Genomic DNA, 107,757 nt, shown 5'->3' with positions numbered 1-107,757 from the left:
TGGATGACGCCGGCCGCCTGCGGAGCCTTGTCGCCCTTGTGGATGGTCCAGGCGCGCGTCTCCTTCGGCCCGGCGGTGAAGTAGGTGATGAGATGCAACAGGTCGTAGCCGGCGCGGATGACCTTGTTCAGGCCAGGTTCGTCGAGGCCGAGCGAGGACAGGAACTCCATCTCTTCCTCGTCCGAGAGCTGTGCGACTTCGGCCTCGATCGCGGCCGAGATCACCACGGTGCCGGCGCCCTGCGCGGTGGCCATCTTTTCCACGGCCCTGGTGTGCTCGTTGCCGGTGGCGGCGTCGGCCTCGGCGACATTGCAGACATAGAGCACGGGATGCGAGGTCAGAAGGTTCAGCCCCTGCAGGATGCGCAGATCTTCCGCCGAGATGCCCTTGAGCAGGATGCGGGTCGGCTTGCCGGCCTGCAGCAGCTCGAGCGCTGCCTCCATCATCGGCAAAACGGTGGTGGCTTCCTTGTCCTTGCTGCCGGCGCGCTTGCGGATCTGCACGATGCGGCGCTCGAGGCTGTCGAGATCGGCGAGCATCAGCTCGGTTTCGACGGTCTCGGCGTCGGCGACGGGGTCGATGCGGCCCTCGACATGGGTGATGTCGTCATCCTCGAAGCAGCGCAGCACATGGACGATGGCGTCGACCTCGCGGATGTTGGCGAGGAACTGGTTGCCCAGGCCTTCGCCCTTGGAGGCGCCGCGCACCAGCCCGGCAATGTCGACGAAGGAGATGCGGGTCGGAATGATCTCCTTCGACTTGGCGACCGAAGCGATCTTCTGCAGGCGCGGGTCGGGCACCGCCACCTCGCCGGTGTTCGGTTCGATGGTGCAGAACGGATAGTTGGCGGCCTGCGCCGCCGCCGTCCTGGTCAGCGCGTTGAAAAGCGTCGACTTGCCGACGTTGGGCAAGCCAACGATGCCGCATTTGAAACCCATTTTGTCCGGTCCTATCGGGAAATCTAATTTTGATCAGGGCTATGGGCGATAGGGGTGATCAACGTCAAGCCCTTGAGCCGTGATCCGTGCCACACTCAGTCCTTGCCACCGAACAGCTTCTTCAGCATGGCGGCCATCGGGCCGGTCTCGGGCAGCTTGACGGCCGGCTGCTGCGGCCGCGCCTGGCGGACATGGCTTTGCGCTTTTGGGCCCTGGGCCTTTGGCGCCTTGGGTGGTGGGCGGTCGTCGTCGCCGGTCGGCGTCAGCCTGTCGCGCAAGGCCAGCGTCACCCGGTTCATGAAGGAATTGTCGTCGCCCTTGGCCAGCAGTCCGGCATCGTCGGCGATAGCGTCGAGCAGCACGTCCAACCATTCGCGATCGGCCTTGGCGAAGTCGCCAAGCACATGGCCGTGCACCATTTCCTTGACGCCGGGATGGCCGACGCCGATGCGCACACGGCGATAATCCTTGCCGACATGCTGGTCGAGCGAGCGGATGCCGTTGTGGCCGCCGGAACCGCCGCCGATCTTGACCCGCAATTTGCCGGCGGCAAGGTCGATCTCGTCATAGAAGACAGTGAGCGCCGAAGGGCCGAGCTTGTAGAAGCGCAGCGCTTCGCCGACCGCCTGTCCCGACAGGTTCATGAAGGTCTGCGGCTTGATCAGGATGATTTTTTCGCCGGCAAGCGTGCCCTCGGCGATCAGGCCCTGGAATTTCTTCGACCAGGGCGAAAAGGAATGGCGGCGGGCAATTGCGTCCGCCGCCATGAAGCCGACATTGTGCCGGTTATCAGCGTATTTCGCGCCCGGATTGCCGAGGCCTGCAAATACAAGCATCGTCAGCTCCGGGCCGGAATAATTACTTCTCTTCGGCGGCGGGGGTCGCCGCTTCAGGTGCTGCCGCTTCAGCCGTCTCTTCGACCTCCGGCTTCATCGCCGACGAGCCGGCAATGGTCGCGATGGTGAAGTCGCGGTCGGAGATGACCGGCTTGACGCCGGCCGGCAGGGTGACTGCCGAGATGTGGATCGAATCGCCGATGTCGGCGCCGGTGAGATCGACGGTGATGAATTCCGGGATCGCATTGGCCGGGCAGTGGAACTCGACTTCGTGACGCACGATGTTGAGCACGCCGCCGCGCTTGATACCGGGCGACTTGTCTTCATTGATGAAGTGGACCGGCACGTCGACATTGACTTCGGTGTCCTTGCCGATGCGCAGGAAGTCGACATGGACAGGGAAATCCTTGACCGGGTCGAGCTGGAAGTCCTTCGGCAGGACCTGGATCTTCTTGCCGTCGACATCGATCGTGGCGATCGTGGTCAGAAACCCGCCGCCATGGATCTTGTAGTAGATGTCCTTGTAGGTGAGCGCGATAGCCAGGGGAGGCTGCTTGTCACCGTAGATTACTGCAGGCACTTTACCGTTGCGGCGAACTGCACGGGCGGACCCCTTACCGACCTGTTCGCGTGCTTCGGCCTTGAGCTCGTAAGTGTCGTGGCTCATGGCATTTCCTTTCGGTTTGTTCTGGAGCGTTCGCGGCGGGCAATGCGCCTGGACCGTAAACGTCGAAAGCCGACATACCCATGCATGATCTGGTCCGAAAACCGGAATCCACTTTTCGGGATCATGCGGGAAGGCGGCCTTCCGCCGCGTTGCCTCCAAGGGTGTCTACGCGGGTGGCGGCTCTATAGCGGAAGGCGGCCGGAGGTGCAAGCCAAAGGCGTCGCAGCCGCCGCTCAGGTCGGCAGCGGCTTGCCGGCCTGTTCGGCTACCATATATTCGGCGTACCAGTCGGGCCAGTTCTCATCGCGTTGTCCGCCGGTGCGCTTCTCGTGCTCGCCATGCGCGGCCGCCGCACGCCGGAGCGCGGCTGCAAGCTCGGTCGACGAGGTGAATGTTGTGTCGCCTGCGTCCACCCGTCCGGGCAATCGTGCCGTGATTTCTTGCAACAGCCAGCCATTGCCGTCCGGATCCTTGAACGAGGTGAACGAGGAGTAGCTGCGTCCCTCGGGATCCCTGCCGCCGAGCGGCGGCTGTCCGGGGCCCGCCCGGTGGAAGACTTCGCCGGGATTGGCGCCGCGCGCCACCAGCTCGGCGCGCGCGGCTTCGATATCGGACACAATGAGATAAAGTCCCTGCGCCGAACCAGGCGCGGCTGGCGTCAGGCCGGTGCCGAAATGGATCGAAGCCGGTGAGCCCGGAGGCGTGAACTGCACCACCCGAAACGTGTCGCCGACGGGGAAGTCGGCGTCCAGCCGCCAACCCAGGCCGCCGTAGAAACGCTTGGCCCGATCGACGTCCGAAACAGGGATGACGGCGGCCTCGAACTTCATGGCGACGCCTGTCTGAGTACTGCTCATGATCAACCTCCTTGGTTTTCCGCCCGGAGCGTTGATACCGCGTTCAGGAGCGGGCGGTAAACCGCCCGCTCAGGCTTTCACGCAGCGCCGGCTTCCACCTTTCGAGCTTGCTTCATGTTCGGCAAGAACGCCGTCAGCAGGCCGAGCGGAAGGCGGACGTGCAAGCCATGGCCGGCAAGGGCGGGGCTATTCCTGATTGCCGCTCAGCGCGTCGCGCAGCGTCTGGATCTGCCGGTTCAGCGCATCGAGCTGAGGCAGCGTCATGCCCGAGCGCTCGATCAGGGTTTCGTTGAGGCAGTTGCACTGGACGAGCAGGGCGCGGCCGGCAGGGGTCAGGTCGACCTGCACCTGGCGCTCATCGGTCTGGCTGCGCTGACGGGTGACGAGCCCTGCCTGTTCCATGCGCTTGACCAGCGGCGTGATCGTGCTCGATTCCAAAGCGAGCCTGTGCGCGATGCTGCCGACCGACATGCCGTCGGCCTCGGCGAGCGCGTTCAGCACGAGATATTGCGGGTAGGTGATCCCCATTTCGTCCAGCATCGGCTTGTAGGTGCGGTTGATCGCCATGCTGGTGGCATAGAGCGTGAAACAGAGCTGATTGTCCAACGGGAGAGGCACGGCGCATTCCTTTTGCCGACTGAGCATTTCAGATATGTACCACGAAAAATGATATCGCGATATATATTTTCTGTAGACAAGGGTTTCGATCTGCGCTAGACATATTGTTATCGCAGCATTTATTATCGCGAAAACAATAAATGGAGATTGAGATGACCAAGCCCGGCAGCAGCACGATCACCACCAAGGACGGCACCGAGATTTTCTACAAGGATTGGGGAACCGGTCAGCCCATCGTCTTCCATCATGGCTGGCCGCTAAGCAGCGACGACTGGGACGCCCAGATGCTGTTCTTCCTGTCGAAGGGCTACCGCGTCATCGCCCATGACCGGCGCGGCCATGGCCGCTCGACCCAGACCGATACCGGCAACGAGATGGACACTTACGCCGCCGATGTCGCGGAACTGGTGGCGCATCTCGACCTCAAGGGCGCCATCCATGTCGGCCATTCGACGGGCGGCGGTGAAGTAGCCCGCTATGTCGCGAAGTATGGCTCGGGTGGCCGTGTCGCCAAGGCGGCGTTGCTCGGTGCGGTGCCGCCGATCATGCTGAAGACGGCGGCCAATCCCGGCGGCCTGCCGATCGAGGTCTTCGACGGTTTCCGCGCCGCCCAGGCCGCCAACCGCGCCCAGTTCTTCCACGATGTTGCCGCCGGTCCGTTCTACGGCTTCAACCGTCCCGGCGCCAACGTCTCGCAGGCGGTCGTCGAGAATTGGTGGCGCCAGGGCATGATGGGTGGCACCAAGGCGCATTATGATTGCATCAAGGCGTTCTCGGAAACCGACTTCACCGAAGACCTGAAGGCGATCGACGTGCCGGTGCTGGTCATGCATGGCGACGACGACCAGATCGTCCCGATCGCCGACTCAGCGCTGCTGGCGGTCAAGCTGCTCAAGAAGGGCGAGCTCAAGGTCTACAAGGGCTTCCCGCATGGCATGGCCACGACCCATGCCGACGTCATCAACGCCGACCTTTTGGCTTTCATCAAGGCCTGATACCGTCCACCTGGAACAGGCAAGGCACCCGCCGTCAGGCGGGTGCCTTGTGCTTTCATCGAAATGTCCGCGGGACCTATTTGCCGAGAAAGCCCGTGATCAGCTTGACGGTGGCGTCGGGATTTTCCTCCATGATCCAGTGACCGGAGGCGGGCACGATACCGCCCGTGACATCGGTCGCGACAAGCCGCAAGGTATCGGCCTGCGTGGTGCCGGCGGATTTTTCGCCGCTAACAGCCAACACCGGCATGGTCAGTTTGCCGCCGGCGGCGAGCATCGCCTGGTTGTCGATCGCGTCCTGGTCAAAGGCCTTGAACTGCTCGAAAGCGTCATGCATCGCATGCGGGCGGGCGTAGAGTTTGGCGTAGTGCTTGCGCGTTGCCTCATCGATCTTCTTGGGGTCGGCCGACAGCTCGTTGTAGAAGCGGTCGAGATAGATGCGCTCACGCCCTGCGACCAGCCGCTCCATATCCGGGCCGCGGAAGTTGAAGTGCCAAAGCAGCGGGCTTTGCTTGATCTTTTCCCAGTCGCCGATGCCGGGCAGCGGCGCATCGATGATGACCCATTTGGTGATGCGTTTGGGATATTGCGCGGCAAGCGCATAGCCGACCATGTTGCCGATATCGTGGGTGACCAGGTCGGCCTTGTCGATCTTCAGGGCATCCAACACGCCGGCGATGTCGACGGCCTGGTTCTTCTTGGTGTAGCCCGCTTCCGGGTGGGCAGAGAGCCCCATGCCGCGCAGGTCCGGCACGATGACGGTGTGGTCCTTCGCAAGCGCCACCGCCGCCGCGCCCCACATGTCTCCGGTATCGGCAAAGCCGTGCAACAGCACGACCGCGGGACCCTTTCCGCCGACGCGCACATAGAGTTTGGTGCCGTTGGTTTCGACGGACTGCGTCTTGAAACCCGGGGGAAAGGGAACGATGCGTGCCATGGCCGGCACGGTAACGAGAAGCACACCCAACACGGCCAACACGATCTTGCGCATATCATTCTCCAGAGACGTCGGAGGCCCCAAGCCTTCAGCGATAACTATCTCGTAGCAGGCTTTTCACCCGGCGTATGGTGAAAGAAAAAAAGGGCGCAGCAAATGCCGCGCCCTCGTGTCAAACCTAGAAGATGATCTGATTTCTAGCCGGCGGCGACCTGCGCTTTCCTGGCTTCCTTCATGTTGGGCAGGAAGACCGTCAGCAGGCCAAGCAGCGGCAGATACGAGCAGATCTGGAAGACGAAATCGATGCCCTTCATGTCGGCGACGACGCCGAGCACGGCAGCTGCAATGCCGCCCATGCCGAAGGCAAAGCCGAAGAAGATGCCGGCGATGGTGCCGACACGCCCCGGTACCAGCTCCTGCGCGAAGACCACGATGTTGGAGAAGGCCGACGACAGGATCAAGCCGATCAGCACCGTCAGCACCATCGTCCATTCGAAGTTGGCGTAGGGCAGGGCGAGTGTGAACGGCAGCACGCCGACGATCGAGAACCAGATCATCGCCTTCTGGCCGTAACGGTCGCCGAACGGGCCGCCGAGCAGGATGCCGAGCGCCGAGGCGCCGAGGAACAGGAACAGCATGACCTGGCTCATCTGCACCGAAACGCCGAACTTATGGATGGAATAGAAGGTGTAGTAGCTGGAGAGCGAGGCGATGTAGGCGTTCTTGGTCAGCACCAGCAAGGTCAGCACCGCCAGCGCTCCCATCACCTTGCGGCGCGGGAAGGGCGAGACGAAGCTTGCCGCCTTGCGGTTGCCCTGCGCGGCGCGCATCCGGCTGTACCAGCCGCCGACCCGCGACAGAACGATGATGCCGATCAGCGAGCCGACGGCGAACCAGGAAATGCTCGTCTGCCCGAAGGGCACGACGATGAAGGCGGCGAGCAGCGGTCCCATGGACTGGCCGAAATTGCCACCGACCTGGAACAGCGATTGCGCCAGGCCAAAGCGACCGCCGGAGGCGAAACGGGCAATGCGCGAGGATTCCGGATGGAAGATCGCCGAGCCGATGCCGATCAGCGAGGCGCCGACCAGAAGCAGGGCATAGTGGCCGGCGTAAGCGAGCACGACCAGGCCGATCAGCGAGGACGCCATGCCGTAGGGCAGGGAATAGGGCATTGGCCGCTTGTCGGTGATCATGCCGATGATCGGCTGCAGCAGCGACGCCGTTACCTGGAAGGTGAAGGTCAAAAGACCGATCTGCCAGAAATCCAGTCCGTAATTCTCTTTCAGCAGCGGATAGATCGCCGGCAGCAGCGACTGCATGATGTCGTTGATGCCATGGCAAAAGCTCACCGCAAGAATGACGGTGAAGGCGGTCGCCTGGGCTGAAGGGAGGCTGGCGCGGGCTGGCGGCGCAATGCTGGTGGCTGTCGTATCGGTCAAGGCAGGCTCCGAGGTCTTTTTGGCGGGTGCTTTACCCGCAGGCAGGCTTGGCGGCCGCTCCTGCGGACCGCCTTAAGGACGCTCGTCTGAAGCGCCTTGGGGGATGGTTGCCTTATAAGCCGCTTGCGAGGCGACTTCTTTCGTGGTTTGGTCCAATAGTTTCGCAAGTGGGCCATAGCCGATGCCGCATGGCAGGGAAATCTTCAGAGGCGACGCCGCCGAGCTTAGCCGACTGCATCAGAGTCGCTGGCAGTGGCTGGAGCAGGCTGTCGGGCCGGCGGTGGCGTTGCCGACCGAATATCCGGACGGTTACCATGTGCCGCAACACCATCACAGCCGCAGCCAGCTGCTGCATGCGCTGGTCGGCGTCGTGCTGGTGACGACGCGGCATGGACGCTGGATGGTGCCCCCCGATCACGCCATGTGGATCCCGGCCGGCATCGAGCATTCCGTCGAGATGCTGGGCGATGTCTCGATGCGCTCGGTCTACGTGATGCCGGAAGCGATTGCCGGGCTGCCGGATAGTTTGCGTGTCGTCGGCATCACCGATTTGATGCACAGCCTGATCGTGGAATCGGAAAAGCTGCCGCAAGGCGCCGAGCTGGAGGGCCGCGGCGGGCTGATCATGAACCTTCTGCTGCATGAGATCCCGAACCTGCCGGAACGGCCGCTCGGTCTGCCATTTCCGTCCGATCCAAAGCTGGCCGCACTGTGCCGGCGCTTCGTCGCGGCACCTTCGCCGCATGCGACGATCGACGAGTGGGCCGACATCGTCGGCATGAGCCGCCGCTCCTTCACCCGCGCCTTCCATCGTCAGACCGGATTGTCGCTGTCGACATGGCGCCAGCAGGCCTGTCTGTTCGCGGCCCTGCCGCGGCTGGCCGACGGCGAGCCGATCACCAGGGTGGCGCTCGATCTCGGCTATGACAGCGTGCCGGCCTTCATCACCATGTTCAAGCGCATGCTGGGCGCGTCACCGCGCGGCTATATGCGCGGCGCCCGCGATAGCGGGGAGGGGACGCGGCGGATAGCCGGCCCAGTTCGACCGGAGAGTGCCGCGCCTTAATCGAACAGGCTGGAGACGGATTCTTCGGTCGCGGTGCGCGAGATCGCTTCGCCCATCAGGTCGGCGATGGAGATGACGCGGATGTTGTGGGCGTCGAGCACGGCTTGCGTCGGCTGGATGGAATCGGTGATCACCAGTTCCTGCAGCTTCGAGCCGGCGATACGGGCGCAGGCGCCGCCGGACAGCACGCCGTGGGTGATGTAGGCGGTGACGCTGGTGGCGCCATTGGCGAGCAGCGCGTCGGCGGCGTTGCACAGCGTGCCGCCCGAATCGACGATATCGTCGATCAGCAGGCAATCCTTGCCGGCGACGGCGCCGATGATGTTCATGACTTCCGACTCGCCCGGGCGCTCGCGGCGCTTGTCGACGATGGCGAGTTGCGCATCGAAGCGCTTGGCCAGCGCGCGGGCGCGCACCACGCCGCCAATATCGGGCGAGACGACGACGACATTGGCAAGCTGCTTGTATTTGGCCTTCACGTCGCGGGCCATGACCGGCACGGAGAACAGATTGTCGGTCGGGATGTCGAAAAAGCCCTGGATCTGGCCGGCATGGAGATCGAGCGTCAGCACGCGGTCGACGCCGGCTCGCGTGATCATGTTGGCGACCAGCTTGGCCGAGATCGGCGTGCGGCCGGAGGCACGGCGATCCTGCCTGGCATAGCCGAAATAGGGGATCACTGCGGTGATGCGCTTGGCCGACGAGCGCATGAAGGCATCGATCATGATGAGCAGTTCCATCAGGTGATCGTTGGTCGGGAATGAGGTGGACTGCAGGATGAAGACATCCTCGCCGCGCACGTTTTCCTGGATTTCGACGAAGATTTCCTGATCGGCGAAGCGCCTGACGCTGGCTTTGCCCAGCGGTACATTGAGGTAGCGGGCGACCGCTTCGGCCAGCACCCTGTTGGAATTGCCCGCGAAGAGCTTCATGCACCGTTCCTGGTGAAGGATGGAGAGGCCCTAACTGACTCTCATGAGCCTCTTAACCGGGCTTTTAGCGGGCCGCGCCGGTATTGCAAGCCTCGTGATCGGGAATCCGCCGGCTAATCTCAAAAACGTCAACACTGACGAAAGCGGGCAACACGCCGATCAGCCGGCGGCGCCACCAAGCCATGCGGCGAACTGGTCGATCGTCTGGTCGGCGATCGCCTGCATGGTTGCCGGCGCGACCGCCGCCCAGCCTTCGCCGCCATTGACCGAGGGTGCTTTCTGCTGGCCGTTGATGCGGTGCAGCCGGTTGCCTGCGGGGTCGTAGACGTCCCAGACGTAGATGACGGTGGTGTCCGTGCCTTCCGTCATCGTCGAGAAATAGCCCTTCAGCACATGCGTGGCGGTCTGATCGGCGCTGCCGGCAAGGGTGATGCCGCGTTGCTTGGCGCGCGTCTGAAGCTCCGCCGTCAATGGCGTTGCGGCTTCGACCGAGGCGCCGACAATCGGCGCCACCTGCAGCCGCGTCTTCGACAGAATGGCCGCACTCTGGGTCGGTGTGGTTGGGCTAGGAGCAGCAGTGGCGGGCGACGAAGGCGCCGGAGTGGCGGCTGCAGCACTGCCCGGTGCCGCCGGCACAGTCTGTGTCAAGGTCGTTGGCGGAGCGATGGCTGAAGGCTCGAGGACGTCCTTGGCATTGGTGCAAGCAGCCAGCGCCAGTGCGGCGAGCAATGACACGGTCGTCACATGCGATCGTCTCATTTGCCTGAAAACTCCTTGGCGCTGAACCTGATGAACGCCCTCCGCATTCCTGCCATTATGGATTCACTGTACGATCAAGTCGAGATCATGGCGCGAAAGCGGCTTCGGCTGCGATTCGGTGGTCAGATAGGTGCGGCCAAGGGTCATCGCCGTCTCCGTTTCGGAGTCCATGATGATCATGTGGGCAAACAGCGTCATGTTGGGAGCGATCGGCTCGGGATTGCCCTGATAGAACATCGGCATGTCCATCCAGGACGGCGTGAAGCGGGCGCCGACCGAATAGCCGCAAGCGTTCAGCCGGTGCTTGGTCAGGTTGTGGGCTTCGAGCGTGCGGGCATGGGCATCGAAGACGTCGCCAAAGGTGTTGCCCGGCGTCATCGCCTTTTCGACGGCAAGAATTGCAGCGCGGGCGGCATCGAAAAGCTCCTGGTGACGCTTCGACACCTTGCCGGTCAGCACGGTGCGCATCATCGGCGCGTGATAGTGATGGAAGACGCCGGCCCATTCGAGCGTCAGCTGGTCGTTCTTGGTGAGTTTGCGGCGGCCGGCCTTGTAGCGGCACAAAAGCGCGTCGATGCCGGAGCCGATGATGAATTCGTTGGCCGGATAGTCGCCGCCGCCGGCAAAGATCGCGCCCTGCATGGCGGCGAGGATCAAGGCTTCGTCGCCGCCCTGCTTGATCAGCGGCAGGGCCGCATCCAGCGCGTCGTCGGAAAGGTTTGCAGCCTTCTCCGCCTTGGCGATTTCGGCCGGGCTCTTGAACAGCCGCAGCCGGCCGACAATGCCGGAAGCGTCGGCGATCTGGCCGAAGGTCTGCAACTGTTCATCGAGGCGCCGGCCATTAAAGGCAGTCAGGCCGTGCGTGTCGTATTCGACGCCGATGCGGGCGCCGAGCAGGCCGAGTTCATTGAGCAAATTGCGCAGGTCGACCGCTGGATTGGCACCGTCGCGGTCGGTCCACAGCACGATGTTGTCGATGATCGAGGTGTGGCGCGCCTGGCGCAGATCGGCCGAGCGGGTGAGCAGCACCATCGACCCGTCGGCCTTCACCACCAGACACTGGAAGAAGCAGAAACCGAACGTGTCGTAGCCGGTCAGCCAGTACATGCTTTCCTGCGCAAACAGCAGCACGGCATCGAGCTTCTTCTCGGCGAGTTCGATCATCAGCCGATCGCGCCGCGCGTCAAATTCCGGCCGTTCGAAATGCAGCGCCATCACTCTTTCTCCAAAACGATTGCCGAAACCTGTCGCCCATAGTCCGCTTCCTTCCGGTGCGTGGTGCGCCGGTAGGAGTAAAAAAGGTCTTCCTCGGCATAAGTACAGCGGCCGAGGCCCTCTGCGGTTACGCCGGCCCTGTTGAGCCGGTCGACCGTGTAGAGGTTGAGGTCGAACATCGCATGGCCGGGAGTTGCCGAGGGTGTGAAATAGTTGATGTTGCCGGCATCGGCCTCGACAAAGCGAGCGACGAATTCCGGCCCCACTTCATAGTTCTCAGGACCGATGGAGGGGCCGAGCACGGCGACAATGCGCTCGCGGCGGGCGCCGAGGCCTTCCATCGCGGCAATGGTGTTTTCAAGCACACCTGACAAAGCACCCTTCCAGCCGGCATGCGCCGCGCCGATGATGCGCGCTTCGGCATCCGCAAACAGGATTGGTCCGCAATCGGCTGTCGAGGCGCCGACGGCGATACCAGGCCGGTCGGTGACGACGGCGTCGGCCTTGGGCCGCTCGCCGGCAAAGGGCTCGCGGGCGATGATGACATCCGGTGAATGGATCTGGTGAGCGGTCAGCAAATGGTTTGCCGGAACGCCCATCCAGTCGGCGACACGGCGGCGGTTCTCGGCGACCAGCGTCTGGTCGTCATTCGAGCCGGTGCCGATGTTAAGACCCTGATAGATGCCGCTGGAGACGCCGCCAACACGGGTGAAATAGCCGTGACGGATGCCTTGCGCGCGCGCATTCTCCAGCAAGGGCGACCGAACGGGATCCGGCTTGGTCTGATTCAGCATGGACGGGTTGTTGTCCGCGGCGGCGATTTCGTCAAGGCGAAGTTCAAGGCGAGTGCCGGACAGGAGCCTGGACAAAGGCAGCCAGACGCCATGTTCGGCGGCCTCGCCGGCTTGGCGAAAAGCCGGCCTTCGACTATAGGCAGTGATCGACGGACCAGACGGTTTGGGTTCCGGCGAAAGTGTCAATGGCCTGGAAACCACTCAAGAGCCTGATCCGCCGGATTCATCAGAACCGTCACGTGCGCAAAGCCAAGAATTTCCGCAATGCGCTGGTGGAAGGCTATTTTCGTTCGCGAGATGTGGCAGCGGGGATCAAATTCGCTGAAACACTGCGGCAGACCGGCTCACGGCACTATTGCTTTGCCATTGCCTTCAACACGCCCTGGGCCATCGATGCGCTTGCCAAGGCCTGGCTGACCTATTCCACAGGAATGACGCTTGTCGTTGTCGACAATTCGTCAAATCGCGCGGCACGACAGGCGATCGAGAGTGTCTGCCGGGCGCGAAGCATTGCCTATTTCGGCTTGCCGCGAAACCCGGAATGGAACCCCAACCGATCGCACGGCACCTCGATGAACTGGATATTCCACAACATCGTGCGTCACCTGCGGCCAGAGCTGTTTGGCTATCTGGATCATGATTGCCTGCCGATCGCTCCGATCGACATACCCAGGCGAATGCAGGGCAAGGCGGCCTTTGGCGCCAAATATCCGGCCAAGAGGGGCCATGAAGGGTGGTATTTCTGGGCAGGACTTTGCTTCTTTCGCCATGCGGTGGTGGAAGATCTCGATCTCGATTTCACGCCTCGCTTCGAGACGGGGCTGGACACTGGCGGCGGCAATTGGCCAATGCTTCGTGGCAGGCTGGATGACAGCAATATCGCCGATGTTGGCAGGACAACGGTCGGCCTGAGGCTCGGTGGCGTGGACGTCGACCATCGCATGTTCGCCGACAGCTTCTTCCATATTGGCGGCGCCTCATACGGCGACCTGATCAGCACGCAGCGCCACCGCCGGCTGATGTCGGACTATCTCTGGGACACCTATCTCGGCGGCGTGGTGGGACGGCTTGTCAACGACCTCTGAGGCTGGATGGTCAGCTGATTGATGGGAGGCCTAGAGCCTGTTCCATCCCGGATGGGGCCGGGATGGGGCTCTATTCCTTTGTTTGAGCATGATCTTTTCCGAAAACCGGATTCCACTTTTCGGGATCATGCTCTAGCCGGCTGCCTTCGGCTGGATTTTCAGCACCTTGAAAAGCTCACCCATGGCATCGGGGCCGGCCAGGCGCTCGACGGCGTCGGCAATGGCCTGTCGCGACTGGTCATTCGCCTGCGCGCCGAGCAGCCCGGCTCGTTCGAGCAGGCCCATGCCAATGAGGAATTCGCCCTGTGTGGTGAGTTGTGCCTCGAGGCCGTGCGCCCGGACAATCGCGGCCAGTGCGGCGAAATCGACATGGGCGGTGAGGTCAGCCTCGCCCGGATTGGCCAGAACGTCTTCGTGATCGTGCTTGCGCAAGGCCTGCAATGTGTCGCCGACGCCAGGTTTGAGGTGGCCATAATCGATGAACAGGCCAGCCCCGCCATGCTTGGCCAATCGTTCGGCGATGGCTGCCATCAAGGCAGTGCGGGCGGGCGCGATCTCGGCAATCGCGCCTTGAGGTGCATTCCCGGCGTCGTCGGGCAACAATGTTGGGTCGATTGAACCGACGCCGGCGAAGAAACGCAATTCGTCGGCGTCGTCGAGGCCGATCATCCGTTCGCGCCAGTTGGCGCCGGCACGGATGAACTGGCGGATGGGGACCGCGTCGAACAATTCATTGCCGACGATGAGCAGCGGCGCCTGCGGCAGCGTGTCGATGGCTTCGTGCCAGCCGATGCTGGCCACTGTCCCGGCAAGCGTCTGCTTCTGGATTTCGGACAATCTCGGGCTGGTCTCGATCATGGCGAAGGATGCACCAGCGGTGAGCGCCGGATCGAGCCGCGAGAGTGCGCGCAGCATGTCATTCATCAGCGTGCCGCGACCGGGGCCGATCTCGGCGATGGTGACCGGCGCCGGCCGGCCGATCGCCTGCCAGGCCTGATAGAGCCAAATGGCAATCAGTTCGCCAAACATCTGGCTGATCTCGGGTGCGGTGACAAAATCGCCGGCGGTGCCGAAAGGCTCGCGCGTCGTATAGTAGCCGTCCTCAGGATCGAACAGACAGAGCGCCATGTACTCGTTGACGGGGATAGGCCCCACCGCGCCGATCAGGTCGACGATGCGGGCTTTCAGCCGCGTCATGCCGGTTGCGGCTGTGGCACCTGCCTGGCCGTCGCCATCGCCCAGATGCCGACAAGCACCATCGGCAGCGAGAGGATCATGCCCATGGTCAGCCAGTTGGTGCCGAGGAGATAGCCGAGCTGCTGGTCGGGCTGGCGGAAGAATTCGACGATGATGCGTGACAGGCCATAGCCGCAGATGAAGGCGCCGCCGACGAAGCGCGGCGTCTTCAGCTTGAGCCTGGAATGGGTGAGGATGCGCAAGACGAGAAACAGCACCAGCCCTTCGAGCAGCGCTTCGTAGATCTGGCTCGGATGGCGCGGGAACGGTCCGCCATTGGGGAATTCGACGGCCCATGGCACGTCGGTCACCCGGCCCCAGAGTTCGGAGTTGATGAAATTGGCAACGCGGACAAGGCCCAGCCCAACCGGCACGCCGGCAGCCACGACATCGAACAGCGTCCATGTGCGGATGCCGCGTTTGATCGAAAACAGCGTCATGGCGATGATGACGCCGAGAAGGCCGCCGTGGAACGACATGCCACCCTGCCAGACGGCAACGATGTCGAGCGGGTGGGCGATGTAGCGCGGCAGGTCGTAAAACAGCACGTAGCCGACGCGGCCGCCAAGCACCACGCCAATGGCGGCCCAAACGATGAAGTCGTCGAGGTCCACCGGCTTCATCGGCAGGACGCCATCGGGCCACAGCTTTGAGTTGGTGACGAGCCGCTTGGCATACCACCAGGCAAACAGAATGCCGACGATGTAGCCGACGCCATACCAGTGCACGGCCAGCGGCCCGATCTGGATGAGGATCGGGTTGATGTTGGGAAAGGGCAGGGAGGCCAGCGGCAGCATAAAATATTCGTTCAACGGGGAACTCTCGATTGCGATCGCGTTTGGGCGCGGACCATGCGGCAGGGTTTTGGCAGGGTCAAGGCAAGCCTATGCTTGCATTCCGCGCCGCGCGCCACTACGTCAATTCGAGCAAGCGAGGATTTGCCATGTCGACCGGACCGAACCGCATTCTCGATGAATTCGCCAAGCTGATGACCGACGCCGCCGGTGCCGCGCAAGGGGTGCGGCGCGAGGTGGAGACCGCCTTCAAGGGGCAGGCCGAGCGCATTCTCAACACCATGGACGTGGTGCAGCGCGAGGAGTTCGAGGCCGCCCGCGACATGGCTGCCAAGGCGCGCGAGGAAAACACCCGCCTGGCTGCCCGCATCGAAGCGCTTGAGGCGAAGCTTGCCGAATTGACCGGGCAGGCCGCACCGACGGCGGCGGCCAAGCCGAAACCAAAAAAATAATCGTTAAACTTTTCCACAAAGCACAATCCGAAAAAGCGCTTTGCCGTGAATCGCTTACCGGCATTGCATGAATCTTTGTGACAGCGCCTTTCCACATGCGAATGACGCAGTGCGAAAAATTGGGCTGTTCAGGCGACTCCTGATCAATAGACTGAATTTGTTGCATGATTCGGAGCAGGGTCATGCGCCGGGCGGTGGGGTCCGGTCTGGGGTCCTTGCGTTGATGAGGTTCCGGCCGTCCGAGTTCTAGACACGATTGTTCGTTGTGTGTGCCTCTCCCGCGGAGCGTGTGGTGGCGCTCCCAGAACGACAGGAAGCATTCCATGGAACTTCTCGAACTCGAATTCTCCCGCGAAATCCATCCGGTGGATGTAATCGAGCAGGTGGCGCACAACAACGACTGGTCCTTCGAGCGGGCCGGCGATGACGAGATTTCGATTTCGGTTGCCGGAAGCTGGACCGACTACCATGTCTCATTCTCCTGGATGGAGGATTTCGAAGCGCTGCATCTGGCCTGCGCTTTTGACATCAAGGTGCCGGAAACACGCGCTCTCGAGGTGATGCGGCTGTTGTCGCTGATCAACGAGCAGATGTTGTTCGGCCATTTCGACCTCTGGGAGCAGGAAGGCGCGATCATGTTCCGCCAGTCGCTGCTGCTGGCCGGCGGAGTCGAGCCGTCGAGCCAGCAGGTCGAAGTGCTTTTGTCGTCGGCGCTGGAAGCCTGCGAATGCTACTTCCAGGCGTTCCAGTTCGTCGTCTGGTCGGGAACCTCGGCCAAGGACGCGCTCGCCGGCGTGCTGTTCGAGACCTACGGGAACGCCTGAGCCAGAATCGGCGATGAGTTCGAGCAGCGCGCGCAAGCCCGAGATCAGCTTTGCCGATTTCGACCGTGTCGACATTCGCGCCGGCACGATCGTCGAGGCCGAGCCGTTCCCCGAGGCGCGCAAGCCGGCATTCAAGCTGAAGATCGATTTCGGTCCGGACATCGGGGTGAAGAAATCCTCGGCGCAGATCACCAAATACTATGCGCCGGAAACGCTGATCGGCCGGCAGGTATTCGCAGTGGTCAATTTCCCGCCGCGCCAGATTGGACCGTTCATGTCGGAAGTGCTGACGCTCGGCTTTCCCGACGAGGAGGGCGCTGTCGTGCTTGGCGCAATCGAGCGCAAGGTGCCGGATGGCGGGCGACTGTTCTAAAATTAGTGAGCGAGCTGCCGCACGGAAGCCGCATCAGGCGCCATCACGCCGCAGCCGACCGGATAGAAGCGATAGCTGGGGGCCGAAACGCGCCGAGAATGGTTCCGACCGTGGCGGCTGAGAGCACGAGATGCAGGACGTCGAACGGCCAGGCTAGACCGAAATGCATCAGCATAAGGTTCAAGGGCGACGCGCCATCCCCGGGAATTAGGATCAAGGCTGCGGCCAGGAGCAGCCCGTATTTGAGTATGGCGACTATTGCGAGAACGATGAACATTATGGCGACGAAGCGCAGACGATTGCCGTCGAGCGCACGCCAGCACCCGCTTGGATCAAACGATCCGGTCCAGACAAAATCGCCGACAAAGAGATATGTCCAGACAAGTACGAAACCACCCACCAACACGTTGAAGACTCCCATCGCCGACGCCCAAGGCGCGACGTCCTCGGGGTTGAGCGGTAGGCCACGTGTGGCCAGCAGGCCGGCAACGAGCAGTCTGTGCTCGCCGTCGACCGCAAAGCCGCAAAGAAGCTGGATGGCCGCAAGAAGCAACGCAGCCAGGAGGATCCGCCGGCTGAGCTCGAAGCGCAGGCCCGGGATGGCGAAGCGTTTGACGCTTTCAATGCCGCGCCGAACAACGACACGGCCGGGCTCGGGCGCGTTTGCCATGCGGTCCAGAACGAACGCAAAGACCATCGCCGAGAACGGCGCGGCAACGATCGCGGAAAGCCAAGTCCTGGGGTCAAAGCCTCGCGACAGAAGCCAGGTGGGCGCCTGCTCCGGATCGGCAAAAAGAACGAGAGCAAGCACCGTCAGACAGAGCGTCGTCAGAACGCAGGGAAACCAAGCAGCCACGAAGAGTGGCCAGGCATTCGCACGGCAATAGTCGAACACCCTCGCAACGGTCTTGCTGATGCGCAAGACGCGACGCTTCCGCGATACGGCAGGCAATTCGTCCAGCGTTGAAATCGGCGTCAATCCCGAAGGGAACTACAGATGCGGAATAATGCACTGCAAAACACCGTCGCACAAGCTCTCGCAAGGATCTGTGCTTCCGCGCTTACATACCCAAAAGTATGCTCCGCTCCGGTTATTGGGGCCACCATTCGAGGCTCGGCTGAGCTGAATTTCAATACATCCTAGCCGCGAAATTTATCAGGCTGCAAGCTTCCGCGGCGTCCCCAGTGCTTCCTCGACCGTGTCGAGAAACATCTCCGCGCAAGCTTTCCAGCTGTAGCGCAACGCGCGCTGGCGCGCCTGGGCGCGGTCGACATTGAGCGCGGTAAGGGCAGCCTCGCGCAGATCATTGGCCACCGCGCCGCCAATGCCGTCGCCGACGATGTCGATCGGCCCGGTCACCGGATAGGCGGCGACCGGCGTGCCGCTGGCCAGCGCCTCGATGATGACATTGCCGAACGTGTCGGTGCGGCTGGGAAAGACGAAGACATCGGCCGAGGCGTAGATTTCCGCCAGTTCGTCATTGGGACGGTGGCCGAGGAAATGCGCTTGCGGATATCTGGCCTTGAGTTTTGCCAGTTCTGGGCCTTCGCCTACGATCACCTTGCTGCCCGGCAGGTCGAGGTCGAGGAAGGCGGTCAGGTTCTTCTCGATGGCGACGCGGCCGACGCAGAGGAAGATCGGGCCGGGAAATCCAAGGTCTTTCCGCTTCTCCGGCCGAAAATGATCAGTGTCGACGCCGCGCGTCCATGGCCTGAGTTTGGTGAAACCGCGCGCCGCAAGATCGTCGGCCAGCGACTGGGTGGCGACCAGCGTGCCCTGTCCGGAATTGTGGAAGTCGCGTAGCCAGCGATAGGCCCAGCTTTCGGGGACCGGCAGGCGCGCGCTGAGATATTCTGGAAAGCGCGTGTGGTAGCTGGTCGTGAACGGCCGGCCGGCGTGGCGGCAGTAGCGCCGCGCCATGATGCCGAGTGGTCCCTCCGTGACGATGTGGATATGGTCAGCCTTGCGCGCCTCGATCAGGCGCGAAACATTGCCAGGCGTCGTCAGCGCTAGCCGGATATCCGGATATGTCGGCAAAGGCAGCGTGCGAAAGATGTTCGGTGTCAGGAAATCCACCGAGACGTCGAAGGATTTCAGCGTTTCGGTGAGCCGTTCCAGCGTGTGGACCACGCCGTTGACTTGCGGGCGCCAAGCGTCGGTGACCATCAGTATGCGCATGGTTTGCTCGAAAGGTCGACGGTTGCCTTGAAACGATGCCGGAACGGCGACCAGCCGGCTGCCCTCGCTTCGCTCCAGCGCACCCGGGCGGGCATGGAGTCAAAGTGAGGCGGCAAGGCCGAATCAAGAGTGGTCGCGCGCTTCATGCGCGCTCTTGACCATGGTTTCATGACGGGCGGATGAAGCCTCGTTCCAGGCGCAGCTAGGCCGGGACCTTGATCACCGCCCGCAAACCGCCGAGCGGGCTGTCGTCCAGCGTGATGTCGCCGCCATGGCTGCGAGCAATGTCGCGGGCGATGGACAGGCCAAGCCCGGTGCCGCTGGCGTCGAGGTTGCGGGCTTCGTCAAGCCGCACGAAAGGCTTGAACACGTGTTCGCGTTTGTCGGCTGGAATGCCCGGACCGTCGTCATCGATTGTGACGAGAAGTGAGCCGCGGCCGTGGTTGGCGGTGATCTCGACGGTCTTGGCATAGCGGAAGGCATTGCCGACGACGTTGGACAGCAGCCGGGCGAAAGCGTGGGGCCGCACATGTACATCCGGGTCGCCGGCAAGCACGGTCGACAGCTTGCGCTTGTGCAGCGTCGCCTCCTCGCCGAGCTTCTGGAAATAGGCCTCGAGATCGAAATGGCCGGCGTCTTCCGATGCCTCGCCGCGCGCAAAGGCGAGGTAGCCCTCCAGCATCGACTGCATGTCGTCGATGTCCTGATCGAGCGCCGCCTTGGTCTCGGCCTTGCCGCCGGTCAGCGCCAGCTGCAACTTGAAACGGGTCAGGATGGTTCTCAGATCATGGCTGACGCCGGTCAGCATGGCGGTGCGCTGCTCGAGCTGGCGTTCGATGCGCTCGCGCATCTGGATGAAGGCAAAGCCGGCGCGGCGAACCTCCTCGGCTCCGCGCGGGCGGAAATCGCGCGGCATTGGCCGGCCCTTGCCAAAACTCTCGGCGGCCTCGGCCAGCGTCAGGATCGGCCGGATCTGGTTGCGCAGGAAGGGGATGGCGATCATCAGCAGCACCAGCGAGGTGCCGACCATCCAGATCAGGAAGATATGGGTGTTCGAGGCATAGGCCTGGCTGCGGCGCACGAAGACGCGCAGCACCTTGCCTTCGAGCTGGACGCGAACCTCGACGATGTTGGAATTGCCGACCGTGTCGATCCAGAACGGGCGGTTGATCTGGCGCGTGATCTCGGTTGAGAGAACATCGTCCAGAATCGAGAAAAACGGCTTTGGACCGGGCGCCGGCAGCGGATCGGGCGGCAGCAGGTCGACCTTCAGCTGCATGCGATCCTGGGCAATGCGGATGACATTGGCGTAGTCGGCATCGTGCGGATAGGTCTCGATGAGGTCGATGATCGCGGCGATGTCGCGCACGGTGGCCTGCGACAGGCGCTGCGTCACGGTCTGCCAGTGGCGTTCCATGAAGACGAAGGCGACGACCGATTGCAGCAGGATCATCGGCGCGATGACGATGATCAGGGAGCGGGCATAGAGCCGCTTGGGCATATAGAGCGCGACCAGGCGCCAGAAGCGGTTCCAGGCACGCGGCATTGCCTTCAGCGTGCGCATCAAGCGATCGCTCAAGCCGCCATTTCCCGGCCGTTGCAGTTCCGTGGTCGCCATTCGCCCTTTTCGCTCGTCTGCGGCCTTTCAGCAAAGGGCCGGTGTCGGCATTCTATTCCACGCTGAGCCGTTCTGGAACAGCCGTGGCCGTTCCGGTGCTTAGGCTGTCAAACGCTCGATTGCCGATCGTTGACAACAAAGGCTTTATTCCCAAATTGTCAAACCAGCTTTCGCACCGCAGCCGATCAGGGTATTAACGCGTATATAAGTCTTTTCCGACAACAGGGCGGAATTTAGCTGTTCCGATATGCCCGTTGTCGGGCGCTGGAGGATTGACGAAGGTCTGCCCTTTCGGGGCGGCCGATGACCAGCAGGACACGGAAGTGCAAGAATCGTGGTCGCGGTTACGCCCGCGTGTCGCGACGTTGGAACAAGTTCGCGGATTGAGCGTTGCGAGCGGATGATCAGACGATTTGCTTTCGCCCTTATTCTCGTCCAGGTGTCCATGGCGGCAGCGCTGGCAACACAGGTATTCCTGTCGACCGCCGACGAAGCCCGCACCGCGGAACTCTCGCTTGCGCCGGCGCCAAAAGAAAGCGACGGATGCGCCAAGGCGACGTGGCCCAACATTCCGGAACGATGTCTGCAGCGAGCCGAGCCGAAGGTGGTGACGCTCGTGCTCAGTCAAAATAATTAATGGCTGCACTGTCCACGACTGGCCCTTGCTGATTTGCAGGCTGCCGTGCGCAGTTGGCTGCACTGCCGCAGGAACCACCAACGTTCCGTTAATCCTCGCGCAACCTCTGCAATCTATCTTGAATGCCAGATTGCCGAGGATGACATGAAGCGCAAGTCGATATTGCTCTTTGCCTTCCCAGCTCTGATCCTGCTGATTCTGGCAGGGGAGCGTGTGGCGGCTTTCTTGCTGGGATCCTATCCGGCCAGTCCCACAATGTGGCGGATTTGGCTTGAACTAAGGCCCCTGTCGACGATGTTCTGGCAACAGATCGATCTCTATCTGGGGGCGTCGATGGTCGTTGATGCCTCCATCCTGACTGCCGCGTCGATCGTTTGCTGGATGGCGTGCCGCACAACAAGGTCGGCTGCCTTCTTCTTCCTTGCAAATCACGTCGCCCTGCTTTTCGCCGGGGTGATGATCGCCGTCACCAGCCATTCCGAAACGGCGAGCACGATCGCCTCATTCACGGCACCCGGCGGTTTTCCATTCTCACTCGCGGTCGATTTCACCTTGAAGAACAGCCTTGTGCTGTTTCTGGGTGTGACAGCATGCGCCTACTGCCATGTCGCCTTCCTCGGCGAAGCCCGACAGCGGTCCGAAGCGCTGGCCGCGAGGCTTGTTGCTCTGCAGCGAGATCTCTAGGGCAGCCCCACGGGTTCCAGCGCTAGTTGATCTTTCGGTAGTAAACCTTGCCGTCGGCCTGCTCTATGCGCTGGTAGTCGGGGCTTGGGGCAGGCGCTGCAGCTGCGATCCTCCTTTTGGGTGGACGCGGCGCATCGACAACGCTGGGGTCGGTCGCGTCTTCACCATCGAGAACGGCAGGCGCCTCCGCCATGCTGCTGGTCGCGACCATCGAAGGTTCCGCTGCGCTCGACATGATTTCGTCACGGGCAAGAGGCTGGTTCTGTTCCAGTCGGGCTATGCTCCGGTTGATTTCACCAAAGCTGCTCTGCAGTTGACTGTCCAGTTTTTCAAATCGGCTCTGAAAACCGTTGTTGACCGTATCCAGCCGGCTCCCGATTCGTTGTTCAAACGTGCCTAGTTGTTCCAGGCGCCCTTCCAAAAAGCGCATATCGCTGATGCCGCGGTAGAGATAAACCGCAGCTATTATGTTCACCAAGGTGAGTAGGGACGTGCCGATGACGACAGCGCCGATCAGGCTTTTGTCGCTCGGTTTCCCGACGGCAGCCTGCTCTTCAATATGGGTTGCCGTCCCAATCTCGATTGCCGGCATGTCCGGCTCGCTGATCATGGTCATTGAACCACCACCTTTGCGCCGACCGCGACGCGCTTGAAGAGATCGATCACATCGGTGTTGGTAAGGCGAAAACACCCCGATGTTCCGTCGAAGCCGACCCCTTTGGGATCGTTGGTACCGTGTATGCGATAGAGTGTGTCACGCCCGTCCCGAAGCAGATAGAGCGCTCTAGCGCCGAGGGGATTGTAGGGACCTGCAGGCACCATTTCCGGCAGCTCCGGCTGGCGGGCGCGCATTTCCCTGGGCGGGCGCCATTCCGGCCATTCGGTTTTCGCCCCTACCTTGACGATCCCGGTCCAGCCAAATCCGTCTCGACCGACGCTGATCTGATAGCGAAGCGCCTGGCCCTGTCGGGTCACCAGATAAAGCGCTTTCTCGCCCTTGCGGATAACGATCGTTCCGGGTTGTTCCGTGGTTTCGAAGGCGACAGTTTTGCGCAGGCTGGGGCCCATCGCCGGCAACGGCGGCCGATCCGAAAGTGCCGATCGCGCGTAGGCGAGGTCCTGGACGGACATCACCAGCGCCGCGCCCATGACGCAGGCACCGGCTAACCCTTGGACGATCCGATACCTACTTGGCAGCGTCATCGAGCCGCTCTTTGAACATCCGCTTCAGGTCCTTGTTGAAGCGCGCACGCCCATCCACCTCGGCAGGCAGGATAGCACGGTTCAAGGCATCGGTAAGAAGCGCATTGTCCAGCGCGACCGACTTGATGTGCGGCGCCTTGAAGATCTTTTCGAGCTCGCTGTGCGAAAAGTGGTTCCCGAACCATTTGCGCTTGTGCTTGTTGGCGACCAGGGTGATGTTCACTTTATTGCCGCGCAATTCCCTGATCTTTTTGTAGAGCCGCTTGCCCTGGCGCAGCGAGGCGACATTGAGCTCGAAGACGATGAAGATCTCATCGCTCGTCGACAGCACGGAATTGTGCCAGGGCGTCTCGATGTTCGGCAGATCGATGACGATGTCGTCGAACCGGTAGGCGACTAGGTCCAGCAGCCGAAACACGAAATCGGCGCCCTGCGGCTCGAAGGGCAGTTGCGGCCTTTCGAAGGAATAGAGGGTGAGCCCGGACGGGCGCGAAAGCTTGATGACATCCATCAACTCGACGTCGAGCCTCTCCGGCATGCCGATGATGCCGCCAAGGTCGAACTGGTTGAACTGGTTGAGATAAGCGCCGCAATTGGCGCTCTGGAAATCGAGATCGACCAGACAGGTGGAAGCCGCCCGCTCTGTCGATTTCGATGCCAGGTGTTCGGCGGCCGACAGGGCCAGCGTCGTCGCACCGGCGCCGCCGCTGGCGCCGATGAAGGTGATGATCCGGCTTTTGGTTCCCTGGTTGCCGGTGTCGTGGAAGGTGACGGCGTTGAGCAGTTCCTTGGCGTCGAGTGGCTTGTGCAGCCAGTCCGAAGCGTTCATGCGCACCAGCGCCCGCGTCTGCTCCGACGTCAGTTCGTCGGAGACCGCGATCAGCGGCACCGTTGCCCATTTGGCGCGTGCCTCGACGATGCCCGGCTGGCCGAGCAACTCGCCATGGCCAAAGTCGAGAATGACGATTCCGGGGCGCGTGTCGGCAGGCGGGCCCTTGAGGAAGTCGCCTGTCTCGGAAATCCTGACATCGTATATCGCCAGCGCTTCAAGCCGCGTCGCGACATCGCGCTTGAAATTCGGATCGGACGAGAACAGGGCGACCTGCTTGCGTTTCGTCGGCAGGACCTTGGTGTTGATGGCATTCATGGCGCGGTACTCTTCAAATCTTCGCCCGTTACCGTGCTTAGCATGGAGGGCATGGTCATATTGCTGAGCCCAGGCACCAGTCCGCCCAGGAAGAAGAACTGGAATGTCATGTTCCGAAGATTGACAGTGATGGTCGGCACCGGGCCGCCCAGCCGGGTCTGATAGCCGAGGCCGGTAGCAGAATAGGTCACGACGACGTTGCTGCGCAGCAAGCCAGGGAAAAAGTGGCACATGCCGGGTCGCTGGTTTGCTGTCGGCATGGGGCAGGCATCGTCGTTGGTGACGGGTGTGTCCCCGCGAAAGATGCGGCTGAAATTAGTGGCGTCGAATGCGCCGCTGTTGGTGCAGGAGCCAGTGGAACCAGCATAGCCGCAGGCGAACGGCCCATAGGCGCCTGCTACCACCGGAGCGCCCGGGGTCGTGGTCGGTGCGGCTGTCGCAAGCGCGGTTGCAACCGGATTGGAAATGGATGCAAGCCGAGCGCCGATCTGCACGGCCTTCGTCGCGGCATTCCATTGATAAAGGGCATAGCCGAAATCGACAAAGCCGAGGGTCAAGGTGAGCAGCAACGTCATCGCGATGGCCATTTCGACCATCGTCGCTCCGTCTTCCGATGTCACGAACCGCTTCATCATCATCAAAATCGGATGAACCGCTCCTGATGGCTGGCGTTGAGCGTGATCGGGCCGATGTTGAGCAGCGACAGCATGCCGACGCCGCTGTAGAGAAGGGTGCCGGATGCCGTCACAACGCAGACTTGGGATGTCGTCGAGAGGTAGAGAACGACGCCGTTGACGTCGACCGTGTTGTGGCAAGTAGAGGTGTTGATGGTCACGTTGAAACCAGGGACGCGCTCAGTGCCCGTGCTAGAAATACTGCCGCGCTCGGCAATATTTTCTGCAACGGTGGCACAGTTAATTGTCAGATTGGCTTGAGTGTAGATTTGGCTGTTGCAACGCGCGGCGAAACGCGCTGCATCATCAAGGCCGGCTTCCATCAACAGCTTGTCATGGATCAGATTGCCGAACTCGAACACGCCAGCCGACAAGAGCAGCATCAGCGGCGCCACTATCGCCATTTCAATAAGGACCGTGCCGCGCTGGTCGCGCCTAAATCTCCGGAGATGGCGAGCTATCAGCCGAACCATTGTCGTCATCACCGGTAAAGCTGCGCTTCGTCGCGCAGGAAGTTGTCGAGCGTCCCTTGTCCGCCGCGGCCAGTAATGTCGACGAGCTCGACAAAGACCGACCCTCCCTGCGACGCACCCGGAACGGGTTCCGTCATGAAGAAACTGGCGAAGGCTTCAACGGGAAGGTTGGTGCTGTTGCCGTTCAGATTGTTTCCGGCGGCCTGAAGCGCGTTGCAGTTCAGGATCGCGCCGTAAAGCAGTCTTCGGTCAACGGAGGTGACCGGCGGCTGGCACGAACTCGGCGGCGTTCCAACCTCGCCCCCTGCCGAGGCTGTTCCGACCAAGCTATTCGCAAGCTCGTATTTGTAGACCTGGTACCGGGTCGGCTTGGTCGTATTCCACGAAGAGGGGTAGCTGGCGGAGCTGAAATTGGTGCTCCAGTAGCCGGAGAGGTTCCAATTTCCGTCGCCCATTCGCCCCCCCATATAGGGCGTGGTGGCATCCCGGGGCAGGCCCATGTTGCCGGTCCCGTTGAACGTCAACTGATTGTAGGAAGGGCATTGGTTCCCGTTGCCATTTCCGTTTCCATTGCCGTTTCCATTGCCGCCCGTTGATGCGCCCTTGCGGACATTCGCAGCCGGGCCATATTGCGGGCTGTTGAAAGCATTGCCGCTGGCATTGATGCCGAAGCGGACATTGAACGCGTCCTGGACAGGGCCATTGTTCTGGCCGGTCTTGGTGCTTACGCCCTGCGCCGAATAGCAGCCAAGGGGTGTCGAGGTGGCGATTGTCTGGGCCAGTGCCTGCGCACCGTTACCGACACCGTCCGGCGGAGCCAGGAAGCCGAAATTGCCCGGCCCATAGGCCGCGTTGTTCCCCACCATTCGCAGTTCGATCTCCCGGCGATGAACTGCCGGATCCGTCACAGCCTGCTCGAGCGTCGCGCCGCCCGCCGAATTGGTGCCATTCACCATCTCATAGGGGTTGCACATGAAGACGGGCGTGTAGTTGCAGACACCGGAGGTGAACCCGGCCACCGAGGCGGTGCCGAGATTGTAGCTGCTGTTGGCTGTACCTCCCGAGGACACAATGGAAACGGGGAAAAACGACGTGAAGCTCTCCGGATGTGCTTCCACCTGAATGAACCGGGTCACGATTGCCGATGCGGCATAGTTGGCCGACGTAATCGGGTCGGAGTCGTTTGTTGGAATGGAAGCGAGGAAACACCATGAAATCTGCCCTTTCGACCGGCACGCCGAATAGGTCGAGTCCACAGTGGTGGTTCCGGTGCCAGTGGTCAGCGGTACGGTGCCTCCATCCGAGAACCTGGTGTTGTTGGAGACGAGATTGGTCAGAGCGTTCTCGGCGCGTGTCCAGGCGTCGGACCGGCCGTTCAGTTCGGCCGCGGCGGCAAGCGCCAGTGCGTCGGTGCCCTTCTGCAAGTCGTTGTGCAGATTGTTCATCCGGCTCGCGTCGATCGCCAACAGCGAGAAGCCGATGATCGCCGGCAGCATGACGCTGATGAGGATCAGCGCTATTCCCCTCTGATCGTGCCAGAACGCGCGAATGGTTCGCAACATGGCGTTACTCTTTACCCCCTTGGCGCCAGAACCCCTCGTTCGCCTGGCGCGTATGAAACCGCATCCTTCTGTTCAGTTCGCGGTCGGCGTGCCGACATTAACCGTGATCGCCGGCGGCGGCGGTGGCGGCGGCGGAAATTTGTAGTTGTGGGCAACAAGCGCGGCTCGCGTGCCGTCGCCTTCGATATGTGTGTTCTTCGAGTTCGGATTGAATGGATCGACCGTCTGCAGCAGCGAATTGTATTTCTGCGTGTCGCCGGCGGCGAGCGTCACCGTGTCGTAGTTGTTCAGATAGTCGGCGGCGCAGCCTGTCAGCGCGCCGGCGCACAGAATGAGGATCAGGACACTATTTCTTGACATAGAGCATCTTGTCCTTCGATTTGAAGTCCAGCATGTGGCCATAGGGGCCGGTGACGCCGTCGCCTTGTTCATATTTGCGGATCATGTCCTTGTTCACTTCAAGCTGACCGAGGATGAAGAACTCCGGGTCGTTGGCCGGCCGCGTCTTGTCGAACGGCGTCGCCAGTTGTTCGCCGGGCTTGACCGGCCGCACGACGTGCGGCGTGACGATGACGACCAGTTCGGTTTCTTCCTTCTGGTTGCTCGAATTGCGGAACAGCGAGCCGATGACCGGGACCTGGCCGAGCCATGGCACCTGGTTCTGCAGCTTGGTGGTCTTGCTGGACAGCAGCCCTCCGACAGCGAAGCTCTGGCCGTCGCGCAGTTCGACGACGGTATCAAGCTTGCGGTTGGTGAAGATCGGGTCGCCGGCGGTCGTGAAACCAGTGAGGTCGCTCACTTCCGGCGCCAGCTTCATGTGGATCTTGCCGTCGTCGAGTACGACCGGCGTGAACAGCAGATTGACGCCGAATTGCTTGTACGTGATCGTTATCTGGCCGTCAGTGCCGATGACACGGATTGGCACTTCGCCGCCGGCGTTGAAGCTGGCCGGCTCGCCCGAAAGCGTCGTCAGGTTGGGCTCAGCCAGCGTTCGCACCACACCCTTGGCCTCGAGTGCTTCGATAATCAGATCGACCTTGATGTTGCTGTCGATAACCCGGGTGATCAAAGCCGAAAATGGATTGCTGCCCGACAAGAGGCCGCTGAGCAGATCGCCCGGGCCAAGCACTACGCCATCTTTGTCAGCGGCTGCAATGCCTGTCCCTGTGCGGGTTGTGCCGCTGCCATTCGTGCTCCTTATTGAAACACCGAGATCGCGGCCGGTGTTCCGCTTGGCCTCCAGCACGCGAACCTCGAGATTGACCTGCTGGCTGTCGTCGACGATGACGGAATTGATGATCGCGTCAGGGCCATATTGTTGCGCTACCTCAAGGATCGACGCCAGCGTCGCGCCGTCCTTGACGTGACCGCCAAGCCTGACCTTGCCATTGATCGAGCCTATCTCGATGCGCGCCCGGGGCGCCACCTGTCGGATCGCCTGCGCCATGTCGCTGACGTCGACGCCGACTTCGATCTGGATGACGCCGAGCGAGCGCTTTTCCGGGGAGAAGAGATTGACCGTGGTGGTGCCGGCGCTCTTGCCGATGACATAAAGCGTGCGGTCGGTCATCGGCTGGGCGTCGGCGATCTTCTCGTCGCCGACAACGATGTCGCCGAGATTGGCGCTCACCTGGAGGGTGACCGACTGTGACATTGGCAGGAAAATCCGATGGACGCTTGGGTTCGACACATCGATGAAACGGTCGGCCGCGTGGGCTGTAGAGCCAAACGGCAATAGCCCTGCGAAACAAACCAGTGCGGCTGCCGCCAGTTGTCCCCAGAACAGTCGCATCTACGCTACCCCCTTGCCGGCTGAATCGGACGCCTCATCCTAAATGCCGGTGTTATCTTTGTATATGCCGGTGTTATTTTTGTCGTGGCACATCATATGTTTCGAGCTTCACACCCCGAAATACGCCGACCGTTGCCCGCGCCGGCGGCTCGGGGGTCACATACTTGACCACTTCCTTGACGACTTCCTGAACTTCGGGTGCTGAGGCCACAGCCGGGGCCGGCTTGATCTTGCTCAGATCGTCGAGCTTGCTTCCTACCCGGTCGACTGCCTGGGTCAGACCGGCCAGTTTGTCGTCGGCGCGCTTGCGCTCGGCTGCCGCCTCGGCTTCGGCTGCTGCCTGCTTGCTGAGTTCAGCCTGTCTGGCGGCGACATCCTCAGGCGTATCGCCGGTAAGATCGGAAAGTGTGACGCGCTCGGTGGTCTCACCCTGGTTGGCCGCGGCCTGGCGAAGCGCCAGCGACAACTGGCCGGCGCCGGCTGCCAATGTCAGCTTCTGCGCATCCTTGGTGTTGACTTCGACCGTCACGGCCTTGACCACAGTCGGGCTGTCCTTGCTCTCGTCGGCCACCTGGTCGACGGCAAGCACCTTGACGCTCTGCAGCAGCACGTCGACGAAACTCTTGTCCGCCCCTCCGTCGCTGCGCATGGTACGTGTCAACAGCACATCGACACGATCACCAGGGAAGACGAAGCCGGCAACGCCAAGCACGTCGTTGACCCTGATCGAAACGGCTTTCATGCCCTCGCCGAGCACTGCCGATAGCGTGGCGCGCTGGCCGGGACCGGTGATCTTTGTTGCAAGGATAGGCTCGTTGACGCCGATCGCCTGAAGGGCCTGTTTGCTGCCTTCGCCTTTCAGCAACTCCGTGGTCGTCTTGAAGGCACCGGCCGGAACCGCGCCTGCCGGCCACGCGATCTCCCGCAGCTTGTCCGCGGTCAGTGTGTCGCCGAATTTCAGCGCCACGGCCGCTACTACTACGGAGTCGCGTTGAACGTCGTCCGACTTCGCCAGCGCACTGCGCTGATTTGCTAACCAGATATTGGCAAGTACCACCGCCAGGACGCCGAACACGCCGGCGAGGATGATCATGATGATTGTGTTAGCGCGCATGGACCCCAAGCCCCAATTCCAGTGAATCGCCCGCCCTGGGCGAAATAAGGCCCGGGCATTGCTGCCCGGACCCTGGATATTTCTGTGGTCAGCTGCCGGCACCGCTTGAGCAAGAGCCTTGGGCAGAATTGAGCGCCGTGCAAAGCTGTGTGAAACGACCCGTCACCCACAGCCCGATGCCGATGATGATCAGAATCGACGCTGCGGCGATGATGCCGATCAGGATGGAATATTCGACCATAGCAGCGCCGTTTTCGTCGTCGCGGAACTGCCGGGCCACCGTCATGAGCTTCTTCATGTCAATGTCTCCCCTTGGAGGTTTGAACCCGACGAGACAGAGCCAAGGATGTACCCCATACCCAGCATCCCCCGTCGACTTGATCTAAGTCCCGACAAAAAGCGAAGTCAAACAGGATTAACAGTTCCTTAACCTTCGAATACCTGATGGGAAGCAAGTTCAATTTTGACAAGGGCTTGATTCGCTTCATTTTTCAAGTGTTCTTAACCATTCGTTCACAATTGCGTCTCACCCAAGGCGGAAGGCTCATCATATTAGGGTATGTGCATAGTCCTTTATATGTAAGGGCTTGCCAGAGCTCCGCAGGGGCACATTCCCACGTTGCAGGGCGAAACGTTTCGTGAGGTCGGAGTTGAGGTGTGCCCCTGGATACACAGTCTCAAAATAAAACGATTTTTCTGGGGTCTCGTCTTAACTATGTTGTAAGTATTAGGTCTTCGCCGCCGCGCTCGGCGCTTGTGCCCTGCGTGGTTAACGCTTAGTTTCCAACCTTGGGGAATCTCGGGGGCTCGAACGACATGTTAGGCCGCTTCATAAAGGGACCGAATGAGCCGCGGGCGGTGCAGCCGACAGCCGTCGTGCCGGCGTCGAATGGAGCGGTAGTCGTTCCGGTGGCAGAGGCTGAACCGTATGGCGATGATTTTCTGACGCTGAAGGTCGAGCTTCACCGCCATCTCATCGACCGGTTCAATCTGACCGCCCTTGAAAGCGCCTCCAAGGACGAAATTCTGAACGAGATCAGGCCAATTGTGCGCGAGTTCGTTCGCCAGCGAAACGTGCCGCTGAACGCCCGTGAACTCGATCAATTGACCAGCGATACCGCGGACGAGATGCTGGGGCTCGGACCGATTGAGCCGCTGCTCAAGGACGATTCGATCGCAGACATTCTGATCAACACCCATAACCGGGTGTTCATCGAGCGCCGTGGCGTGATCGAGGAAACCTCGATCCGTTTTCGCGACGAGGCGCACCTGCTGCGTATCATCAACAAGATCGTCTCGGCGATCGGCCGCCGCGTCGATGAATCCGCGCCGATGGTCGATGCGCGCCTCGCGGACGGATCACGCGTCAATATCGCGGTGCGGCCGATCTCGGTGGATGGCCCGCTGGTGTCGATCCGCAAATTCTCCAAGAATCCCTATTCGCTCGAGCGCCTGATGGCGTTCAATTCGATCCGCCCGCCGATGGTCGATCTGCTGCGGATCGCCGTGCAGGCGCGGAAGTCGATCCTGGTTTCGGGCGGCACCGGCAGCGGCAAGACGACTTTGCTCAACGCGCTGTCGAGCTACATCCCAGCCAAGGAGCGCCTGATCACCATCGAGGATGCGGCGGAGCTGCAATTGCAGCAGCCGCATGTCGGCCGGCTGGAGACGCGCCCGCCCAACATCGAAGGCAAGGGCGAGGTTCGCCAGCGCGAATTGCTGAAGAATGCGCTGCGCATGCGGCCGGACCGCATCATCGTCGGCGAGGTTCGCGGCGAGGAAGCCTTCGACATGCTGCAGGCCATGAACACCGGCCATGAAGGCTCGATGACCACCATCCATGCCAACACGCCGCGTGACGCCATATCTCGGCTCGAGCAGATGGTCGGTATGGCCGGCATGCCGATGACCCATGAGTCCATCCGGGCGCAGATCGCCTCGGCCATCGACATCATCGTGCAGACGCAGCGCCTTTCCGATGGCGGCAGGCGGGTCATCTCCATATCGGAACTGACCGGCATGGAAGGCAATGTCGTTCAGCTCCAGGAAATCTACCATTTTGTTCGGCGCGATGTCGGCGCTGACGGTACAATCATCGGCGATTTCCGGGCAACCGGTGTTCGTCCGCGCTTTGCCCAGGAGGCGGCGACGCTGGGGCATCATTTTGCGAAGGATGCCTTCAATCCGCAGGTTGCGCTGTAATGCTGACCGGTCAGACCTTGCTTTATTTCATCTACGTGCTGGCGGCCGCCTCGGTGATCCTTGCGGTAGAGTCTCTCTACGTGTCGTACTCGGCGCGGCGTGTAAGGCTCGGTGTTATCAATCGCCGGCTCAAACGGCTCGGAGAGGAGGCGCCGGCGGAACAGACCCTGCAAGGTCTTCTGCGCGAGCGAGGCCTGACCTCCACCGGCGACTACCTTTTTGGAGCAATAGGTCTAAACAGGCTTTATACGCAGTCAGGCACCACTGGGAATCCAATCCTCTTTGCAGTGATCTTCCTGCTTGCGGGACTGGTTGTGGGGCTTGTCGCTACACTGGTCTTCAACCTGCAGATGGTTATCGGGTTCATCGCCTTTCTCGTCATCGGCTTCGCGCTACCGTTGCTGGTTCTGCGGCGAGCGCGCAACAAAAGAATCCTCAAATTCGCCCGGCAACTTCCCGACGCTCTCGACATGATCGTGCGGTCGCTCAGGGCCGGCCACCCGGCATCGGTGGCAATCAGCTTGGTATCGCGTGAGATGCCTGACCCGATAGGAACCGAATTCGGCATCGTGTCCGACGAGATCACTTTCGGTCTCAGCCTGGAACAGGCGGTGCGAAAGCTGTCGGAGCGGGTCGGCTTCGAGGGGTTGCATTTGCTGTCGGTGTCACTCTCGATCCAATCCAAAACCGGTGGCAACCTCACGGAAATCCTGGCCAATCTTTCGGGGGTCCTGCGTGAACGGCAAAAGCTTCGCATGAAGATCAAAGCGCTTACGGCTGAAGGCCGAATGTCGGCCTGGATCATATCCTTGTTTCCTGTGGTGATGTTCCTGATCCTTCTGGTCACGGCGCCCTCCTACTATGGAACAGTCTGGAACAATCCGCTGATATTGCCTGCGTTCACGATTTTTGGAGTTTGGGCGCTGTTGGGCGACTTCATCATGTATCGTATGGTCAACTTTGATATCTAACGGGGCGAAGCACGGATTTGTTCGCGAACTTGCAGGACCTGAGTCTACTCATCTCCATTGCGGTCTTTCTGACCGCGGTAGCGCTTTTCCTTTTCGGAGCGCTCATCATGCTGCCGGCGCTGCAGACGCGAAAACTGGTGACGCAGAGCCTGATTGCCGAAGGGATTCCCAATCGCCGGTCTCTGCTGGGACAGGAGCAGCTTGCGAAGATCGCTGCCCAACGTCCGATCCAAGCTTATTTCCGAACTGTCGAGAAGGAGCGCGGGGAACCAAATGCGCTGGAGGCCAAGCTTTTCCGCGCCGGCTTCTATCAAGCCGGCGCGCCGGTGATCTACACCTTGTCGCGGCTCAGTGCGGTGTGCCTGGGCTTCCTGGGTTGCTATGCGATTCTGTCGCGGGTACTGCCGCCATATTTGCCGGGTTTCATACCTTACGTCGGCTCCGCTCTGTTCGGCCTCGCCTGCCTGGTGATTCCAAGCATCATGCTCGACCGCTTTGAAAATGGACAAAAGCAGCTTTACCGACGCGGCTTTCCTGACTTCATGGATATGATGATCACCTGCGCCGATGCCGGCATGAGCCTGGAGGCGGCTGTCGAGCGTGTCAGCCAGGAACTGGCGGGCACCCACAAATGGCTGGGCATTCAACTTGCGATCATGAATCTGCAAATGCGCGCCGGCAAGCCGTTGCGGGAGGCGTTGCGGGAACTCGCCGACCGCTTGGGACTTGAAGAGGCACGGGCTTTGGCGGTGCTTTTCAGGCAGTCGGAAGAACTTGGCACCAGCCTGACCGACGCTTTGCGGGTTTACAGCGACGAGATGCGCAGCCAGCGAATCCTGCTCGCCGAGGAGCGCGCCAATTCCCTGCCGGTCAAAATGATGGTCCCTTTGGGACTTTGCGTTTTTCCAGTTGTGATTATGGTGATTCTGCTGCCTGTAATCATCCGGATGAGGGGCATTTTCTTCTAGTTATGCATACGCTTTGATTCTAATGTGATGTCGGGGAACCCCTAGGGGAAGCTATATGAGATGGCAAAATGCGGCCGCAGCCGGCCTGTTGATCATGGCGATTGCCGGCTGTCAGACGGACGCCACCGACGGTGTCGTTCGCACCAATGAGCCTTCCAAGGGCGACGTGACGTCTTTTGGCGATGCGTTCGATGGGCTGAAGACGGTCAGCGATGTCGAATACTACGCCTCGGACCAGGCCGTTGCCGAAGCCAAGAATCAGTTCCGCGCGGAAAATTACGGCAACGCTGGCGCACTGTTCTTCAAGGCGACGCAACTTGCCCCTAATGATGGCAATGCCTGGATGGGACTAGCCGCCTCCTGCGACCGAATCCATCGCTTCGACCTTGCTGACCGGGCCTATGGCCGTGCCTTCAAGCTGGTTGGCGCGACGCCTGAATATTACAACAATGTCGGCTATTCCTATCTGCTGCGCGGTAAGCTGCAGGACGCGCGCAGCAATTTCCTCAAGGCCTACGAGCTGGCGCCCAATGATCCGACCGTGGCCAACAATTTGAAGCTGCTGTCGTCCAGCGTGCAGAACGTCGAGCGGTAGAGCGCCTCTATGTTGTTTGCTGCTTCGCTGCTGCTGAAGGCGTTGGCGATCCCTCTGCTTGCGAAGATCGCGTGGCTCGACTTCACCACCCAGAAGATATCCAACAGCAACGTGCTGTTGTTGCTTTGCCTAGCCGTGGGCTCACTGCTGTTGTTTGCCTTTCAGTCCGGATCGTGGTGGGACATGGAACTGAGCGCGCTTGCCGGCCTGCTGCTGTTTGTCGTACTCTTTCCGTTCTGGATCTTGCGCAAGGTCGGCGCTGGCGACGTCAAGCTGATGGCCGTCATCCCGTTCCTGACCGGCGGAACCGGTCTCGTCGTGTTTTCTCTGCTGCTGATGGTGTTCGCCGTGGCCATGGCTGTGGTGGTTAAAAACCCGTTTCTGCTGCCAGCAGGCGCGTTTCGCGTCTATGTCCAGCACATGGACCGCAAGGGCGTCGTGCCTTTCGGCGTGCCGATTTCGGCAGCCGCCATTGGCGCTATTGCCTTCCAAATATACGGGAGTTGGGTGATGGCCAGCAGTTCTGGAGTTCTGCAGCAGCTTAACTAACTCTTGGCATGGCCATACGCGGTTCGGTCTTCGACGGCCAATTACCGTACCCATCGCCCGCAGTATCGCCAGATCATCACAGTTGCGACGATCGCCAGATAGCCGTCGGTGGCGTAGTGCCATCCGAAGTAGATCGAGCCGAACATGATAAGGCCTGCGTAGATCCAGGCGATCAAGCCGGCCCATCGGTTGAGGTTCCAGAGGAAAAGGGCGTTCAGGACAGCGATGGCAACATGGAAACTCGGCATTGCCGAAATTCCAGTGCCGATCGACGCCTTATGGGTCGTGTAGGACGAATAAAGATAGTCGGCGATCAGGAGGATGTCGGGGCCGGCATTGCTCGCCCTTAGCGACGCCATGAGGTCTCCGAACCTGTCAGACGCAAACATCCAGTCGTAGAAGATCGGCCCGGCCGAGGACGCGGCCAACCGCACGATCACGCCCAGAACAATCACCACGACGGTGAGCGACAGGAAGTAGCGCTGACGCTTCAAAGCATCGTCAAGCCAAGCTGCTACGACGACGGTGCCGGCAAGCAGAACAAACCACAGATGGGAATATAGAATATAAAGCGCCCGATCGGCAAAGGCCGGAATTGGCAGAGCACGCACCCATTGCCAAGGGTCGCCGAAATGTAGGGCGGTGTCGATCCTCGCCAGGATTTCATCGGCGAAGAACGGCACCATCTGCGAGAATTCGTGCTTGAAGGTTGTGAATGCAGCCAGACAAAGAATGAAGATTCCAAGCGTGCACGTCGCTCCGATGCCTCGTGACTTCAGCCTGTCCCGCAACCAGCTGAGTGGGGAGTGCGGCCGGTTGATGATGGCTGCAAAGGCGAGCCCGAGCAGTATCAGGAAGGGCAGCATGAGGTAGAGAAGCCTCAGCCTGTAGGTACCCAGCGCCGCAAAATAGGTGTCCGGATAAAGGTAGGCCGCGAGCCCGGCATAGCAGAGGCAGAACACTGCGAGCTTTGCGGAGGCAGAGAAGCGCGGTCGCTCCAGGGCTAGGTCAGGCGCCATTTCCATTGCCGCACCGGCTTCTTCTTGACGATGGGGAGAGGTGGTGGTTCGCCGGAGACTGTCGGCCTTGGGGGCTCAAGCACCAGGCGTTCGATGAGCGCAACAGCACCTGCGCTGATCGCGCCAGCAAGTGCTACAATGAAAAGACCCTTGAGAAAGCCCAAATCAGACCCCGCTCCCGCCCGCAGAATGCGACTGGCTGCACCAAAACGCAACCAACTTCCTTCATCAGGTCCGCCCCCCCCCGCGAAACCCTGACGTCGAGTCCTCGACCTGCGCGCTTCAGCGCGTCCTTTTCGGCCCTGTAGAACGGCATCAAGCGCTGGCTGGATCCGTCTGCCTGGAGCCGGAACAGGTCCCGTCGATCCGCGGGACCGGCTCGGGTTTATCGAGGCGCGGCTACTGCACGAGTGCCAAGTCGATTTCGAGCCAATATAGAATTGGTATCAAATTTCAGGCTAGTAAACTTTGCTAGCGGTGGTAATTTTTAACACTCAGTTGAAACCAATTTTAAAAGGTATCAGATGAGGCGTCGAGAGCGCGCCATCGCAAAACTACTCGAACTGATCGACGGCGCTGCTTTTCCCGAAGCCAGCAGGCTTCCGGCCGAGCGCGATCTTTGCCAGCAGCTCGATCTCAGTCGCAGCGCGTTGCGCGAAGGCCTCGATGTGCTCGAGGCTGAAGGCAGGATCTGGCGCCATGTCGGGCAAGGTACTTTCGTTGGAGCGCGCCCGCACCGCCCTGCGGGGCCGGCGCCATTGGTCGCGCCCCACACCAGTCCGAACGAACTGATGGAAGCGCGAATATTGGTCGAGCCATCGCTGGCCCGGCTCGCCGCGACGCGGGCAACGGCAGCCGAGATTGCCGAACTGCATCATCTCCTCGCCAAGAGCCAGGTGGCAAAGGATGTCGAGACCTGGGAGCTGTGGGATGCGCGACTGCACAGGGCGGTCGCGGAAGCCGCCCACAATGTGCTTCTGCTGTCGATCTACGAGGCCTTCAACGCCATTCGTGCCCAGCCGCAATGGTCGCGGCTGCGGCACGAAACGCTGACGCAGGAGCGCCTCGCTGTCTATCGCGGCGAACACCGCGCTTATGTCGACGCCATTGCGGCGCGTAACCCTGAAGCCGCCGCACAGGCGATGCGGCGCCATCTGGAATCCGTGCGCAGTGGCCTTTTTGGCAGCGCCAGCTGAACCCATCACGACAAGCGAGGACCATTCATGACATCCGCGACCTCTACAATTCCGGTGCTTGTCGCCGCGCACGATCCCGCGTCTCTTGCGATCCTCGCTCCCGGACGCGCCCCGCTGACTTATGGCGGGCTTACTGACCGGATCGCGTCGGCTGCGGCCGTGTTTCGAAAGGCGGGCATTGTTCCTGGCGATCGCGTGGCGATCGTCATGCCGGACAGTGCCGAGCTGGCGAGCGCCTTTCTGGCGATTGCGTCGGCGGCTACGGCCGCGCCGCTCAATCCAAGCTATCGTATGGAGGAGTTCGACTATTACCTGAACGACCTCGGCGCCAAGGCTTTGGTGGTGCTTGAAGGTTCCGAGACGCCGGCGCGTGCGGCAGCGCTCGCGAGCGGCGTGGCGATTGTCGAACTACGGCCTCTGAATGACGAGCCGGCCGGTTCGTTCGATCTGATGGTTGAACAGACGACCGGCGCGCCGGCAGCAGATGCCGACGCGGCGCCTTCGGATATCGCATTGGTGCTGCACACCTCCGGAACGACGTCAAAACCCAAGATCGTGCCGCTCAGCCATCTCAACCTGACGACCTCGGCGCGCAACATCGCCCGCACATTGTCGTTGACCCAGGCTGATCGCGGGCTGGTAATCATGCCTCTGTTCCACATTCATGGCCTGGTCGGGGCGTTGCTGTCGTCGATCGCTGCCGGCGCCAGCGTCTATTGTGGCGGCGGCTTCAATGCGCTGCGCTTCTTCGGTTGGCTGGATGAGTCGACCGCCACCTGGTACAGCGCCGTCCCCTCCATGCATCAGGCGATACTGGGCCGGGCCGAGCGCAACCGTGAGGTGATGGAGCGGCACAGGCTGCGGCTCATCCGCTCTTCGTCCGCGCCGATGTCACCCGTTCTGATCGGCGAGCTTGAGCAGACCTTTGCCTGTCCGGTCATCGAATCCTACGGCATGACGGAAGCGGCGCACCAGATGACCAGCAACCCATTGCCGCCGTCGGCGCGCAAACCGGGTTCTGTCGGTATCGCCGCCGGCCCCGAGGTGGCAATCCTCGACGCTTCTGGAGATCTAGCGGCACCGGGTCAGCCCGGCGAGATCGTCATTCGCGGGCCGAATGTGACGGGGGGATACGAGAATCGGCCGGAAGCCAATGCCGAGGCCTTTCGCGGCGGCTGGTTTCGCACCGGCGACCTCGGCCACCTCGACGAGCAGGGCTATCTCACCATCAGCGGCCGTCTCAAGGAGATCATCAATCGCGGCGGCGAAAAGATCTCGCCGCGCGAGGTGGACGACGTCATTGCCGAACACCCGGCCGTGCTTCAGGCGCTGACCTTTGGCATGCCGAGCGAAAAGCTTGGCGAGGAGGTTGCCGCCGCCGTGGTGCTGCGCGAAGGCGCGTCCGCATCCGAGAGCGAGTTGCGCGAATTCGTCGCCGCCAGGCTGGCGCCGTTCAAGGTTCCGCGCCGCGTCGTTTTCCTGGAAGAGATACCGAAAGGGCCGACGGGCAAACTGCAGCGGATCGGGCTTGCGGAACGGCTGGGGATAGCGCGATGAGAATCTGCATCTATGGCGCCGGTGCCATCGGTGGCTTGATGGGCGCCCGACTGGCGAAGGCTGGCCATGAGGTGACGTTGATCGCGCGCGGGCCGCATTTGCAGGCAATGCAGACCAATGGTCTGCGCCTTGTCGAAGGGGACACGTCCTCGACCGTGCACGTTGCGGCGTATGAAAATCCCGTCGAGGCTGGCGAACAGGACGTTGTCGTCGTTGCGCTGAAAGCGCCGGCCGTTGCCGCCGTCGTCGAGCGCATGCAGCCATTGCTCGGGCCGGCGACCAGCGTGGTGATGGCGGTCAATGGCGTGCCGTGGTGGTATTTTCACGGTCTCGATGGTCCGTGGCATGGTCATGTCCTGCAATCCGTCGATCCGGGCAGGGTTCAGGAGCGCGGCATTGGCGCCGACCGGGTCATAGGCTGCGTCGTCTATCCGGCGGCCGAAGTGGTCGAGCCCGGCGTCGTCCAGCATGTTTCTGGCGACCGGTTCAGCCTTGGCGAGCCTTCGGGCGTCGCGACAGAACGCGTGAAAGCGTTCAGCAAGGCGTTGATCGGGTCTGGTCTGAAGGCTCCCGTCAAGGCCGATATCCGCACCGAGATCTGGGTAAAGCTGTGGGGCAATGTCGCTTTCAATCCGATCAGCGCGCTGACGGGAGCCACGCTGGCGCGCATCTGCGGTGATGCCGATACGCGTCGCCTGGCGCTCTCGATCATGACAGAAGCGGAGAAGGTTGCTAACGCGCTCGGCGTGACGATGCCGATATCAGTTGAGCGGCGCATCGATGGCGCAGCCGCCATCGGCGAGCACAAGACATCGATGCTCCAGGATCTCGAACGCGGCAGGCAGATGGAGATCGACGCCGTGGTCGCAGCGGTTGCGGAACTGGGCCGCATTGTCGGCGTCGCAACACCCACGATAGACACCGTGCTGGCTCTGGTGCGCCAGCGCGCCAACATTGCCGGCGCCTACCCGTAGAACGGGCGACCGCCGCCGAATGCGGCTGGTTGAATGACTGTGGGATCAGAGGTCGCCATAAGCTATCGCGAACCAGCCGATGGCATCGCTGCCAGCATCTGCAGCATGTGATGACGGAAGTGGGCGAAGCCGCTTCCGCTTTGCTTCCTATTTCTTGGGCGCAATGTCAGCGCCGAACCACTTGGTCGACAATTTTGCCAATGTCCCGTCGGCGCTCGCACTCTGAAGGGCGGCGTTGAATTTGGCGTCTGGCGCATGAGGCGATAAATGCCATCGCTGAACACGGAGCAGGAACAAAAACTGTCAAACCAAGCGGCATGGTTTGACAATTTTTCCCGTAAGCCGTTGAGAACGCATAGATGGGAAGCGGCTATTCCACACTGAGCCGATAGCCAATACCGCGCACGGTCTGCAGCCAGACCGGATTGGACGGATCGCGCTCGATCTTGCGGCGTAGCCGGTTGATCTGGACATCGATGGTGCGCTCGCCGACTTCCGAATCGTCGCCGACCAATTCATGGCGCGGGATGGTTTCGCCGGCGCGTGCGGCGAAAATCGCCAGGATCTCCTGCTCGCGGTCGGTCAGCTTCAGCGCCTCGCCGCCGCGCTTCAGCTCGCGCCGGGCGATCTGGAACGTGTAGGGACCGAAGACCAGTTGCTCGACCTTGGGCGTCGTCGCCGGGCCGCCACGGCGCAGGATGTTGTTGATGCGCAGGATCAGTTCGCGCGGGTCGAAAGGCTTCGGCAGATAATCGTCGGCGCCGGCCTCGAGCCCGGTGATGCGGCTGTCGGTTTCGGACAGCGCGGTGAGCATCAGGATCGGCACGTTCTTCTCGGCCCGCAGCGCCTTGGTGAGATCAACGCCGCTTTCGCCTGGCATCATGACGTCGAGCACGATCAGATCGAAATCGAGACCGACAAGCTTCCGCCTGGCTTCGCCGGAATTGCCGGCGACGGTGACGCGAAAGCCGTTCTCGGTCAGATACTGCTTGAGCAGGTTGCGGATGCGGGTGTCGTCATCGACCACAAGCAGATGCGGTGCGTCATCGTCCGGTGCTGCCGGTTGATCAACCCTCTCAATGGTCTCCATGGCTTTTCCCCGATGCGTTCGCAGGCACAATGTCGATCTGCGCTCTTAGTTCCGGATTGACCATCGCTTCCAGGAAACGTTCGATCAAGTTGCGTTCGGTGGTTCCGGAATCCTCCAATGCCGCACGGATGCGGCGCGACTGTGGCCGTGCCAGCGCCAGCGCCAGCGCACGGCCCTTGGCCGTCGGGTAGAGTTCGCGCTGGCGGCGGTCGCGAGGGCCTTGCAACTGGACGATATGATCGGTGTCGATCAGCTGCTTGAGCACGCGCGCCAGGCTCTGCTTGGTGATCTTGAGCACGTCCAGCAGCTCGGCCACCGTCAGGCCCGGCCGGCGATTGACGAAATGCAGGACGCGGTGGTGGGCGCGGCCGAAACCATAGTTGGCCAGGATCTGATCCGGATCGGAGGTAAAGTCGCGATAGGCGAAGAAGAACAATTCGATGATGGCGAAGTCGATGCCGTCCTCGTCGGTGATCGCCGTCCTGATCGGTTTTCCGGCAGCTGGGCTTCGATCCGTCATCTTTTCTCCATGCGAAGCAGGAAATTATGTCAGTACTATTGACGTAATTTCCCGGCAATGGTAATTTTTGACAAGCTTTTCGGTGGATTGCGAACGAAAAGGCAAGGGGAAGCCGTTTTTCCGGAACTTCCTGAGTTTGCCAACCCTCAAATATCCGCCTACGCTTTGAGACAGCGGCTGCCCGGCGCGGCTGAGACGAAACACGCAACGAAAAAATGATGTGCGGGCGGCCGCTCGCGGGAGGTTTCCATGGCATCCGTTCCCTTCGACCAGCTGGACGGCTTTATCTGGATGAACGGCGAGTTCGTCAAATGGGGCGACGCCAAGATCCACGTGCTGACTCACGGCCTGCACTATGCCGGCGCCGTCTTCGAGGGCGAGCGCGCCTATGGCGGCGAGATTTTCAAGCTCAACGAGCATACCGAGCGCCTGCATGAATCGGCACACCTGCTCGGCTACAAGATTCCCTACTCGGTGGCCGAGCTCAACGAAGCCTCCACCACGCTTTTGAAGAAGCAGGGGTTCCAGGACGCCTATGTCAGGCCGATCGCCTGGCGCGGCAGCGAGCAGATGGGCGTTGCGGCGCAGAACAATCGGATCAACTGCGCCATCGCCATATGGCAGTGGCCGAGCTACTTCGATCCGGCGCAGAAGCTCAAAGGCATCCGTCTCGATCTGGCGGAATGGCGCCGGCCCGATCCGCGCACCGCGCCGTCCAAGTCGAAGGCCTCGGGCCTCTACATGATCTGCACCATGTCCAAGCATGCCGCCGAAGCCAAGGGCTATGCCGACGCCATGATGCTCGACTGGCGCGGCCTGGTCGCGGAAGCGACGGGCGCCAACATCTTCTTCGTCAAGGACGGCAAGATCCATACGCCCACGCCCGATTGCTTCCTCGACGGCATCACCCGCCGCACGGTCATCGGCCTTGCCAAGGACCGCGGCATCGAGGTGATAGAGCGTGCCATCATGCCGGACGAGCTCGAAGGCTTCCAGCAGTGCTTCCTGACCGGAACGGCGGCTGAAGTGACGCCGGTTTCGGAGGTCGGGCCCTACCGATTCGAGGTCGGCGAAATCGCCAAAACACTGATGAACGACTACTCGGCCGCAGTGCAACCCAAGCATGCGATCGCCGCAGAATAGCGTAAGTCACAGCTTTTTAGTCAAGCAGGGGCGGTTTTGAGGCCGCCCCTTTTATTTCAGCATCTGTGCATTTGACTTTCGTCTAATTCGGCGTCTCATGATGGTGTCGGCCCGGGAGGCTGGCAGTTATGGAGGGACTGGTAATATGGACATGAACACGCTTCTTCCGATCATTATTCAGGTGATTACGGGTGTCATCGGTGGTCAGGCGATCGGTGTTGCGCTCAAGAACGCGGCTCTGGGACAGCTGCCCAAAATCCTCGGCGGTGCCATTGGCGGCGTCGGCGGCGCGGCTATCCTCGGCAGCTTGCTCGGCGGTGGTGCGGTCGATCCGGCAGCGGCCGCGGCGGCAACCGGCGGGTTGGGCAGCGCGTTGAACCTCAACAACATCGTTGGCGGTGCCGGCGGCGGCGCTATCCTGACCGGCATCATCGGTGCGGTCATGGGTGCGATGAAGAAATAAGCCTAAACGTTTCAGGCTTCTCGCATGGGCGGCTCCGGCCGCCCATTTATATTTTTGGGCCACTTGCCGGCCGCCTTTTGGCGGTGGACGGCTTTCGCCTCTGTCTCTACATCGGAGATGACACAGACCGGTTCATCGTTTCACGGAAACGCCGAACCGCTCTATCTCTTTGTTTTGACGCAATTCCGGACGGAAAACCGTTTCACACTTTTCCTGGAATTGCTCTAGCGAAAGGACCACCATGGGGCAGCTCAATGCCGGCATCGTGCCGGTCACACCCTTCCAGCAGAATTGCACCATCCTGTTCGACATGGACGACAAGCGTGGCGTCGTCGTCGATCCGGGCGGCGATATCGACAAGGTGCTGTCGGTGCTGAAGGACAATGCGATCACCGCGGGCGCGATCTGGATCACGCATGGCCATATTGATCATGCCGGCGGTGCGATGGATCTGAAGGAGGCGCTCGGCGTCGAGATCATCGGTCCGCACGAAGCAGACAAGCCGCTGCTGGCCAATCTCGAGAACCAGGCCAAGCGCTTCGGCATCACCGATCCGGTGCGCAACTGCGTGCCCGACCGGTTTCTCACCGAAGGCGAAACTGTGTCGTTCGGTCAGCATGTGTTCGAGGTGCTTCATTGTCCAGGCCACGCGCCCGGCCATGTCGTCTACTACAACCGCGCGGCGAAGTTCGCCCATGTCGGCGACGTGCTGTTTCGCGGCTCGGTCGGCCGCACGGATCTGCCGGGTGGCGACCATGCCGCACTGATCGCCTCGATCAAGGAGAAGCTTTTGCCGCTCGGCGACGACATCGGCTTCATCTGTGGCCATGGGCCCGGTGGCCGTTTTGGCGAGGAGCGGCGGACCAATCCGTTCCTGACCTGACGCTTTGGCTTCGACGGCAAAATCAACCGCGGGCATGAAAAAAGCGCTGGCCTTGCGGACAGCGCTTTTTGCTTTGGGGCAGGGATGTCCTAAAGCGCTTCGCGCTTTATGGCTCTGCCTTGTGCAAGTCGTTATCCCAAAACCGCTGCGCACTTTTGGGCGACATGCACCTCAGTTGGCGGTGCAGAAATGCTGCTCGCCGTCATTGCCGGTGAAGGTTCCCGAGCGGGAGTTGAAGGTCCGGTAACGATCCGAGCAGTATTCGTACCAGTCGCGGGTCCAAGGCTCGGCGTAGCGATCGGCATACACGACACGCGGCTGCGAATAGATGACCCGCGGCTGTGCGTAGTAGCGGCGTACCGGTGCCGGCCGCGCATAACCATCGTAGTCGTCGTAGCCGGGATCGTAGTAGCGCGGCTGCGGGTTGTTGAGCGCGCCAACGATCAGCGCGCCGGCCGCCAGGCCAAGGACGCCGGCGGCGAGGGCGTCGCCATTGTGGTGATGCCGGTGATGGCGCCACTCATCGGCATTGGCAGCAGGCAAGGTAGCGAACGTGGTCGCGGCGATGGCTGCCGACAGGATGGTGGTCTTGAAAATGCGATTCATCTTGGTCTCCTTCGCGCCGGCCCGTGCAGTTTTCGGGGGATGCGGTCCGGCTTTACCAAAGATTAATAGGCGACCGTGGCTGAACGGGGGCTGAACGAAATTTTCAGGGTTCTATGCGTGCGACAAAAACCGCACGCTCGCAGAGAGCGGACCTCACCCCGTTCGGTCCTGTCTTTCAGGCCGGCTCAGCCGACCGAAAGGTTGACGGCCTTCGGCCCCTTGCCACGCTTGTCCGGCTCGGTGTCGAAGGACACTTTCTGCCCATCCTCAAGACCGGGAAGACCCGACGCCTGCACGGCGGAAATATGGACGAAGACATCCTTCGCGCCATCGTCCGGCGTGATGAAGCCGAAGCCTTTGGCATGATTGAAGAATTTGACGGTGCCGGTCTGCGGCATGGGAAGCTCCCTTTGATCCCATAAAGTCCAGTCTCGGGCCGGCAAATGCCCGAAGGGAAATTTGTCCTTTATTTTAGCGCTATCGGCAAGAGAAAGTTTTGCGGCGGCGGCTAAAGCGCGTCGCGTTGAAGCGGATTCAGGCAACGCGCTTTAAGTCTTTGTTTTGATGCATCTCGTTGTCCCAAAACCGCTGCGCACTTTTGGGCGACATGCATTAGGCACGCCGGACACGAAAAAGGCGCGACAAAAACCGTCGCGCCTTCGAAAAAATTCAAGTCCGGCTCCGGAAGCCGGCTCAAGGTCTTGCAGCGCCCTTTCGCACGTCCGAACGGACGCGCAATGGTTCAAGCTGCGCGCAGATTGACCGCCTTCGGACCCTTGCCCATGCGGTCGGGCTCGACGTCGAAGGTGACCTTCTGGCCATCGACGAGAGTGCGCAGGCCCGAAGCCTCGATCGCGGAAATGTGGACGAACACATCCTTGGCGCCGCCGTCCGGCGTGATGAAGCCGAAGCCTTTGGTCGCGTTGAAGAATTTAACGGTGCCGGTCTGGGCCATTGGGGAAACTCCTTCACCCGTGTCAGTCTTGTGGTTTGCCCGCCGCCTGGCGCCGTGGGCAAGTCCCGGTGGTTGCTTCGGCAGTCATGCATTTGCGCATGGTCAAACCCCCCGCCGAAAACGGGGCCGTCAGAGATTCACAGTATCGGGGAAAGGTCGTCCAAAACGTTCCGCTCTCCGGGTCGCAAATGCCCGAACACAAAATTTATCGCACGGAAACGTGATGGTTGCAAGATAGGCCCGCGGGGCACCCCGATGGGCGCATCCCGACGCAGCGCATCGATAGACCCGGCTCTCTCCCCGGTCATCGGCCAGAGCCCGGCCACGCATGGTCCAGCGGCGGAAAGCGGCTACTTCAGAGGTGGCGCCAGCACGCACACCGCGTCGTTTGCCTGTGCAGGCGGTCCGCAAACGGGGGTTGCATTCGCGACCGGAATGACGAGGATTGGCTGGCGCGTTTAGCGCCGGGACGGGGGGTCTCGAGGGAGACATATTCATGAGATTTCTTGCGGCTATCTTCTCGCGACAGGGCTTTGCCATCTTGTTCCTGTCGGCAATTCTTGGCGCCTGCACGGTGGTGGTCGACGAGGGGCCAGGACCGCGCCCGCCGAGGCCGGAGCCGCAATTCTGCCCCAAGCACTATGAGCCGGTCTGCGCCCGGCGCGGTGGCGATCGCCAGACCTTCGCCAATGCCTGCCTTGCCGAGCGGGCCGGATATCGCATTCTGCGCGATGGCGAGTGCCGCGACGGTGGTGGCGGTGGCGGCGGCGGCGAGGAGCAGACATTCTGCACCCGTGAATACGCGCCCGTCTGTGCTCGCCGCCATGGCGAACTGCGCACCTTCCCGAACGAATGCGAGGCTCGTGCCGCCGACTACAACGTCGTCGATGATGGTCCCTGCTGAGGCGTGAGCGGGGCACGCCTCACACCTCTACGGGATACGCCCCATCGGCCGGACCGGCGTAAAGCTCGCTGCCATCCTCGTCGGAGATGCGCAGGCGGTCGGGGATCTGCGGCATGGCCAAAGTGTGGAAGAGCGCGGTTGCGCCTTGCAAGGCGGCGCGCAAATTCGGCGCCTCCAGCGACACCTTGTCGAGCATCGCCTCGTCGGCATCACGCGACCGATAGAACTCGATGACGAAGTTCAAGCGCGCCTCCGTGTTGGACAGGCGTTTAGCTGTCCTGCATCGCGGCAGCCATGCCGCAATGCCTCTCGCCTTCGAGGAACGAGCCGCCCGTTGGCTTCAGTCCGAAATGCTACTTGGACTTCGGCTTCAGTCCGGTTTCTGCCTGCTTGACCGCCGAGCCGAAGGGCGAAGCCGGTTTTGCCGCTACCTTGTCCTTCTTGGGCTTGCGTGTCTCGCGGTTGCTGCGCTGTTGACCCTTGGCCATTCTCTGATCCCTCGTTGCGTGTCTGTTGAGGTGCGGACGAGAGCCTGACCCACCCCCGTTGGATCGGGATGGGGCTCTGTCTTGTTGTTGAGCCGCTATGGTCCAAAGCGCGTCGCTCGACGCGCTTTAGATCTTTGTTTTATGCATGTCGTTGTCCCAAAACCGCTGCGCACTTTTGGGCGACATGCATTAGACGGCCGGATTGTCGGCCGCTTCGAGATTGTCTTCGGTGGTAACCCGCTCGTGGGTCTCCTGGTCGCTGCGGATGCGGTATTGCGGCGAGCCGTCCTTGACCGGCATCATGCTCTTGATCTGGAACAATTCCGCGGTCTTCTGCACCAGGCCGGTGCGGCTCTTCATGCGGACTGTCTGGCCGATTGCGAAGAGATGCGCGGGCGTGTCGGTGCGTGGGCGTGCATTCTGCTGGAAACGGATCATGCGGCGTTCTCCCGGTCTTGCCGAAGCGCTGTTTCGAGTTCGGCGTGGTCGATGGCGATGAGCTGGCTGGTCGGGCTTTTCACCGTCCTTGCCGGCAGATGGATGAAGGTGGCGACACGGCGCCAGGCAAGCCACGACATGCCGTCGATCAGCTCTTCGTCGTGGTCGATGTCGTAGTCGCCGGCCGGCAATTTTCCCTCCAGCCCGCCGAGCACGAAAGGTGCCGTGAAGTGGGCGATGGAATGGGTGGTGCGGCCGGACATTCTAGTGCCTCGATGTTCTATCAATCCGCGCAAGCGGTTTCTTCAAAGAAAGAAATGGTCGCGAGGCGTGGCGCGCCCCTGTATCGGCAATCTGGGTGTCGGCGATCTGGAATGAGATTGACGGGTCGAGAACTCTGACGCCGCGAGATGCCAAGCCTGACCCAAAAATGACCTCAAATCTTTATTCCGAAATCCGGGACAAATCAAGAAGATTTCCGTAAATCCCTGATCTTGTCGCAAAAATCGCCCGCTATATCTATCTGTAGAATGCTGATAGGATGCGGACGCATTCTCAAAAATTGTTTGATATTTCGCCGGAACATTTGTCCTGGCATTTGCGTTTTATTTAGGAATAGGAAGAGAAAACATGATTTCTGTAAAAACCCCGGACGGCTCCACAGTGACAATCAAACCGATCGTCAAGCCGATCAAAGTCATCTCGGCGCGGCTGACGATCAGAAGCGACGAGGCCGCAAGGCGGACGATCGCCGACACCGACGGAACGCTGCGGCGCGCGCGCCAGCTTGCCGAAAGCAACCGCCTGATTTGACAGGAGCCGGATCCCTGTCCTGGTCCGCTCTTGAATCTGCGTCTGTCATGGCTTAGGTCCGGCAAGCGGACAAACACGGCAGGTTTCCCATCACCAGAGATCCAAGAAGCCCGGCAGGCGCGGGCGCCACTTCCGGCTCAGGCGGACCGCCGCCGTTAGGGCTTGACCAGCGCGTGCAGCAGGCGTTGCAGCTGCATCAGGCCGGCCGCCGGCAAGAGGCCGAGATGCTGTACCGGCAAGTGCTGGCGCAAAAAGCCAATCACCCTGCTGCGGCGCATTTCCTCGGGCTGCTGCTGCACCAGATCGGGCGCAGCGCCGAAGGGCTGGAACTGATCGAGCAGTCGGGGCGTTTGCAGCCGAAGAATCCCGATTTCCTCAACAATCTCGGCACGGTGATGCGCGATCTCGGTCGCGTTGCAGCGGCCGTGGATCTTTTCCGCGGTGCGGTCAATCTCAAGCCCGACCAGCTCGCGGCACGCGATAATCTGGGTTCCGCGTTGAAACAGCTCGGCCAGTTCGAAGAGGCCGAAACGATCTATCGCGGCACAGTCGGGCGCAATCCCTTCCATGTCCGTGCGCGCATCGGGCTTGCCGAAACGCTGCAGGAAGCCGGGCGTCTGGATGAGGCACTGGCGACCTTCCGCGAGGCGCTGACGATCCGGCCGAAGGATGCCGAGCTCCTCTACGGGCTGGGCGTCGCCATGATGGAGAAGGGCAAGCTTGCCGAGGCGACCGAACTCGTGCGCCAGGCGCTGGCGATCGCTCCAGGCATGGCGAAGGGCTGGTTGCTGCTGACGCAGGTCAAGCGCCAGAAGGAGCGCGACGCGGAACTGACCGGCATGGAGGCACAGCATGCCAAGGCGCCCGCCGACAGCCTGGCGCGCATGCAGCTGTCCTTCGGTCTCGGCAAGGCCAATGACGATCTGAAGGACTACAACAGAGCCTTCGACTATTTCGCCGAGGGCAATGCGATCCGCCGCAAGGGCATCGACTATGATCCGGTCAGGACGCGCGCCGAATTCGAGGCGATGAAGACGGTGTTCGACGCCGGCTTTTTTGAAAAGCACAAGCCGAGCCCGATTGTCGACGACACGCCGATCTTCGTCGTCGGCATGCCGCGTTCGGGCACCACGCTGGTCGAACAGATCATCGCCAGCCATCCGCAGGTCTATGGCGCAGGCGAGCTCAGCATCCTGAAGACCGCGGTTGGCAAGCAGTTCCCGACGACCATGCCCGGCGGCTTCCCTTGGGGACTGGTTGATGTACCCGACGCGGATTTTGCCGAGGCCGGCCGAGCCTATCTCGACATGCTGCACGCCCGCTATCCCGACTTCAGGCATGTCACCGACAAGATGCCCGGCAACTTCCTGCTCATCGGCTTCATCCACATGACGCTGCCGAATGCCAAGATCATCCATTGCGCGCGCGATGCGGCGGCGACATGCCTTTCGATCTACAAGGTGCATTTCCGCGGCGACAGCCACCGCTATGGCTACGATCTCGGCGAGCTTGCCGACTTCCACAATCTCTACACCGACATCATGGCGCATTGGCGCACTGTCCTGCCCGGCGTCGTGCACGATGTGCGCTACGAGGATTTCGTCGCCGACCAGGAAGGGCAGACGCGGGCGCTGATGGCCCATCTCGGCCTGCCATGGGACGATGCCGTGCTGTCGTTCCACGAGACCGACCGTCCCGTGCGCACGGCCTCGGCCGCGCAAGTGCGCCAGCCGATGTATCAAGGCTCGGTCGATCTGTGGAAGCGCTATGGAGACCGGCTGAAGCCGCTGCTGGACAAGCTAGACCGATATTGAGGTGAGGCCGGCCTGCGAACGGCCGATACCTGCGCTTCCGGTGCTCACGTACTTCAAGTACGCTCCGCTCCGGTTCTCGGGTATCAACCGTTCTCGGCTCGGCCTGACCTCAATCTCGACCTAGCTTGGCGTCAGAGCTCCACGAACGGCTGGAAGCCGCCGAAGATCATGCGCTTCATATCGAAGGGCATGGGCCCCCAATCGGGTGTCAAACGCGGGTCGGCCATCACCTTGGGCATCACCGCGTCGCGGCTCTGCCTGGATTCATAGACCACCCAGGCGAAGACGACGATCTCGTCGTCCTTGGCCTGAACGGCACGCGGGAACGAGGTCAGCTCGCCATAGGGAACGTCGTCGCCGATACATTCGACATAGGCGAGCGCGCCGTGTTCCATCCATATGGGGCCTGCGAGGTTGGCCAGCCTCTTGTAGTCATCGAGCTTTGCTTTGGGCACGGCGAGTACGAAACCATCGACATAGGACATGGTGTCTCTCCTATGCCTGCTTCGCCGGCGCGTTCATTGCCCATTCGACGCCGAAGGGGTCGCGCATATTGCCCCACTGGTCGCCCCAGAACATGACCTGGAGCGGCACGGCGACTTCGCAGCCGGCATCGACGGCGCGCTTCCACCAGTCTTCGATGTCGTCGCTGCCGAGATGGAGCTGCATGGTGTAGCCTTGCGGCTTGACGGCGGGCATGCCGTTTTCGGGATAGAAATCCGAAATCATCAAGGTCGAGCCGTTGATGTGGAGGTGGATGTGCATGGTGCGGCCCTGCTCATCGGGCGGATAGAAGAACACCTGCTCGGCGCCAAACGCCTTCTTGTAGAATTCGGCAGCCTTGAAGGCGCCGTCCAGTTGCAGATAGGGGGTCAATCCACCGAGAACTTTCGCGGCCGGCTGAACGGGGGTCTGGTCGGTCATGTCTTGCTCCTCTTTGCGTTGGTCTGGGCGTTTGGTCTGGCCTTGCGAACCCTAGGACGAACGGGGCGGTAGCAATCCTACATGGCCGCTGCGATTTTTTGGCGTGAAATGAACTTGCATCGGGAGCGCCCAATCAGAGCGCAATCCTCGCGACCCGCAGGCTAGAAAAGGGGACTGCTCCCATCCCTGAGGCGACAATGATCCTCTACTACCAGACCCATTCGCCCTTCGCTCGCAAGGCGCTCGTCTTCGCCCATGAGGTTGGCATTGCCGATCGGCTCGAGGTCATCCATCACGAGACCAGTCCGACCTTGCGCAATGCGCGCGTCTATGACGAGAACCCGCTCGGCAAGGTGCCGGTGCTATTGCGGCCCGATGCGTCGCCGCTCTTCGATTCCGATGTCATTTGCGCCTATTTCGACACGCTGCATGACGGCCGCAAGCTGCTGCCACAAGACGGCGAGGCGCGCTGGCAGGCGTTGCGGCTGCAAGCGGTCGCCCAGGGCCTGGCGCAGACGGGCATAGGTTTGCGCTGGGAGACCGAAAGGCGGCCCGAACAGCTGCGCTATGCCACTCTTGAGGAGGGATACCGGGAAAAGATCGAGGCGAGCTACGACTGGCTCGAAAGCGCGCTGGACGACGAGGCGCCGCTCCATGTCGGCCATATTGCGCTCGCCACCACGCTGTCCTGGATGGCGTTTCGCCAGCTTCCGTCGTTTCGCGCGCGGGCACGGCTGACCCGCTGGTTCGAGGTTTTTGAAAAGCGCGCATCGATGCAGGCGACGCCGCTGTCGGGCGACACGCATGATTGAGCAACGGTCGCCCCATGGCGGCCGGCATCGATGCTTCTCCCGGGCATGGTCAGGGAGCCCTGCGGATCCGCGGACCGTTTTGCGCGTCGATGACGATTTCCGGCCAGCCGATGTCCTTGCGCAATTCGATCGGCAGGGACAACAGCGCCTGCTCGCTGCGATGGCGGGCGCGGTTCTGTGCGTAGCGCGTGGCGACGCGGCCTATGGATGACAGAATGGACATGATGCTTCTCCTCTTGAAGCCGGCATCATCGTGTCGGCATCCCAAGGACGGGGCGGGTTCAAGCGATCCGACAGAGCGCCGAAAATATTTGCGAGACATGCGAAAACATGGGCCGCAACACCAGGCGGTCCATGCATTCCGGCAGTTCTTCAACCTGTCGCTTCGGCCACCGAGCGGAAGAAATCTTCGGGGGCCTCGACTTCGGTCAGCTTCCGCTTGTCAATCAGCCAGAAGCGGTTGCCGATGGCGCGGATGAAGGAGCGGTCGTGCGAGGCGAGCAGGCAGCTTGCCTGATGCGCCAGCAGTTCCCCCTCCAGCGCTTCCTGGCCGTCAATGTCGAGATGGTTGGTCGGCTCGTCGAGCAAATAGAAGTTGGGATTGGCGAGCCGGAGCGCCAGCATCATCAGCCGCGCCTTCTGGCCGCCCGACAGCACACCGATCTTTTTCTCCTGCATCTCGATGACCACGCCGGCACCGGCAAGCAGCGAGCGGGCGCGCTGCTCGCCGACATCGTAGCGGCGTGAAACCATCGCCAGCGGCGTGTCGTCACCGCTGATACCGGCCAGTGCCTGGTCGCTGTAGCCGAGCACCGTCGACGGCGTCACCTTCACGTTCGGCACCGTTTCCGGCTCAGTGATGGCGTTGCGGATCAAGGTGACGAAGCGCGACTTGCCGACACCATTGCGGCCGAGCAGGACGATACGGTCGCCCTGGCAAATATGACGCTTGCCGGTCCGAAACAGCAGGGTTCCGTCGGGCGTTTCGACCGCCGCGTCATCGAGCGTGATCAGCACCTTGGCGTGGGTGCCGCGATTGGCCAGCCTGATCGCGCCCGCCGATTTCTCGCGGTGTGCCGGTGCCGCGGAGTCTTCGAGGCGCTCTGCGCGCTGGTTGAGCTGCTTGGTCTTGACCACCAAAAGATCGCTGCCCGAATTGATGCCGATGTTGTTGAGCTTGGCGGCCTGCCGTCGCAATTGCTGCGCCACCTTCATGTCGCGCTGGAATTTGCGTTCAGTCGAGGCATCGACCTCGTCCAGCGCCTGCCTTGCCCTGGAGTAGGGCAGGGCAAACACCGGCGACTGTTCCGGGCGCAGGAACAGCGTCCGGTTGGTGGTGGCGTCGAGGAAGGCGCGGTCGTGGCTGGCGATCACCACCGGCACTTCGCGCGGCAGCGCGTTCAGCCAGCTTTCCAGCTGGCTGATCCTGGCGAGATCGAGGTGGTTGGTCGGCTCGTCGAGCAGCAGCACATCCGGATCGGTGACCCAGGCGCGCGCGATCAGCGCCAGCCTTTGCCAGCCGCCGCTCAAGGCCCGCATCGGCCGTTCGCGCATCGGCTCCGGCACATCGAGCGAATCCAGCACCACGTCGACGCGCCACAGCTCGCTTTCGGCCTGCTCGGCCGGCAAGACATCGGCGACAACTTGGTGAAAGCTATGGTCGAGGAGAGCAGGGCAAACGGACTGCTCGGCATGGCCAACACGCAGGCCGCGGGTGCGGGTGATGTCGCCGGAGGTCGGCTCCATCTCGCCGGTCAGGCATTTCAGCAAAGTGGACTTGCCACGACCGTTGGCGGCAACGATGCCGAGCCGGTCGCCAGTGCCGATGGTGAGGTCGAGATTGGAAAACAGCGGCGCACTCATGGTGACGCCGAGGGATTTGAGGCTGATCAGGGCCATGGTGATTTCTCTGGTCTGTCCGGAGACAAACTCCGGTTCGATGCACTTTGACGGTGCGCGTGCTGGCCATCAGGCTCGGCGTTGCGGCACCACGAAGGGCAGACCAAAAAATCGAAGCGGGAAAAACCCGTGATGTCCCTGGTCAGCCCTGCAAGCAAGCTCGCAGGGCAGAAATCGGGCCACGCTGACGATGGTGACGAGAAAAATCAAACACGTGAGCCCTCCTTTCAAGACGTTCGAGTGTGCGAACTGGCTACACCAGAGGTAGGGTAGATGGCAAGGGGCGGTCGGCCGGAGCGGCGAAGCTGCCAATCTCCCCCCTTTGTGGGGGAGATGTCCGGTAGGACAGAGGGGGGCGCGAAGGATCGCTACCGTCCCGGTCTTCCGGTCTTGCCCGGTCGGCGCTTCTCGCGGCGGGCGTCGCCTGGGTCTTCGTAGGAGCCGATGCCGGCGCGCTGGCGAATGATTGGTTTGGCGGAATCGTCCCGATCCTTCGCGCCCCCCTCTGCCCTGCCGGGCATCTCCCCCACTTGGGGGGAGATCGGCTGTGGCTTCACCGGCACTTTTCCTTCTACCGGCTTTTCGGTCCGGCGCACGGTCATCTCGTCGAGCGAATTCTTCTTGAACAGCGGCTTGGTGGCGTCACCCGGAATGCCGAAATCGGAGCCATGCGCTTCTTCAGCCGACTGCTTCTTGAACAGCGAGCGCGATACCGCACCGGCCGGTGTCGGCATGTCGGTGCCTGGCCCCATGGCGTCGAGATCAGGTTTGCGGAAGAGGTTGGGCCGAGCCGCCTTGGCCGCCTCTTCTGCAGCCTGTGCCGCGTCGAGCTTGCGGAAACGCTCCTGTTCCTCTGAAGTACGATGTTTGGCCACGCCCTTGTTGTGCTTGCCCTTCTCGCGGCCCGAGACAGGGCTTTCCATGTCGGCGTATTTGGCCAGCGGATCTTCGGAGATGGAGAGTTCCATCTCGCGCAGCCGCTTGATCTCGTCGCGGATGCGCGCCGCCTTCTCGAAATCGAGATTGGTGGCGGCCTCGCGCATCTGCTTGTCCATGGCGTCGAGATGGGCCTTCAGATTGTTGCCCATCATGGCGCCGGCGCTGTCGGTGAACTGCGAGATATCGGCGCGGACGTGGTCCTTCTCATAGACCGAATCCAGAATGTCGGAGATGCGCGACTTGACCGATTCCGGGGTGATGCCGTTGGCCTCGTTCCACTCCATCTGTTTCTCACGGCGGCGGCTGGTCTCGGCCATCGCCCGCTCCATCGAACCGGTGATCTGGTCGGCATAGAGGATGACCTTGCCGTCGACGTTTCGGGCGGCGCGGCCGATGGTCTGGATCAGCGAAGTCTCCGAGCGCAAAAAGCCTTCCTTGTCGGCATCGAGAATGGCGACGAAGCCGCATTCGGGAATGTCGAGACCCTCGCGCAGCAGGTTGATGCCGACCAGCACGTCGAAGGCGCCGAGGCGCAAATCCCTAAGGATCTCGATGCGCTCAAGCGTGTCGATGTCGGAGTGCATGTAGCGGACGCGGACGCCTTGCTCGTGCAGATATTCGGTCAGGTCTTCGGCCATGCGCTTGGTCAGCACGGTGACCAGCGTACGGTAACCGGCCTTGGTGGTGTCACGGATTTCGCCGACGACATCGTCGACCTGGGACTTGGCCGGTCGCACCTCGACCGGCGGATCGATCAGCCCGGTCGGGCGGATGACCTGCTCGGCGAAGACGCCACCGGACTGTTCCATCTCCCAGCCGCCGGGCGTCGCCGAAACCGCGACCGAGAGCGGGCGCATCGCGTCCCATTCCTCGAAGCGCAGCGGCCGGTTGTCCATGCAGGACGGCAGACGGAAGCCATACTCGGCCAGCGTCGCCTTGCGGCGAAAGTCGCCCCGATACATACCGCCGATCTGCGGCACGGTGACGTGGCTCTCGTCGATGAAGACCAGCGCATTGTCAGGGATGTATTCGAACAAGGTCGGGGGCGGATCACCTGGCTGGCGGCCTGTGAGATAGCGCGAATAGTTCTCGATGCCGGCGCAGGAACCGGTGGCTTCCAGCATCTCAAGATCGAAGCGGCAGCGCTGTTCCAGCCGCTGCGCCTCGAGCAGGCGACCGGCGCGTTCCAGTTCCACAAGCCGGTGCTTGAGTTCTTCCTTGATCGACTTGATCGCCTGGTTCAGGGTCGGGCGCGGCGTCACATAGTGCGAGTTGGCGTAGATCTTGACGCTTTTCAACTCACCGGTCTTCTGGCCGGTCAGCGGGTCGAATTCGGTGATCTGCTCGATCTCGTCGCCGAACATCGAAATGCGCCAGGCGCGGTCTTCCAGGTGGGCCGGAAAGATCTCGATCGTATCGCCACGCACGCGGAACGAGCCGCGCACGAAATTGATGTCCTGGCGCTTGTATTGCTGGGCGACGAGGTCGGCGAGCAGCGCGCGCTGGTCCAGCCGGTCGCCGATCTGCATCTGGAAGGTCATCGCCGTATAGGTCTCGACCGAGCCGATACCGTAAATGCAGGACACCGATGCGACGATGATGACGTCGTCGCGCTCGAGCAGCGAGCGCGTCGCCGAATGGCGCATGCGGTCGATCTGCTCGTTGATCGAGGATTCCTTCTCGATGAAGGTGTCGGTGCGCGGGACGTAGGCTTCCGGCTGGTAATAATCGTAGTAGGAGACGAAATACTCGACGGCGTTTTCCGGGAAGAATTTCTTGAACTCGGAATAGAGCTGCGCCGCCAGCGTCTTGTTGGGCGCCAGGATCAGGGCAGGGCGCTGCGTCTCCTCGATCACCTTGGCCATGGTGAAGGTTTTGCCGGAGCCGGTGACGCCGAGCAGCACCTGGGTGCGGTCATTGTCGTTGACGCCCTCGACAAGGTCCTTGATCGCTGTCGGCTGGTCGCCGGCCGGCTCGAAATCCGACACCATCTTGATCGCGATGCCGCCTTCGGATTTTTCCGGACGGGCAGGGCGGTGCGGCGTCCACAGCACGCCGTCCTTGTGCAAGGGATTGCCGGATTCGATCAGCGCCGACAAAGCGGCGACCGTGGCGGTCACACCGCCGGAGGCCATGGTCTCGGCATCTTCCAGCGAAATGTCGAGGCCGGCGACCGGGTTGAGGCCGGCCGCGGTTCGCTCCCGGGCCGAAGCCGCGCCGCCCATCGAGGTACCGCGCGACGAGCGGCCCGGGGCGGCGGAGCGTTCGGGGATCTTTTTCGCCGTCTTCGCCGATCTGCCGCTATCCTTGCCGGAAAGGCGTCCTTCCTTCTCGGCTTCCTGCTCGATCTGCTCGGCCCAGTCGGCGATCGAGCCGGTCAGCGGCGCGCCGGTGAATTCGGCCTGCGGCGCCTCGGCAAAGCCGCCCTTGTGAAGGGGCTCCGATGCATCGAGGAAATCGGTCAGCGGGCTGCGCCGCTTGGGCGGCGAAGCGCTGTTGTCGCCCGCCGGCGGCGGCGTCTTTTTGTCGGAAAGTTTGGCCATGCCGCGAATATGGGCAGAGTCAGCCAAAATGGAAAGAGCCGAGTAGCGGAGGGCCCGGGGCGAAACCATGCTGCTGACACAAGGGTGTCAGCAGCATGTGTCGCCTGAACCGCGTTCTTCCCTCAGTTGAACCACAACGCAAACGTCAGAAACCCGCCGCCGCCGAACTGGCGCTGGATCTGGTTGAATTCCTCGCTGGTGAGGATCTTTCCGCTTTCGAGATAGGGCGCGATTGCTGGGCCGGTGATCGACAGCACGAGGTCGAAGTTTTTCGGTTCGTCGAAGAAGCGCTTCATGTTGATGCCTTTGCCGGTGATGCGGAAATGCGGCAGCAAGGTGCGGCCTTCGAGCAGATCCTCGGCCATGGTCAAGGTGGCGAGCCAGGCCTGGACCTGCTCCTCGCCGACTTCGAGGCCGGTGAGCCGGTTGGTGCCTTTCTGCTGCGGGCCGGGCAGCCATTCGCGATCATTGTCGGTCTCGGCGCGGATCGCTTTCCAGTCTTCGCGCGACAGCCGGATCATTTCCAGCAGATGGCGGCTAGCCGCTTGTCGGCGCTCGGGCTCGACCACCGGCCAGTTGATGAGATGCACCAGCGAGATGAAATCGGCCAGGCGCCATTCCGAGGTGAGGATGCCGCCGCCCATGCCGCCGTCCGGCGGCACGAGAATATCCTGCAGCGGCAGCCTGGCGCGCGGGAACAGCATGTGGAACGAACCGTCGAAAGTGTTTTTGAAATCATGCGCCAGCCAGAAATCCGCCTGCGCCATCAGAAACTCGGCATAGCCTTGCAGCCAGAAACCGTCGGCGCGGTCGAAGCGGAAAATGAGCGGGGTGGCATCCGGCGCATCGCCGCTGTTGTTCGAAAGCGCAGCCATGATTGCCGCGAGACTTTCCTGCGGCGTGATGTTGCCATCCTCGTCCAGGTCGACGCCGACATGGGTGAGGTCGATGACCATGCCAATATCGACATCGGCCGGCACAGAGCCCAGCGTCGCTGCGGATTTCTCCAGCCGGTCGCGGAAGGCGACCAGGATAGCGCGAAACTGCTCGTAGGTCAGCGGTTCGGGATTGGGATTGTCCGGCACGGGCAGCCGCATCAGCGGCAGCATGAAGGATTGCGGGCTGTCGAAACCGTGGCGGTGCAGGCCACCGGCGAGGATCTCCAGCGCGGTGAAGAATTCGCCGGCGCCGGCGGCATAGGCTGAGGCCGGATCGGCCGATGCCGCGGCTTCGAGCGTGGCGAGCGCGGTGTTGCGCTCTGCCACGGTTTTCGCCTCGAACAGCGCGCTTGCTGCTTCGGGCGCCGCGGCGTTGGCTGAAGACAGCGGCAGCAGCAGAACAAGCGCGGATGCCAGCAGGGTTGCGAGTCGTGTCATCTTGGTCCTCCGATGGCTGTTCCGCAGCAACCATACACGCATCTGCTGCGCCGCGCCTGTCGGTCCTGATACGATGCGGGCCTGTATTTCAATTGGCCAAGAGTCGACGCTTCAACCATCCCAGCAGACAGTCTACACAAGGCAAACGATTGGGCATTGCGTGTCGAACTATCCGCTCTCCTATAAACTGTCGTGGCTGCCGCGCTTCCTGAAGCCGTCGCTCGGCGGCGCTATCGATGGCTTTGCGCCGACGGCCGCAACCATGATCGAACCGCCGCCGGCGCGGACGGTGCGGCTGGCCTTCGTCGGCGATATCTCGGCGGTTGCCAATCGTGCCGCGCCCGAATGCGACCCGGCCATCGCAACGCTACTTGATTCCGCCGATCTGGTGATCGGCAATTGCGAAAGCCCGGTCGTGGAACGACCAAGCGTTGTCGCCGGCACGCGGCTCGGCACACATCATGCGATGACCGAGCGATTTCTTGCAGACGCGCTGGCGGCCGTCGGCATCCCACACAGGAAGCTCGTGCTGTCGCTGGCCAACAACCATGTGTTCGACCAGGGCGTGGCGGGCTTTGACGAGACGGTTGCGGCGCTGAAGCGCCTCGGTATCCGCAGCATCGGCACCACTGCCAAAGGTCCGGTCGCGCGGCTTGCGGTTGGGCCGCTCACCATCGGCTTTGCCGCCTTCACACTGTGGCGCAATGCCGATGCGGCTTTGTTTGCCGGCCGCGTTTCGATGCAAGGCGACCCGGCGCGATGGCCGCGCGATGCGGCCAAGGGCGTCGATATCGTCTGCGCCGTGCCGCATTGGGACTGGGAGTTCCGGCATTTTCCGCGGCCGGCAACACGGGCGCTGGCCAGGCTGATGGCCGGGCATGGGGTGGGCCTGATCGCCGGCCATCATGCCCATGTCGTGCAGCCGGTGGAGCGGCTAGGCAAGACGCTCATCGCCTATGGGCTTGGCGACTTTCTCGGCACGGCGCTCGCCCGCCAGCCATGGCCCGGCCGCATCGGTTGCATTTTCGTCGCCGATATCAGTGCCGATCTCGGCATGCGTGGCGCCATCGCAGCCTACGGGCTGCACCCTTTCATGCGGCTGCGCGCCGGTAATCATGAGCGGCTGGTGCCGGTGGAGGCGCTGCAGGGCCGGCTCCGTGGCAAGGTCGAGGGTCGGTTGAAAGCGATCTTTGGCGGCTGACGACTTTCCCGCAAAAGCGGCTATCATGGGTACATTCAAGCTTGCGAGGGGGCGATGGAAACAGCAGATTTCATGCCGAGCGAAGCGGTGATCGCTGGCATCAGGAAAAATATCGAGGCCTATGAGGCCGGACGGGCGTCGGCCTACCGCAATGTGCGCTGGCGGGTGCCGGCGTTTTTGGGGCCGCTGCTGGTCTTTGTCGTGCTGGTGGCCTGGCTGTTCAACAAGGTCGCCGACGCCAACGAGCAGTGGTTCTCGACACCGCACGTGTTCCTCTATGTCGTCGGTTTCTTCGCGGCGCTCCTGCTTTATTTCCTAGCGATCAAACCGGCGACGCGGCTGCAGCAATCGTTCCGCGACACGCTGTTGCCGATCATCTTCAGCTTCATCAGAGATGTGCGCTATCAGCAAGGAGTGACGCCGAATTCCTTCGACCGATTGCCACGCGCCGTGGTCGGTCCTTTCAACCGCCAAGCCTTCGACGACATCGTGTCCGGCCGCTACGAGGAATTTCCGTTCGAGCTCTACGAGGCAGAGCTGCGCGCAAGCACGGGCAAAGGCTCGTCGACAACATTCAAAGGCGTCATCGTCGCCTTCGACACCATCGAGACGTTCCCGGGGACTTTGGTGGCGGCGCGGCGGGCCAATGCGGTCGTCGGTTTCTTCCGCAGCATATTCACAGCGAAGATGCAGGAATTGTCATCCGGCGACGCGGCGCTCGATGCTGCCTACGAATTCCGCACCGACAATATCGAAGCAGCCAGACCGCTGGTGACTGGCCGGCTGGCGCAGGCGCTGAAATGGCTGCACGAAACATGGCCCGATGATCCGGCGCGGGTGGCGCTCAACGGCAGCGACGGTTTTCTGCTGTTGCCGCAGACGAAGAATTTCTTCGAGCTGCCCGCCATCTCGGTGCCGCTCGACTACAAGACCCATGTCGCGCCGATGATCGCCGACATGGGCGCGATGCTGGCGACGGTGGCGCTGGTCCGCAAGATCGGCGCGAAGGACGACGCGGGTTAGCCGGGCCGCGCCGTCAGCAGTCGAAGCCGTATTTGTCGCGCATGTAGTCTGCCTCTTCCTTCGACATTTTCTTGAACATTACGCAGACGGTGAAGCTGCCGATCTGACGCCCGCCGCTTGTGTATCCCCAGTCGGAAATATCGCCCCTGGTGAATTCTATGTTCTGGCCGAGAACGACGTTGTGCACTTCCTCCGGCTGGTTCGCCAATATGCCGACAAATCCGCTCTCGGTGCGGCGGAACGGTATGACCCAGAAGTGTTCGGTGACGTTCCCGTCGCGCACCTTGACCTTCAATTTGAACCTGTCCGTGCCGGAGGGAGGAGCCGCGGACAAAGCCAGGAATTCGTCCAGGCTGGCGAGCGCCTTCGCAGTCGCTGCCGCCATGTCGGGGTCGTCACGAGTGAAGGCAATCGTTTTGTCGTCACCCGAATCCGCACCCTGTGCGCTGGCCAACCCCGGAGCAAGCGCCAGCACCAAGGATATCATGATCCGGACTGCAAGCTTCATGGAAGGCCCCCTTCATCGTAATGGTCGTCACCATCCTGCATCCACCCCCGATTTGCAACCGGGGCGCGAGTTGCATCCGCTTCGGGGTGGTGGTTTGGCCTCATCCATGAAACAAAACTTGTACCGAGAAACTGGCCAGGAGTCTGTTTCGTGATGCCGACAGAGTTGGATTGCGGCGGCTGCGTGATGGCCGAAAGCCGCCCGCCACGATCGGCCAAGTGACTCTTTTCGCGGGAAGAAGCGCTCTTGCCGAGGAGCCGAAACGGCCGGAAGTCGCGCTGGCAAAAACAATGTGTCAGAATTAAGCGGCTGATTCTGTTTGCGAAATTCACTCAACGTGATTTGCGGCAGGTCGCTTTCCGTACCAGCTTTGGGGTGTTCGGTGGCTGTCGCTTCCAGGAGGCGGCGGTCCCGGCAAACTGAAACGGAGTACTTACCGATGAAGAAAATCCTTGTGACCACCGCCGCCATGCTCGCCTTTGTTGGCACCGCCTATGCCGCGACCGTTCAAGGCACCATCCAGGCGGTCGATCCGACAACCAAGTCGATCACGCTTGACGACGGCAAGATCTACCAGCTGCCGCCGGAAGCGGCGATCGAAAAACTGAAGATCGGCGCCAAGGTGGCGGTGACAGTCGACGACAAGACCGGGCTGGTCACGTCGATCGAAAAAGCTTCGTAGAAATTATCGTCGGCAGCAGCCTGCTGCCAGGAACTTTTTTAACAATGCCCCTGTCCCAGGAGTGGTCGGTCCCGTCCGGGGCCGGCCGCTTTTGATGCAGCCGCGCTGCGGTTTCGCCGTGCCCCGCTATGGTTTTTGCCAAAGCCGCGCGCTATCCCTGAGGCAGCGGGGTGGGGCATGGTCGAAGAGAAAAAAGGGTTTCGCCTGTCTCGGCGGCTGCTGCTTGGTGCTGCCGTGGTCGGCGGTGCTGTGCTGTGGGGCGGGACCACCGTGGCGCGGCTGGCGCGCGGTCCGTCGGGGCAGAAGAATGCCGGACGCATTGCCGATATAGACGGCATCGCCCTGCCGCTGAAGCCGCTGTCGAACGCGCCGGCCTACGACTCTTCGCTGCCATGGCTCAGCAAAGGCGGCGACATCAACGATGCCAGCGGGCTGTCGATGACACCGGTCTACGGTGTGGTCGAGGTGAGCGAGGAAGAGCACATCGTCAAGGCGCTGGCCTTTGCCCGCGCCAATGGTCTGAAAGTGTCGCTGGCCGCCATTCGCCATTCGATGGGCGGCCACGCCTTCGACGACAATGCGCTGGTCCTCGACATGCGCAAGTTCAACAAGGTTACGGTGGACGCCGCTGCAAAGACCATGACCTTGCAGCCCGGCGCGCGCTGGCATGACATCCAGAACCTTTTGCATCCGCACTTTGCGGTGAAGGCGATGCAGTCTACCGACATTTTTTCGGTTGGCGGTTCGCTGTCGGTCAATGCGCATGGCATGGACCATCAGGCCGGCTCGGTCGCCGGCTCGATCCGCTCGATGCGGGTGATGCTGGCCGACGGGTCGGTGACGATTTGTTCGCCGACCGAGAATGTCGAGCTGTTTCGCCATGTCGTCGGCGGCTACGGCCTGTTCGGCGTGGTGCTCGAGGCAACGCTCGACATTGTCGACAACGCCGTCTACCGGACGAGCCGCGAAATCATCAAGTCGGACGATTTTCCGAGATACTTCGCCGAGGTGCTGGAGCCGAACAAGGATATCGGCCTGTTCTACGGCCATCTGTCGACGGCGCCGGGCAATTTCCTCGAGGACATGATCGTCTACCGCTATGACAAGGTGGCCGACCAGCCGCCGGCCGACCAGCCGGCGATTGGCGAACCTGATGGCGTCGGCCTGAAGCGGGTGATCATGAACCTGGCGAAGAAGGGCGCCCTGTTCCAGGAGCTGAAATGGTTCACCGAAAAGACGCTGGAGCCGAAATTCGAGAGCTGCACGGTGGCGCGCACGACAGCGGTGGCGCAGGGCGAGGCCTGCCTGGTCACACGCAACAACCCGATGCACGATTCCGTGCCCTATCTGTTCAACGATTTGATGGACGAGACCGACATACTGCACGAGTATTTCATCCCGCGTGCTGCCTATATCGAGTTCATCGGCGAAGCGCGTGAGATCCTGCGCAACCAGACATTGCCGGTGCTCAACGCTTCGGTGCGTATCGTCCACAAGGAAGATGTGGCACTGACCTATGCGCCGGAGCCGGCCTATTCGCTGGTGCTCTACATCAACCAGCCCACCGACGCCGACGGCAATGCCAGGATGCGGGCGCTGACGCGGGCGCTGATCGACGTGACGATCAGGCATGGCGGGCGGTTCTTCCTGCCCTACCAATTGCATTACACGGCCGCGGAATTGCTGGCGTCCTATCCGGAATTGCCTGCGTTCCTCGCCAGCAAGCGGCAATATGATCCGACGGAGCTGTTTTCCTCGACCTTCTATCGTGCGATCAAAGCGCTGAGCGGCGTGGCATAGCAGACGACTGGAGCGGCGATGCGAATGAGATCAGCGGCGATGGCACTGGCTGTTGTAGCGCTTTGCTGCGGCGCGGCAGGATCGGAAGACCTCAAGGCGTTCAAGCTGACGATCGACGGCGTCGCCGTCGATATCGATGCCGGCGAGAGCGTCGACGTCACCTTGCCGGATGGCAAGAAGGCCAGGGCGACGCTGCAGCGCAACGACTTCGCCACCTTTTCGGGCGACAATTTTTCCTTCGTCCATCCAAGCGACGTCCCGGTCGGCAAGACCGATCTGGATGAGCACATCACCCAGTATCTGATGGCGTCGGCGCTGGGAACGATCGTGATCCTGCAGGAATATTCGACGATGAACCCGGTGTCGCTCAACCAGCTGATGCTGCAGGAGATGACCAAGGACTCGGTGCAGGCGGGGGCGACGCTCACCCAGGAGCCGACAACGCGCAAGCTTGCCGATGGCAGGGAGATGACCGGCATCCGTGGCACGGTCAAAACGCGGACCGACAGCGCTGACTACGAGGTGCTGAGCTTCGGCGCGGCCGACCGGGGCGTCATCGTGGTGACGCGCCTTGGCGCTGAAAACGCCAAGGCCGAAGGGCCGCTGATCGACAGATTTTGGCAGAGCCTGCAGATCAAGCTTTAGAGCCCAGTCGAGCCTACAGCCCGTCCGGCATCAACCCCGCCAGCCAGTTCGCCGACCGCTTTGCGATGCCCACAGTCGCTGACGCGGCGCGGCCAAGGTCGGTCTTGACCACGGCGTAGCCGTTTTTCGTGCGATAGAGCACGCCGGTTCCGCCATCGACCACTTGCTCGTAGGCAACGGGCCGGGCGGCGGCCGCGTCCATGGCGGTCGTCGGCGAGCCGACGGGGACGCTCGGCCGATGGCTTAGTTCTGGCGGCAGCGGGCTTTCAACCCTGACGACCTTGCTGACAGGCTTCAGCTCTGGGCGCGATGCGGTAGCGGCCAGTTGCGAGGTGGACGACGAGCCCTTCGTGCGGCAAATGCCGGAGACCAGCGGGTAGTTGAAATTTTTCTGGTGCAGTATCTGGCTCTTCATCGCGGCCTGGCAGTCGGCGATGGTCGCCCATTTGGCCGGCGTTTCGCCAATATATTCGCAAAGCTTGGCGTCGCAGTCGCAGCCGACGATGGTCATGGCGACAAGGGCGGTCTTGATCACGGTCTTGTCCCTTCGAATTGCCTCCCCCAGACGACCCATCGCTGCCGAACAAGGCGGGATTTTGGCCGCAATCAAGGAATGAGCAAGACGAAGCGCAGCAGGACGCCCAAGGGCTATCGGCTGTGACCGAAAAACCTCAGTAATCGTAGACGTGTTCGAGCCTGGCGCCTGCCTTGATCAGTGCCGGTAGCACCAGATGCAGCTTGCGCACGGCGACGGTCAGGCCGGTGCGGCGCGTGGCCGGCTCGGCCGGAAGCGGATAGCTGAACAAGATGCGGGCACCTTCCGGCACGGCGACCTCGCTGGCGGACAGCACGCTGACGATGATCTCGTCATTACCGCCGATCTCGACGAAGGAGACGCCCTTGTCGATCAGCCGCGGGATCATCTCAGTGAACGCCTGGTAGCGCTTGGTGACGAAGACCGTGCCGTCGGCGCCGAAGTCGCGCTCGAGCAGGGTATCGGGTTCGTCCCGTGTCGCTTCGCCGACCGGGCCCTTGGCCCAGACATGGATGTCGAGCAGGGCCGGGTCGGAGGTGGCGGCGAGTGCCTTGGTGATCAGGTCGGCATAGGCTTGCTTGATCGTGTCGGCGAGGCCGAAGGCGAGCTTGCGTTCGCTGGTGCGTACCCCGCTGTCGCCCGGCGCCGGCTGCACGGCGAAAAGACCGGCGCGTTTTTCGGCATAGGGAAACTGGTACCACGGCACCTGATCGAGAAAGCTCGCGTATTCGCCGGCCACCTTGGCCTGGTAGATGTCGGCTGCGGTGCGCTTGCCGGCGGTCGCCTCTGTGATGCGGCCGACCGTGTTTTCGTAGGCCCATTGCAGGGCATGCTCGATCGTGTGGCTGGTGCCGATGACGACCAGCATCTGATGGTTATCGAAGTTGAATTTGTAGTTCGCGCTGGCCCGGATCACCATCGCGTAGTCCTGCCAGAAGCGGCCGACATATGCGAAGTAGGGGAAGCCGCTCGGCTGGTTCTTGTCGACGAAGCCGGCATAGCCGCGGGCGGCATAGACGATCGACCATTCGGGATAGGTGAGGTAGGTCGATTCCTCCGGCCGCTGGTAGCCGGGGATCTCGGCGCGGACCTTGTCGGCCAGCGCCTTCGGTGGCGCGCCATCGGCGATGCCTGCCAGCGGTGCGGTGTCCAGCGACGGCGTGGTCAGGAAGCCATAGCTCAGCCCGGCGATCGGGATGAGGATGACAATGACGATCAGCCAGAGGATCGTCTTGATGATGCGCTTCAGCCAGCGGAACAGGAACATTCCGGTCAGGCCGCGGCGAAGTGGTCGTATATGCGCTTCGACAGCCAGAAGCCGACATAGACGGCAAAACCGCCAATGACGAGGTGCGGCAGGTTGGCGAAGAAGCGGGCCGGGAATTCGATGTCGTTGAGGGAGCGGAAGCCGTTGATGAAGATACCGGCGTCGAGGCAGCCGGAACCGGTGATCAGGCCGAGCACGCCGTCGAACAGATAGACCGAGCCGAACAGCTTGAAATAAAACACCGCCTGGCGGTGCGAGATGAAGGCGGCAGCCAGCGCCCAGACGCCGGAGAAGGCGTGCAGCAGGTCGTCGTACCATTGCAAGGAGAACAGGCCGAACAGATTGCCGTTGGCGTCGTTGAAGGCCGGTATATAGCCGATGGCGACAACGCCGAAGAACAGCAAAGCATAGGCGACTGCAAGCTTCTGGATCAGCGTCATGAAGTATCCCCCTTCAAGCGACGCGAGGATAGTAGCCGATTCTGCCGCAGGGTGAAGCGGCACCACGACAGGTTGTGGGGGATGGCCAGAAAGACAGTCGGCGCCGGGATTTCTCCCAGCGCCTCCCTGTCAGATCAGGACCCGGTCGCGGCAGCAACTTCCGTAAAGTCATCGCGCCTTGCCGGCCTTGATTTTGACGGTCCTGCCAGTCACCACCCGAGGGCAGTGCCCGTTCCAGACCACGCCGATCTCCACCCTTGCGAGCTTCGCCCAGCGCGCCATCGAAGGTTTTTGCCGTCCTTCATGGCAGCATCGGTCCGCCGTTGGCGTTCGCACGCTTTCCGCGGCCCCGTAGGTCTCGGCATCCGTCCCTCGAACAGGCAAGCCTGCTTTCGCTCCGGGCCGTACGGGCCTCAGGAAATCCGCCTTTTCGCTTTGCCTTTCGGCGTGGCGATCGGTAGCCGCCTGAGATGGGTTTAACGTACGCCGGGGAAGTGGTTTGCGATACTGGCGCGAGCCTGTGGATAGCGGGATTATCGGGGACTGTTCCAGGCAGCGGAGCGATTTTTCGGCCGCACCCGGCGGACAGGCGGGTCCTGTCATTTGTGGTATGCTCAGGACATTCGATCTTGCCCCGCAGTCCGGCGCGGTCTTCAATGCCGGCAAAGGATTCGAGGCGCAAGCGTCTTCGATCTCCCTGGGGAGGGTGTGCTTGAAGGTCGGGGTCATTCTCAATCCGATTGCCGGCGGCGGCCGGCTGAAGCGGCATTGGCCGGAGGTCGCCGCTTCGCTGAAAAAGCACTTTGGCGATTTCGAACTGCGTGAGACGCAAGCCGAAGGCGATGCCGAACGGCTGGCGCTCGATCTGGCGGCAACCGGCTTCGACCTGGTGATCGCGGCTGGCGGCGACGGCACCGCCAGCGAAGTGGCCGATGGGCTGCTGCAGGCGTCTGCCGAAAGCGGCCGGACGACCGAGCTTGGCCTTTTGCCTTGCGGCACCGGCATCGATTTTGCCCGCGGGCTCGGCCTGCCGCGCGACGTCGACGCGACGCTGAAGCAGATCGCCGAGTCCAAGGCCCGCACGGTCGATGCCGGGCGCATCTGCTACATCGACGATCATGGCGCGCTGGCCAGCCGCCACTTCATCAACATCGCCAGCCTGGGCTTGTCCGGTGCCACCGATCGCGCGGTCAATGCCGACAAGCGCAAGGGCAAGATGTCGGCCAAGGCGCTGTTCCTGTGGCGCACCGTGGTCGAGTTTATCCGCTACCGCTTCCAGGACGTCAGGATCACGGTGGACGACGGCACCCCGGTGGAAGCGCGCATGGCACTGGTGGCGGTGGCCAATGGAAAGTTCTTCGGCGGCGGCATGATGATCGCGCCCGACGCCGAACTGGACGACGGCCAGTTCGACATCGTCATCCTGCGGGCAGCGGGCAAGCTGAAGCTGATCTGGGACATCCGCCTGCTTTACGGCGGCCGGCATCGTAACCATCCGGCGATCACAATCTTGCGTGGCAAGAAAGTGGTTGTCGAACCGCTGGGCGATGTGGAAAAGAACGGCGCGCTGGTCGACATAGACGGTGAGTCGCCGGGGCGCATACCGGCCACCTTTGAGATCCTGCCCGGCGCGCTGACGCTCAGATATTGAACCAAGACGTTAAGGGATTGATTCAGGCAGTTGCGGGCTTGATTCCGACCAGCCGCCCAATTCGCTGAAATCGCTTGTAAAATTTAGTCGCCTCAGATTTCCAGCTTGGCCGGAAAACCGGGTGCGCGCAGGTCGGTGCCGACCGCATCTTCGAGCAGCTTGACGATCTGGGTCGACCAGGCGCCGCCGCCATAGGCGGACTTGCCCTGCTCGAAAATCGCGTTGACGCGTGATGCAAGGTCGAGCGGCACGCCGAATTTCTCGCCCATGCCGAGCGCAAAGCCGAGGTCCTTCAGCGCCAGGTCCATGGTGAAGCCGATGTCATAGGAGCCGTTCAGCACCAGCTGGCTTTCGGTCTCGTGGACGAAGCTGTTGCCGGAGGACGCAACGATGGCGTGGTAGGATTGGGCGAGGTCGAGCCCGCCTTGCTTGGCCAGCATCAGCGCTTCGCCGGCCGCGACCAGATGGATGAAGGCCAGCATGTTGGTGATGACCTTGATCACCGCTGCCGAGCCGACCGGCCCCATCAGAAACGATTTTGCGCACATCGCCTCGATGGCCGGCCGGTGGCGTTCGTAGAGCGCCGCATCGCCACCGACCAGCGCGGTGATCTTGCCGACCGCCGCCAGATGCACGCCACCGGTGACCGGGCATTCGAGCGTCTCGATGCCACTTGCCGAAGCCAACGCTGCGAGCCGCAATATCTCGTCGCGGCCGTTGGTCGACATCTCGATCCAGGTGCCGCCCTGGGGCAGGCCTTCGAGCAACCCGCTGGGGCCGGCGAGCACCGCTTCGCTCACCTTGGGCGAGGGCAGGCAAGTGATGGCATTGCCGGCCCGTGCTGCCGCCTCGGCCGGGCTGTCGGCAGCGCTGGCGCCGAGCGCGATGAGTCGCTCGACGGCGGTGGGGTCGCGGTCGAAGACGGTGACGGCAAAGCCGTTGCGGACCAGGCTGGCGGCGAGGTTGCCGCCGAGATGGCCAAGGCCGATGAAAGCGTAGTTTTCGCTCACGGCATCAACGGCGTCTGCATCATCTGCAGATGTAGTTCCTTGCCGGTGTAGGGATGCGCGTCGCAGACGGCTTCGTTGAGCTCGACGCCAAGGCCCGGCTCCTTCGACGGAATGACATTGCCGTCCTGCCACTCGATCTTCTTCTTCAGCAGCGTCGCGTGAAAGCCATCCCACTGTTTCAGCGATTCCAGGATCAGGAAGTTGGGCAAGGTCACCGCCAGCTGGATGTTGGCGGCGCCGACGATCGGCCCGCAATAACAGTGCGGGGCGACCTGGATGTGGTAGGCCTCGGCCATGGCGGCGATCTTCTTGGTCTCGAGAATACCGCCGGAGCGGCCGAGATCGGGCTGCAGGATGGTGGCCGCCCGGTTCTCGATGACGCGGGCGAATTCGAACTTGGTCGTCAGCCGCTCTCCGGTGGCGATCGGGATCGACGTGCCGCGGGCCACCTGCGCCATCACTTCGGGCATGTCCGGCGGCACCGGCTCCTCAAACCAGAGGGGGTCGTAGGGTTCGATGGCGCGGGCCATACGCAATGCGCCTGAAGCAGTGAACTGGCCGTGGGTGCCGAACAGGATATCGGCTCTTGTGCCGACCGCTTCGCGGATCGCCTTGATCATTCGGGTGGAGAGGTCGATGTCGATGAGGCGCGGCTGGTGGCCGTCAAAAGCGGTGTAGGGGCCGGCCGGGTCGAGCTTGACCGCAGTAAAACCCTGCTCCACATATTCGAGAGCACAGGCGGCGGCGAGGTCGGGGTCGTTGTAGACGTTCTTGCCGTGCGCATCCTCGGAATGGACGCTACCAGTGTGTGGGTAGAGGTAGGTGTAGGAGCGCAGTGTCTCGTGCACCTGGCCGCCAAGCAATTTGTAGACCGGCTTGTTGGCCTCCTTGCCGATAATGTCCCAGCAGGCCATTTCCAGCGCCGAAAAACAGCCCATGCCGGAAACGTCAGGGCGCTGGGTGAAGCCGGAGGAATAGGCGCGGCGGAAGAAGTTTTCGATGTCGTGCGGGTCGCGTCCCAGGAGATAGCGCTCGGCCATGTCCTCGACCATTTTGGCGGTGACATGGGCGGAGAAGGTAGCGTTGTAGGCCTCACCATAGCCGACGACACCGCCATCGGTGGTCAGCTTGACGAAGATGAAATACTTGCCCCCGATGCCGGGCGGCGGGTTGCCGACAACCCAGGTCTTGACGTCGGTGATTTTCATTTTTGATCCTCCAGGACCAGTTCGGCGCCCTTCCATCCGGTCAGGATAGAGGCGGCGTTGGTGTTACCGGTGATGTTGTCGGGAAAGATCGAGGCGTCAATGACGCGCAGGCCTTCCAGACCGTGCACTTTCAGCCGCGGGTCGACTACGGCGCGCGCGGGATCAGGTCCCATGCGGCAGGTCGACACCGGATGGTAGACGGTGCCGGAACGCTTCCTGAAATCCTGGATCAGATCGGCGTCCGATGTGATCGAAGGACCCGGCAAAACCTCTTCCTCGATGATTTCGGCCATCGCAGGCATCGAGGCGATCTTGCGCACGAACTTCACCGCCGCCAGCATCTCTTCGACATCGGCGTTCGTCGAATAGGCATTGGCGACGATCTTGGGATAGTCGCGCGGGTTGCTGGAGCGGATCATGATCTCGCCACGGCTCGACGGCCGGCAGTTGGACAGGCCGATGGAAAAGCCCGGCCACGGATCGGGCGTCAGGATCGGCCGCTCGCCGCTTTTCGGAATGAGGGTCGAAAAGGCCTGGAAATAGAGCTGCATGTTGGGCCGCGTCGCCGCCGGGTCGGTGCGGAAGAAGCCGCCGGCATGGTTCATCGACAGCGACAGTGGACCGGAACGGGTCAGGATGTATTGCATGCCGACCAGCAACTTGCCCCACCATGGCCGCAGGATCTGGTTGAGCGTCGGCACCTTGCCCTTGAAGGTGTAGTTGATGCCAACATGGTCCTGCAGGTTCGCCCCGACATTCTCGTTGGCGTGGACGACGGGTATGCCGAGGCTGCCGAGCAGCGCCTGGGGGCCAATGCCGGACAACTGCAGCAGTTGCGGCGAGTTGATCGAGCCGCCTGAAAGGATCACTTCACGACCGGCGCGGGCGGTCTTCGTCTCGCCGTTCTGCAGATATTCGATGCCGACGGCGCGTTTGCCCTGAAACAGAATTCTGGTCGCCAGCGCATTCATCTCGACGCGAACATTTTTGCGCTTCATCGCCGGCCGCAGGAAGGCCCGCGCCGCGGACATACGGCGGCCGTTCCTGGTGGTGATCTGGTAGGTGCCGACACCTTCCTGGGCGGCGCCGTTGAAGTCTGGATTGAGCGGCAGGCCGGCCTGCTGGCCGGCGGCGAGATAACGGCTGGTCAGCGGATGGACGGCGTTGGTCGTGTCGGTGATGTGCAGCGGCCCACCGGTGCCGCGCCATCTGTCGGCGCCGGCCTGATTGTCCTCTAGCGCCTTGAAGGCGGGCAACAGATCGTCGTAACCCCAGCCGGGATTGCCTGCATCGCGCCAATCGTCGAAATCCTCGCGCGCCCCCCTGATCCAGACCATGGCATTGATCGAGCTTGAGCCGCCAAGCAGTTTGCCGCGAGGCCAGTGGTCGACATTGCCGCCGAGGCCGGGGTCCGGCTCCGGCTTGTAGTTCCAGTTGACCGCTGGATCGAAGAAGGTCTTGCCGTAGCCGAGTGGCATCTGCACATAGAAGCGCTGGTCGGTGCCTCCGGCTTCCAGCACCAGCACCGAGAAGCGGCCGGAGGCCGACAGTTTTTCCGCCAAAACCGAACCGGCCGAGCCGGAGCCGACGATGATGAAGTCATAAGTCTGCATGATGGGTTGGGCGGCTCCGGAATTCCAGGCTACAGCCTAGACGCCGCAGGCTTCCAAAGTCGCCGTGCCATCCGGCATCGGCTGTGAAAAAAGCGACTGCTTGGGAGACGCGCTTTTCGCCTTAACCGATACTTCCGGCATGTTGAGCGCGTTGACGCGTCGGCGGCATGCCGATACGTGACTTGGAACTGTCGATCGCAAGGGGATTTCCGCATGGTGCAGTACGCTGAGGGACGGCCGATCGGCGATCTGACGCTGCGCACGCTGGCCATGCCTTCGGACGCCAATGCGGCGGGCGACATTTTCGGCGGCTGGGTGATGGCGCAGATGGATCTGGCCTGCGGCATCCGCGCCGCCGAGCGCGCCAAGGGCCGCGTGGTGACAGCGGCGGTGAAGGAAATGTCTTTTGCGAAAGCGATGAAGATCGGCGACACGCTGTGTATCTACACGCATGTCGAACGCGTCGGCCGTACCTCGATGACGCTGAAGGTCGAGGCCTGGGCGCAGCGTTACCTCTCCGACCTGATGGAGAAGGTCACCCATGCCGATTTCGTCATGGTGGCGCTGGACGGCGAGGGCAAGCCGAAGGCGGTTCCGGCCGAGAGCTGATCGGCCGTTAGCTTAAGATCAGACAGCCAAGCCGCTCTCGGCCTTCGCATGCAAACAGCAATCCTGTGTGACGTCTTTCATAGTCGCGTTCGCAAGTTTTCGTGACCGTGTCCGAGCGGACCTGGGAGAAGACAATGCGTCAACGATTGCTGAACGGCGCATTGGCAGGCGCGCTTGCAGGCTTGTTCTGCCTGCTGGCCGCGACTGCTTATGAAGAGGTCAAGCAGGACGATTCCGAGGTCGGCTGCGCCTCCGAAAACCGCCCCCTCGAACAGCAAGCGGCCAGGTGCGAAATCTGCGTCGTGCCGCCATGCGACAGCGCTGCGATGACCACGAGCCACTGCGCTGGCGCAGCGAGCTGCATCATCGACGGCAAGGTGGTCAGCCGGGATTCGAAATCGAAGCGGATCGAAAGCCGTCTGCGGACCGGACTGCAGATGCAGCCGTAGGATTAATCTATACTATGTGCCGCCCGAAAACCCTTGCAGCGCAAGGATTTCAGGCATGAATCCCATCGAATTTCGCCCGCGCCGCCTTGACGCGATCGGTGTTGTTGCGGGCCCATTCGCCGAGTGCGCCGACCGGCACCAGCAGGTCACATCCAAGCTGCGTCAGCTCGTAGTCGACACGCGGCGGGATGGTTGGAAACACGGTGCGGGTGACGAAACCGTCGCGCTCCAGACCGCGCAAAGTGGTGGTCAGCATCTTCTGCGAAATGCCGCCGACGGCGGCCCGCAATTCATTGAAGCGCAGCGGTCCGTCGCCCAGTTTGCCGACGACCAGAACGGTCCATTTGTCGCCGACGCGCTGCAGGATTTCCGAGATGGCGCGACAGTCCTCGGTGCGGTGTGGGTGCCTAGGTAACAAAAAGGTGCCTCCTTGCGCTTCAACTTGGCAGTATCTCATATAGCTCAGGTATCTAAATGATACCAGAGATACCCGCTAGGAGAGCCCCTTATGTCCAAACCCAAAATCGCCATCGTCGTCGGTTCGACCCGCGCCGCGCGCTTCGCCGATGTACCCGCCGAGTGGATCGCCAAGATCGCCAAGTCGCACGCCGACATTGACGTGGAAGTCGTCGATCTCAGGGACTTCCCGCTGCCCTTCTTCGACGAGGTTGCATCCTCCGCCTGGGCACCGTCGCAGAACGAAGTGGCAAAGCGCTGGCAGAAGAAGGTCGCCAGCTTCGACGGCTTCATCTTCACCGCCGCCGAATACAACCATGGCCCGACCGCCGTGCTGAAGAACGCCATCGACTACGCCGCCAATGAATGGAACAAGAAGCCGGCCGGCTTCGTCGGCTATGGCAGTGTCGGTGGCGCGCGTGCTGTCGAGCAGCTCCGTCTTCATGCCGTCGAGTTGCAGATGGCGCCGGTCAAGTCGGCGGTCCATATCGCCTGGGGCGACTACCTCGCCGTCAAGCAGGGCGACAAGAAGCTCGATGATTTCGAGCACCTGAACCAGGCCGCCGCAGCGCTTGTCAACGACATTGCCTGGTGGGCGAGAGTGCTGAAGGCCGCGCGTCAGGCCGACGCCGTTGCCGAGGAAGTCAAGGCGGCCTGAGCCGTCAAGTCGAATTATTCTCCCAAGGATATCGGGCGGCGCTTGCGCCGCCCTTTTCAGTTTTGCGTGCCGCGCCTGCCTGTCGTGTTGATGTCTTGGGATCGTGGTCGCTTGATCGCCCACAGATCGATAGTCGAACCCGTCCACTTTGCGCCAGACCGGGTCATTCACCGCCATTTCTCGAATGACCGCAGTGGCCGGAAGCGGACTGGCAGGTTCAAGGCTCGGAATTCTGAAATCGGACGTTCACAGCCACGCAGTCCCACAGGGGTAAGTTGAGATTTTTAGGGCGAGCTGCCAAGGCGCGCCTGGCCGTGTCAGCCGGTGAAGCCGTTGTAGTGGTGGAGTATGCGGTCAACGATGCTCTGCGGCATGAAACGGCGCAGTATGCTGGTCTGACGCGCCTGCGGTCCCGCAGGATAGCGCAGCTTGGGCTTAGCGGCGGTCGCGGCCTTCACTACGGCGTCGGCCACCACTTGTGGATCGTCGCCCGTCTCCACCCACTTGCGCATAAGCTTCTCGCTGCGGAGGCGCCCGTCTCTGTACACATCGATGGGTTGGTCTGCACGCGTCAGGTTTTCCTCGAAGGCGGTGCGCGTTACGCCTGGCTCGACCATGACAACGCGGATGCCGAAGGCCCGCACTTCGTGGTCCAGCGACTCCGAGTAGCCCTCGATGGCATGCTTGGTCGATGCGTAATAGGCGTTGAACGGTGAAGGGATCAGGCCCAGGATAGAACTCATGTTGACGATCCGGCCACTCTTCTGGCGACGCATCACGGGCAGCACGGCGTTGATGACCCGGGCGACGCCAAAAACGTTGACATCGAACAATCGCTGCGCCTGGCCGATGGAGGACTCCTCGGCGCTGCCCAGCATACCAATTCCGGCATTGTTGACGACGACGTCGACGCGTCCGGCGCGCCGCACGATTTCGGCGACTAGGTTCTGTACCGCTGCATCGTCGGTGACGTCGCAGACCAGCATGGTGATCCCATCGCGGTCAGCAACGGCCTTGCGGCTAGTGCCGAACACACGATAGCCCGCTTTCACTAGGGCCCTGGCGGTCACCAAGCCAATGCCCGAAGATGCGCCGGTCACCAGCGCAACAGCTTTGTCATTCTTGCTCATTTTCTAGTCTTTCGGTTCGCTCACTTGCCCGCGGGCAGTGGAGGTTGGTAAGGTTGGTAGGGTTCACAGGCTGCCGATGATCGTCCGCGTGATCGCCAACTGGCTCGGCCAGTAGCCGCGATAATTTGGGACATGGTCATGCATGTCCTGCACGCGACGGTGTTAGAAGACATCTGCCCGGACGGGGGGCAGAGGGACGGTCGGCTGCAGGTTGTCGACCGGGATGAACATCACCTTGAACGACCCAAGACCGGCTACTTCCACCACGGGCTTGCCGCAGGTCAGGCATTTGCCTCGGTTGAAGTTCGGCGGCGGACGATACTTGGCGAAGGAGATGTTGGCGGCGTTGTTCAGCACAACATTTTTTGCGGCCACCACGACGACGTCAGAGAAGGGCTTGCCCGTGAAACCTTGGCAGACATGGCAGTGACATCTGAACCGTCCCTTTGGCGCGGCGTGCACTTCAAATGAACAAGCGCCGCATTCGCAGGAGCCTAGGAGAGGCATGTGATCGGTCGTGGACATCGGGCCTAGATCCGTGAGATTGAGCCGGGGGGCTGCGTTGGTCTTGTCGCCAGCATTGACTGTGGCGCTTGGGGCGATCAAGATGTAGACAGTAGAAACTTTAGCTACAGATAAACCGAAAAGTAGCCACTGTCAACAATGTTGCTGAGAGAAACTTTATGGCTCTGGACCAACCCGATCGCCGCTATCACCACGGCGACCTTCGCCGTGCCATCATCGAGACGGCCCAAGCGATGCTGCGCGAAGACAAGGGGTGGGAATTCACCCTGCGCGAGATTGCCCGCCGGGCGGGGGTCAGCCACGCCGCGCCGTACAAGCACTTTCCCGACAAGTCAGCGCTACTTGCTGAGTTGGCGACCTTGGGATTTGTCGAGTTGGCCACGGCGCTCAACGCTGCGAAACCAAAGGCCGCTGCATCGATGCGCGACGAGGTGGTCCCGATGGCGCAAACCTACATTGCCTTCGCGCTGCAAAACCCGGCACTTTATCGCCTAATGTTCAGCGCCGAAGAGGGGAGATCGACTGGCCTGCACTTGAGCGACAGCGCCCTAAGCGTCTTTGACGTGACGCTAGATCTTTTGCGACGCGGTCAGGTCGCGGGCGTCATCCGCAACCGGCCAATCCAGGGGCAGGGCGCGGCGTGCTGGGCCATGCTGCATGGCTTCGCCATGCTGGCCATTGACGGTCTTCTTGTACCCGAGAAAGTTGGATCAAATCCGCTCGAAGCTGCGCTGGATACGCTGATCGAGGGTCTGGCGGTCGGACAATAGCCGCTCTTCATGACAATAGCCGCTCTTCATATTGTATGGTGTTTGACCCGATCACCTGGCGAAGGCTCGCTCAATGCCCGATATGAGGCGCAAAGCTGCCATTCGCGTCTTGGAAGACGTACGTCGGCTTCGGGTTAGGAATCGACATTCGAATGGGCCTGCATCGTGTCGAGTGTCAGCGCGCCACTTCGCGGTGGCCGCCGGGCAGGCGGGTGGCGATCAGTTTGTCGATGCGGCGGCCGTCGAGGTCGACGACTTCGAAGCGCCAGCCTTGCGCGTCGACGCATTCGCCGGTCGCCGGCAGATGGTGCATGTGCGCCAGCACATAGCCTGCGACGGTTTCGTAGTCGCGGTTTTCCGGCAGGTCGATGCCAAGAACGTCGGCCATCTCGTCGGCCTGCATATAGCCGGCCAGCAGCCATGAGCCGTCCTCCCGCCTGACGGCGTTTTCCTCGTCGCCGGCGTCAGTATCCGCGCGGAACACGCCGGTGATGGCTTCCAGAATGTCGGCGGGGGTGACGATGCCTTCGAAGTGGCCGTATTCGTCATGGACGAGCGCCATCGGCACGTCCGATTCCTTGAGCTTGGACAGCACATCCAGTGCGTCGGCCTGATCGTAGACGATGGGGGCGGCGCGCACATGCTTGCGCGGATCGAGCGCGCGGCCGGCAAGCATGGCCGCCAGCACATCGCGGGTCTGGACGACACCGACCATGACATCGACGCCGCCGTCACCGGCGGGCAGGCGCGAATGCTGGGTCTCCATCAGCAATTTTCGGATCGCCGCTTCGTCGGACTGCAAATTGATCCAGTCGACCTCGGTACGCGGCGTCATCACGGCGCGCACGGCGCGGTCGCCGAGCCGCATGACGCCGGCGATCATGCGCCGCTCGTCGGATTCGATGGTGCCGTGATGCTCGGCCTCGGCGACCAGCATCTTGATCTCTTCGTCGGTGACCTTCTCCTCGCTTTCGCCGCGCTGGCCGAGCAGCCACAATATGGCCCGGCCGGAAAGGTCGAGCAGGAAGACCAGCGGCGCCGAGACGGTGGCAAGCACGGTCATCGCCGGGGCAGCGCGGGCGGCGACGCGCTCGGGATCACGCAACGCGATCTGCTTTGGCACCAGTTCGCCGACGATCAGCGAGAAATAGGTGATGATGGCAACAACGATGCCGACGCCGAGCGGATCGGCGATGGTTTCGCGAATGCCGGTCGAAGCCAGGAACCGGGCCAGCCGCTCGCCCAGCGTGGCGCCGGAAAAGGCGCCCGACAAGACGCCGACCAGGGTGATGCCGATCTGCACCGAGGACAGGAACTTGCCGGGATTGGAGCCGAGCGCCAAAGCGCGGCCGGCGCCATTGACGCCGCGGTCGATCATTGCCTTGAGGCGGGCTGGCCGCGACGAGACGATGGCAAGTTCGGACATCGACAGAAGGCCGTTCACGCAGATGAGGACGACCACGATGGCGATTTCAACGTAAAGCATGAGCGGTCAATAGCATTGCGGCGGTGCGATCGAAAAGCCTGTGAGCAATCTTCGTCAACGATCGCGGCTATGGCAGTTGCTTCAACACCCCGACCACGGCCTTGCCGTCGGTAAAATAGGGATCGCCGCCGCCATTGCGCCCGGTCTTGGTGGCGCCGATACCAGGGATCTCGCTGGTCGAGGCCAGCGTGCCGGCGGCGGTCAGGTCCTTCATCAGGAAATTGCGCTCGGCGTCGATGTCGGGGCCGATGTGATGCGTGACGGCGCCGGTGTCATGGCTGAGACCGACGCCGCGATCGAAGCTGGCCGAGCCCAGCCACAGCGGGCGGCCATCGTCGCCGGTGGCATCGGTCTGCCAGAAGCGGACGTGGTGACGTTGGTCGGCGCTGTCGCCGACCGGTTTTTCGAAGGCGAGGTCCTGGGAGCGGCCTTCGAATAGCAGCCGGCTGACCGGCGCATCGGGATAGGGACGGCCGAACAAAACACTTTCGCCGATCTCGATCGCGGTCTTCAGGGTGACGGCGTCGGCCGTATCCCATCCGGCCACGGCGAAGGCGTGGACCAGTTCCTTCTGCGTGCCAACAAGGCCGACATTGATCGGATCGCCCGGAATGCCTTGCGGCGTGTGCGTCACCATCTCGAAGCGCTGGGTGCGAAAACCGCGATCATGAAACGTCCAGAATTCCGGCGCGGCGACATAGGCCAGCGCCAGATAGGCCGCGCAGAGCGCCACCAACCAGGTCAATGCGTGTCGTCGCAGGCTTCGTCGGCTCATGAATGCGGCTCGATCCGTGCGGTATCTTTTTGCCTGACAGACCCTGGAAATCAATGGCCAGCGGCGCGCAGCCGTTCTATCGTCGGCCATCGTTTTTGCGTGGGGTGGGCAGGAATGGAGCGGAAGCCGGTAGGTCGCAGCTCAATGGCATTGACCGCCGACCTTGTCGCAAGGGTCGAACGTATCGAGCCGGATCCCGGTCCCGAGCCTGGAACAACCGAGCATACCGACGCGGAGTTCGATAATCTTGTCGAGCAACTCCTGTCGGAACATCGGCCTGAAGCGCTGTGGGTTTTTGCCTATGGGTCGCTGATCTGGAATCCTGAATTCGCCTATGTCGAACAGCGCCCGGCCACGGCGCCAGGATGGCACCGCTCGTTCTGCCTGACGCTGACCCGCTGGCGCGGAACCCGCGATTTGCCGGCCTTGATGCTGGCCCTCGATCGAGGCGGCAGCTGCAACGGCATCGTCTATCGGCTGCCTGCGCAAGACCATTTCGGGCAACTTGGCCAATTGATGCGCCGGGAGATCGATGCCAACCCGCCAACCAACGTGCCGTGCTGGATCAAGGTCAAGACCGAGGATGGGCCGCTGCGTGCCTTGGCTTTCGTCGCCGCGCCAGGCGGCAGGGCCTATGCCGGCCGGTTGCCATTGGAGCAGGTTGCCGACACGCTGGCGCGGGCTGCCGGGCATTGGGGCTCGTCGGCGCAGTACCTCTTCCGAACCGTCAGCAAACTGGAGGAGAGCGGGATCCGCGACAAGAACCTTTGGCGCATCCAGGATCTGGTAGCTCGGCAAATCATAGCGTCCACCGGCGGCGCCCAGCACGCCCGATCTTCACCCTAGCGGCAGGCGCGATAGCCGCTCTTGCGGTTCTTGATGTCGAAATGGAAATGGTTGCGGTGGTCGTAATTGTAGCCGGGGCCGAGCACTGTGGTGAAATACTGGCAGCCGTCGGCGCGCACATTGTTGAGGAAGCCGCGGGTGCGGAAGGCAAACAGGCCAGGCTTGCGCACGTCGATGTCGTCGCCATTGTTGAGCTCGATGCTCATCACGTCGAGCGCATTGCCCTTGCCGTGCTCCGACAGGACACCTTCGCCGGCAATGTTGCGGCAGGAATAGCTTGAGCCCTGATGGATGGTCTTGACGCCGGAGAAATAGCGCCAGCGCGCGGACGGAACCAACTCGTTCTTCGTCCAGCCGGCGAAGGTGGCGGCCATGTCGCAGGTCAGGGTGGCGGCAGGCTTCATCTGAATGCTGCCGATGGCCGAGACCTTGACCGGATAGTCGATGCCGCACTGGCCTTCATGGATCGGCTGGACGTCGGTGTAGACGACGCCGAGGCGCCTCAACTCGGCGCGGCAGTCGGTTTCGCTGGCCGGCATCTGCTCGGGCTCGGACATCGGCTCGTCCATGCGCGGATAGGCGGCGGTCATGTAGGGGTTGGAGGGCACCAGGGCCTGCATGCCGGCGGCTTGCGGCGGCACCGCTGACGTCGAGCCGACATCGACGGCAGGCTGCAACGACAGCACACTGCCAGTGTTGCATGCCGAAACGGCGGCCAGCGCGAGGCCGGCGGCGGCGAAAAAAGCGGCGCGAAATTTGCCGGCCATTGGCGGAGTCCCGTTGACGAACCTGATCCCGATCAGGTTCTTCCTTTTGCCTGACCATGATCTTGTCCGAAAACCGGTTCCCACTTTTCGGGATCATGGCTCGATATCCGGCATTTTAACGATCAAGGGTAAAGGAAAACTCTGCGGTTGCGTTCACGCCTGCGGCTGAATTGCGGCAAGCGACCCCTGCAACATCTACGCCTACTGGCAGAATGTGCCGCCATGCCGGCGCGGCTCCAGGTCGAGATGGAAATGCAGGGAATGATCGGGGTCAGAGCCTGGTCCGAGCACGGTCTTGAACGGCCCGCAGGCCGCCTTGCGCACGTCGCTAAGGAATTTACCATCCTTCTCCGGCGGCGTCGGCCCGACTTCGATCTTCCTGCCATCCGACAGCGTGAAGCTGGCGATGTCGAGCGCGTTGCCAAAGGCATGTTCCGACAGTTTCCTGGTGCCATGGCGCGGCCGGCAGACAAAGGCCGATGCCTGGCTGATCGACTTCAGATCCGCGCCGAATTCGGCTTTCGCGGCCGGCTGGATGACATCGGCGGCAAAACGTGCGGCGGCTTCGGCCATCTGGCAGTTGAGCTCGGTGCCAGGGCCGATATCGATGGATTTGCCAAGCGTCTTAAGCACTAGGGGATAGGGGATCGAACAGCCGATTTCGGGATCGCTTTCCGCCTTGTGCGCCTCGAACTCGACGCCAAGCGTCTTCAACCGTTCGCGGCAAGCGACTTCCTCTTGCGGCATTTTTTCATCCGGCAGGTCCGCCGAGCGCGGGTCGGGAAGCATTTTCTTGTCGCCGGCATCCGCTGGTCTTTCGGCTGGCTGTGGGGCAACTGTAGGTGGCTCAACCTCGGGTGCCGCGATGTCGGGCTTCCGTGTCGGTGTCGGCGCAACAGTCGGCGGCTCCGGCTCGCTCTCCGTGTGGTCAGACGGTTCTGGTGCCAGCGGCTCGGGACGTGCCTGCCTTGTGTGACGAGACTTTTCTTCATTGAACCGGTCGTCATTGGACCGGTTGGGCGCCCCAGTGGTCTTTGGACCCTCGGTCTTTTGCTCTTCGATCGTTGCTGGGTCGGTCTTCCCAGCGTCCGCGGGACGTGCCTCCGGCACCGGAACAACGTCACGCGAGGGCAGCGGATCCGGTGTTTTCTCTGGCATCTGGCTCGGCGTGATATGCCTGACACCCCGCGATTTCAGGCGATGCTTGCCCCGTCGTGTCAGCGGCCGGTCGGCCCGCGGCGTCAGCGGCTCCTCCACCCGCATCGTCAGCGGCTTGTGTTGCCTGTGGCGATGTCTGGCGTCGGCCGGCGTCGCCAGCAGGGCCGTGACGGCCATGACCAGTACAATCCTGCATGTTCGGGAAAAGACAAAAGACCCCATCGCCATCAACGGCATGAGCGCCCGGAGGTTGCCTGCGGCCCATCACGAACGGTAACCGCACTGTCACGCACCAATCGCTTCCAGTCCTTCCTCCAGCCAATCGGCGAGCAACGGCATGCCAAGCAGATACTTTGCCGTGCGCTTGTTGGCGCGTTCGCGCGCCGCCGTCAGAGCGTCCGTCCATTCCGAGGCGTCGTAGTCGCCGCGGCCGACCCAGGCCAGCGCTATCAGTTCGGCCGCTTCATCGACATTGAGGTCGTTGATCAGTTCGCGCAGTTCCTCCTCGGTCAGGTTTTCGGAGCTTTCCTCGGCCAGGCCGTCATGGTGGTGATTGGCGTGCGCCTCGCCGTCGAGCTCGATCTCGTGCTCGGCGCCATCGGCATAGTCTTCGTTGACGGCGGCGCTCAGCGCCTTGGCCTTGAGAATGAACAGCCGCACGGTGTCGGGACCGATCGAAAGCTCCCATTCCTTCTCAAGGCGCCGTTGCACTGGCCTTCTCCATCCTCCGTTCTCCAGATGATAGCGGATTTAGAGCGCTCGTCACGTCACGTTCGGCTTGCGGTCCTCACCTTTGGCAGAATCCCGGCGAAACGGAATCTGGCCGGATCTCAGCCTCGAGCGGTTGCGAGGCGGCTCGTTCCCGATAGTTTTGGCGGACGCTACTTTTTTCCGGGATGAAACGGCTTCTGCCTGGCGTTAGTGTTACATTGTCATCCTCAAGGAGGCTTCGATGCATAAAAGAGTTTTGATCCAGGCGGCTGCGGCGCTTGTCGCACTGCAGTTCTTCGCGGTTCCGGTGTTTGCAGCCGGCGGAGACAGTTCCGGCGGTAGCGGTGGAACTTCCACGCAATGCAAGAAGGGCGAGGTCTGGGACAAGAAGCTGAAGAAGTGCGTGGCGCCGAAGTACGGCATGCTGGATGACGATAACATCTATGATGCCGGTCACGACCTGGCGATGGCCGGACGCTATGACGAGGCGATCGCCGTGCTCAGCCTGGCCGCCAACAAGCAGGATCCGCGCATCCTCAACTATCTCGGCTATTCGCACCGCCATTCCGGCCGCGTCACGGTCGGCCTCGGCTATTATGAGGAAGCGCTGCGCATCAACCCTGACTACACGCTGGTGCGCGAATATCTCGGCGAGGCGCATCTGCAGATCGGCGATCTGGCTGGCGCCCGCGAGCAGCTCAGCGAGATCGAAAAGCGCACCGGCAAGGGTTCGCGCGAATACGGCATGCTGTCGGAACAGATCGACCATTTCATGAGAAGCTGATTTACCCCAACGCTTCTCGAACCGGCTGCGAGCAATCGCGGCCGGTTTTTTGTTGGCAAAACCGCATCTGCCGCAACGGCAACTGCTTAACCGGCAGATGAATTTTCAAAATCCGATTTTTTGGCGTGAAAAACCCGGGAAGATTGCTATATTCAGCGAAATTGCGGTGAAACGGTTCCGTTAGCCCGAGGCTGGCGGACCGTTTTCTTTTTGTACCCATCGACAAGGCTTTCCCCGAAACGCGGGGGTGGCGGCAGGAAAGGTCAGGCATCATGAACAAGGTCCCGATGACAGGCGAGGGGTTCGCGTCATTGAAGGAAGAGCTGCGTTGGCGTCAGCAGGAAGAGCGGCCGCGCATCATCGAGGCGATCTCCGAGGCGCGCTCGCATGGCGACCTGTCCGAAAATGCCGAATACCATGCTGCGAAAGAGGCGCAGAGCCTCAACGAGGGCCGGGTCAACGAGCTTGAGGACTATATCGCGCGGGCCGAGGTCATCGATGTCAGCAAGCTCAGCGGCGACAAGGTCAAGTTCGGCGCCACCGTGGTGCTGGTCGACGAGGACACCGAGGAAAAGAAGACCTACCGGATCGTTGGCGATCAGGAAGCGGACGTGAAGTCGGGCCGCATCTCGATCTCTTCGCCAATCGCGCGCGCGCTGATCGGCAAGGAAGTCGGCGACGCCATCGAGGTTAATGCGCCCGGAGGTGCAAGGGGTTATGAAATCGTCCAGGTGCAGTTTATCTAGGACCTTTTGATAATTCTGCTCTGGCGGCCAGCAATCTCTCGGCTTCAGCTACCACCTCGGCGGGCGTGACTTGGCCGCCCGGCGCAGCCAGCAGCGTCGACGAATACGGCCCGCGCGGGCCGGTCAGGCCGGGCTCGGTCGCCAGAAATATCGCGACGGTTGGCAGGCCGAAGGCGCTGGCGAGATGGGTCAGGCCGGTGTCGGCGCCGATGACCAGGGTCGAGCGGCCGAGGATCGCAGCGATTTCTGCAAGCGGTGATTTGGGCACAACGATAGCTTCGGGAACGGTCGCCGCGATGGTTTCGGCGACCGCTTTTTCCTTTGCGTTGGACCAGGTGGTGACCGGCGTCATCTTCCGCGCCACCAGGAGGCGGGCGGTTTCGATCCAGTCGCCGACCGGCCATTTCTTGTCCTCGCGGCTGGTGCCGTGCAGCAGGAAGGCGGTTTTGCCTGATATGCCGGTCAGACCGCCAGCCGGCGGCTCAATGCCTGATGCCAGCGTTGAAAAATCAGGCTCGTAGCCGAGCACCAGCCCAAATAGCCGCCGCGTCCGCTCGATGGCGTGGCGATCGCGCGGCACGGCGTAGCGGCGGTTGTAGAACAGGGTCGCCGATGGCTCACGCGCGCTCGACCGGTCGAAGCCGGCGATCGGTGCTGCCGCCTGTTTTGCCACCAGGGCCGACTTCAGCAAGCCTTGCGCATCGATGACGAGGTCGTAGCGGCAGGCCCGCAGCGCGTGGCGCAATCCCAATGCCTCGTGCCAGGTGCCGCGGTCGAACAGCGCCTTGCGCCAGCGCCTTATGGCAACGGTGTGGACGGTGCCGATTGCCGGCTGCAAGGCAACGATGCCGGCAAAAGCCTCTTCAACGCACCAGTCGAACGACACATCCGGACGGCTGCGGCGCGCATCCTCGACGGCGGGAAATGTGTGGATGACGTCGCCCATCGAGGAGGTCTTGACGATGAGCACCCTCATACGGCGGCCGGAATTTCCAGCAACCGGTCGGCCGCTGCCGCAACCCGTGCGACGTCCAGCGTCTTCAGGCAATTGAGATGGCCGAGCGGACAGATCTTCTTGTGGCAGGGCGAACAAGACAGGCCCAGCCAGACCAGTTCGCGGTGTTCGGCAAGCGGCGGCGTGTTTTGCGGCGACGTCGAGCCGTAGACGGCGACGATCGGCGTGCCGACGGCAGCAGCGACATGCATCAGCCCGCTGTCGTTCGACACCGCCAGTCTGGCAGCCGCGATCAGGTCGATGGCGTCCTCCAGCCGCGTCTTGCCGGCGAGATCGACGACGCCGGGCGCGAGTGCTGCAATTTCCGCCGTCACATATGCATCGTTCTTCGACCCGAGCAGCGCGACCTGGAAACCTTTGGCCATCATGTCGCGAGCAAGGCCGGCATAGCTCTCGCTCGGCCAGCGTTTGGCCGGCCCGAATTCGGCGCCGGGCATAAGGGCGACGAATTTATCCGCTCTCAGCCCAAATCGGCCGAGCAACGCCGCCTGGTTGGTGGCATCGACGGTGAGCTTCGGAGCGCGAAATGCCCCTCCCTGGGCGAGGCCGAAATAGGCTTGCGCCGTGCGCCGTTTCACCGCATCGGGCAACGGCACGATGTCGGTCAGCAGGCCATAGCGCATTTCGCGCAAATTGCCGACGCGGCGCGGAATGCGGGCAAAGAACGGGATCAGCGCCGATTTCCAGCTGCCCGGCAGGATATAGGCCATGTCGTAGCGGCCACGCAGCAGGCGGCCGAAGCGGCGGCGAATGGTGAATTCGAGCGCGCCGGGTTTCAGCGGAAAGTCGATCTGCTGGCGTAGCTCCGGCATGCGCTTGACCAAAGGTGCCGCCCAGGCCGGGGCCAGCACATCGATCGCGGCGTTGGGATACAGTTCTTTCAGCGCCGAGAACAGGCACTGCGCCATTACCATGTCGCCCACCCAGCGTGGGCCGATCACGAGGATCGTTGGGCTTTCAGCCATTCGACATAGTCTCTGACACCGGTTTCCACTGTCCGGAATTGGCCATTGTAACCGGCCGCTCGCAAACGGGACATATCAGCTTGCGTAAAGCTCTGGTAGCTGCCCTTGAGATGGTCAGGAAATTCGATGAACTCGATCTCGCCTTTTCCCAGCGTGTCGATCACCGTTTCGGCTATGGCGCGGAACGGCTGGGCACGGCCGGTGCCGCAGTTGAAGATACCGCTCGAGCCGCGCTTCCACAGCCACAGATTAACGTCGGCAACGTCGCCGACATGGATGAAGTCACGGCTTTGCTCGCCAGGCCCGAAACCGTCATAAGCGCCGAAAAGCTTTGGGTTCTGGCCTTGCTCGACCTGGTTGAACAGATGGAAGGCGACCGAGGCCATGGCGCCCTTGTGCGCCTCGCGCGGACCATAGACGTTGAAGTAGCGCAGTCCCGCTACCTGAGAGTGATCGGTGTCGAAGACGGTGCGCCTGACATAGTCGTCGAAGAGTTTTTTGGAATAGGCATAGACGTTGAGCGGCCGCTCGCATTGCGGCTCTTCGCGAAACTCGGCGCCGCCGCCATAGACCGAAGCCGAGGAGGCATAGAGAAACGGCACGCGCAACGACTGGCAGGCATGCAGCAGACGTTTCGAATAGGCGTAATTCACCTCCATCATGAACTTGCCGTTCCACTCGGTGGTGGTCGAGCAGGCACCCTGATGGAACACCGCCTCGATACGGCCAAGCGCGCCTGCTTCGAGCTGTGTCAGGAATTCGTCCTTGTCGAGATAATCGGCGATCTCAAGGTCGGCGAGATTGGTGATCTTGTGGCCGTTGGTGAGGTCGTCGACGACGAGGATGTCGCTATGGCCTTCGGCGTTGAGAGCGGCGACGATGTTGGAGCCGATCATGCCGGCGCCGCCCGTGACGATGATCATGATGGCCTCTGGTTTGCCTTGCCGATTCCGGCCCTTATAGGGGAGGCTGGCTGGCCTGTCGATAAAGCAGGCTATTGAGAAGGGTGCGCGGGCCAGTCACAGTGGCGCCGCAAATCTCCCGCTTCAGTCGGCACGGGCCGACCCGTCGGGACGCGCGACAGGAGCAAGACAATGCCGTCGACCGAATTGCTGATTGCCTTTTTCGCCACCACGGCGATTTTCGCCTATATTCCCGGTCCGGCCATGCTCTATGCCGCCGCGCAGACCATGGCGCGCGGCCGCTGGTCTGGCCTGACGGCGGCGTTGGGTATTCATCTTGGCGGCTATGTGCATGTCATCGCCGCCGCGACGGGGCTGTCAGTGCTCTTTCACGCGGTGCCGACGCTCTACATGGCGGTCAAGCTGGTCGGCGCGCTGTACCTGATCTGGCTCGGCGTCTCGCTGTTTCGCGCCAAGGCACAAGGCGACGCGGTTCTGCCCGGCATCGAGCCGAAATCGGCCCGCCGGGCGTTTTTCGAGAGCATTACCGTCGAGGTGCTCAATCCCAAGACGGCGATCTTCTTCATGGCGTTCCTGCCGCAATTCATCGATGCGTCGGCGACGTTCCCGGTCTGGCTGCAGTTCGTCGTGCTGGGCACCATCGTCAATCTGATGTTTTCCTCGGCCGATGTCATGTGCGTGTTCCTGGCAGGTGCCGTGATCGGCAGGCTGCGGCGCTCGAGCCGTGCGCAGCGGCTGATGCAGCGCGCGGGCGGCACGGTTCTGGTCGGACTGGGCGTGCATGTCGCCTTGCAGAAGGCTTGACCGGTTGAGCTGTTCTGGCCGTGTCCTGCCGTTGCGCTGCTCGGAATTGCGGTATATCGGCTTCGCCGAGTCCTTTTCCCGCGCGTTGCAGATGACATGATCAAGCACAATCCGCCTTCTTCCGAACCCTTGCACCGCGCCATTGCGCGGTTCGGCAGTGCTACCGTGCTGGTGGTCGGCGATTTCATCCTCGATCGTTTCGTCAACGGCGTCATCGAGCGGATTTCGCCGGAGGCGCCGATCCCGGTCCTGCACGGGCGCGGCGAAACGTCGGCGATGGGCGGTGCCGGCAACGTCATCGCCAACATCGTTTCGCTTGGCGCTGCCGCCATACCGGTGTCGGCAATCGGCGCCGACACAGCCGGAAACACTCTGGTGCGCATGCTGGGGGAGTTGGGCGTCGACACAAGCGGTCTGGCGCAGGATGGCAACCGCATGACCTCGTCGAAGAGCCGCTTCAGCGCCCTCAACCAGCAGGTGCTGCGCTTCGACGAAGAGGAAATCAGGCCGCTCGGCGACGCGGAGCGGGCGACGCTGATCCGGCATTTCCGCTCAGCGCTCAAACAGGCCGACATCGTCATCCTGTCCGACTACGGCAAGGGCATATTGCTCGACGGCGTTGCTGGCGAGCTGATCTCGATCTGCCGCGAGGCGGGAAAGCCGGCGCTGGTCGACCCAAAGGGGCGCGACTATGCGCGTTATGCCGGAGCAACCGCGATCACGCCCAACCGCAAGGAACTGGGCGAGGCCGTCGGCCGCGCTGTGTTTGCCGACGAGGAGATCGTGGCGGCCGCGCGCGCGTTGATCTCGGCCCACGGCTTTGATTTCGTCGTCGCGACGCGCAGCGAGAAAGGCATGAGCGTCGTTGGCCCCAACGATGCCCGCCATATTTCCACGCAGGCGCGCGAAGTGTTTGACGTCTCGGGCGCCGGCGACACGGTGATCGCTACGTTTGCGCTGGCGCTTGCCGCCGGCGCCGACCGCGTCATGGCGGCCTCCATCGCCAACGCCGCCGGCGGCGTGGTGGTGGGCAAGCGCGGCACTGCCCGGCTGACGGTCGAGGAATTGACCGGCGCGCTGTTTCGCTCGCACGGACCGACCGCTCACAAGGATGCGATCCTCGATGCCACAGCAGCCGCGCGGATGGTGGCGGCGTGGAAGGAGGAGGGCCTGAGCGTCGGCTTCACCAATGGCTGCTTCGACATCCTGCATGCCGGCCATGTCAGCCTTTTGCACGCCGCGCGCAGCCAGTGCGACCGGCTGGTTCTCGGCCTCAACAGCGACGCCTCGGTGCGCCGGCTGAAGGGTGCCGGGCGTCCGGTCAACGACCAGCATGACCGCGCCTGCGTGCTGGCAGCACTTGCCTCGGTCGATGCGGTCGTTGTGTTCGAGGAAGACACGCCGCTGGCCCTGATCGAAGCGTTGCTGCCCGACATATTGGTCAAGGGCGCCGATTATACGGTCGAAACCGTGGTCGGCGCCGACGTGGTGCAGAAGGCGGGCGGGCGCGTTGTACTCGTCGATCTCGTCGCCGGCAAAAGCACGACCGGCACCATCGGCAAATTGCGCGCCGGCAGCACTACCAACTGAGGTTTTCATGTCTGAGCTAAATGACTACCTGGTCCGCTCGGCGGGCGCGATCAATGCAATGGTCGAGCGCGACCTCACGGCTGAGATGGAGCGGGCGGTGACGTCGGTCGTCGCGGCTCTTTCCTCAGGCAAGGCGCTGCTGATCGCTGGCAATGGCGGTTCAGCCAGCGACGCCATCCACATTGCCGGCGAACTGGTCGGCCGCTTCCTGAAGGAGCGCAAGGCCTACAATGTCATCGCACTGCCGGCCAATGCCGCGGTGCTGACCGCCTGGGGCAATGATTACGGCTTCGACACCGTGTTTTCGCGCCAGGTCGAGGCGCATGGTTCGGCCGGCGGCGTGCTGCTGGCGATTTCGACCAGCGGCAATTCGCCGAGCATCCTCGCCGCCGCCGAACAGGCGCGGATGATGGACATGACGGTGATCAGCCTGACCGGCGACACCGGCGGCAAGCTGAAGCCGCTCTCGGACATCCTGCTCAACGTGCCCTCGACCTCGACGCCGATCATTCAGCAAGGGCATCTGTGCCTCTACCATCATCTGTGCGAGGTGGTCGAAGCGCGCCTGAGCAATGGCTGACGGGACGCCGCCCGTGAAGCCTGAACCCTATCCGCTGGAAGAGCCAGGGCTGTGGGTCGAGCGGATCGGTTCGCATGTTTTTCCAGCTAACGCTCCGGCGCTGTTCCTCGACCGCGACGGCACCATCAATGTCGACACCGGTTATCCCGACGATCCCGCTGATATGGTGCTGCGGCCGGAAATGTTGCCGGTGATCCGAACGGCCAATCTTGTCGGCCTTCCCGCGATTATCGTCTCGAACCAGTCGGGCATTGCGCGCGGCTATTTCGGCTGGCCGGAATTCGCCGCCGTGAATGCCAGACTGCTGGCACTTCTCGAAGCCGAGCAATGCCACATCGATATGGTGCTTGCCTGTGCCTACCATTCGAGCGGCACGGGTGAACTTGCGATAGGTGATCATCCGATGCGCAAGCCAAATCCGGGTATGATTTTGCGTGCTCGTGATCTGCTGGGCGTGGATGTTGGTCGATCGATCATCGTCGGCGACAAGGCTGACGACATGGAAGCCGGTCGAAGGGCTGGGCTGGTGGAAGGTTGGCTGGTCGGCGGCAGGTTCAACAAAAAGGCCCCGGACGGCAGTTTTTCGACGCGCAAGCTGATGACGGGCAATGATTACCGCAGACTGTGCGACGTAGTTGTCGGGCTGGGCGTGGCTTAGAACGCCACCAGTCCTTCGTCCTTGACGCGGCGGATGGTGAGCGCGGTGCGCACGGTGTCGACATTCGGCGCCGAGGCCAGTTGCTCGATGACGAAGGTCTGGAAGGTGCCGAGGTCGCTCGCCACGCAATGCAGCAAGAAATCGGATTCGCCCGATACCATCCAGGCATCGCGCACGATCGGCCAGCCGCGCGTGCGCTCGGCGAAGGTTTTCAGTTCGGCATCGGCCTGGTGGTGCAGGCCGATCAGGCAGAAGGCGACAACGTCCAAGCCGAGCGCCGGTGCATTGAGCAAAGCGCGATAGCCGCGGATGATGCCGGTTTCCTCCAACCGCCTGACGCGGCGCAGGCAAGGCGGCGCCGATATGCCGACCCGGCTCGACAGTTCGACATTGGTCATGCGCCCGTCGCCCTGGAGTTCGCGCAGGATCTTCCAGTCGATGGCGTCGAGGTCGGCTTTGAGCGGCATGGGCGGCTTTCGTGCGGCGCGAAAGAATCTTTCGTGATTTTGTAATTAAACGAGTTCACTGTCCATTCCATCCCCACAATGGAAGCTTTCCGGGGACGAGCGCCGACTCGCCTTGCTGGCGTGGCGGGCAGCACTTACATTACGCGCGATATCAGTTTCCATGCCACAATCGCTGGCTGCTCTCCGCAGAGGCTCTAGATGACCACCAAGCACGCGCCTGTTCTTATCATCGGTTCCGGCCCCGCCGGCTATACGGCGGCGGTCTACGCTGCCCGCGCCATGCTGAAGCCGATGCTGGTCGCCGGCCTGCAGCAGGGCGGTCAGCTGATGATCACCACCGATGTCGAAAATTATCCCGGCTTCGCCGATCCGATCCAGGGTCCGTGGCTGATGGAACAGATGCTCAAGCAGGCCGAGCATGTCGGCACCGACATCATCAACGACATCATCACCGAGGTCGATCTCAATGTGCGGCCGTTCCGCGCCAAGGGCGATTCCGGCACCACCTACACCGCCGATGCGCTGATCATCGCCACCGGCGCGCAGGCGAAATGGCTGGGCATACCGACCGAACAGACCTTCATGGGATTTGGAGTGTCGGCCTGCGCAACCTGCGACGGCTTCTTCTATCGCGGCAAGGATGTAGCGGTGATCGGCGGCGGCAATTCGGCGGTCGAGGAAGCGCTCTATCTCTCCAACCTCGCCAAGAGCGTGACGGTCATTCACCGGCGCAACGACTTCCGTGCCGAGCGCATCCTGCGCGAGCGGCTGTTCAAGAAGGAAAACGTCCGCGTCATCTGGGACACGATCGTCGACGAGATCACCGGCCGGCCCGGTATGAAACCGCTGCCGCCTTCGGTGGAAGGGCTGAAGCTGCGCAACGCTGTGACCGGCGAGGAAACGCATCTGAAGGTCGACGGCGTGTTCGTGGCGATCGGCCATGCGCCGGCGGTCGAACTGTTCGCCGGCAAGCTGAAGCAGAAGCCCAACGGCTATCTGTGGACGGCGCCGGATTCGACCCGCACCGACGTTCCCGGCGTGTTCGCCGCCGGCGACGTCACCGACGACATCTACCGCCAGGCGGTGACGGCGGCGGGGCTCGGCTGTATGGCGGCCCTCGAGGCGGAAAAGTATCTGGCCGGCATCGAGGTTCATCGCGAAGCGGCGGAATAAGTTTATCAAAGCGGCGGGACAAGCCGTTCAAAAGCCTGATTTTTCATTCAGACGCCAAAGAACAGAACGAGGGGTATCATGGCGTTGGACTGGGACAAGCTACGCGTGTTTCACGCTGCGGCGGAAGCTGGGTCCTTTACCCATGCCGCCGAGACCCTGCATCTGTCGCAGTCGGCGATCTCACGCCAGGTCAGCGCGCTCGAACATGATGTCGGCGTGCCGCTGTTCAATCGCCACGCCCGCGGTCTGGTGCTGACCGAGCAAGGCGAGATGCTGTTTCGCACGGCGCATGACGTGCTGATGAAGCTGGAGACGATCAAGTCGCGGCTGACCGAGGCCAAGGACCGGCCTTCCGGCGTGCTCCGAGTGACGACGACGGTGGGCCTGGGCGCCGGCTGGCTGACCGAGCGAGTCCAGGAATTCATCGAACTCTATCCGGAGATCAGCCTGCAACTGATCCTGGCCAATGAGGAACTCGACCTGACGATGCGCCAGGCGGATTGCGCGATCAGGCTGCGCCAGCCGCAGCAGCCGGACCTGATCCAGCGCCGCCTGTTCACCGTGCATTTTCACCTGTATGCCTCGCCGGCCTATGTCAACAAACACGGCAAGCCGGCTTCGGTGGCCGAGCTGAAAAACCATCGCATCGTCACCTTCGGCGTGCCGGTGCCCTCGCATCTGTCGGAGCTGAACTGGCTTGAAACGGTCGGCGATTTCGAGGGCGGGCAAAGGGTGCCGACGCTGCAGATCAACGACATCCTGTCGATCAAGCGCGCCGTGCAGGGCGGCGCCGGCATTGCCATGCTGCCAGACTATGTGATCAACAAGGAGTCAGGGCTGGTGCAGTTGTTGCCGGAGACCGAAGTGCCGTCCTTCGACACCTATTTCGCTTATCCGGACGCAATGAAGAACCAGGCGAAGCTGCATGTGTTTCGCGATTTCATCATCGCCAAGGCACGAAGCTGGTCTTTCTAAATCACCCCGATCGGGATCGGCAGGCCTGCCGTCGCGCAAAGCCTGAGAGCCCTCTTCATGGAGTGCCTCTGGCCAGCAGCTTGATGTTCGTCGGCGCGGCAACCGGCGCATGGCTGTTGTCGATAAGCAATGTCGCTATTGTGCTCTCCGCGACTTTGGCAATTCTCGTGCTAGTGTGCGCGCGGATGTTGCGAATACGGCATTCCATTGCATTCCTGGACGAAATAAACCGACACCCGATCAATTAGCGGAGAGTGCCATGACCTGGGGAATTCCAACGGCTGCATTCGTCACGATCCACGTCGTCCTCAGCCTGATCGGCATCGCAGCAGGCGTCGTTGCGCTCGCCGGATTGTTGACAGGAAAAACGTTCGGCAGGTGGACGATGCTGTTTCTTGCCGCAACCATCCTGACGAGCGTCACGGGGTTTCCGTTGCCGCCCCTGGGGATCGATCCGCCGCGCATTGTCGGCGGGATTTCGCTGGTGTTGCTCGGTCTCGCCGTGATCGCACTGTACGTCTTCAGGCTGGCTGGGGCTTGGCGTTGGATCTATACAAGCTGCGCGATTGCCGCGCTTTACCTGAACGTCTTTGTCGGCGTGGTGCAGGCAGTTCAGAAGCTGCCGTTTCTTCAGCCGCTGGCGCCGACACAGTCAGAACCGCCATTTCTGGTCACACAGTTGGTCGTGCTCTTGATCTTCATCGGTCTGGGTATCCGAACCGCGATGGTGTTTCATCCAGAGCTGGGTCGAAGCGGGACTAACCCAACGATGTAAAGCCGGGAAGCCAGGTTCAATGACGCGAGCCTGGCGCCGCCTTCGTCTTGATCATGGCATCAGTTGCCTCCCCGCCACGGCGTCAGCCGCGGCAGCCAGCCGGGTACGTTGCGGCGGTAGGTTTCGTATTCGGCGCCGTAGTGGCGGGCCAGGGTCGGCTCCTCGTAGAGCCTGACGAAAGAGCCCATCGCAGTGGCGGCGATGGCTGCGTAGACCACAACCGTCCCGCTCGAAAACAGCAGCGCCTGGCCAAGGATGATCGACAGCACGGCGACATACATCGGGTTGCGGACATGGCGGTAGATGCCGCCGACGACCAGTCTTTCGGTTGGCGCCACTGGAGCCGGGGTGCCCAGGCCTTCGAGGGCAAAGCGGGCGAAGGAATGCAGCAGCAAGGCTACGGCCGCGACAATGAGGATCGTGCCGACCGCGACAAAGCCGGGCATGCTCGACAATGGCAGACCATAGCGATCCGTCAGCAGCCAGGGCACCAGTCCCGCGACGACGCATGGTGCGGCGATGAAGAACAGCGCGCTGCCGGCGATTGCCTGAGGTGTTCGCATTGAGGTCTCCCCTGCCGGTTCACGGCCTGGTGCCGTAAAAATAAACGCCGGCTGCCCGATTCAGCGTCATTCGGCGTTTTGCGAATTTCGGCAACAGAATCGGTTCAGATCGGCGGTTCCGCAATGGCTTTGGTGCCGGGCGCGCCCATTTCGGCGGGTTTTTCTGGTCCTATCGGGTCCGAAAATGGGTTGGACCACAGACTGCGTCTTTTTGCATGCGTGTGTTGCAAAATAGATGCTTGTTTCTTGGGCATGATGAGCACATATATAGTTCATCTCCTGGGCGCGTTCTCCTCCCATTAGCGCCCGCGAGTGTTCCCCTCTGGAGGTTAGCCTTAACAGGCACTTCCAATCAAACTCAGCCGGATCTTTATTGATCCGGCTTTTTTGTTGCCCGAACCCTGCTCGGGCCGGCCGAAAATTGATCAGCATTGCCGCGTAACAGTGACATGTAACCCCAGGTAACATGTCGCGGACGCACTCTATGGATTAAGTAGATCATAGGACGCGGTGTGGTTCGTTCGGGAGATGGGGGCATCACTCGAACGACCCGGGCTCAGGCGGCTACCGCGTCCGAACCTTTTCTCTGCCGGCCAACACGGCGGACATCGTGCGGCGGACCTGCCGTTTTTACCTCCCACGAAGACGGTCCGCAAAACGGCGTCCGGATTATCCGGGCGCCGTTTTCATGTCGGTGCTGATGGCGAAGACAAGCCGCCACCGCAAGCGCCCGCTTCAGGCAGCTTTGCCGTTGGAGTTCATCGCCTCGTCGGCGAGACGCCCGGTCAGCTCGGCCATGTGATCGAAGACGCTGCGATAGGTGGCAACGCCTGCGGTCGCCGAGCGCAATTCGATGATCAGGTCGCCGATCTCCGCCTGCGGCATGGTCGCCTCGACGACATCCCATCCCGGCCAATCGGGCCGAGCGTCGTAGCCGAGGATCTGACCACGCCGCTGCGGGATCAGCGCAATGATCTTCGAGGTGGCGTCGGACGGTGTGACGATCTCGACCTTCATCACCGGTTCAAGCAGCACCGGCGAGCAGGCAGCCATGCCTTCCTTCATCGCCAGCTTGGCTGCCATCTGGAAGGCCATGTCGGAGGAATCGACGGCATGGTAGGAGCCATCGGAAAGGTTGACGGCGACATCGACCACCGCAAAGCCAAGCGGGCCGGATTTCAGATAGTCGCGCACGCCGGTCTCGACCGACTGGATATAGGTTTTCGGCACAACGCCGCCGGTGATGGTGTCTGAGAACTGGAAACCGGAGCCGCGCGGCAGCGGCTTGATCTCGATCACTACGTCGCCGAACTGGCCGTGGCCGCCCGACTGCTTCTTGTGGCGGCCGCGCTGCTGGACGGACTTGCGGATCGTCTCGCGGTAGGGGACCGCCGGAGCGTGGCCCTCGACCGGGATCTGGTTCTTGCCCTCCAGCCGCTCGCGCACGACGCGCAGATGCATCTCGCCATGCCCCGACAGCACGGTTTCAGCCGAATCCTGGTTGTGGCGCAGGCTGAGCGAGGGATCCTCCTCGGCAAGGCGCTGGATGGCCGCCGACATCTTGACCTCGTCCTTGCGTTCCTTCGGACGCAGCGCGAAGGCGAAGACCGGTTGCGGCGGCGCCAGGGCGACAAGCGGCTTGATGCCACCTTTGGCCGAGCTCAGCGTCTGGCCTGTCTTGACGTCGTCAAGCTTGCCGAGCGCGACGGTGTCGCCTGCTTTGGCGGAGGTCAGTTTCGACTGGTCCTTGCCCAGCATTCTGTAGATGCCGGAGACTTTTGCCGTCTCGCCGTTCGAGAGGTAGAGCTCCGAGGCATCGGCAAGCTGGCCCGACAGGACGCGCGACACCGACAGCTTGCCGCCATGCGCCGTGTGAATGGTCTTCATCACCTGGACCACGGCCGCGTTGCCGTCGGGCGCGCCGAGGCGCTTGCGGGTCGCTTCGACATCGGGCGCATCATGGCGGATTGCCTTCAAGAGGCGCAGCACGCCATTGCCCTTTTCGGCGGTGCCGATCAGCACCGGCGTCACAATGCCGGCGCGCAGGTCGGCGGAGAGGTCGTCGAAAATCTCGTCCTTGGGCGGCTCGATCTCTTCCAGCAACTGCTCCATCAACTGGTCGTCATGGTCTGCGAGCGTTTCCAGCATGGAGAAGCGCGCTTCCAGTTCGCGCGCCTTGTCGTCGCCTGGAATCTGGGCGACTTCGCTTTCGGCGTATTCGCGATAGATGTAGGCGCGCTCCAGCGCGAGATCGATCGAGCCGATGACGACGCCATCCTTGCGCAGTGGAATCTGGCGCAGCAGCAGCGGCACTGAGCTCGCCGGCTGCAGCATTTTCAGCGTGTCGCGCACACCGGCAATTGCCTTGTCGACCTTGTTCAGGAACAGGATGCGCGGCACGCCGAGATCGTCGAGCTTGCGCATGATCAGCTGCAAAGCGGGGATCTTCTTCTCGTCGGCTTCGGCGACGACCACAGCGAGGTCGCAAGCGGCCAGCACCGGCTCGGCCTCGAAGGAGAATTCGATCGAGCCGGGACAATCGACGAAGGTGATCTGCTCGCCCATGAATTCGGTGGTGGCGACGGTCGCCTCGACGCTCATGGCGTGGGCGCGCGCCTCGGGCGAATGATCGGAAACGGTGTTTCCCGATGAAACGGGGTTTTGGCGGGGAATGGCGCCCGTACGGGCGAGTATGGCTTCGAGAAGTGTTGTCTTACCGCTTGCAAAGGGACCGACGATGGCAATGCATTTCGGTCCCGTGCGTCGTCCTCCGGCGCGAGTACCCATGACTGACCTCCACTCAGGCGTTTCCCTGGGAGCGGCGGCCGGCCTGTCGACCGTCGCGGGCGGGGTTTTTTCGTTTGCCACCTGCCCAGGGACATCGTCCCACGGGTTAGCCGGCAGGGCAAGGAAAATAGGATCCCTGCTTTTCCGTCTCAGGCGATTGCACCGCGCCGGATATCGGACGAAACTGTTGAGCGCCCGAAAGAGAGGAGCAGGCGGGTTCCGTTGGCCGCCATCAGCCGACCAAACTTGAGGATTGCCTGTCATGAAGATCATTGCCTGCGGCAGCGTCGCGACCATCATCGCGCCGGAAAAGTACTTTACCGGCCGTGTGCTGCAGACGCCGGTCATCGAGAAAGAGGCGCCGGCGCGGCTACGCGCCACAATGGTCAGCTTCGAGCCCGGCGCACGCACCCACTGGCACACGCATCCGCTTGGCCAGACGCTGTATGTCACCGCGGGCGCCGGCCGCGCGCAGAGCTGGGGTGGGCCGATCCAGGAGATCAAGGCTGGCGACGTCGTCTCGTTTGAACCAGGCGAAAAGCACTGGCATGGCGCCGGCCCGAAATCGGCGATGACGCATATGGCGATGCAGGAAGCGCTCGAAGGCTCACATGCCGACTGGATGGAGCAGGTCACCGACGAGCAGTACGGCGTCTAGGCCACAAAGGCTCTGTTGGGCCGACATGAAAAACCCGGCCGCGCGGCCGGGTTTTTCATGATCTCGTCGATGTGCCGATCAGGTCAGCGATGCGGTAAAGCGCTGGATGCGGGTGCAGGCTTCCTCGAGCAACGTCTCCGAGGTGGCGTAGGAGATGCGGAAGTTCGGGCCGAGGCCGAAGGCCGAACCGAACACGACCGCTACGCCCTCGGCCTCGAGCAGCTCCGAGCAAAAGGTTTCGTCGGTGTCGATCACCTTGCCGGCTTTCGTCTTCTTGCCGATCAGCTGGGCGCAGGATGGATAGACGTAGAAGGCGCCCTCCGGCGACGGGCAAGAAATGCCGCGCGCCTGGTTGAGCATCGAGACGACGAGGTCGCGCCGGCCTTGGAAGATAGCCTTGTTCTTGGCGATGAAATCCTGCGGGCCGTTCAGCGCCTCGACCGAGGCCCATTGGGCGATGGTGCAGGCGCCGGAGGTCTGCTGGCCCTGGATCATGTCCATCGCCTTGATCAGCGCCACCGGCCCGGCCGCATAGCCGATGCGCCAACCGGTCATGGCATAGGCCTTCGACACGCCGTTCATGGTCAGCGTACGCTCGTAGAGTTTCGGCTCGACCTCGGCGATGGTTTTGAAGACGAAGTCGCCATAGGTCAGGTGCTCGTACATGTCGTCGGTCAGCACCCAGACATGCGGATGCTTCAACAGCACGTCGGCCAGCGCCCTGAGTTCGGCTTCCGTGTAGGCAGCGCCCGACGGGTTAGACGGCGAGTTCATCAGCAGCCATTTGGTCTTTGGCGTGATCGCCTTTTCCAGCACTGCCGCCGTCAGCTTGAAACCGTTGTCGATCGAGGTGTCGGCAAAGGCCGAGGTGCCGCCGCAGATCGCCACCATTTCGGGATAGCTGACCCAGTAGGGACGCGGGATGATGACCTCGTCACCGGGGTTCAGCGTCGCCATGAAGGCGTTGAACAGGATCTGCTTGCCGCCGGTCCCGACAATGGTCTGCTCCGGTCTGTAGTCGAGATTGTTCTCGCGCTTGAACTTTTTCGCGATCGCTTCGCGCAGCGGCGCGATGCCTGAAACCGGCGGATATTTGGTCTCGCCACGGCGGATGGCTTCGATCGCGGCATTCTTGATGTTGTCGGGCGTGTCGAAATCCGGCTCGCCGGCGCCCAGGCCGATAATGTCACGACCGGCGTTTTTCAGCTCGCGCGCTTTCTGCGTCACCGCGATGGTCGCGGAAGGCTTTACGCGGGAAAGGGCGTCGGCAAGAAAGGCCATGACCAGGTGTCTCCAGACAGGATCGGCGCGGCCAACAGCGGCCGCGGCGCTTCTCATGTCGCATCATTTAGCCAAGCGCAAGCATTGTCGGGTGAGCCAGGGCTCAAATCCTCGGCAACACAAAATTCATTAACGAGGGGTAGACCCTTTGCATGGCAGGATCGCGGTCCAATTCCGCCAATCTTGCGGAGCGAGGAACCGTGTCGAGCAGCATCGGGCTTGCCCACCACATCATTCGCCAGAATGACGGCACCTCCACCGGTGTCTGGGGCATCTATACGCTGCAGAGCGCCTTCCAGCCGATCTTCGCCTTCAGGGGTGGCAAGCTGTCGGCCGTCGCGTTCGAGGGGCTTATCCGGCCGTTTCGCGACGGCGAGCCGCAATCGCCGATGAGTTTTTTCAACAACTGTCCGGCGGGCGACCGCCTGCATATCGAGGCGCTGACGCGGACACTTCACCTTCTCAATGCCGGCGCCTGCTTGCCGGAAGAGGCGTCCATCTTCATCAATTTCGACCCATCGGTGTTCACCGATCGCGCCATCTCCGACCATGCGCTGCGCGACATGCGGCTGGTGCTGCAGGAGGCCAGCATCGATCCACGCCGCGTCGTCTGCGAAGTGACAGAGCAGAAATCGGCATCGCAGGAAACCCTGCACAGTTTCGTCGCGGCGCTAAAGGCCAATGGATTTCGCATCGCCGTCGACGATTACGGCGCCGACGAGTCCGACATCAACCGCATCAAGGAACTCAAGCCTGATATCGTCAAGTTCGATGCGCACTGGATCACGCAGCTGATGGAGTCCGGTGCCGGCTTTGCCCTGCTGACCGCCATGGTGACGAGCTTCGAACAGCAAGGCATTCGCACCGTGTTCGAGGGCATCGAGGAAAGCTGGCAGCTTGAGCTGGCCGAAAAGTCGGGAGCCTCCATGGTGCAGGGCTTCGTGATGGCGCGACCGGAATTGGCGCCGACCAGTTTTCGTACATTCGGCAAGGACACGCAGCCATCGGCCGCGGCAGCCGATGCGGGGACTTCCAGCCCAACCGCGGCGCCGTCGGCACGCCCGGCGAAAGCATTCGGGCGCAGGAAGGCGCCATGATCCGACCAGGCGACAGGCGGCGCAATGCCGGCGAGGCGATCTTTGCCGACGAGATCGGGATCGAATACGGCATCTATGGCGAATTCCGGCTGAAGAGCGCCTATCAGCCGATCTTCATGCCGCGCAGCAGGACATTGACGGCGGTCGCGATCGAGGCGCTGGTCGAGCCGCACCGCGCCGGCAGGCCGGTTGCGCCACCAGTGTTTTTCGACGGCGTGCCAGTAGAGGATCGCCTGCTCGTCGAGACCATGTGCCGGATGCTGCATCTGAGGAATTTCCGCAATATCGGCGTCGACGGACTTAATCTGTTCTTCAACTACAACCCGCTGATCAACGATCATCACGGACGGGCGCTGGCCGAAATCCGGCTGATGACCAGGCATCTCGGCGAGCTCGGCCTGCATCCGGCGATGCTGGTCTGCGAGATCACCGAGCAGGCGGCCGATGACAAGGTGCTCATTAGCCTGGTGCGGGAGATGCGGCGTGACGGCTTCCGCATCGCCATCGACGACTTTGGCACCGGCCACTCGACCGAAGAGCGGATAAGCCTTCTGCAGCCCGACATCGTCAAGATCGACGGCGCCTGGTTTGCGGAATTCTGCCGCCATGCCGCGGCCGAGCGGTTTTTTCGGCCGCTCGTCTCCATGCTGCATGATCGCGGCGCCAAGGTGCTGGTCGAGGGGATCGAGCAGTCCGTGCACCTTCGCGTTGCGCTGGAGGGTGGTGTCGACCTGCTGCAGGGGTTCCTGCTGGCACGGCCGGCGCTTGCCGGCACGATCTTCAACGAAGAACCGCTGCGCATCGACACGCTGCTCGGCACCGACAACAAGGTCATCCCCTTGCATCAGCGCCGCTGATGGACACGCCAAAACAAATCACTGGTTGACGCCGTTCCCGTCGCGATAATTGCCCAGCCAGGGAGCGCAGCCCGAAGGGAGCGGCAATGACCATACTTTACGGGATGATCGACAGCGGCAATTGCTACAAGCCGCGCCTGTTGATGGCCAAGCTCGGCATCGCCTTCACCAACGTCGAGGTGAGTTCGCACACCGGTGAGACGCGCAAGGCCGACTATGTCGCCAAGAACCCCAATGCCATGGTGCCGCTGCTCGAACTCGACGATGGCCGGCGGCTGGCCGAATCCAACGCCATCCTGCTCTATCTCGCCGAAGCCACGCGTTTCCTGCCGACCGACAGATATGAGCGGGGGCTGGCCTATCAGTGGCTGTTCTTCGAGCAGTACAGCCACGAGCCCTACATAGCGGTGCGCAAGGCGCTACTGACCTTTCCTGAACGCGCCAAGGATGCGACGCCGGAGCGGCTGGCGGTGACGCTGGAGCGCGGCAACAAGGCGCTCGGGGTGATGGACAAGCATCTGCAAGGCAGCGCGTTCTTCGCGGGTGACGCGCTGAGCGTCGCCGACATCGCACTCTATGCCTATACGCATACGGCGGAGCAAGGCGGCTTCCAGCTCGACGCCTACCCGGCGGTGGCGGCCTGGCTGAAGCGGGTCGAGGCGGATCCAGGGCATGTGCCGATGGAATGGCTGCCTTAGCAACGTCGGCGATTAGCGAAGGCCTCGACGAGCGTCCTTCTCCCCGTTCACGGGGAGAAGATGGCGGCAGCCAGATGAGGGGCGGCGCTAGCCTTTTCAGCAAATTGGTCTGGTGATGAGCAGTCTTGAAGCGTCGAGCTGCCCCTCATCGCCCTGCCGGGCACTTCTCCCCGTATAGTGACGGGGAGAAGGACGCTGAAATCCAGACAAATAAAAAGGCGGGATAAATCCCGCCTTCCCATTTCCGGTAGCCTGATCGGGAGCGTTGGTCCGGGCTGGCAGCTATCTGCTGATCCAGCTTGTCGGGTCTTTTCGCTCCGGTACGCTTCTCGCGCGACCGTCAGTACATCCGTGACTTGCCGCGCGCCCCGAGCTGTCGCCCGGCGCGCGCCATTCGCAAAATCAGGCCGCCTTGCTCAGAGAACCAGCGGACGACTTGCCAGTGCGGCGGTCCTGCTCGATCTCGAAGTTGATCTTCTGGCCTTCGACCAGGGTCGACAGCCCAGCGCGCTCGACAGCGGAGATGTGAACGAAAACGTCCGCGCCGCCATTGTCAGGCTGGATGAAGCCGAAGCCCTTGGTGGAGTTAAACCACTTGACCGTACCAGTTGCCATTTAGATAGTCCTTCAACATTTGCTTTAGTTTGACCGAACCGAAGTCCAGCCGGTGTGCATCGAGATTTTGGAGATAGACGTCAGCAAACGCGAAGATCGCGAGGCCCGGATCGATCGGCCGAAATATCAATGGGACGCATATAGTCTGGTTTTGCACCAAAAACAAGATGGTGCGGAAAAACCCGTCACCGCGGCACCGCCCAACGGCCGCCCCAATCGCGTGAAAGCGTTGCAAAATTGGGAAGATCGTACCGCCGTCTGGCGTTGGTCCGGTTTTGGGAGAAGACCATGAAAACCATTCTGCTTGCCGCCTGCCTGACGCTGGTCGCCGCCGAGGCGCAGGCGATCTCGCGCTATGACCCGACCCATATGAGCTGCGGCAAGGTGCAGGCGACGATCGCCAGGCAAGGCGCGGTCATTCTGCGTTATCAGTCGACGCGCGTGCCGGGGCTGCCACTCTACGACCGCTATGTGCAAAGCGAGCAATTCTGCACCATGGGCGAGGTCAGGAAGCGCGCCTATGTGCCGAGCGCCGACACGAAATCCTGCCCGGTCTACATCTGCAAGCGGGTGGATTCGGAGCGGCGTTTCCGCCGGCGACTTCTCCCGGACTAGAGTTTTCCAGGCGTTATCCCGAAACAGGGTCGGGCTTACGTGCCGGCCTCAGAATCCGAACGATACCTGTGCCGGCGGCGGGGGGCCGACGCGCACGCCTTCCATCGCCAGCATCTTTTCCTTGGTGGCAGAACCGCCCGGCGCGGAAAACCCGCCGATCTTGCCGCCTGCGGCAAGAATGCGGTGGCACGGGATGACCAGCGGCACCGGGTTGGCGCCAAGCGCTGCACCGGTTTCGCGTGGCAGGCCGGCATGGCCGGCGCGCTTGGCCAGTTCGCCATAGGTGGTGGTTTCGCCATAGCTCAGTTTTCGCGCCGCGTCATAGATGGCGAGGCGGAAATCGTCGACGCCGGCGAGATCGACCGGCACGCCGGAGAAATCGACATCCTCGCCTGCGGCATAGGCCTTGATCGAGGCGATCAGTTCGACCACCCATTGCGGCTGGTCGGTCGAGGCGGAAACACCGGCATGGCGCATCAGCCGGCGCTCCACCGCCTCGCGGCTGCGTTCGGGCAGGCAAAGGCGGATCAGCCCTTTCTCGCTCCAGGCAATGCCCATGAAGCCGATCACTGTTTCTAACACTGCGTGACCGGCTGTGATCGCGGCTGCGTTTTCCATGGCGGGCTCCTTTGCGCAAAAGGCCAAGAAACGGGTACGTGTCTGGTACAGATAGGGAACAATATCGCAGCTTGCACCCGGTCTCGCCACCCGAAAACCACCTGATGGCCCTGATTGCCGCAGGAAAAGCGCTGGTGTAAGGACTTCTTAACAACCCGACAAACTGGACCTCCGCGGCTTGCCAGCGAAAATCATCATTACCGCGATCGGCGTGCTCGTTGCCGCGGCCGGCCTTAGCGGCTGCACCACGACATCGCAGACCAAGGCTACGCCGGCGCTTGCCGCGGCCGCCACACCTGCCGACGACACACCGACGGTTGCGCTGCCTGAAACCGTGGCCGTGCTGCCGGAACCGTCCGGTCTTGCCCAGGTTCAGACGGCGGCGCTGACCGGCGACACTGTCGCTGGGGCGACGCTAGGCGCGCTGGCGACGCCTGGCGCGCTGCCGGCGCCGGCACAGCCTGGCGAGGTGCTGGCGCAGCCGACCGCCTTTGCCGGCTCGACACCCGTCGCCGGACAGTTTCCGCCGCCGCCGGCCGTGATGGCCGGCCCGACAAGCCCCGGCTCCATCAAGGCTGCGCCCGTCTATGCCACCGCGGCGGTCGCCATGCCGCTCACTGGCCAGACGGTCAAGACGGCCGAGATGCCGGGCGTTCAACAAGTCGCCTATGTCGTACCGCAGAATCCTGCCGCCCTTGTACAAGCCCCGCTCAGCCCACCGGTGGAACCCGCCACCGGACCGCGCGGCGAAATCGAGCGGCTGATCGAGAAATATGCCGCGCTCTATCAGGTGCCTGTCGATCTGGTGCGTCATGTCGTCAACCGCGAGAGCACCTTCAACCCGAAAGCCTACAATCACGGCCATTGGGGGCTGATGCAGATCAAGCACGCGACGGCGCGCGGCATGGGCTATCTCGGACCGGCAAGCGGCCTGTTCGACGCCGAGACCAATCTGAAATACGCGGTCAAGTATCTGCGCGGCGCCTGGCTGGTCTCCGACGGCAATGAAAAGCGTGCCGACCGGCTCTATCAGACTGGCTATTACTACGACGCCAAGCGCAAGGGCCTGCTGGAAGAAACCGGCCTTGGCCGCGACCGTTCGCGCCGCCGCCTGCAGCCCGATGCCTGAGCCGCGTCCGCCGGCGCTCAACGACATCCGGCTGCGCAAGATCCTCGACGACACGCTTGTTGCACCGCGCTGGCCTGAGGGCTTTGTCATGCGCGGCTTTGCGACCACTGACGCGCTCGCTTTGCATACGCTGCTGAGCGAAGTGTTCGACGACGGCAGCGACGGTCCGTTCGACGAATGGTGGCCGCGCATTTCAGGTGACGCCGAATTCGACCCGGCTTTGTGTTTTCTGGTCATCGACGACAAGGGCCGGCTGGCGGGGGCGGCGCTGTGCTGGACGCGGGCCTTCGTCAAGGACCTTGCCGTCCACCCCGAGGCGCGCGGCAAGGGTATTGCCGAGGCGCTGATGTGGCACGCCTTCGCCGTCTTTCGTGCACGCGGTGCCGCCTATGTCGACCTGAAGACCAACACGGTCGAGAACGCCGCCGCGGTCCGGCTCTACGAGCGGCTGGGCATGACGCCTGTCGCCTGGGAAGGGTAAGGCGGTTTCTGCCGTTGGGGAAAGCGTTCGCTTTGTGAACTGCTTCACATAGGCCGCTGCAGGCAAATGTTAACCACATATCCACGCCGCTCGGCCGATCAGGGATCTGCGAGAGGCAAGATATCGGAGTGGGCTGCGCCGGCATGTGTCGGTCCCTCCCGGGCGGGTCTCAGGCGGGGGTTTGGGACCCGCCTGTTCTTGGCGCTTCCGTCGCAAGTTTGCTTCTTCAGCCAGGCATCGGTGTCTCTGACGCCCGCTCAGATGTCCGGTGCGTTGCCGATCTTCCGCTTCAGCTCGAGCGCCCAGGCGCGGCCTTCGTCGCCGCCCCATAACAGCCAGGCAATGGTGCCGGCCGACGGGTTCGCCTCATTGCCATAGTTCTTGCCGCGCTTATCGACCTCGTGACGGGCGAAAAAGCTGACCATGCGGCGGATGGTGGAAGGTGCGAGCTTTTCGCGGTTCATCAGTTCGGTGGCCCGCGCGACGCCGATCTCGGTGCCGCCGCGGCCGAATTTTTCGCGCAGCCGCAGACCCTTGGCGGCGTTGTCGGCAACGATCTGCGGACAGCGCAGGTCGATCTCGTCATCGTCGGCTTCACGCATTTCTTCTCCTCGGATCCCGCAAGCTCTAGCCGATGGGAAGAATGCGGGGAAGCGGGACAGGTTCCGCAGCGGCGGCGTGCAAAAATGTCGGAACCGATCCCGGCGAAACGTCCTTGGTTTGCAGAGCAACCGCGCCAGGATGCCGGTGCGACGAACCAGGAGCCGATCATGATCACCTTTCCCAACGAATCCGCGAAATACCGCACCGCCCGCGAAAGACTGCTGAAGAAGGAAATCGAGCTCCGCCGGGTCATGGAAGACGTCGCCGTGGCGCGCCGCGCGCTGCCGCCGGGCGGGCTGGTGCCTCAGGATTACGTGTTCGACGGGCTCGGCGCCGATGGCCGGCCGGCCAAGGTCAAATTGTCGGAACTGTTTGCGCCGGGCAAGGACACGCTGATCCTCTACAGCATGATGTTTCCGCGCCATCCCAAGGAAACGCGCGACGTGGCGACCAGCGGCGGCACGGCGAAGCTCGCGCGGCCGGACCAGCCGTGCCCGTCCTGCACCGGCCTGCTCGACCAGTTCGACGGCGCCATCGGCCATCTCGAAGCCGCCGGCTTCAATTTCGCAGTGGTCGGCAAGACCGCGCTCGACAATCTGCTCACGCTCGGCCGCGATAGAGGCTGGCGCAACATGCGGCTGCTGTCGTCGGCCGGCAACAGCTTCAAGCGCGACTACAATGCGGAAGCCGCCGACGGTGCGCAGCTGCCGCTGCTGTCGGTGTTCCACCGCGATGCCGATGGTGTCAGGCATTTCTGGAGTTCCGAGCTTGACTTCGCGCCGTCCGAACCCGGCCAGGACGCGCGCGCCATCGGCACCTGCGAGATCCTGTGGAATTTGATGGATTTTACCCCCGAAGGCCGGCCGGACTGGCACGAGCAATTGCAGTATGGCGAGGGGTGTTGTGGTTGAGGGGGAGGGCGGTAGTGCCTTTGGGGTGATTCAAAATCAGCGCTCTACGGCGCCCCCTCTGTCCTGCCGGACATCTCCCCCACAGGTGGGAGATCAGCAGCTTTGGCGCCGGCTTTCTTCTCTGCAAGGTTGACAATTGGCGAAGGCAGCGGTGACGGCCGATCTCCCCCCGAGTGGGGGAGATGTCCGGCAGGACAGAGGGGGCGCCGTAGAGCGCCACGGCGGGAGCTTCAACGCGCTTGGTGAACCGAGTGCCGTAAGGTGGCTCTGTGCCTCCGCCTGCCGTGAACTAGACTGCCTGCACCAATCCATGGAGGCACCCATGCCCAAGATCGACCTATCCGCTGTGCCCGCCCGCAAGGGCTCGGGCTACCCGCCACCTTTCGATGCGCCCTGCGCCACCCGCACGCGCCGGCGCCTGGGCGATGCCGGCGGCCTCACCGATTTCGGCGTCAATCTGATGACATTGCCATCCGGCGGCTGGTCCAGCCAGCGCCACTGGCACAGCCATGAGGACGAGTTCGTCTATGTGCTGGAAGGCGAACTGACGCTGGTCGAGGACGGCGGCGAGACGCTGCTGCGCGCCGGTGACTGCGCGACCTTCGCCAGGAACAGCGGCAATGGCCATCATTTGATCAACCGGTCGACGACGACGACGCTCTATCTGGAGGTCGGCTCGCGCAATCCTGACGATGTCATCACCTGCTCCGACATCGACATGATGAGCCCGAGTTCCGACGGACGGTTTTTACACAAGGATGGCACGCCGTATCCGGGGCAGGGGTGAGCGAGGCGCCGGCCTTTCCTTCTCCCGTTGTGGGAGAATGTGTCGCCGAAGGCGACGGATGAGGGGTGCTCCAGGGAACGCCGACGTCTCACTCCGCTGGAACACCCCTCATCCGACCCGGCGCTAACGCGTCGG

General features: G+C 62.2%; 122 protein-coding genes (1 of these 122 running past the window's edge). 53 read left to right on the top strand and 69 right to left on the bottom strand.

The annotated features are described in order from the left end of the window. The 5 genes from ychF to AC1DXU_RS04595 form a co-directional block, all read right to left on the bottom strand. Window positions 1-938, bottom strand: partial view of a redox-regulated ATPase YchF gene (ychF, locus tag AC1DXU_RS04615; RefSeq protein ID WP_477272807.1) — the 5' portion only. 166 nt of this gene lie to the left of the window's left edge; only the first 938 of its 1,104 coding nucleotides appear in the window; it begins with the start codon at window positions 936-938; its stop codon lies beyond the left edge, outside the window. Between the two features lie 95 nt (window positions 939-1,033). After that, window positions 1,034-1,774, bottom strand: a complete 741-nt coding sequence (pth, locus tag AC1DXU_RS04610) for an aminoacyl-tRNA hydrolase (RefSeq protein WP_477364905.1) — start codon at window positions 1,772-1,774, stop codon at window positions 1,034-1,036. Window positions 1,775-1,796: 22 nt separating this feature from the next. Beyond that, window positions 1,797-2,441, bottom strand: a complete 645-nt coding sequence (locus AC1DXU_RS04605; protein ID WP_477312937.1) for a 50S ribosomal protein L25/general stress protein Ctc — start codon at window positions 2,439-2,441, stop codon at window positions 1,797-1,799. A 233-nt stretch (window positions 2,442-2,674) separates the two neighbouring features. Then, on the bottom strand, window positions 2,675-3,298 hold the full coding sequence (locus AC1DXU_RS04600) for a VOC family protein (protein ID WP_477364902.1): 624 nt from the start codon (window positions 3,296-3,298) through the stop codon (window positions 2,675-2,677). A 186-nt stretch (window positions 3,299-3,484) separates the two neighbouring features. After that, on the bottom strand, window positions 3,485-3,916 hold the full coding sequence (locus AC1DXU_RS04595; protein ID WP_477364899.1) for a MarR family winged helix-turn-helix transcriptional regulator: 432 nt from the start codon (window positions 3,914-3,916) through the stop codon (window positions 3,485-3,487). Between the two features lie 152 nt (window positions 3,917-4,068). On the opposite strand from AC1DXU_RS04595, the gene AC1DXU_RS04590 reads away from it, so the two are divergent. Beyond that, a complete protein-coding gene (locus AC1DXU_RS04590) occupies window positions 4,069-4,911 on the top strand; it encodes an alpha/beta fold hydrolase (protein ID WP_477364896.1) in 843 nt (280 codons plus the stop codon). Between the two features lie 76 nt (window positions 4,912-4,987). Here AC1DXU_RS04590 and AC1DXU_RS04585 read toward each other — a convergent pair whose 3' ends face one another. After that, on the bottom strand, window positions 4,988-5,902 hold the full coding sequence (locus AC1DXU_RS04585; RefSeq protein WP_477364893.1) for an alpha/beta fold hydrolase: 915 nt from the start codon (window positions 5,900-5,902) through the stop codon (window positions 4,988-4,990). Window positions 5,903-6,045: 143 nt separating this feature from the next. Continuing rightward, the gene (locus AC1DXU_RS04580; RefSeq protein ID WP_477364890.1) at window positions 6,046-7,290 is read right to left on the bottom strand and encodes an MFS transporter; all 1,245 of its coding nucleotides are present in this window, start codon (window positions 7,288-7,290) and stop codon (window positions 6,046-6,048) included. Between the two features lie 181 nt (window positions 7,291-7,471). Between AC1DXU_RS04580 and AC1DXU_RS04575 the strand changes: the two genes are divergently transcribed. After that, complete coding sequence (locus AC1DXU_RS04575) at window positions 7,472-8,356, top strand: AraC family transcriptional regulator (protein ID WP_477364887.1); 885 nt, start codon at window positions 7,472-7,474, stop codon at window positions 8,354-8,356. Here AC1DXU_RS04575 and AC1DXU_RS04570 read toward each other — a convergent pair. From AC1DXU_RS04570 to pgeF, 4 genes are all read right to left on the bottom strand, one after another. Continuing rightward, a complete protein-coding gene (locus tag AC1DXU_RS04570) occupies window positions 8,353-9,288 on the bottom strand; it encodes a ribose-phosphate pyrophosphokinase (RefSeq protein ID WP_477245476.1) in 936 nt (311 codons plus the stop codon). The genes AC1DXU_RS04575 and AC1DXU_RS04570 overlap by 4 nt on opposite strands. Window positions 9,289-9,447: 159 nt before the next feature. Then, the gene (locus AC1DXU_RS04565) at window positions 9,448-10,047 is read right to left on the bottom strand and encodes a hypothetical protein (protein ID WP_477364884.1); all 600 of its coding nucleotides are present in this window, start codon (window positions 10,045-10,047) and stop codon (window positions 9,448-9,450) included. Between the two features lie 63 nt (window positions 10,048-10,110). After that, window positions 10,111-11,262 (bottom strand): M24 family metallopeptidase, encoded by a 1,152-nt coding sequence (locus AC1DXU_RS04560; RefSeq protein WP_477364881.1) that lies wholly within the window; start codon window positions 11,260-11,262, stop codon window positions 10,111-10,113. Next, window positions 11,262-12,056, bottom strand: a complete 795-nt coding sequence (gene pgeF / locus AC1DXU_RS04555) for a peptidoglycan editing factor PgeF (RefSeq protein WP_477364877.1) — start codon at window positions 12,054-12,056, stop codon at window positions 11,262-11,264. Before pgeF ends, AC1DXU_RS04560 begins: the two co-directional genes overlap by 1 nt. Before the next feature lie 185 nt (window positions 12,057-12,241). Here pgeF and AC1DXU_RS04550 point away from each other — a divergent pair, with 185 nt between their 5' ends. Next, window positions 12,242-13,141: a hypothetical protein gene (locus AC1DXU_RS04550; protein ID WP_477364874.1), complete on the top strand. Its 900-nt coding sequence runs from the start codon at window positions 12,242-12,244 to the stop codon at window positions 13,139-13,141. Between the two features lie 132 nt (window positions 13,142-13,273). Here the strand turns inward: AC1DXU_RS04550 and AC1DXU_RS04545 are convergent, their stop codons facing one another. Further along, window positions 13,274-14,338, bottom strand: a complete 1,065-nt coding sequence (locus tag AC1DXU_RS04545; protein ID WP_477364871.1) for a class I SAM-dependent methyltransferase — start codon at window positions 14,336-14,338, stop codon at window positions 13,274-13,276. Further along, window positions 14,335-15,189, bottom strand: coding sequence for a prolipoprotein diacylglyceryl transferase (gene lgt / locus AC1DXU_RS04540; protein ID WP_477364868.1), 855 nt, complete (start codon window positions 15,187-15,189; stop codon window positions 14,335-14,337). The genes AC1DXU_RS04545 and lgt overlap by 4 nt, the downstream gene beginning before the upstream one ends. Window positions 15,190-15,320: 131 nt before the next feature. Here lgt and AC1DXU_RS04535 point away from each other — a divergent pair, with 131 nt between their 5' ends. The 3 genes from AC1DXU_RS04535 (at window position 15,321) to AC1DXU_RS04525 (ending at window position 16,820) form a co-directional block, all read left to right on the top strand. Further along, a complete protein-coding gene (locus AC1DXU_RS04535) occupies window positions 15,321-15,623 on the top strand; it encodes an accessory factor UbiK family protein (protein WP_477366028.1) in 303 nt (100 codons plus the stop codon). A 323-nt stretch (window positions 15,624-15,946) separates the two neighbouring features. After that, window positions 15,947-16,447, top strand: a complete 501-nt coding sequence (locus AC1DXU_RS04530; RefSeq protein ID WP_013893499.1) for a type III secretion system chaperone family protein — start codon at window positions 15,947-15,949, stop codon at window positions 16,445-16,447. 13 nt (window positions 16,448-16,460) lie between these two features. Further along, window positions 16,461-16,820 carry a tRNA-binding protein gene (locus AC1DXU_RS04525; RefSeq protein WP_477312903.1) on the top strand — a complete coding sequence of 120 codons (360 nt, stop codon included), beginning with the start codon at window positions 16,461-16,463 and terminating at the stop codon, window positions 16,818-16,820. A 43-nt stretch (window positions 16,821-16,863) separates the two neighbouring features. Here the strand turns inward: AC1DXU_RS04525 and AC1DXU_RS04520 are convergent, their stop codons facing one another. The 3 genes from AC1DXU_RS04520 to AC1DXU_RS04510 all read right to left on the bottom strand — a co-directional run bounded on the left by AC1DXU_RS04520 (window position 16,864) and on the right by AC1DXU_RS04510 (window position 20,617). Further along, window positions 16,864-17,742, bottom strand: a complete 879-nt coding sequence (locus AC1DXU_RS04520; RefSeq protein ID WP_477364865.1) for a hypothetical protein — start codon at window positions 17,740-17,742, stop codon at window positions 16,864-16,866. Window positions 17,743-17,976: 234 nt separating this feature from the next. Further along, entirely contained in the window at window positions 17,977-18,999 is a 1,023-nt protein-coding gene (locus AC1DXU_RS04515; RefSeq protein ID WP_477364862.1) for a glycosyltransferase family 4 protein, read from the bottom strand. A 202-nt stretch (window positions 19,000-19,201) separates the two neighbouring features. Then, window positions 19,202-20,617 (bottom strand): ATP-binding protein, encoded by a 1,416-nt coding sequence (locus AC1DXU_RS04510; protein ID WP_477364860.1) that lies wholly within the window; start codon window positions 20,615-20,617, stop codon window positions 19,202-19,204. Between the two features lie 400 nt (window positions 20,618-21,017). On the opposite strand from AC1DXU_RS04510, the gene AC1DXU_RS04505 reads away from it, so the two are divergent. Together AC1DXU_RS04505 and AC1DXU_RS04500 are read left to right on the top strand one after the other, a co-directional pair. Next, entirely contained in the window at window positions 21,018-21,254 is a 237-nt protein-coding gene (locus AC1DXU_RS04505) for a hypothetical protein (RefSeq protein WP_477364857.1), read from the top strand. Window positions 21,255-21,398: 144 nt separating this feature from the next. After that, window positions 21,399-21,938, top strand: coding sequence for a hypothetical protein (locus AC1DXU_RS04500; RefSeq protein ID WP_477364854.1), 540 nt, complete (start codon window positions 21,399-21,401; stop codon window positions 21,936-21,938). 22 nt (window positions 21,939-21,960) lie between these two features. On the opposite strand, the gene AC1DXU_RS04495 is transcribed toward AC1DXU_RS04500, so the two are convergent. From AC1DXU_RS04495 to AC1DXU_RS04450, 10 genes are all read right to left on the bottom strand, one after another. Then, entirely contained in the window at window positions 21,961-22,554 is a 594-nt protein-coding gene (locus tag AC1DXU_RS04495; protein ID WP_477364851.1) for a hypothetical protein, read from the bottom strand. Next, a complete protein-coding gene (locus tag AC1DXU_RS04490; RefSeq protein WP_477364848.1) occupies window positions 22,551-23,141 on the bottom strand; it encodes a L,D-transpeptidase in 591 nt (196 codons plus the stop codon). Before AC1DXU_RS04490 ends, AC1DXU_RS04495 begins: the two co-directional genes overlap by 4 nt. Then, entirely contained in the window at window positions 23,125-24,288 is a 1,164-nt protein-coding gene (locus AC1DXU_RS04485) for a CpaE/TadZ family protein (RefSeq protein WP_477364845.1), read from the bottom strand. The genes AC1DXU_RS04490 and AC1DXU_RS04485 overlap by 17 nt, the downstream gene beginning before the upstream one ends. Next, window positions 24,285-24,926 carry a TadE/TadG family type IV pilus assembly protein gene (locus AC1DXU_RS04480; protein WP_477366025.1) on the bottom strand — a complete coding sequence of 214 codons (642 nt, stop codon included), beginning with the start codon at window positions 24,924-24,926 and terminating at the stop codon, window positions 24,285-24,287. Before AC1DXU_RS04480 ends, AC1DXU_RS04485 begins: the two co-directional genes overlap by 4 nt. Beyond that, window positions 24,926-25,435: a TadE/TadG family type IV pilus assembly protein gene (locus tag AC1DXU_RS04475; RefSeq protein ID WP_477364842.1), complete on the bottom strand. Its 510-nt coding sequence runs from the start codon at window positions 25,433-25,435 to the stop codon at window positions 24,926-24,928. Before AC1DXU_RS04475 ends, AC1DXU_RS04480 begins: the two co-directional genes overlap by 1 nt. Before the next feature lie 8 nt (window positions 25,436-25,443). After that, window positions 25,444-26,997, bottom strand: a complete 1,554-nt coding sequence (locus AC1DXU_RS04470) for a TadE/TadG family type IV pilus assembly protein (protein WP_477364839.1) — start codon at window positions 26,995-26,997, stop codon at window positions 25,444-25,446. Between the two features lie 72 nt (window positions 26,998-27,069). Next, window positions 27,070-27,357: a hypothetical protein gene (locus AC1DXU_RS04465; protein WP_477364836.1), complete on the bottom strand. Its 288-nt coding sequence runs from the start codon at window positions 27,355-27,357 to the stop codon at window positions 27,070-27,072. Continuing rightward, window positions 27,344-28,789 carry a type II and III secretion system protein family protein gene (locus tag AC1DXU_RS04460; protein WP_477364833.1) on the bottom strand — a complete coding sequence of 482 codons (1,446 nt, stop codon included), beginning with the start codon at window positions 28,787-28,789 and terminating at the stop codon, window positions 27,344-27,346. Before AC1DXU_RS04460 ends, AC1DXU_RS04465 begins: the two co-directional genes overlap by 14 nt. 73 nt (window positions 28,790-28,862) lie before the next feature. Continuing rightward, the gene (cpaB, locus tag AC1DXU_RS04455) at window positions 28,863-29,903 is read right to left on the bottom strand and encodes a Flp pilus assembly protein CpaB (protein ID WP_477364830.1); all 1,041 of its coding nucleotides are present in this window, start codon (window positions 29,901-29,903) and stop codon (window positions 28,863-28,865) included. A gap of 88 nt (window positions 29,904-29,991) precedes the next feature. Further along, complete coding sequence (locus tag AC1DXU_RS04450) at window positions 29,992-30,201, bottom strand: Flp family type IVb pilin (protein WP_477364827.1); 210 nt, start codon at window positions 30,199-30,201, stop codon at window positions 29,992-29,994. A gap of 518 nt (window positions 30,202-30,719) precedes the next feature. Between AC1DXU_RS04450 and AC1DXU_RS04445 the strand changes: the two genes are divergently transcribed. Genes AC1DXU_RS04445 through AC1DXU_RS04425 form a run of 5 tightly spaced genes read left to right on the top strand, consistent with a single transcriptional unit; the run spans window position 30,720 to window position 35,188 of the window. Then, entirely contained in the window at window positions 30,720-32,105 is a 1,386-nt protein-coding gene (locus AC1DXU_RS04445; RefSeq protein ID WP_477364824.1) for a CpaF family protein, read from the top strand. Further along, window positions 32,105-33,076, top strand: a complete 972-nt coding sequence (locus tag AC1DXU_RS04440) for a type II secretion system F family protein (protein WP_477364821.1) — start codon at window positions 32,105-32,107, stop codon at window positions 33,074-33,076. Before AC1DXU_RS04445 ends, AC1DXU_RS04440 begins: the two co-directional genes overlap by 1 nt. A gap of 17 nt (window positions 33,077-33,093) precedes the next feature. After that, a complete protein-coding gene (locus tag AC1DXU_RS04435; RefSeq protein ID WP_477364818.1) occupies window positions 33,094-34,044 on the top strand; it encodes a type II secretion system F family protein in 951 nt (316 codons plus the stop codon). Between the two features lie 55 nt (window positions 34,045-34,099). Continuing rightward, entirely contained in the window at window positions 34,100-34,639 is a 540-nt protein-coding gene (locus tag AC1DXU_RS04430; RefSeq protein ID WP_477364815.1) for a tetratricopeptide repeat protein, read from the top strand. Between the two features lie 9 nt (window positions 34,640-34,648). Next, a complete protein-coding gene (locus AC1DXU_RS04425) occupies window positions 34,649-35,188 on the top strand; it encodes a prepilin peptidase (protein WP_477364812.1) in 540 nt (179 codons plus the stop codon). Between the two features lie 41 nt (window positions 35,189-35,229). On the opposite strand, the gene AC1DXU_RS04420 is transcribed toward AC1DXU_RS04425, so the two are convergent. Both AC1DXU_RS04420 and AC1DXU_RS04415 read right to left on the bottom strand, forming a co-directional pair. Next, entirely contained in the window at window positions 35,230-36,054 is an 825-nt protein-coding gene (locus AC1DXU_RS04420) for a phosphatase PAP2 family protein (protein WP_477364809.1), read from the bottom strand. A 137-nt stretch (window positions 36,055-36,191) separates the two neighbouring features. Then, window positions 36,192-36,371, bottom strand: coding sequence for a hypothetical protein (locus AC1DXU_RS04415; protein WP_477272743.1), 180 nt, complete (start codon window positions 36,369-36,371; stop codon window positions 36,192-36,194). A 360-nt stretch (window positions 36,372-36,731) separates the two neighbouring features. On the opposite strand from AC1DXU_RS04415, the gene AC1DXU_RS04410 reads away from it, so the two are divergent. Genes AC1DXU_RS04410 through AC1DXU_RS04400 form a run of 3 tightly spaced genes read left to right on the top strand, consistent with a single transcriptional unit; the run spans window position 36,732 to window position 39,934 of the window. Continuing rightward, a complete protein-coding gene (locus AC1DXU_RS04410; RefSeq protein WP_477364806.1) occupies window positions 36,732-37,403 on the top strand; it encodes a FadR/GntR family transcriptional regulator in 672 nt (223 codons plus the stop codon). A gap of 27 nt (window positions 37,404-37,430) precedes the next feature. Continuing rightward, window positions 37,431-38,960: an acyl--CoA ligase gene (locus AC1DXU_RS04405; protein ID WP_477364803.1), complete on the top strand. Its 1,530-nt coding sequence runs from the start codon at window positions 37,431-37,433 to the stop codon at window positions 38,958-38,960. Beyond that, window positions 38,957-39,934, top strand: a complete 978-nt coding sequence (locus AC1DXU_RS04400; protein ID WP_477364801.1) for a 2-dehydropantoate 2-reductase — start codon at window positions 38,957-38,959, stop codon at window positions 39,932-39,934. The genes AC1DXU_RS04405 and AC1DXU_RS04400 overlap by 4 nt, the downstream gene beginning before the upstream one ends. 370 nt (window positions 39,935-40,304) lie before the next feature. Here the strand turns inward: AC1DXU_RS04400 and AC1DXU_RS04395 are convergent, their stop codons facing one another. Both AC1DXU_RS04395 and AC1DXU_RS04390 read right to left on the bottom strand, forming a co-directional pair. Next, entirely contained in the window at window positions 40,305-41,024 is a 720-nt protein-coding gene (locus tag AC1DXU_RS04395) for a response regulator (protein WP_477312857.1), read from the bottom strand. Next, complete coding sequence (locus tag AC1DXU_RS04390) at window positions 41,011-41,544, bottom strand: MarR family winged helix-turn-helix transcriptional regulator (RefSeq protein WP_477312855.1); 534 nt, start codon at window positions 41,542-41,544, stop codon at window positions 41,011-41,013. The genes AC1DXU_RS04395 and AC1DXU_RS04390 overlap by 14 nt, the downstream gene beginning before the upstream one ends. Window positions 41,545-41,793: 249 nt before the next feature. On the opposite strand from AC1DXU_RS04390, the gene AC1DXU_RS04385 reads away from it, so the two are divergent. The 3 genes from AC1DXU_RS04385 (at window position 41,794) to AC1DXU_RS04375 (ending at window position 44,033) form a co-directional block, all read left to right on the top strand. Then, window positions 41,794-42,687 carry a branched-chain amino acid aminotransferase gene (locus tag AC1DXU_RS04385; protein WP_477364798.1) on the top strand — a complete coding sequence of 298 codons (894 nt, stop codon included), beginning with the start codon at window positions 41,794-41,796 and terminating at the stop codon, window positions 42,685-42,687. Window positions 42,688-42,832: 145 nt separating this feature from the next. Continuing rightward, window positions 42,833-43,150, top strand: coding sequence for a hypothetical protein (locus AC1DXU_RS04380; RefSeq protein WP_477312851.1), 318 nt, complete (start codon window positions 42,833-42,835; stop codon window positions 43,148-43,150). 241 nt (window positions 43,151-43,391) lie between these two features. Then, on the top strand, window positions 43,392-44,033 hold the full coding sequence (locus AC1DXU_RS04375) for an MBL fold metallo-hydrolase (protein WP_477364795.1): 642 nt from the start codon (window positions 43,392-43,394) through the stop codon (window positions 44,031-44,033). 171 nt (window positions 44,034-44,204) lie between these two features. Here the strand turns inward: AC1DXU_RS04375 and AC1DXU_RS04370 are convergent, their stop codons facing one another. The 3 genes from AC1DXU_RS04370 to AC1DXU_RS04360 form a co-directional block, all read right to left on the bottom strand. Next, a complete protein-coding gene (locus tag AC1DXU_RS04370) occupies window positions 44,205-44,639 on the bottom strand; it encodes a BA14K family protein (protein WP_477364792.1) in 435 nt (144 codons plus the stop codon). Window positions 44,640-44,824: 185 nt separating this feature from the next. Continuing rightward, entirely contained in the window at window positions 44,825-45,037 is a 213-nt protein-coding gene (locus tag AC1DXU_RS04365) for a cold-shock protein (RefSeq protein ID WP_013530020.1), read from the bottom strand. Window positions 45,038-45,381: 344 nt separating this feature from the next. After that, window positions 45,382-45,594: a cold-shock protein gene (locus tag AC1DXU_RS04360; protein WP_006202520.1), complete on the bottom strand. Its 213-nt coding sequence runs from the start codon at window positions 45,592-45,594 to the stop codon at window positions 45,382-45,384. A 496-nt stretch (window positions 45,595-46,090) separates the two neighbouring features. Here AC1DXU_RS04360 and AC1DXU_RS04355 point away from each other — a divergent pair, with 496 nt between their 5' ends. Next, window positions 46,091-46,498 (top strand): Kazal-type serine protease inhibitor family protein, encoded by a 408-nt coding sequence (locus AC1DXU_RS04355; protein ID WP_477312845.1) that lies wholly within the window; start codon window positions 46,091-46,093, stop codon window positions 46,496-46,498. A gap of 19 nt (window positions 46,499-46,517) precedes the next feature. Here the strand turns inward: AC1DXU_RS04355 and AC1DXU_RS04350 are convergent, their stop codons facing one another. The 4 genes from AC1DXU_RS04350 to AC1DXU_RS04335 form a co-directional block, all read right to left on the bottom strand. After that, window positions 46,518-46,742, bottom strand: a complete 225-nt coding sequence (locus tag AC1DXU_RS04350) for a hypothetical protein (RefSeq protein WP_477364789.1) — start codon at window positions 46,740-46,742, stop codon at window positions 46,518-46,520. A gap of 109 nt (window positions 46,743-46,851) precedes the next feature. Further along, the gene (locus AC1DXU_RS04345; protein ID WP_477245443.1) at window positions 46,852-46,986 is read right to left on the bottom strand and encodes a hypothetical protein; all 135 of its coding nucleotides are present in this window, start codon (window positions 46,984-46,986) and stop codon (window positions 46,852-46,854) included. 189 nt (window positions 46,987-47,175) lie between these two features. Next, on the bottom strand, window positions 47,176-47,424 hold the full coding sequence (locus AC1DXU_RS04340) for a hypothetical protein (RefSeq protein WP_477364786.1): 249 nt from the start codon (window positions 47,422-47,424) through the stop codon (window positions 47,176-47,178). Continuing rightward, a complete protein-coding gene (locus AC1DXU_RS04335; protein ID WP_477312839.1) occupies window positions 47,421-47,687 on the bottom strand; it encodes a hypothetical protein in 267 nt (88 codons plus the stop codon). The genes AC1DXU_RS04340 and AC1DXU_RS04335 overlap by 4 nt, the downstream gene beginning before the upstream one ends. Before the next feature lie 367 nt (window positions 47,688-48,054). On the opposite strand from AC1DXU_RS04335, the gene AC1DXU_RS04330 reads away from it, so the two are divergent. Both AC1DXU_RS04330 and AC1DXU_RS04325 read left to right on the top strand, forming a co-directional pair. Further along, the gene (locus AC1DXU_RS04330) at window positions 48,055-48,237 is read left to right on the top strand and encodes a hypothetical protein (RefSeq protein ID WP_477312837.1); all 183 of its coding nucleotides are present in this window, start codon (window positions 48,055-48,057) and stop codon (window positions 48,235-48,237) included. A gap of 173 nt (window positions 48,238-48,410) precedes the next feature. Then, on the top strand, window positions 48,411-50,051 hold the full coding sequence (locus AC1DXU_RS04325) for a tetratricopeptide repeat-containing sulfotransferase family protein (protein ID WP_477364783.1): 1,641 nt from the start codon (window positions 48,411-48,413) through the stop codon (window positions 50,049-50,051). A gap of 131 nt (window positions 50,052-50,182) precedes the next feature. Here the strand turns inward: AC1DXU_RS04325 and AC1DXU_RS04320 are convergent, their stop codons facing one another. Further along, on the bottom strand, window positions 50,183-50,536 hold the full coding sequence (locus AC1DXU_RS04320; RefSeq protein ID WP_477364781.1) for a DUF1428 domain-containing protein: 354 nt from the start codon (window positions 50,534-50,536) through the stop codon (window positions 50,183-50,185). A 10-nt stretch (window positions 50,537-50,546) separates the two neighbouring features. Next, window positions 50,547-50,975, bottom strand: coding sequence for a VOC family protein (locus tag AC1DXU_RS04315; protein ID WP_477364778.1), 429 nt, complete (start codon window positions 50,973-50,975; stop codon window positions 50,547-50,549). A gap of 197 nt (window positions 50,976-51,172) precedes the next feature. Here AC1DXU_RS04315 and AC1DXU_RS04310 point away from each other — a divergent pair, with 197 nt between their 5' ends. After that, complete coding sequence (locus tag AC1DXU_RS04310; RefSeq protein WP_477364775.1) at window positions 51,173-51,787, top strand: glutathione S-transferase family protein; 615 nt, start codon at window positions 51,173-51,175, stop codon at window positions 51,785-51,787. A 49-nt stretch (window positions 51,788-51,836) separates the two neighbouring features. On the opposite strand, the gene AC1DXU_RS04305 is transcribed toward AC1DXU_RS04310, so the two are convergent. The 4 genes from AC1DXU_RS04305 to AC1DXU_RS04290 form a co-directional block, all read right to left on the bottom strand. Further along, window positions 51,837-52,010, bottom strand: coding sequence for a hypothetical protein (locus tag AC1DXU_RS04305; RefSeq protein WP_477312827.1), 174 nt, complete (start codon window positions 52,008-52,010; stop codon window positions 51,837-51,839). A gap of 149 nt (window positions 52,011-52,159) precedes the next feature. Beyond that, window positions 52,160-53,686, bottom strand: a complete 1,527-nt coding sequence (locus AC1DXU_RS04300; RefSeq protein ID WP_477364772.1) for an ABC-F family ATP-binding cassette domain-containing protein — start codon at window positions 53,684-53,686, stop codon at window positions 52,160-52,162. 368 nt (window positions 53,687-54,054) lie between these two features. After that, window positions 54,055-57,168: an excinuclease ABC subunit UvrB gene (uvrB, locus tag AC1DXU_RS04295; protein WP_477364769.1), complete on the bottom strand. Its 3,114-nt coding sequence runs from the start codon at window positions 57,166-57,168 to the stop codon at window positions 54,055-54,057. A gap of 122 nt (window positions 57,169-57,290) precedes the next feature. Then, window positions 57,291-58,544 (bottom strand): hypothetical protein, encoded by a 1,254-nt coding sequence (locus AC1DXU_RS04290; RefSeq protein WP_477364766.1) that lies wholly within the window; start codon window positions 58,542-58,544, stop codon window positions 57,291-57,293. A 160-nt stretch (window positions 58,545-58,704) separates the two neighbouring features. On the opposite strand from AC1DXU_RS04290, the gene AC1DXU_RS04285 reads away from it, so the two are divergent. Both AC1DXU_RS04285 and AC1DXU_RS04280 read left to right on the top strand, forming a co-directional pair. Further along, the gene (locus AC1DXU_RS04285; protein ID WP_477364763.1) at window positions 58,705-59,745 is read left to right on the top strand and encodes a CapA family protein; all 1,041 of its coding nucleotides are present in this window, start codon (window positions 58,705-58,707) and stop codon (window positions 59,743-59,745) included. Window positions 59,746-59,799: 54 nt separating this feature from the next. Continuing rightward, on the top strand, window positions 59,800-60,768 hold the full coding sequence (locus AC1DXU_RS04280) for a DUF3137 domain-containing protein (RefSeq protein WP_477364760.1): 969 nt from the start codon (window positions 59,800-59,802) through the stop codon (window positions 60,766-60,768). A 13-nt stretch (window positions 60,769-60,781) separates the two neighbouring features. Here the strand turns inward: AC1DXU_RS04280 and AC1DXU_RS04275 are convergent, their stop codons facing one another. Continuing rightward, window positions 60,782-61,276 (bottom strand): YegJ family protein, encoded by a 495-nt coding sequence (locus tag AC1DXU_RS04275; protein ID WP_477364757.1) that lies wholly within the window; start codon window positions 61,274-61,276, stop codon window positions 60,782-60,784. 439 nt (window positions 61,277-61,715) lie between these two features. Between AC1DXU_RS04275 and AC1DXU_RS04270 the strand changes: the two genes are divergently transcribed. From AC1DXU_RS04270 to AC1DXU_RS04260, 3 genes are all read left to right on the top strand, one after another. Continuing rightward, window positions 61,716-61,958, top strand: coding sequence for a DUF1344 domain-containing protein (locus tag AC1DXU_RS04270; protein ID WP_477312813.1), 243 nt, complete (start codon window positions 61,716-61,718; stop codon window positions 61,956-61,958). 177 nt (window positions 61,959-62,135) lie between these two features. Next, window positions 62,136-63,758 carry an FAD-binding oxidoreductase gene (locus tag AC1DXU_RS04265; protein WP_477364754.1) on the top strand — a complete coding sequence of 541 codons (1,623 nt, stop codon included), beginning with the start codon at window positions 62,136-62,138 and terminating at the stop codon, window positions 63,756-63,758. 18 nt (window positions 63,759-63,776) lie between these two features. Continuing rightward, window positions 63,777-64,403, top strand: a complete 627-nt coding sequence (locus tag AC1DXU_RS04260; RefSeq protein ID WP_477364751.1) for a hypothetical protein — start codon at window positions 63,777-63,779, stop codon at window positions 64,401-64,403. Between the two features lie 13 nt (window positions 64,404-64,416). Here the strand turns inward: AC1DXU_RS04260 and AC1DXU_RS04255 are convergent, their stop codons facing one another. The 3 genes from AC1DXU_RS04255 to AC1DXU_RS04245 form a co-directional block, all read right to left on the bottom strand. Continuing rightward, complete coding sequence (locus AC1DXU_RS04255) at window positions 64,417-64,938, bottom strand: hypothetical protein (protein ID WP_477364748.1); 522 nt, start codon at window positions 64,936-64,938, stop codon at window positions 64,417-64,419. A 136-nt stretch (window positions 64,939-65,074) separates the two neighbouring features. After that, window positions 65,075-66,205 (bottom strand): hypothetical protein, encoded by a 1,131-nt coding sequence (locus tag AC1DXU_RS04250; protein ID WP_477364746.1) that lies wholly within the window; start codon window positions 66,203-66,205, stop codon window positions 65,075-65,077. Window positions 66,206-66,210: 5 nt separating this feature from the next. After that, window positions 66,211-66,645: a hypothetical protein gene (locus AC1DXU_RS04245; protein ID WP_477364743.1), complete on the bottom strand. Its 435-nt coding sequence runs from the start codon at window positions 66,643-66,645 to the stop codon at window positions 66,211-66,213. A 712-nt stretch (window positions 66,646-67,357) separates the two neighbouring features. Here AC1DXU_RS04245 and AC1DXU_RS04240 point away from each other — a divergent pair. Next, entirely contained in the window at window positions 67,358-68,296 is a 939-nt protein-coding gene (locus tag AC1DXU_RS04240; RefSeq protein WP_477312801.1) for a diacylglycerol/lipid kinase family protein, read from the top strand. Between the two features lie 92 nt (window positions 68,297-68,388). Here AC1DXU_RS04240 and AC1DXU_RS04235 read toward each other — a convergent pair whose 3' ends face one another. From AC1DXU_RS04235 to AC1DXU_RS04225, 3 genes are read right to left on the bottom strand one after another with little or no spacing between them, the layout of a single operon-like run. Beyond that, complete coding sequence (locus AC1DXU_RS04235) at window positions 68,389-69,306, bottom strand: NAD(P)-dependent oxidoreductase (RefSeq protein WP_477312799.1); 918 nt, start codon at window positions 69,304-69,306, stop codon at window positions 68,389-68,391. Continuing rightward, on the bottom strand, window positions 69,303-70,514 hold the full coding sequence (locus AC1DXU_RS04230; RefSeq protein ID WP_477312797.1) for a mandelate racemase/muconate lactonizing enzyme family protein: 1,212 nt from the start codon (window positions 70,512-70,514) through the stop codon (window positions 69,303-69,305). Before AC1DXU_RS04230 ends, AC1DXU_RS04235 begins: the two co-directional genes overlap by 4 nt. Beyond that, window positions 70,511-72,127 carry a GMC family oxidoreductase gene (locus tag AC1DXU_RS04225; protein WP_477364740.1) on the bottom strand — a complete coding sequence of 539 codons (1,617 nt, stop codon included), beginning with the start codon at window positions 72,125-72,127 and terminating at the stop codon, window positions 70,511-70,513. The genes AC1DXU_RS04230 and AC1DXU_RS04225 overlap by 4 nt, the downstream gene beginning before the upstream one ends. 213 nt (window positions 72,128-72,340) lie before the next feature. On the opposite strand from AC1DXU_RS04225, the gene AC1DXU_RS04220 reads away from it, so the two are divergent. Both AC1DXU_RS04220 and AC1DXU_RS04215 read left to right on the top strand, forming a co-directional pair. Then, window positions 72,341-72,736: an acyl-CoA thioesterase gene (locus AC1DXU_RS04220; protein WP_477245391.1), complete on the top strand. Its 396-nt coding sequence runs from the start codon at window positions 72,341-72,343 to the stop codon at window positions 72,734-72,736. Window positions 72,737-72,837: 101 nt separating this feature from the next. Beyond that, entirely contained in the window at window positions 72,838-73,185 is a 348-nt protein-coding gene (locus AC1DXU_RS04215; protein WP_477364738.1) for a hypothetical protein, read from the top strand. Window positions 73,186-73,234: 49 nt separating this feature from the next. Here AC1DXU_RS04215 and AC1DXU_RS04210 read toward each other — a convergent pair whose 3' ends face one another. Then, the gene (locus AC1DXU_RS04210) at window positions 73,235-73,603 is read right to left on the bottom strand and encodes a winged helix-turn-helix transcriptional regulator (RefSeq protein ID WP_477312791.1); all 369 of its coding nucleotides are present in this window, start codon (window positions 73,601-73,603) and stop codon (window positions 73,235-73,237) included. 90 nt (window positions 73,604-73,693) lie between these two features. On the opposite strand from AC1DXU_RS04210, the gene AC1DXU_RS04205 reads away from it, so the two are divergent. Next, the gene (locus tag AC1DXU_RS04205; protein WP_477364735.1) at window positions 73,694-74,299 is read left to right on the top strand and encodes an NADPH-dependent FMN reductase; all 606 of its coding nucleotides are present in this window, start codon (window positions 73,694-73,696) and stop codon (window positions 74,297-74,299) included. A 317-nt stretch (window positions 74,300-74,616) separates the two neighbouring features. Here AC1DXU_RS04205 and AC1DXU_RS04200 read toward each other — a convergent pair whose 3' ends face one another. Beyond that, entirely contained in the window at window positions 74,617-75,429 is an 813-nt protein-coding gene (locus tag AC1DXU_RS04200; protein ID WP_477364732.1) for an oxidoreductase, read from the bottom strand. Between the two features lie 162 nt (window positions 75,430-75,591). Beyond that, window positions 75,592-75,954, bottom strand: a complete 363-nt coding sequence (locus AC1DXU_RS04195) for a GFA family protein (RefSeq protein ID WP_477364729.1) — start codon at window positions 75,952-75,954, stop codon at window positions 75,592-75,594. A gap of 158 nt (window positions 75,955-76,112) precedes the next feature. Here AC1DXU_RS04195 and AC1DXU_RS04190 point away from each other — a divergent pair, with 158 nt between their 5' ends. Beyond that, window positions 76,113-76,724, top strand: coding sequence for a TetR/AcrR family transcriptional regulator (locus tag AC1DXU_RS04190; protein WP_477364726.1), 612 nt, complete (start codon window positions 76,113-76,115; stop codon window positions 76,722-76,724). Between the two features lie 175 nt (window positions 76,725-76,899). Here AC1DXU_RS04190 and AC1DXU_RS04185 read toward each other — a convergent pair whose 3' ends face one another. Together AC1DXU_RS04185 and AC1DXU_RS04180 are read right to left on the bottom strand one after the other, a co-directional pair. Continuing rightward, window positions 76,900-78,210 (bottom strand): hemolysin family protein, encoded by a 1,311-nt coding sequence (locus AC1DXU_RS04185; protein WP_477364723.1) that lies wholly within the window; start codon window positions 78,208-78,210, stop codon window positions 76,900-76,902. Between the two features lie 67 nt (window positions 78,211-78,277). Then, the gene (locus tag AC1DXU_RS04180; RefSeq protein WP_477364720.1) at window positions 78,278-78,985 is read right to left on the bottom strand and encodes an LssY C-terminal domain-containing protein; all 708 of its coding nucleotides are present in this window, start codon (window positions 78,983-78,985) and stop codon (window positions 78,278-78,280) included. Between the two features lie 114 nt (window positions 78,986-79,099). Here AC1DXU_RS04180 and AC1DXU_RS04175 point away from each other — a divergent pair, with 114 nt between their 5' ends. After that, entirely contained in the window at window positions 79,100-79,831 is a 732-nt protein-coding gene (locus AC1DXU_RS04175) for a gamma-glutamylcyclotransferase (RefSeq protein WP_477364717.1), read from the top strand. On the opposite strand, the gene AC1DXU_RS04170 is transcribed toward AC1DXU_RS04175, so the two are convergent. From AC1DXU_RS04170 to AC1DXU_RS04160, 3 genes are all read right to left on the bottom strand, one after another. After that, complete coding sequence (locus AC1DXU_RS04170; RefSeq protein WP_477364714.1) at window positions 79,828-80,598, bottom strand: extensin-like domain-containing protein; 771 nt, start codon at window positions 80,596-80,598, stop codon at window positions 79,828-79,830. The two genes, AC1DXU_RS04175 and AC1DXU_RS04170, sit on opposite strands and share 4 nt — an antisense overlap. A 201-nt stretch (window positions 80,599-80,799) precedes the next feature. Continuing rightward, a complete protein-coding gene (locus AC1DXU_RS04165; protein ID WP_477366022.1) occupies window positions 80,800-81,939 on the bottom strand; it encodes an extensin-like domain-containing protein in 1,140 nt (379 codons plus the stop codon). Between the two features lie 102 nt (window positions 81,940-82,041). Beyond that, window positions 82,042-82,467, bottom strand: coding sequence for a DUF3775 domain-containing protein (locus tag AC1DXU_RS04160; RefSeq protein WP_477364711.1), 426 nt, complete (start codon window positions 82,465-82,467; stop codon window positions 82,042-82,044). A gap of 241 nt (window positions 82,468-82,708) precedes the next feature. Between AC1DXU_RS04160 and AC1DXU_RS04155 the strand changes: the two genes are divergently transcribed. Beyond that, window positions 82,709-83,251: a tetratricopeptide repeat protein gene (locus AC1DXU_RS04155; RefSeq protein WP_477364708.1), complete on the top strand. Its 543-nt coding sequence runs from the start codon at window positions 82,709-82,711 to the stop codon at window positions 83,249-83,251. Between the two features lies 1 nt (window position 83,252). Here the strand turns inward: AC1DXU_RS04155 and AC1DXU_RS04150 are convergent, their stop codons facing one another. Further along, window positions 83,253-83,525 carry a hypothetical protein gene (locus AC1DXU_RS04150; RefSeq protein ID WP_477364705.1) on the bottom strand — a complete coding sequence of 91 codons (273 nt, stop codon included), beginning with the start codon at window positions 83,523-83,525 and terminating at the stop codon, window positions 83,253-83,255. Here AC1DXU_RS04150 and greA point away from each other — a divergent pair. Next, window positions 83,524-83,997, top strand: a complete 474-nt coding sequence (gene greA, locus AC1DXU_RS04145) for a transcription elongation factor GreA (RefSeq protein WP_095090920.1) — start codon at window positions 83,524-83,526, stop codon at window positions 83,995-83,997. The genes AC1DXU_RS04150 and greA overlap by 2 nt on opposite strands. Here the strand turns inward: greA and waaC are convergent. The 3 genes from waaC to rfaD are packed head-to-tail and all read right to left on the bottom strand — an operon-like array spanning window position 83,990 to window position 86,900. After that, window positions 83,990-84,973 carry a lipopolysaccharide heptosyltransferase I gene (gene waaC / locus AC1DXU_RS04140; protein WP_477364702.1) on the bottom strand — a complete coding sequence of 328 codons (984 nt, stop codon included), beginning with the start codon at window positions 84,971-84,973 and terminating at the stop codon, window positions 83,990-83,992. The genes greA and waaC overlap by 8 nt on opposite strands. Beyond that, window positions 84,970-85,977, bottom strand: a complete 1,008-nt coding sequence (gene waaF, locus AC1DXU_RS04135) for a lipopolysaccharide heptosyltransferase II (protein WP_477364699.1) — start codon at window positions 85,975-85,977, stop codon at window positions 84,970-84,972. The genes waaC and waaF overlap by 4 nt, the downstream gene beginning before the upstream one ends. Then, the gene (gene rfaD, locus AC1DXU_RS04130) at window positions 85,950-86,900 is read right to left on the bottom strand and encodes an ADP-glyceromanno-heptose 6-epimerase (RefSeq protein WP_477364696.1); all 951 of its coding nucleotides are present in this window, start codon (window positions 86,898-86,900) and stop codon (window positions 85,950-85,952) included. The genes waaF and rfaD overlap by 28 nt, the downstream gene beginning before the upstream one ends. 171 nt (window positions 86,901-87,071) lie before the next feature. Here rfaD and AC1DXU_RS04125 point away from each other — a divergent pair, with 171 nt between their 5' ends. From AC1DXU_RS04125 to AC1DXU_RS04110, 4 genes are all read left to right on the top strand, one after another. Next, complete coding sequence (locus tag AC1DXU_RS04125) at window positions 87,072-87,704, top strand: LysE family translocator (RefSeq protein WP_477364694.1); 633 nt, start codon at window positions 87,072-87,074, stop codon at window positions 87,702-87,704. A gap of 96 nt (window positions 87,705-87,800) precedes the next feature. Further along, window positions 87,801-89,294, top strand: coding sequence for a D-glycero-beta-D-manno-heptose-7-phosphate kinase (rfaE1, locus tag AC1DXU_RS04120; RefSeq protein WP_477364691.1), 1,494 nt, complete (start codon window positions 87,801-87,803; stop codon window positions 89,292-89,294). A 7-nt stretch (window positions 89,295-89,301) separates the two neighbouring features. Further along, window positions 89,302-89,874, top strand: coding sequence for a D-sedoheptulose-7-phosphate isomerase (locus AC1DXU_RS04115; RefSeq protein ID WP_477364688.1), 573 nt, complete (start codon window positions 89,302-89,304; stop codon window positions 89,872-89,874). A 13-nt stretch (window positions 89,875-89,887) separates the two neighbouring features. Continuing rightward, complete coding sequence (locus tag AC1DXU_RS04110) at window positions 89,888-90,532, top strand: D-glycero-alpha-D-manno-heptose-1,7-bisphosphate 7-phosphatase (RefSeq protein WP_477364686.1); 645 nt, start codon at window positions 89,888-89,890, stop codon at window positions 90,530-90,532. On the opposite strand, the gene AC1DXU_RS04105 is transcribed toward AC1DXU_RS04110, so the two are convergent. After that, window positions 90,529-90,999 (bottom strand): Lrp/AsnC family transcriptional regulator, encoded by a 471-nt coding sequence (locus tag AC1DXU_RS04105; protein ID WP_477364683.1) that lies wholly within the window; start codon window positions 90,997-90,999, stop codon window positions 90,529-90,531. The genes AC1DXU_RS04110 and AC1DXU_RS04105 overlap by 4 nt on opposite strands. A gap of 198 nt (window positions 91,000-91,197) precedes the next feature. Between AC1DXU_RS04105 and trxB the strand changes: the two genes are divergently transcribed. The 3 genes from trxB to AC1DXU_RS04090 all read left to right on the top strand — a co-directional run bounded on the left by trxB (window position 91,198) and on the right by AC1DXU_RS04090 (window position 93,922). Continuing rightward, entirely contained in the window at window positions 91,198-92,172 is a 975-nt protein-coding gene (trxB, locus tag AC1DXU_RS04100) for a thioredoxin-disulfide reductase (protein WP_477364680.1), read from the top strand. Between the two features lie 78 nt (window positions 92,173-92,250). Further along, complete coding sequence (locus AC1DXU_RS04095; RefSeq protein WP_477364677.1) at window positions 92,251-93,147, top strand: LysR family transcriptional regulator; 897 nt, start codon at window positions 92,251-92,253, stop codon at window positions 93,145-93,147. A 259-nt stretch (window positions 93,148-93,406) separates the two neighbouring features. Further along, window positions 93,407-93,922 (top strand): hypothetical protein, encoded by a 516-nt coding sequence (locus AC1DXU_RS04090; protein WP_477364674.1) that lies wholly within the window; start codon window positions 93,407-93,409, stop codon window positions 93,920-93,922. Between the two features lie 59 nt (window positions 93,923-93,981). On the opposite strand, the gene AC1DXU_RS04085 is transcribed toward AC1DXU_RS04090, so the two are convergent. Together AC1DXU_RS04085 and AC1DXU_RS04080 are read right to left on the bottom strand one after the other, a co-directional pair. Then, window positions 93,982-94,485, bottom strand: coding sequence for a methyltransferase family protein (locus tag AC1DXU_RS04085; protein ID WP_477364671.1), 504 nt, complete (start codon window positions 94,483-94,485; stop codon window positions 93,982-93,984). 735 nt (window positions 94,486-95,220) lie between these two features. Further along, window positions 95,221-97,272: an elongation factor G gene (locus AC1DXU_RS04080; protein WP_477364668.1), complete on the bottom strand. Its 2,052-nt coding sequence runs from the start codon at window positions 97,270-97,272 to the stop codon at window positions 95,221-95,223. Window positions 97,273-97,534: 262 nt separating this feature from the next. Between AC1DXU_RS04080 and AC1DXU_RS04075 the strand changes: the two genes are divergently transcribed. Beyond that, the gene (locus AC1DXU_RS04075) at window positions 97,535-97,930 is read left to right on the top strand and encodes a (R)-mandelonitrile lyase (protein ID WP_477364665.1); all 396 of its coding nucleotides are present in this window, start codon (window positions 97,535-97,537) and stop codon (window positions 97,928-97,930) included. Window positions 97,931-98,008: 78 nt separating this feature from the next. Here the strand turns inward: AC1DXU_RS04075 and AC1DXU_RS04070 are convergent, their stop codons facing one another. Next, complete coding sequence (locus AC1DXU_RS04070) at window positions 98,009-99,211, bottom strand: pyridoxal phosphate-dependent aminotransferase (protein WP_477312743.1); 1,203 nt, start codon at window positions 99,209-99,211, stop codon at window positions 98,009-98,011. A 200-nt stretch (window positions 99,212-99,411) separates the two neighbouring features. Here AC1DXU_RS04070 and AC1DXU_RS04065 point away from each other — a divergent pair, with 200 nt between their 5' ends. The 3 genes from AC1DXU_RS04065 (at window position 99,412) to AC1DXU_RS04055 (ending at window position 101,863) form a co-directional block, all read left to right on the top strand. Then, window positions 99,412-100,308, top strand: coding sequence for an EAL domain-containing protein (locus AC1DXU_RS04065; protein ID WP_477364662.1), 897 nt, complete (start codon window positions 99,412-99,414; stop codon window positions 100,306-100,308). Continuing rightward, window positions 100,305-101,165: an EAL domain-containing protein gene (locus AC1DXU_RS04060; protein WP_477364659.1), complete on the top strand. Its 861-nt coding sequence runs from the start codon at window positions 100,305-100,307 to the stop codon at window positions 101,163-101,165. Before AC1DXU_RS04065 ends, AC1DXU_RS04060 begins: the two co-directional genes overlap by 4 nt. A gap of 86 nt (window positions 101,166-101,251) precedes the next feature. Next, window positions 101,252-101,863: a glutathione S-transferase family protein gene (locus tag AC1DXU_RS04055; RefSeq protein ID WP_477364656.1), complete on the top strand. Its 612-nt coding sequence runs from the start codon at window positions 101,252-101,254 to the stop codon at window positions 101,861-101,863. A 402-nt stretch (window positions 101,864-102,265) separates the two neighbouring features. Here the strand turns inward: AC1DXU_RS04055 and AC1DXU_RS04050 are convergent, their stop codons facing one another. Beyond that, window positions 102,266-102,478 (bottom strand): cold-shock protein, encoded by a 213-nt coding sequence (locus tag AC1DXU_RS04050; RefSeq protein ID WP_112396569.1) that lies wholly within the window; start codon window positions 102,476-102,478, stop codon window positions 102,266-102,268. A 52-nt stretch (window positions 102,479-102,530) separates the two neighbouring features. Here AC1DXU_RS04050 and AC1DXU_RS04045 point away from each other — a divergent pair, with 52 nt between their 5' ends. After that, window positions 102,531-102,770 (top strand): hypothetical protein, encoded by a 240-nt coding sequence (locus AC1DXU_RS04045; RefSeq protein WP_477364653.1) that lies wholly within the window; start codon window positions 102,531-102,533, stop codon window positions 102,768-102,770. After that, entirely contained in the window at window positions 102,767-103,093 is a 327-nt protein-coding gene (locus tag AC1DXU_RS04040) for a hypothetical protein (RefSeq protein ID WP_477312733.1), read from the top strand. Before AC1DXU_RS04045 ends, AC1DXU_RS04040 begins: the two co-directional genes overlap by 4 nt. Window positions 103,094-103,141: 48 nt before the next feature. Here the strand turns inward: AC1DXU_RS04040 and AC1DXU_RS04035 are convergent, their stop codons facing one another. Continuing rightward, window positions 103,142-103,711 (bottom strand): methylated-DNA--[protein]-cysteine S-methyltransferase, encoded by a 570-nt coding sequence (locus tag AC1DXU_RS04035; RefSeq protein WP_477364650.1) that lies wholly within the window; start codon window positions 103,709-103,711, stop codon window positions 103,142-103,144. A gap of 178 nt (window positions 103,712-103,889) precedes the next feature. Between AC1DXU_RS04035 and AC1DXU_RS04030 the strand changes: the two genes are divergently transcribed. Then, the gene (locus AC1DXU_RS04030; protein WP_477364647.1) at window positions 103,890-104,840 is read left to right on the top strand and encodes a transglycosylase SLT domain-containing protein; all 951 of its coding nucleotides are present in this window, start codon (window positions 103,890-103,892) and stop codon (window positions 104,838-104,840) included. Then, window positions 104,833-105,321: a GNAT family N-acetyltransferase gene (locus AC1DXU_RS04025; protein ID WP_477366019.1), complete on the top strand. Its 489-nt coding sequence runs from the start codon at window positions 104,833-104,835 to the stop codon at window positions 105,319-105,321. Before AC1DXU_RS04030 ends, AC1DXU_RS04025 begins: the two co-directional genes overlap by 8 nt. Window positions 105,322-105,578: 257 nt before the next feature. Here the strand turns inward: AC1DXU_RS04025 and AC1DXU_RS04020 are convergent, their stop codons facing one another. Continuing rightward, complete coding sequence (locus AC1DXU_RS04020) at window positions 105,579-105,923, bottom strand: hypothetical protein (RefSeq protein ID WP_477364645.1); 345 nt, start codon at window positions 105,921-105,923, stop codon at window positions 105,579-105,581. 168 nt (window positions 105,924-106,091) lie between these two features. Here AC1DXU_RS04020 and AC1DXU_RS04015 point away from each other — a divergent pair, with 168 nt between their 5' ends. Next, entirely contained in the window at window positions 106,092-106,835 is a 744-nt protein-coding gene (locus tag AC1DXU_RS04015; protein ID WP_477364642.1) for a DUF899 family protein, read from the top strand. A gap of 322 nt (window positions 106,836-107,157) precedes the next feature. Next, entirely contained in the window at window positions 107,158-107,622 is a 465-nt protein-coding gene (locus tag AC1DXU_RS04010) for a cupin domain-containing protein (RefSeq protein WP_477364639.1), read from the top strand. The last annotated feature ends 135 nt before the right edge of the window (window positions 107,623-107,757 follow it).

The organism is Mesorhizobium sp. P3_A10, assembly GCF_056403175.1.
Note: the sequence above shows the minus strand (reverse complement) of the source record. Positions and strands in the feature narration are given on the sequence as shown.

Coding starts and splice junctions, on each gene's coding strand:
- pth (WP_477364905.1), bottom strand. CDS start 1,774: ATGCTTGTATTTGCAGGCCTCGGCAATCCGGGCGCGAAATACGCTGAT.
- AC1DXU_RS04605 (WP_477312937.1), bottom strand. CDS start 2,441: ATGAGCCACGACACTTACGAGCTCAAGGCCGAAGCACGCGAACAGGTC.
- AC1DXU_RS04600 (WP_477364902.1), bottom strand. CDS start 3,298: ATGAGCAGTACTCAGACAGGCGTCGCCATGAAGTTCGAGGCCGCCGTC.
- AC1DXU_RS04590 (WP_477364896.1), top strand. CDS start 4,069: ATGACCAAGCCCGGCAGCAGCACGATCACCACCAAGGACGGCACCGAG.
- AC1DXU_RS04585 (WP_477364893.1), bottom strand. CDS start 5,902: ATGCGCAAGATCGTGTTGGCCGTGTTGGGTGTGCTTCTCGTTACCGTG.
- AC1DXU_RS04575 (WP_477364887.1), top strand. CDS start 7,472: ATGCCGCATGGCAGGGAAATCTTCAGAGGCGACGCCGCCGAGCTTAGC.
- AC1DXU_RS04570 (WP_477245476.1), bottom strand. CDS start 9,288: ATGAAGCTCTTCGCGGGCAATTCCAACAGGGTGCTGGCCGAAGCGGTC.
- AC1DXU_RS04565 (WP_477364884.1), bottom strand. CDS start 10,047: ATGAGACGATCGCATGTGACGACCGTGTCATTGCTCGCCGCACTGGCG.
- AC1DXU_RS04560 (WP_477364881.1), bottom strand. CDS start 11,262: ATGGCGCTGCATTTCGAACGGCCGGAATTTGACGCGCGGCGCGATCGG.
- pgeF (WP_477364877.1), bottom strand. CDS start 12,056: ATGCTGAATCAGACCAAGCCGGATCCCGTTCGGTCGCCCTTGCTGGAG.
- AC1DXU_RS04550 (WP_477364874.1), top strand. CDS start 12,242: ATGGCCTGGAAACCACTCAAGAGCCTGATCCGCCGGATTCATCAGAAC.
- AC1DXU_RS04545 (WP_477364871.1), bottom strand. CDS start 14,338: ATGACGCGGCTGAAAGCCCGCATCGTCGACCTGATCGGCGCGGTGGGG.
- AC1DXU_RS04535 (WP_477366028.1), top strand. CDS start 15,321: ATGTCGACCGGACCGAACCGCATTCTCGATGAATTCGCCAAGCTGATG.
- AC1DXU_RS04530 (WP_013893499.1), top strand. CDS start 15,947: ATGGAACTTCTCGAACTCGAATTCTCCCGCGAAATCCATCCGGTGGAT.
- AC1DXU_RS04525 (WP_477312903.1), top strand. CDS start 16,461: ATGAGTTCGAGCAGCGCGCGCAAGCCCGAGATCAGCTTTGCCGATTTC.
- AC1DXU_RS04515 (WP_477364862.1), bottom strand. CDS start 18,999: ATGCGCATACTGATGGTCACCGACGCTTGGCGCCCGCAAGTCAACGGC.
- AC1DXU_RS04510 (WP_477364860.1), bottom strand. CDS start 20,617: ATGGCGACCACGGAACTGCAACGGCCGGGAAATGGCGGCTTGAGCGAT.
- AC1DXU_RS04505 (WP_477364857.1), top strand. CDS start 21,018: ATGATCAGACGATTTGCTTTCGCCCTTATTCTCGTCCAGGTGTCCATG.
- AC1DXU_RS04500 (WP_477364854.1), top strand. CDS start 21,399: ATGAAGCGCAAGTCGATATTGCTCTTTGCCTTCCCAGCTCTGATCCTG.
- AC1DXU_RS04495 (WP_477364851.1), bottom strand. CDS start 22,554: ATGACCATGATCAGCGAGCCGGACATGCCGGCAATCGAGATTGGGACG.
- AC1DXU_RS04490 (WP_477364848.1), bottom strand. CDS start 23,141: ATGACGCTGCCAAGTAGGTATCGGATCGTCCAAGGGTTAGCCGGTGCC.
- AC1DXU_RS04485 (WP_477364845.1), bottom strand. CDS start 24,288: ATGAATGCCATCAACACCAAGGTCCTGCCGACGAAACGCAAGCAGGTC.
- AC1DXU_RS04480 (WP_477366025.1), bottom strand. CDS start 24,926: ATGATGATGAAGCGGTTCGTGACATCGGAAGACGGAGCGACGATGGTC.
- AC1DXU_RS04475 (WP_477364842.1), bottom strand. CDS start 25,435: ATGGTTCGGCTGATAGCTCGCCATCTCCGGAGATTTAGGCGCGACCAG.
- AC1DXU_RS04470 (WP_477364839.1), bottom strand. CDS start 26,997: ATGTTGCGAACCATTCGCGCGTTCTGGCACGATCAGAGGGGAATAGCG.
- AC1DXU_RS04465 (WP_477364836.1), bottom strand. CDS start 27,357: ATGTCAAGAAATAGTGTCCTGATCCTCATTCTGTGCGCCGGCGCGCTG.
- AC1DXU_RS04460 (WP_477364833.1), bottom strand. CDS start 28,789: ATGCGACTGTTCTGGGGACAACTGGCGGCAGCCGCACTGGTTTGTTTC.
- cpaB (WP_477364830.1), bottom strand. CDS start 29,903: ATGCGCGCTAACACAATCATCATGATCATCCTCGCCGGCGTGTTCGGC.
- AC1DXU_RS04450 (WP_477364827.1), bottom strand. CDS start 30,201: ATGAAGAAGCTCATGACGGTGGCCCGGCAGTTCCGCGACGACGAAAAC.
- AC1DXU_RS04445 (WP_477364824.1), top strand. CDS start 30,720: ATGTTAGGCCGCTTCATAAAGGGACCGAATGAGCCGCGGGCGGTGCAG.
- AC1DXU_RS04440 (WP_477364821.1), top strand. CDS start 32,105: ATGCTGACCGGTCAGACCTTGCTTTATTTCATCTACGTGCTGGCGGCC.
- AC1DXU_RS04430 (WP_477364815.1), top strand. CDS start 34,100: ATGAGATGGCAAAATGCGGCCGCAGCCGGCCTGTTGATCATGGCGATT.
- AC1DXU_RS04425 (WP_477364812.1), top strand. CDS start 34,649: ATGTTGTTTGCTGCTTCGCTGCTGCTGAAGGCGTTGGCGATCCCTCTG.
- AC1DXU_RS04420 (WP_477364809.1), bottom strand. CDS start 36,054: ATGCTGCCCTTCCTGATACTGCTCGGGCTCGCCTTTGCAGCCATCATC.
- AC1DXU_RS04410 (WP_477364806.1), top strand. CDS start 36,732: ATGAGGCGTCGAGAGCGCGCCATCGCAAAACTACTCGAACTGATCGAC.
- AC1DXU_RS04405 (WP_477364803.1), top strand. CDS start 37,431: ATGACATCCGCGACCTCTACAATTCCGGTGCTTGTCGCCGCGCACGAT.
- AC1DXU_RS04400 (WP_477364801.1), top strand. CDS start 38,957: ATGAGAATCTGCATCTATGGCGCCGGTGCCATCGGTGGCTTGATGGGC.
- AC1DXU_RS04395 (WP_477312857.1), bottom strand. CDS start 41,024: ATGGAGACCATTGAGAGGGTTGATCAACCGGCAGCACCGGACGATGAC.
- AC1DXU_RS04390 (WP_477312855.1), bottom strand. CDS start 41,544: ATGACGGATCGAAGCCCAGCTGCCGGAAAACCGATCAGGACGGCGATC.
- AC1DXU_RS04385 (WP_477364798.1), top strand. CDS start 41,794: ATGGCATCCGTTCCCTTCGACCAGCTGGACGGCTTTATCTGGATGAAC.
- AC1DXU_RS04380 (WP_477312851.1), top strand. CDS start 42,833: ATGGACATGAACACGCTTCTTCCGATCATTATTCAGGTGATTACGGGT.
- AC1DXU_RS04375 (WP_477364795.1), top strand. CDS start 43,392: ATGGGGCAGCTCAATGCCGGCATCGTGCCGGTCACACCCTTCCAGCAG.
- AC1DXU_RS04370 (WP_477364792.1), bottom strand. CDS start 44,639: ATGAATCGCATTTTCAAGACCACCATCCTGTCGGCAGCCATCGCCGCG.
- AC1DXU_RS04365 (WP_013530020.1), bottom strand. CDS start 45,037: ATGCCGCAGACCGGCACCGTCAAATTCTTCAATCATGCCAAAGGCTTC.
- AC1DXU_RS04360 (WP_006202520.1), bottom strand. CDS start 45,594: ATGGCCCAGACCGGCACCGTTAAATTCTTCAACGCGACCAAAGGCTTC.
- AC1DXU_RS04355 (WP_477312845.1), top strand. CDS start 46,091: ATGAGATTTCTTGCGGCTATCTTCTCGCGACAGGGCTTTGCCATCTTG.
- AC1DXU_RS04345 (WP_477245443.1), bottom strand. CDS start 46,986: ATGGCCAAGGGTCAACAGCGCAGCAACCGCGAGACACGCAAGCCCAAG.
- AC1DXU_RS04340 (WP_477364786.1), bottom strand. CDS start 47,424: ATGATCCGTTTCCAGCAGAATGCACGCCCACGCACCGACACGCCCGCG.
- AC1DXU_RS04335 (WP_477312839.1), bottom strand. CDS start 47,687: ATGTCCGGCCGCACCACCCATTCCATCGCCCACTTCACGGCACCTTTC.
- AC1DXU_RS04330 (WP_477312837.1), top strand. CDS start 48,055: ATGATTTCTGTAAAAACCCCGGACGGCTCCACAGTGACAATCAAACCG.
- AC1DXU_RS04320 (WP_477364781.1), bottom strand. CDS start 50,536: ATGTCCTATGTCGATGGTTTCGTACTCGCCGTGCCCAAAGCAAAGCTC.
- AC1DXU_RS04315 (WP_477364778.1), bottom strand. CDS start 50,975: ATGACCGACCAGACCCCCGTTCAGCCGGCCGCGAAAGTTCTCGGTGGA.
- AC1DXU_RS04310 (WP_477364775.1), top strand. CDS start 51,173: ATGATCCTCTACTACCAGACCCATTCGCCCTTCGCTCGCAAGGCGCTC.
- AC1DXU_RS04305 (WP_477312827.1), bottom strand. CDS start 52,010: ATGTCCATTCTGTCATCCATAGGCCGCGTCGCCACGCGCTACGCACAG.
- AC1DXU_RS04300 (WP_477364772.1), bottom strand. CDS start 53,686: ATGGCCCTGATCAGCCTCAAATCCCTCGGCGTCACCATGAGTGCGCCG.
- uvrB (WP_477364769.1), bottom strand. CDS start 57,168: ATGGCCAAACTTTCCGACAAAAAGACGCCGCCGCCGGCGGGCGACAAC.
- AC1DXU_RS04290 (WP_477364766.1), bottom strand. CDS start 58,544: ATGACACGACTCGCAACCCTGCTGGCATCCGCGCTTGTTCTGCTGCTG.
- AC1DXU_RS04280 (WP_477364760.1), top strand. CDS start 59,800: ATGGAAACAGCAGATTTCATGCCGAGCGAAGCGGTGATCGCTGGCATC.
- AC1DXU_RS04275 (WP_477364757.1), bottom strand. CDS start 61,276: ATGAAGCTTGCAGTCCGGATCATGATATCCTTGGTGCTGGCGCTTGCT.
- AC1DXU_RS04270 (WP_477312813.1), top strand. CDS start 61,716: ATGAAGAAAATCCTTGTGACCACCGCCGCCATGCTCGCCTTTGTTGGC.
- AC1DXU_RS04265 (WP_477364754.1), top strand. CDS start 62,136: ATGGTCGAAGAGAAAAAAGGGTTTCGCCTGTCTCGGCGGCTGCTGCTT.
- AC1DXU_RS04260 (WP_477364751.1), top strand. CDS start 63,777: ATGCGAATGAGATCAGCGGCGATGGCACTGGCTGTTGTAGCGCTTTGC.
- AC1DXU_RS04250 (WP_477364746.1), bottom strand. CDS start 66,205: ATGTTCCTGTTCCGCTGGCTGAAGCGCATCATCAAGACGATCCTCTGG.
- AC1DXU_RS04245 (WP_477364743.1), bottom strand. CDS start 66,645: ATGACGCTGATCCAGAAGCTTGCAGTCGCCTATGCTTTGCTGTTCTTC.
- AC1DXU_RS04230 (WP_477312797.1), bottom strand. CDS start 70,514: ATGAAAATCACCGACGTCAAGACCTGGGTTGTCGGCAACCCGCCGCCC.
- AC1DXU_RS04225 (WP_477364740.1), bottom strand. CDS start 72,127: ATGCAGACTTATGACTTCATCATCGTCGGCTCCGGCTCGGCCGGTTCG.
- AC1DXU_RS04220 (WP_477245391.1), top strand. CDS start 72,341: ATGGTGCAGTACGCTGAGGGACGGCCGATCGGCGATCTGACGCTGCGC.
- AC1DXU_RS04205 (WP_477364735.1), top strand. CDS start 73,694: ATGTCCAAACCCAAAATCGCCATCGTCGTCGGTTCGACCCGCGCCGCG.
- AC1DXU_RS04200 (WP_477364732.1), bottom strand. CDS start 75,429: ATGAGCAAGAATGACAAAGCTGTTGCGCTGGTGACCGGCGCATCTTCG.
- AC1DXU_RS04195 (WP_477364729.1), bottom strand. CDS start 75,954: ATGTCCACGACCGATCACATGCCTCTCCTAGGCTCCTGCGAATGCGGC.
- AC1DXU_RS04190 (WP_477364726.1), top strand. CDS start 76,113: ATGGCTCTGGACCAACCCGATCGCCGCTATCACCACGGCGACCTTCGC.
- AC1DXU_RS04185 (WP_477364723.1), bottom strand. CDS start 78,210: ATGCTTTACGTTGAAATCGCCATCGTGGTCGTCCTCATCTGCGTGAAC.
- AC1DXU_RS04180 (WP_477364720.1), bottom strand. CDS start 78,985: ATGAGCCGACGAAGCCTGCGACGACACGCATTGACCTGGTTGGTGGCG.
- AC1DXU_RS04175 (WP_477364717.1), top strand. CDS start 79,100: ATGGAGCGGAAGCCGGTAGGTCGCAGCTCAATGGCATTGACCGCCGAC.
- AC1DXU_RS04170 (WP_477364714.1), bottom strand. CDS start 80,598: ATGGCCGGCAAATTTCGCGCCGCTTTTTTCGCCGCCGCCGGCCTCGCG.
- AC1DXU_RS04155 (WP_477364708.1), top strand. CDS start 82,709: ATGCATAAAAGAGTTTTGATCCAGGCGGCTGCGGCGCTTGTCGCACTG.
- greA (WP_095090920.1), top strand. CDS start 83,524: ATGAACAAGGTCCCGATGACAGGCGAGGGGTTCGCGTCATTGAAGGAA.
- AC1DXU_RS04150 (WP_477364705.1), bottom strand. CDS start 83,525: ATGATGCCTGACCTTTCCTGCCGCCACCCCCGCGTTTCGGGGAAAGCC.
- waaC (WP_477364702.1), bottom strand. CDS start 84,973: ATGAGGGTGCTCATCGTCAAGACCTCCTCGATGGGCGACGTCATCCAC.
- waaF (WP_477364699.1), bottom strand. CDS start 85,977: ATGGCTGAAAGCCCAACGATCCTCGTGATCGGCCCACGCTGGGTGGGC.
- rfaD (WP_477364696.1), bottom strand. CDS start 86,900: ATGATCATCGTCACGGGCGGCGCCGGCATGATCGGCTCCAACATCGTC.
- AC1DXU_RS04125 (WP_477364694.1), top strand. CDS start 87,072: ATGCCGTCGACCGAATTGCTGATTGCCTTTTTCGCCACCACGGCGATT.
- rfaE1 (WP_477364691.1), top strand. CDS start 87,801: ATGATCAAGCACAATCCGCCTTCTTCCGAACCCTTGCACCGCGCCATT.
- AC1DXU_RS04115 (WP_477364688.1), top strand. CDS start 89,302: ATGTCTGAGCTAAATGACTACCTGGTCCGCTCGGCGGGCGCGATCAAT.
- AC1DXU_RS04105 (WP_477364683.1), bottom strand. CDS start 90,999: ATGCCGCTCAAAGCCGACCTCGACGCCATCGACTGGAAGATCCTGCGC.
- trxB (WP_477364680.1), top strand. CDS start 91,198: ATGACCACCAAGCACGCGCCTGTTCTTATCATCGGTTCCGGCCCCGCC.
- AC1DXU_RS04095 (WP_477364677.1), top strand. CDS start 92,251: ATGGCGTTGGACTGGGACAAGCTACGCGTGTTTCACGCTGCGGCGGAA.
- AC1DXU_RS04090 (WP_477364674.1), top strand. CDS start 93,407: ATGACCTGGGGAATTCCAACGGCTGCATTCGTCACGATCCACGTCGTC.
- AC1DXU_RS04085 (WP_477364671.1), bottom strand. CDS start 94,485: ATGCGAACACCTCAGGCAATCGCCGGCAGCGCGCTGTTCTTCATCGCC.
- AC1DXU_RS04080 (WP_477364668.1), bottom strand. CDS start 97,272: ATGGGTACTCGCGCCGGAGGACGACGCACGGGACCGAAATGCATTGCC.
- AC1DXU_RS04075 (WP_477364665.1), top strand. CDS start 97,535: ATGAAGATCATTGCCTGCGGCAGCGTCGCGACCATCATCGCGCCGGAA.
- AC1DXU_RS04070 (WP_477312743.1), bottom strand. CDS start 99,211: ATGGCCTTTCTTGCCGACGCCCTTTCCCGCGTAAAGCCTTCCGCGACC.
- AC1DXU_RS04060 (WP_477364659.1), top strand. CDS start 100,305: ATGATCCGACCAGGCGACAGGCGGCGCAATGCCGGCGAGGCGATCTTT.
- AC1DXU_RS04055 (WP_477364656.1), top strand. CDS start 101,252: ATGACCATACTTTACGGGATGATCGACAGCGGCAATTGCTACAAGCCG.
- AC1DXU_RS04050 (WP_112396569.1), bottom strand. CDS start 102,478: ATGGCAACTGGTACGGTCAAGTGGTTTAACTCCACCAAGGGCTTCGGC.
- AC1DXU_RS04040 (WP_477312733.1), top strand. CDS start 102,767: ATGAAAACCATTCTGCTTGCCGCCTGCCTGACGCTGGTCGCCGCCGAG.
- AC1DXU_RS04035 (WP_477364650.1), bottom strand. CDS start 103,711: ATGGAAAACGCAGCCGCGATCACAGCCGGTCACGCAGTGTTAGAAACA.
- AC1DXU_RS04025 (WP_477366019.1), top strand. CDS start 104,833: ATGCCTGAGCCGCGTCCGCCGGCGCTCAACGACATCCGGCTGCGCAAG.
- AC1DXU_RS04020 (WP_477364645.1), bottom strand. CDS start 105,923: ATGCGTGAAGCCGACGATGACGAGATCGACCTGCGCTGTCCGCAGATC.
- AC1DXU_RS04015 (WP_477364642.1), top strand. CDS start 106,092: ATGATCACCTTTCCCAACGAATCCGCGAAATACCGCACCGCCCGCGAA.
- AC1DXU_RS04010 (WP_477364639.1), top strand. CDS start 107,158: ATGCCCAAGATCGACCTATCCGCTGTGCCCGCCCGCAAGGGCTCGGGC.